The organism is Christensenella sp. KGMB01412 (assembly GCF_055522415.1).
Genome location: NZ_JBVFVW010000008.1, coordinates 1 through 99,322 on the forward strand (window position 1 = coordinate 1; position 99,322 = coordinate 99,322).

The 99,322-nt window shown below is 49.0% G+C and carries 89 protein-coding genes and 1 pseudogene; 78 read left to right on the forward strand and 12 right to left on the reverse strand.

From position 1 onward, the window contains the following. Positions 1–508 precede the first annotated feature (508 nt). The 12 genes and pseudogenes from ACS5WU_RS11385 (at position 509) to cls (ending at position 14,618) form a co-directional block, all read left to right on the forward strand. Positions 509–1,738 (forward strand): M24 family metallopeptidase, encoded by a 1,230-nt coding sequence (locus ACS5WU_RS11385; RefSeq protein WP_046443794.1) that lies wholly within the window; start codon positions 509–511, stop codon positions 1,736–1,738. A 28-nt stretch (positions 1,739–1,766) separates the two neighbouring features. Further along, positions 1,767–2,840 (forward strand): 2,3-butanediol dehydrogenase, encoded by a 1,074-nt coding sequence (locus ACS5WU_RS11390; protein ID WP_052740489.1) that lies wholly within the window; start codon positions 1,767–1,769, stop codon positions 2,838–2,840. 42 nt (positions 2,841–2,882) lie between these two features. Further along, a complete protein-coding gene (locus ACS5WU_RS11395) occupies positions 2,883–4,373 on the forward strand; it encodes a sugar ABC transporter ATP-binding protein (protein ID WP_046443793.1) in 1,491 nt (496 codons plus the stop codon). A 15-nt stretch (positions 4,374–4,388) separates the two neighbouring features. Continuing rightward, positions 4,389–5,375, forward strand: coding sequence for an ABC transporter permease (locus tag ACS5WU_RS11400; protein ID WP_046443792.1), 987 nt, complete (start codon positions 4,389–4,391; stop codon positions 5,373–5,375). 69 nt (positions 5,376–5,444) lie between these two features. Next, complete coding sequence (locus ACS5WU_RS11405; RefSeq protein ID WP_052740488.1) at positions 5,445–6,467, forward strand: substrate-binding domain-containing protein; 1,023 nt, start codon at positions 5,445–5,447, stop codon at positions 6,465–6,467. Positions 6,468–6,548: 81 nt separating this feature from the next. Further along, positions 6,549–7,322, forward strand: a complete 774-nt coding sequence (locus ACS5WU_RS11410; protein WP_302760195.1) for an SDR family NAD(P)-dependent oxidoreductase — start codon at positions 6,549–6,551, stop codon at positions 7,320–7,322. Between the two features lie 24 nt (positions 7,323–7,346). Next, positions 7,347–7,685, forward strand: a pseudogene (locus tag ACS5WU_RS11415) (SDR family NAD(P)-dependent oxidoreductase); the annotation flags it as partial. A 153-nt stretch (positions 7,686–7,838) separates the two neighbouring features. Further along, positions 7,839–9,338: a xylulokinase gene (xylB, locus tag ACS5WU_RS11420; RefSeq protein WP_046443790.1), complete on the forward strand. Its 1,500-nt coding sequence runs from the start codon at positions 7,839–7,841 to the stop codon at positions 9,336–9,338. A 99-nt stretch (positions 9,339–9,437) separates the two neighbouring features. Beyond that, positions 9,438–10,586 carry an alkaline phosphatase family protein gene (locus ACS5WU_RS11425; protein WP_046443789.1) on the forward strand — a complete coding sequence of 383 codons (1,149 nt, stop codon included), beginning with the start codon at positions 9,438–9,440 and terminating at the stop codon, positions 10,584–10,586. 77 nt (positions 10,587–10,663) lie between these two features. Beyond that, positions 10,664–11,134 carry a hypothetical protein gene (locus tag ACS5WU_RS11430; RefSeq protein WP_052740486.1) on the forward strand — a complete coding sequence of 157 codons (471 nt, stop codon included), beginning with the start codon at positions 10,664–10,666 and terminating at the stop codon, positions 11,132–11,134. Between the two features lie 405 nt (positions 11,135–11,539). After that, a complete protein-coding gene (locus ACS5WU_RS11435) occupies positions 11,540–12,919 on the forward strand; it encodes a TrpB-like pyridoxal phosphate-dependent enzyme (protein ID WP_465089169.1) in 1,380 nt (459 codons plus the stop codon). A gap of 163 nt (positions 12,920–13,082) precedes the next feature. Then, positions 13,083–14,618: a cardiolipin synthase gene (gene cls, locus ACS5WU_RS11440; protein ID WP_046443787.1), complete on the forward strand. Its 1,536-nt coding sequence runs from the start codon at positions 13,083–13,085 to the stop codon at positions 14,616–14,618. Between the two features lie 6 nt (positions 14,619–14,624). Here the strand turns inward: cls and ACS5WU_RS11445 are convergent, their stop codons facing one another. Beyond that, positions 14,625–15,107 carry a MarR family winged helix-turn-helix transcriptional regulator gene (locus ACS5WU_RS11445; RefSeq protein WP_082674873.1) on the reverse strand — a complete coding sequence of 161 codons (483 nt, stop codon included), beginning with the start codon at positions 15,105–15,107 and terminating at the stop codon, positions 14,625–14,627. Between the two features lie 192 nt (positions 15,108–15,299). On the opposite strand from ACS5WU_RS11445, the gene ACS5WU_RS11450 reads away from it, so the two are divergent. Then, the gene (locus tag ACS5WU_RS11450; protein ID WP_059109476.1) at positions 15,300–16,694 is read left to right on the forward strand and encodes an MATE family efflux transporter; all 1,395 of its coding nucleotides are present in this window, start codon (positions 15,300–15,302) and stop codon (positions 16,692–16,694) included. A 221-nt stretch (positions 16,695–16,915) separates the two neighbouring features. Here the strand turns inward: ACS5WU_RS11450 and ACS5WU_RS11455 are convergent, their stop codons facing one another. Beyond that, the gene (locus tag ACS5WU_RS11455) at positions 16,916–17,077 is read right to left on the reverse strand and encodes a hypothetical protein (protein WP_465089170.1); all 162 of its coding nucleotides are present in this window, start codon (positions 17,075–17,077) and stop codon (positions 16,916–16,918) included. Between the two features lie 293 nt (positions 17,078–17,370). Here ACS5WU_RS11455 and pyrB point away from each other — a divergent pair, with 293 nt between their 5' ends. The 6 genes from pyrB (at position 17,371) to ACS5WU_RS11485 (ending at position 24,764) form a co-directional block, all read left to right on the forward strand. Continuing rightward, positions 17,371–18,291 carry an aspartate carbamoyltransferase gene (gene pyrB, locus ACS5WU_RS11460; protein ID WP_046443785.1) on the forward strand — a complete coding sequence of 307 codons (921 nt, stop codon included), beginning with the start codon at positions 17,371–17,373 and terminating at the stop codon, positions 18,289–18,291. Continuing rightward, on the forward strand, positions 18,291–18,713 hold the full coding sequence (locus tag ACS5WU_RS11465) for an aspartate carbamoyltransferase regulatory subunit (RefSeq protein WP_046443784.1): 423 nt from the start codon (positions 18,291–18,293) through the stop codon (positions 18,711–18,713). Before pyrB ends, ACS5WU_RS11465 begins: the two co-directional genes overlap by 1 nt. Positions 18,714–18,795: 82 nt before the next feature. Then, positions 18,796–19,704, forward strand: coding sequence for an ornithine carbamoyltransferase (gene argF, locus ACS5WU_RS11470; RefSeq protein WP_046443783.1), 909 nt, complete (start codon positions 18,796–18,798; stop codon positions 19,702–19,704). Between the two features lie 204 nt (positions 19,705–19,908). After that, positions 19,909–21,384 carry an aldehyde dehydrogenase family protein gene (locus ACS5WU_RS11475; protein WP_302760200.1) on the forward strand — a complete coding sequence of 492 codons (1,476 nt, stop codon included), beginning with the start codon at positions 19,909–19,911 and terminating at the stop codon, positions 21,382–21,384. Positions 21,385–21,591: 207 nt separating this feature from the next. Further along, the gene (locus ACS5WU_RS11480; protein WP_302760201.1) at positions 21,592–23,409 is read left to right on the forward strand and encodes a cupin domain-containing protein; all 1,818 of its coding nucleotides are present in this window, start codon (positions 21,592–21,594) and stop codon (positions 23,407–23,409) included. A gap of 161 nt (positions 23,410–23,570) precedes the next feature. Continuing rightward, positions 23,571–24,764: an ROK family transcriptional regulator gene (locus ACS5WU_RS11485; protein ID WP_046443780.1), complete on the forward strand. Its 1,194-nt coding sequence runs from the start codon at positions 23,571–23,573 to the stop codon at positions 24,762–24,764. 50 nt (positions 24,765–24,814) lie between these two features. On the opposite strand, the gene ACS5WU_RS11490 is transcribed toward ACS5WU_RS11485, so the two are convergent. Continuing rightward, positions 24,815–26,242, reverse strand: a complete 1,428-nt coding sequence (locus ACS5WU_RS11490; protein WP_046443779.1) for an amino acid permease — start codon at positions 26,240–26,242, stop codon at positions 24,815–24,817. Positions 26,243–26,399: 157 nt separating this feature from the next. Between ACS5WU_RS11490 and ACS5WU_RS11495 the strand changes: the two genes are divergently transcribed. From ACS5WU_RS11495 to ACS5WU_RS11525, 7 genes are all read left to right on the forward strand, one after another. Next, positions 26,400–26,867, forward strand: a complete 468-nt coding sequence (locus ACS5WU_RS11495) for an acyl-CoA thioesterase (protein ID WP_046443778.1) — start codon at positions 26,400–26,402, stop codon at positions 26,865–26,867. Between the two features lie 200 nt (positions 26,868–27,067). Continuing rightward, positions 27,068–28,090 (forward strand): putrescine carbamoyltransferase, encoded by a 1,023-nt coding sequence (gene ptcA / locus ACS5WU_RS11500; protein ID WP_046443777.1) that lies wholly within the window; start codon positions 27,068–27,070, stop codon positions 28,088–28,090. A 202-nt stretch (positions 28,091–28,292) separates the two neighbouring features. Beyond that, positions 28,293–29,681, forward strand: a complete 1,389-nt coding sequence (locus ACS5WU_RS11505; RefSeq protein WP_046443805.1) for an APC family permease — start codon at positions 28,293–28,295, stop codon at positions 29,679–29,681. 61 nt (positions 29,682–29,742) lie between these two features. After that, positions 29,743–30,846, forward strand: a complete 1,104-nt coding sequence (gene aguA, locus ACS5WU_RS11510) for an agmatine deiminase (RefSeq protein WP_302762228.1) — start codon at positions 29,743–29,745, stop codon at positions 30,844–30,846. A 263-nt stretch (positions 30,847–31,109) separates the two neighbouring features. After that, positions 31,110–32,042, forward strand: coding sequence for a carbamate kinase (gene arcC / locus ACS5WU_RS11515; RefSeq protein WP_059109472.1), 933 nt, complete (start codon positions 31,110–31,112; stop codon positions 32,040–32,042). A gap of 362 nt (positions 32,043–32,404) precedes the next feature. Beyond that, positions 32,405–33,187 (forward strand): response regulator, encoded by a 783-nt coding sequence (locus ACS5WU_RS11520; RefSeq protein WP_059109471.1) that lies wholly within the window; start codon positions 32,405–32,407, stop codon positions 33,185–33,187. Between the two features lie 98 nt (positions 33,188–33,285). Next, a complete protein-coding gene (locus ACS5WU_RS11525; protein ID WP_465089171.1) occupies positions 33,286–34,947 on the forward strand; it encodes a sensor domain-containing diguanylate cyclase in 1,662 nt (553 codons plus the stop codon). An 83-nt stretch (positions 34,948–35,030) separates the two neighbouring features. On the opposite strand, the gene ACS5WU_RS11530 is transcribed toward ACS5WU_RS11525, so the two are convergent. From ACS5WU_RS11530 to ACS5WU_RS11555, 6 genes are all read right to left on the reverse strand, one after another. Beyond that, positions 35,031–36,107, reverse strand: coding sequence for a 6-phosphofructokinase (locus ACS5WU_RS11530; protein ID WP_046443772.1), 1,077 nt, complete (start codon positions 36,105–36,107; stop codon positions 35,031–35,033). Positions 36,108–36,130: 23 nt separating this feature from the next. Next, the gene (locus ACS5WU_RS11535; protein WP_046443771.1) at positions 36,131–36,859 is read right to left on the reverse strand and encodes an acyl-[acyl-carrier-protein] thioesterase; all 729 of its coding nucleotides are present in this window, start codon (positions 36,857–36,859) and stop codon (positions 36,131–36,133) included. 122 nt (positions 36,860–36,981) lie between these two features. Beyond that, entirely contained in the window at positions 36,982–37,743 is a 762-nt protein-coding gene (locus ACS5WU_RS11540) for an amino acid ABC transporter ATP-binding protein (RefSeq protein WP_152651673.1), read from the reverse strand. Positions 37,744–37,751: 8 nt separating this feature from the next. Continuing rightward, a complete protein-coding gene (locus ACS5WU_RS11545) occupies positions 37,752–38,414 on the reverse strand; it encodes an amino acid ABC transporter permease (RefSeq protein WP_302761944.1) in 663 nt (220 codons plus the stop codon). Positions 38,415–38,500: 86 nt separating this feature from the next. After that, positions 38,501–39,349, reverse strand: a complete 849-nt coding sequence (locus ACS5WU_RS11550) for an amino acid ABC transporter substrate-binding protein (protein ID WP_302761946.1) — start codon at positions 39,347–39,349, stop codon at positions 38,501–38,503. 286 nt (positions 39,350–39,635) lie between these two features. Continuing rightward, on the reverse strand, positions 39,636–40,928 hold the full coding sequence (locus ACS5WU_RS11555) for a sn-glycerol-1-phosphate dehydrogenase (protein ID WP_302761948.1): 1,293 nt from the start codon (positions 40,926–40,928) through the stop codon (positions 39,636–39,638). 135 nt (positions 40,929–41,063) lie between these two features. Between ACS5WU_RS11555 and ACS5WU_RS11560 the strand changes: the two genes are divergently transcribed. The 14 genes from ACS5WU_RS11560 (at position 41,064) to mtnA (ending at position 55,707) form a co-directional block, all read left to right on the forward strand. Next, positions 41,064–42,332: a hexokinase family protein gene (locus ACS5WU_RS11560; RefSeq protein ID WP_465089172.1), complete on the forward strand. Its 1,269-nt coding sequence runs from the start codon at positions 41,064–41,066 to the stop codon at positions 42,330–42,332. 183 nt (positions 42,333–42,515) lie between these two features. Continuing rightward, complete coding sequence (hydE, locus tag ACS5WU_RS11565; protein ID WP_059109468.1) at positions 42,516–43,511, forward strand: [FeFe] hydrogenase H-cluster radical SAM maturase HydE; 996 nt, start codon at positions 42,516–42,518, stop codon at positions 43,509–43,511. A gap of 12 nt (positions 43,512–43,523) precedes the next feature. Further along, positions 43,524–44,930 carry a [FeFe] hydrogenase H-cluster radical SAM maturase HydG gene (hydG, locus tag ACS5WU_RS11570; RefSeq protein WP_235811587.1) on the forward strand — a complete coding sequence of 469 codons (1,407 nt, stop codon included), beginning with the start codon at positions 43,524–43,526 and terminating at the stop codon, positions 44,928–44,930. 16 nt (positions 44,931–44,946) lie between these two features. Further along, positions 44,947–46,128: a [FeFe] hydrogenase H-cluster maturation GTPase HydF gene (gene hydF / locus ACS5WU_RS11575; protein WP_320607188.1), complete on the forward strand. Its 1,182-nt coding sequence runs from the start codon at positions 44,947–44,949 to the stop codon at positions 46,126–46,128. A 104-nt stretch (positions 46,129–46,232) separates the two neighbouring features. After that, a complete protein-coding gene (locus ACS5WU_RS11580; protein ID WP_046443763.1) occupies positions 46,233–46,709 on the forward strand; it encodes a peptidylprolyl isomerase in 477 nt (158 codons plus the stop codon). Between the two features lie 182 nt (positions 46,710–46,891). Further along, positions 46,892–47,794, forward strand: coding sequence for a phosphate ABC transporter substrate-binding protein (locus ACS5WU_RS11585; RefSeq protein ID WP_046443762.1), 903 nt, complete (start codon positions 46,892–46,894; stop codon positions 47,792–47,794). A 120-nt stretch (positions 47,795–47,914) separates the two neighbouring features. Beyond that, positions 47,915–48,850: a phosphate ABC transporter permease subunit PstC gene (pstC, locus tag ACS5WU_RS11590; RefSeq protein ID WP_046443803.1), complete on the forward strand. Its 936-nt coding sequence runs from the start codon at positions 47,915–47,917 to the stop codon at positions 48,848–48,850. Next, entirely contained in the window at positions 48,840–49,727 is an 888-nt protein-coding gene (gene pstA / locus ACS5WU_RS11595; RefSeq protein ID WP_330697088.1) for a phosphate ABC transporter permease PstA, read from the forward strand. Before pstC ends, pstA begins: the two co-directional genes overlap by 11 nt. A gap of 17 nt (positions 49,728–49,744) precedes the next feature. Then, positions 49,745–50,500 carry a phosphate ABC transporter ATP-binding protein PstB gene (gene pstB, locus ACS5WU_RS11600; RefSeq protein ID WP_059109466.1) on the forward strand — a complete coding sequence of 252 codons (756 nt, stop codon included), beginning with the start codon at positions 49,745–49,747 and terminating at the stop codon, positions 50,498–50,500. Positions 50,501–50,533: 33 nt separating this feature from the next. Beyond that, the gene (gene phoU / locus ACS5WU_RS11605) at positions 50,534–51,190 is read left to right on the forward strand and encodes a phosphate signaling complex protein PhoU (RefSeq protein WP_046443759.1); all 657 of its coding nucleotides are present in this window, start codon (positions 50,534–50,536) and stop codon (positions 51,188–51,190) included. 25 nt (positions 51,191–51,215) lie between these two features. Further along, entirely contained in the window at positions 51,216–51,899 is a 684-nt protein-coding gene (locus tag ACS5WU_RS11610; RefSeq protein ID WP_235811586.1) for a response regulator transcription factor, read from the forward strand. A 3-nt stretch (positions 51,900–51,902) separates the two neighbouring features. Beyond that, positions 51,903–53,627 carry a sensor histidine kinase gene (locus tag ACS5WU_RS11615; protein ID WP_302761058.1) on the forward strand — a complete coding sequence of 575 codons (1,725 nt, stop codon included), beginning with the start codon at positions 51,903–51,905 and terminating at the stop codon, positions 53,625–53,627. A gap of 246 nt (positions 53,628–53,873) precedes the next feature. Continuing rightward, entirely contained in the window at positions 53,874–54,605 is a 732-nt protein-coding gene (locus tag ACS5WU_RS11620; RefSeq protein WP_059109465.1) for a EutN/CcmL family microcompartment protein, read from the forward strand. A gap of 7 nt (positions 54,606–54,612) precedes the next feature. Then, complete coding sequence (mtnA, locus tag ACS5WU_RS11625; protein WP_302761061.1) at positions 54,613–55,707, forward strand: S-methyl-5-thioribose-1-phosphate isomerase; 1,095 nt, start codon at positions 54,613–54,615, stop codon at positions 55,705–55,707. A 64-nt stretch (positions 55,708–55,771) separates the two neighbouring features. On the opposite strand, the gene ACS5WU_RS11630 is transcribed toward mtnA, so the two are convergent. After that, on the reverse strand, positions 55,772–57,493 hold the full coding sequence (locus ACS5WU_RS11630) for a phospho-sugar mutase (protein WP_059109464.1): 1,722 nt from the start codon (positions 57,491–57,493) through the stop codon (positions 55,772–55,774). Between the two features lie 276 nt (positions 57,494–57,769). On the opposite strand from ACS5WU_RS11630, the gene lepA reads away from it, so the two are divergent. The 18 genes from lepA to lysS all read left to right on the forward strand — a co-directional run bounded on the left by lepA (position 57,770) and on the right by lysS (position 74,383). Then, positions 57,770–59,575, forward strand: coding sequence for a translation elongation factor 4 (gene lepA, locus ACS5WU_RS11635; protein ID WP_059109463.1), 1,806 nt, complete (start codon positions 57,770–57,772; stop codon positions 59,573–59,575). Positions 59,576–59,585: 10 nt separating this feature from the next. Further along, entirely contained in the window at positions 59,586–60,716 is a 1,131-nt protein-coding gene (gene hemW, locus ACS5WU_RS11640; protein WP_302761065.1) for a radical SAM family heme chaperone HemW, read from the forward strand. Positions 60,717–60,753: 37 nt separating this feature from the next. Then, positions 60,754–62,661: an ABC-F family ATP-binding cassette domain-containing protein gene (locus tag ACS5WU_RS11645; protein WP_320607191.1), complete on the forward strand. Its 1,908-nt coding sequence runs from the start codon at positions 60,754–60,756 to the stop codon at positions 62,659–62,661. A 153-nt stretch (positions 62,662–62,814) separates the two neighbouring features. Continuing rightward, positions 62,815–64,194, forward strand: coding sequence for a cysteine--tRNA ligase (gene cysS / locus ACS5WU_RS11650; protein WP_059109460.1), 1,380 nt, complete (start codon positions 62,815–62,817; stop codon positions 64,192–64,194). Between the two features lie 35 nt (positions 64,195–64,229). After that, positions 64,230–64,550 (forward strand): hypothetical protein, encoded by a 321-nt coding sequence (locus tag ACS5WU_RS11655; protein ID WP_160295625.1) that lies wholly within the window; start codon positions 64,230–64,232, stop codon positions 64,548–64,550. 146 nt (positions 64,551–64,696) lie between these two features. Next, positions 64,697–65,056, forward strand: a complete 360-nt coding sequence (locus ACS5WU_RS11660; RefSeq protein WP_302760403.1) for a DUF1622 domain-containing protein — start codon at positions 64,697–64,699, stop codon at positions 65,054–65,056. Between the two features lie 65 nt (positions 65,057–65,121). Next, the gene (locus ACS5WU_RS11665; RefSeq protein ID WP_046443747.1) at positions 65,122–65,952 is read left to right on the forward strand and encodes an Mrp/NBP35 family ATP-binding protein; all 831 of its coding nucleotides are present in this window, start codon (positions 65,122–65,124) and stop codon (positions 65,950–65,952) included. After that, positions 65,949–66,395, forward strand: a complete 447-nt coding sequence (locus tag ACS5WU_RS11670; RefSeq protein ID WP_046443746.1) for a C-GCAxxG-C-C family protein — start codon at positions 65,949–65,951, stop codon at positions 66,393–66,395. The genes ACS5WU_RS11665 and ACS5WU_RS11670 overlap by 4 nt, the downstream gene beginning before the upstream one ends. A gap of 152 nt (positions 66,396–66,547) precedes the next feature. Next, positions 66,548–67,174, forward strand: coding sequence for a cyclase family protein (locus ACS5WU_RS11675; protein WP_052740484.1), 627 nt, complete (start codon positions 66,548–66,550; stop codon positions 67,172–67,174). Further along, positions 67,171–67,893 (forward strand): TIGR01906 family membrane protein, encoded by a 723-nt coding sequence (locus ACS5WU_RS11680; RefSeq protein ID WP_302760402.1) that lies wholly within the window; start codon positions 67,171–67,173, stop codon positions 67,891–67,893. Before ACS5WU_RS11675 ends, ACS5WU_RS11680 begins: the two co-directional genes overlap by 4 nt. After that, positions 67,880–68,893 carry a tRNA (adenosine(37)-N6)-threonylcarbamoyltransferase complex transferase subunit TsaD gene (tsaD, locus tag ACS5WU_RS11685; protein WP_046443744.1) on the forward strand — a complete coding sequence of 338 codons (1,014 nt, stop codon included), beginning with the start codon at positions 67,880–67,882 and terminating at the stop codon, positions 68,891–68,893. Before ACS5WU_RS11680 ends, tsaD begins: the two co-directional genes overlap by 14 nt. Before the next feature lie 17 nt (positions 68,894–68,910). After that, on the forward strand, positions 68,911–69,630 hold the full coding sequence (locus ACS5WU_RS11690) for an N-acetylmuramoyl-L-alanine amidase family protein (RefSeq protein WP_302760401.1): 720 nt from the start codon (positions 68,911–68,913) through the stop codon (positions 69,628–69,630). Beyond that, entirely contained in the window at positions 69,620–70,030 is a 411-nt protein-coding gene (locus ACS5WU_RS11695; protein WP_046443742.1) for a Mini-ribonuclease 3, read from the forward strand. The genes ACS5WU_RS11690 and ACS5WU_RS11695 overlap by 11 nt, the downstream gene beginning before the upstream one ends. Before the next feature lie 42 nt (positions 70,031–70,072). Beyond that, on the forward strand, positions 70,073–70,816 hold the full coding sequence (thyX, locus tag ACS5WU_RS11700; protein ID WP_046443741.1) for an FAD-dependent thymidylate synthase: 744 nt from the start codon (positions 70,073–70,075) through the stop codon (positions 70,814–70,816). After that, positions 70,809–71,576: a 23S rRNA (guanosine(2251)-2'-O)-methyltransferase RlmB gene (gene rlmB, locus ACS5WU_RS11705; RefSeq protein ID WP_059109456.1), complete on the forward strand. Its 768-nt coding sequence runs from the start codon at positions 70,809–70,811 to the stop codon at positions 71,574–71,576. The genes thyX and rlmB overlap by 8 nt, the downstream gene beginning before the upstream one ends. Before the next feature lie 58 nt (positions 71,577–71,634). Continuing rightward, entirely contained in the window at positions 71,635–72,303 is a 669-nt protein-coding gene (gene sigH / locus ACS5WU_RS11710) for an RNA polymerase sporulation sigma factor SigH (RefSeq protein WP_059109486.1), read from the forward strand. 105 nt (positions 72,304–72,408) lie between these two features. Then, the gene (gene greA / locus ACS5WU_RS11715) at positions 72,409–72,885 is read left to right on the forward strand and encodes a transcription elongation factor GreA (RefSeq protein WP_046443740.1); all 477 of its coding nucleotides are present in this window, start codon (positions 72,409–72,411) and stop codon (positions 72,883–72,885) included. Between the two features lie 13 nt (positions 72,886–72,898). Then, entirely contained in the window at positions 72,899–74,383 is a 1,485-nt protein-coding gene (gene lysS / locus ACS5WU_RS11720) for a lysine--tRNA ligase (RefSeq protein ID WP_302760400.1), read from the forward strand. Positions 74,384–74,730: 347 nt separating this feature from the next. Here the strand turns inward: lysS and ACS5WU_RS11725 are convergent, their stop codons facing one another. Next, positions 74,731–75,738, reverse strand: coding sequence for a helix-turn-helix domain-containing protein (locus ACS5WU_RS11725; protein WP_302760399.1), 1,008 nt, complete (start codon positions 75,736–75,738; stop codon positions 74,731–74,733). Between the two features lie 262 nt (positions 75,739–76,000). Between ACS5WU_RS11725 and ACS5WU_RS11730 the strand changes: the two genes are divergently transcribed. The 8 genes from ACS5WU_RS11730 (at position 76,001) to ACS5WU_RS11765 (ending at position 84,544) form a co-directional block, all read left to right on the forward strand. Beyond that, positions 76,001–77,809 (forward strand): ABC transporter ATP-binding protein, encoded by a 1,809-nt coding sequence (locus tag ACS5WU_RS11730; protein WP_302760398.1) that lies wholly within the window; start codon positions 76,001–76,003, stop codon positions 77,807–77,809. A 1-nt stretch (position 77,810) separates the two neighbouring features. Further along, positions 77,811–79,550: an ABC transporter ATP-binding protein gene (locus ACS5WU_RS11735; protein ID WP_465089173.1), complete on the forward strand. Its 1,740-nt coding sequence runs from the start codon at positions 77,811–77,813 to the stop codon at positions 79,548–79,550. A gap of 1 nt (position 79,551) precedes the next feature. After that, on the forward strand, positions 79,552–80,169 hold the full coding sequence (locus tag ACS5WU_RS11740; RefSeq protein ID WP_046443734.1) for an MptD family putative ECF transporter S component: 618 nt from the start codon (positions 79,552–79,554) through the stop codon (positions 80,167–80,169). A 4-nt stretch (positions 80,170–80,173) separates the two neighbouring features. Next, positions 80,174–80,902, forward strand: coding sequence for an energy-coupling factor transporter transmembrane component T (locus ACS5WU_RS11745; protein ID WP_302760396.1), 729 nt, complete (start codon positions 80,174–80,176; stop codon positions 80,900–80,902). After that, on the forward strand, positions 80,902–82,323 hold the full coding sequence (locus ACS5WU_RS11750; RefSeq protein WP_302760395.1) for an ABC transporter ATP-binding protein: 1,422 nt from the start codon (positions 80,902–80,904) through the stop codon (positions 82,321–82,323). The genes ACS5WU_RS11745 and ACS5WU_RS11750 overlap by 1 nt, the downstream gene beginning before the upstream one ends. A gap of 93 nt (positions 82,324–82,416) precedes the next feature. Beyond that, complete coding sequence (locus ACS5WU_RS11755) at positions 82,417–82,926, forward strand: GNAT family N-acetyltransferase (protein ID WP_302760394.1); 510 nt, start codon at positions 82,417–82,419, stop codon at positions 82,924–82,926. A 285-nt stretch (positions 82,927–83,211) separates the two neighbouring features. Beyond that, complete coding sequence (locus ACS5WU_RS11760) at positions 83,212–84,174, forward strand: aldo/keto reductase (protein ID WP_320607195.1); 963 nt, start codon at positions 83,212–83,214, stop codon at positions 84,172–84,174. Between the two features lie 46 nt (positions 84,175–84,220). Then, the gene (locus tag ACS5WU_RS11765; protein ID WP_414734474.1) at positions 84,221–84,544 is read left to right on the forward strand and encodes a carboxymuconolactone decarboxylase family protein; all 324 of its coding nucleotides are present in this window, start codon (positions 84,221–84,223) and stop codon (positions 84,542–84,544) included. Positions 84,545–84,648: 104 nt separating this feature from the next. Here the strand turns inward: ACS5WU_RS11765 and ACS5WU_RS11770 are convergent, their stop codons facing one another. Then, a complete protein-coding gene (locus tag ACS5WU_RS11770) occupies positions 84,649–85,779 on the reverse strand; it encodes a glycerate kinase family protein (protein ID WP_046443728.1) in 1,131 nt (376 codons plus the stop codon). Between the two features lie 317 nt (positions 85,780–86,096). On the opposite strand from ACS5WU_RS11770, the gene ACS5WU_RS11775 reads away from it, so the two are divergent. The 12 genes from ACS5WU_RS11775 to ACS5WU_RS11830 all read left to right on the forward strand — a co-directional run bounded on the left by ACS5WU_RS11775 (position 86,097) and on the right by ACS5WU_RS11830 (position 99,290). Further along, positions 86,097–86,753 carry a GntR family transcriptional regulator gene (locus ACS5WU_RS11775; RefSeq protein WP_046443727.1) on the forward strand — a complete coding sequence of 219 codons (657 nt, stop codon included), beginning with the start codon at positions 86,097–86,099 and terminating at the stop codon, positions 86,751–86,753. A gap of 11 nt (positions 86,754–86,764) precedes the next feature. Further along, on the forward strand, positions 86,765–87,628 hold the full coding sequence (locus ACS5WU_RS11780) for an HpcH/HpaI aldolase/citrate lyase family protein (protein ID WP_046443726.1): 864 nt from the start codon (positions 86,765–86,767) through the stop codon (positions 87,626–87,628). A gap of 33 nt (positions 87,629–87,661) precedes the next feature. Then, positions 87,662–89,080, forward strand: coding sequence for an aldehyde dehydrogenase family protein (locus ACS5WU_RS11785; protein WP_046443725.1), 1,419 nt, complete (start codon positions 87,662–87,664; stop codon positions 89,078–89,080). A gap of 12 nt (positions 89,081–89,092) precedes the next feature. After that, positions 89,093–90,028 (forward strand): D-2-hydroxyacid dehydrogenase, encoded by a 936-nt coding sequence (locus ACS5WU_RS11790; RefSeq protein ID WP_046443724.1) that lies wholly within the window; start codon positions 89,093–89,095, stop codon positions 90,026–90,028. A gap of 32 nt (positions 90,029–90,060) precedes the next feature. Continuing rightward, complete coding sequence (locus ACS5WU_RS11795; protein WP_302761288.1) at positions 90,061–90,960, forward strand: helix-turn-helix domain-containing protein; 900 nt, start codon at positions 90,061–90,063, stop codon at positions 90,958–90,960. A gap of 126 nt (positions 90,961–91,086) precedes the next feature. Next, entirely contained in the window at positions 91,087–91,869 is a 783-nt protein-coding gene (locus ACS5WU_RS11800; RefSeq protein ID WP_046443723.1) for an SDR family NAD(P)-dependent oxidoreductase, read from the forward strand. Between the two features lie 54 nt (positions 91,870–91,923). After that, positions 91,924–93,180 (forward strand): M24 family metallopeptidase, encoded by a 1,257-nt coding sequence (locus tag ACS5WU_RS11805; protein WP_046443722.1) that lies wholly within the window; start codon positions 91,924–91,926, stop codon positions 93,178–93,180. 313 nt (positions 93,181–93,493) lie between these two features. Continuing rightward, positions 93,494–94,513 (forward strand): substrate-binding domain-containing protein, encoded by a 1,020-nt coding sequence (locus ACS5WU_RS11810; RefSeq protein WP_302761284.1) that lies wholly within the window; start codon positions 93,494–93,496, stop codon positions 94,511–94,513. Positions 94,514–94,666: 153 nt separating this feature from the next. Next, a complete protein-coding gene (locus ACS5WU_RS11815) occupies positions 94,667–96,220 on the forward strand; it encodes a sugar ABC transporter ATP-binding protein (protein ID WP_302761282.1) in 1,554 nt (517 codons plus the stop codon). Beyond that, positions 96,217–97,194 (forward strand): ABC transporter permease, encoded by a 978-nt coding sequence (locus ACS5WU_RS11820; RefSeq protein WP_046443719.1) that lies wholly within the window; start codon positions 96,217–96,219, stop codon positions 97,192–97,194. The genes ACS5WU_RS11815 and ACS5WU_RS11820 overlap by 4 nt, the downstream gene beginning before the upstream one ends. A 33-nt stretch (positions 97,195–97,227) precedes the next feature. After that, positions 97,228–98,277 carry an inositol 2-dehydrogenase gene (iolG, locus tag ACS5WU_RS11825; RefSeq protein WP_302762369.1) on the forward strand — a complete coding sequence of 350 codons (1,050 nt, stop codon included), beginning with the start codon at positions 97,228–97,230 and terminating at the stop codon, positions 98,275–98,277. Continuing rightward, positions 98,274–99,290 carry a Gfo/Idh/MocA family oxidoreductase gene (locus ACS5WU_RS11830; protein ID WP_302762367.1) on the forward strand — a complete coding sequence of 339 codons (1,017 nt, stop codon included), beginning with the start codon at positions 98,274–98,276 and terminating at the stop codon, positions 99,288–99,290. Before iolG ends, ACS5WU_RS11830 begins: the two co-directional genes overlap by 4 nt. Positions 99,291–99,322: the final 32 nt, after the last annotated feature.

Sequence of the window (99,322 nt, forward strand, 5' to 3'; positions counted from 1 at the left end):
AGTTATCAGGGCCTTAAAGCACGGCTCAAAGCTATGATTCGGACTTAGAGGCGTTCGGATTTTGGAAATGTGATTTTCCCTGAAACCTTTTCCGAAAAAAATAGAATTAGTAATTGACAAACACAAAATCATGAAGTATACTTTTGGTATACCAAAACACAAAAACATCTTAGCAATACATTTTTTACTTAAGAGCAGAAACATCATAGAAATTTAGTGTAACAGAGAAAATTATGACAAAATAAATTGTATACCTGTAGTATTCAATCGTGTGTTGAAATGGGACACCAGTCTTAATCCAAAACAAAATTATTCTAATAACAAAATAGCAAATAACCAGAAATGATGATCGTTTATATGAACTTTTTCATTCGCAACTGATTCATCCATAAGCTAACTGCTTTTGCGCTTTTTTGTGAATGAAAAAATATTGCTGTATCGGGTGTTTGCTGGGTGCCGGATCAAAAGGAATGTTTTATAACAATAAAATACAAAGGAGAGACAAGAGATGTTGTACGGAACAAAAGGAACGATGCAGGTTGATTATGAAGAACGAATCGACTTTAACCGGATGAGAAAGCAGCGGGTACAGAGGATTAAGGATGCAATGGCAAAGACGGATTTCAGCTGCCTGTTGCTGTTCGCAACAGAGAACAAGCGGTACGCCACATCGACGGCGGTTGCGTCGCCTGAGGTAGATAACATGGGACGCTATGCAATCGTGCCCCGCGACGGCGAGCCATATATCTTTGGATTCGGTTCCGAAGCGGCAGCGGAAAAGCTGAATTGCCCGTGGATCGCAGATCGTGCGTATCCGGCGCATACAACCATGTTCGGGGCGCTGCCGGCAGCATGGAAAACACATCTTGATAACTTTGAGGCGGACCTTAAGATGGTGATGGAGCAAAACGGGATCGATCCAAAGGATCCGATCGGCGTGGATATCATAGACGGAGAGCTGCTGACAGAGCTGCAGGCACGGGGATATACGCTTGGCAACGGGCAGGAGGTGATGCTGCAGGCGCGCGAAATCAAGACGGACGATGAAATACTTGTGATGATGAATGCTGCGGCGACAGTAGACGCGGCCTTCTACCAGATGGCACGTGCGCTGCATCCGGGAGTGCGCGAGAACGAGCTGCAGGGAATTGCGGCAAACGAGCTGCATCGCCTTGGCGGGCAATGGGCGATTAACATTCAGATGACGAGCGGAACGAGGACGCACCCGCATCCGCATTTGTCTTCAGACAGGCTGATCCAGCCGGGAGACCTGGTATTTGCAGATATTGTGACGCTGATGAACGGATACCATACGTGCTACTACCGCACCCTGTGCTGTGGGGAGCCGACGCAAAAAGCGAAGGACGTATACAAAAGCGCATACGAAATGATCCTGGCGGGGATCGAGCAGTGTAAGGTGGGAAACACGACGGCGGACGTGGTAAACGCATGGCCGAAGTGCGACCATTGGGGATTCAAAAACCAGGGAGAATCATTCGGACTGGCATTCGCGCACGGCCTTGGCGTGGGGTTGTGGGAGAGGCCTATGATCGAAAGAAGCTTCTCGATTGACCATCCTGTAGAGCTGAAGGAAGGAATGGTGATCGCAATCGAGACATACGACGGGGAAGGACATATCGGAGCACGCATCGAGGACGAGCTTGTCATCACAAAGGACGGGCCGCTGGTATTCAGCAAGTTCCCGCGGCATGAGCTGATTGCCTGTCCGATTCTGTAGGAAGAAAAATGAAGGGGGGAAAAGACAAATGAAAATGAAAGCAGCAAGGTGGCATGGAAAACAGGATATCCGGATTGAAGAACTGGAGGTCCCAAAGCCGGCGGCAGACGAGGTATTGATTCAGGTGAAAAGGTGCGGCATCTGTGGTACAGACCTGCACGAGTATGTGCACGGCGCGCAGACGCTGTGGGTGGATAAGCCGCATCCGCTGACAGGGCACATGGGCCCTCTTGTGATGGGACATGAGTTCTCAGGCGTGATCGCGGAGATGGGATCAGAAGTAGATAAAAGCAGGTGGCAGGAAGGCGAGCGCGTATGCGTGATGCCGCTGCTGCACTGCGGAAAATGCAAGTATTGCCGGATGGGGCTTGAGCATATGTGCGAGCAGTTTGGTGCAATCGGATTGCAGTGGCCTTATGGCGGATTTGGAGAATACTGCACGGTAAAGGAATATAATCTGGTGAAGATACCGGACAATGTGACGTACGAGCAGGGAGCGTGCGTAGAACCATTATCGGTGGCATTGTACGGAATCAGGAGGGGCAACCTGCAGATCGGCAACCAGCTGTTGATCACAGGCGGCGGCCCGACGGCGAGCCTGACGCTTCTTGGAGCCAAGGCTGCGGGAGCGTCGTTTATCTACATGACGGAAATCCAGCCGGGGCGCAGACAGCGCTGCGAGCAGTGGGGAGCCAGCGAGGTATTTGATCCGACAAAGGTGGACGTGGCGGAGGAGATCCGTAAAAGGACGGACGGCTACGGAGTGGACATCGCAATCGAGTGTACAGGCGCGGAAGCGGCAATGCGCGATGCGTTCGGATCGCTGAGAAAGCGTGGTATGTACGTACAGAGCGGGCTGCCGGTGGGCGAAGTGACACTGCCGGCGTTCGACTGGGCATACAGGGATTACAATATGTGCGGGCTGTGGTGCTTCAATACATATGATTTTGAAGCGAGCGTAGCGCTGATCGCATCGGGGAGGATTCCGGTAGAGAAGGTGGTAACGCGCGTAATGCCTGTGGAGCAGACGAAGGAAGCGTTTGATATCCTGTCGGCGGACAAATCCGGGCAGGAGGTTAAGATCCAGATTTCCTTTGAATGAGGAGATGGCTGAAAACAATACGAATTGAAAGGTGGCGTTGGAATGGGAAAAGAAATGTTGCTTCAACTCAGAGGAATCATCAAGGACTTCCCGGGAACACGGGCGCTCAAAGAGGTCAATCTTCAGGTAGCAAAAGGCGAGGTGCATGCAGTAATTGGTGAAAATGGCGCAGGAAAATCAACACTGATGAATATTATTGCGGGCGTATTCCCACAAACTGCGGGGACGATAGAATTTGAAGGAAAAGAAGTGCATTTTTTTAGTCCGCTGGACGCGCAGAAGCTTGGGATTGGAATCGTACATCAGGAAATAAGCCTGTGTCCCCAAATATCGGTAGCGGAGAATATCTATATGGGCAGGCTGCCTAAAACAAAAGCGGGAATGGTCGATTACAAAAAAATGCACAGGGAATGTGAAGAGTTGTTCAAGAATTTTTCCGCACAGATATCGCCAAAAGCAAAGGTAATGGATTTATCCATAGCTGAACAGCAGATTGTGGAAATAGTAAGATCGCTTTCGCTTGACTGTAAATTGATTATTTTGGATGAACCGACCTCTTCGCTGACAGAAGTAGAGACAAGGGATCTCTTTAAAGTGGTGAATCATCTCAGAGAGCAGGGAATCAGCGTTCTGTATATCAGCCACAGATTATCTGAAGTGATTGAAATCTGCGACAGGGTTTCTGTTTATCGCGACGGAGAATATGTGGACACTCAGAATGTATGTGATATTAATACGGATAAAATGGTTTCGATGATGGTGGGGCGCACTTTGGAAAGCATCTATCCTGCAAAGTCGAAACATATTGCGGAGGAAGAACTGCTAAAGGTATCGGGTTTTTCGCGGCAGGGAAAATTTGAGGACATCAGTTTTTCCCTGCGCAGGGGTGAGATATTAGGATTTTCAGGACTCATCGGAGCGGGGAGAAGCGAGGTGGCGCGGGCAATTTGCGGAATTGATCCGAAGGAATCAGGGGTTGTTGAAATAAAAGGGAAAAAGGTCAATATTCGCGATTATAAAGATGCAATCAGTAAGGGGCTTGCTTATATCACGGAAGACAGAAAAGGCGACGGACTTTTCATTGATTACAACATCAAACAAAACATTTCAGCCGCGGCTTTGAGGAAAGTAAAAAAAGGAAAATTGCTGGATGACCGGAAGGAAACAAAGCTGGCGGAGGACTATGTAAAGAAAATAAAAATCAAGGTTTCGTCACTCAAGCAGTTATGTTCCAGCCTGAGCGGTGGCAACCAGCAAAAGGTATTGTTTGCCAAATGGCTTGCGGTAGAACCTGAGATTCTTATTATCGACGAACCGACCAGGGGGATCGACGTAGGAGTCCGACTTGAAATTTACAAGATATTAAGGGAACTATGCGACAGCGGCAAGGGCGTGATTGTAATATCCTCGGATTTACCGGAAGTGATTGGATTGTGCGACAGGGTAATTATTATGCGTGAAGGCGTGGTATCGGGCGTTGTTTCTGAAAATGAAATCAATGAAGAGGCGATTATGCGGGCCGCATCACATTAATGGGGGAACAATAACATGGAAAATAACTTAAGCAGTGAAAACTTGAAGCAGTCGACTTTCAAACGGTTTTTGGGCGCGAAGGAGGTACCGGTCCTTCTGATAACGATCGGTTTCTTTATTATCATGTCGATCGCTTCGCCACACTTTTTAACGGAAAAAAACATATTGACAACACTGGTAGGGCTATCGGCGGAAGGAATCGTCGTGATCGGGATGACACTGATCCTCGCAATGGGAGGGATTGACCTTTCCGTAGGATCAGTTATGGGACTGGCGTCAATGATTGCAGCGACAATGGCGGCGGCGGGAGCCAATATCTGGCTTGCGGCGCTCGTAGGAATCATCGCTGGTGCCGGATGTGGATTCGCAAACGGTTTCATGATTGGCAAAGTAAAATTGACTCCGTTTATTATGACGCTCGCTATGATGAGTATTGCCAAGGGAATCACCATGCTCGCGACCTCTGGATCTGCGTTATCAATTCCCAGCGCGGATGAAAGCTTTCTTTTCCTGGGACAGGGGACGATCGGGAATATACCGTTTATTATCATTATTTTTGCAGCGCTGGCAGTCTTATTCTATTTCCTGATGAAAAAGACGGAGCTATTTCGTAATGTGTTTTACGTCGGAAGCAATGAAAAGGCAGCGCGGCTATCCGGCGTCAACGTAATGAAAATGAAATTTGTGATGTATACGCTGGTAGGGCTTTTGTCGGCGCTCGCAGGAATCGTCAGTCTCTCGCGGTTTGGGGCCTGTACGCCGACTACCGGCGAAGGCGTGGAAATGAATGCGATTTCCGCAGCAGTGATCGGCGGGGCAAGCCTCTCCGGAGGTGAAGGCTCAATCCTTGGCGCAGTGCTTGGTATCATTTTGCTCAATGTAGTAAATAACGGCCTTATTCTGTTGAATGTATCGGTTTATGGGCAGGATCTTGTGAGCGGAGCGATTCTGCTGATCGCTGTTACGATTGATACGTTTAGTCATGCGAGAAAAGCAAGATAAAAAAGATTTGGGGCCTGAAAGGCCACCGAAACGATAATGTGAGTATCACAATAATAAATGGAGGGGAAAATGAAAAATTTGAAAAGAGTCCTGTTGGTGGGAATGGTAGTGGTTTTTGCTGTGGTATGCTTTATGGCGTGTGGCCAGCAGTCCGGGACATCAGAAGGCGGAGAGGCCACGGGAACGGTATCCATTGGAGATGCAAATGATGAATACTATATGATCACTTTTATGAACGGCCTTGAATTCTGGAAGGATTGTTACCGCGGATTTGAAGATGCCGCAAAAATTTATGGAGCGAAAACGGTCTACACCGGTGCACAGGAATTTGACATCAATCAGCAGATTACCGTACTGGAGCAGGTCTTGGCTAAAAATCCTGCCGGAATCGCGATTACCTGCGTGAATGACGAAGCGCTCAGAGAACCGATCAATAAAGCGATTGAACAGGGCGTTGAGGTTGTGGTTTTCGATTCGGATTCGCCGGAAAGCGACAGGTATTCCATTCTGCAGACCGGAAATGCAAACGCCGGATCTAAGGCGGCAGACCAAATGGCGGAAGCGCTTGGCGGTACAGGAGAAGTCGGTGTTATTTATACGGCGGGAACGCCCACGCACGAAGCACGCGCACAGGGGATCAAGGATGCAATCGAGGCAAATTATCCCAATATGACGGTCGTTGCAGAAGGGAATTACGATGGCGAACAGGCGGACGCATCGCGTGCGGTTTCCGCGATGTTGCAGGGAAATCCGAACATCAAAGGTGTTTTTGCGGTCAATTCTCCCGGCGGCCTTGGCGCGGCAACGGCAGTGCGTGAGGCGGGACTGTCAGATTCTGTTAAAGTAATCGCATTTGACCATGATGAAACTGTTTACCAGGCGATCAAAGACGGTTCTATTTATGCGACAGTGAAACAGGGCGCATATAATATGGGCTTTTGGTCTATGCAGTTCCTCTTCGCGACCAAGAATAACCTGGTTAATCCTGTAGACGGATGGAGAGAAAACGGCCTCAGTCCGTTGCCGCCTTATGTAGATACAGGCGTTGACATCGTCACAGCAGAGAACCTTGACGCATTTTACCAGGGCTGATAACCTGATTCCTGTAAAAGCGGAGAAGGTATAGCGAATCTAATCTTCTCCGCTTTCCAGGCGTAGGAAAAGGAGAGCATCATGTTAAAAGATAAAATTGCTATTGTAACGGGAGGGGCACGGGGAATCGGCCGGGCGGTTGCGTTCAATATGGCCTCATACGGTGCAAAAATTGCACTTTTTGATCTGAATGAGAAAGGACTTAAAGAGACGGCTGAACAAATCAATGCGGGAGGCGGAAACGCAATTTACTGCATAACAGATGTTTCAAAAAAGGAAAATTGTGAAGCGTCCGTCCAAAGGACGGTGGAAAAATTTGGGACAGTCGATATTCTTGCGAACTGTGCGGGTATTTCCCACGCGGGAAGATTGGACGAACTGGCGGAAAGAGACTGGGATAAAGTCATGAATATCAATTTAAAGGGGACTTTCTTTTTAAGCCAGCTTGTCAGCAAAATCATGATCGAAAAAGGGTATGGTAAAATTGTCAATACCGCCTCGCAGGCGGCAAAGGTAGGCGAAGCAGGAAACGGGGTATATTGCATTTCGAAGGCGGGTATCGTTATGATGACACAGGTGATGGCGTTGGAATTGGCAGAATATGGAATCAACGTAAACGCGGTATGCCCCGGCTATACGGATACTGCCATTATGCAGCAGGTGTTTTTGGAAAGAGGGCCTCTCCTTGGAATGACGCCGGAGGAATGCAAAAAAGACTTTTTGGAAAATGTTCCGTTAAAGCGAATGGCATGTCCGGATGAGATCGGCGAGCTGATGTCCTTTCTGGCAAGCGATAAATCAAGCTACATTACGGGAGTGGCAATCAGTATAGCCGGAGGGAAAATATTATTTTAAAGTAGCCGAACCTATGCAAAACGCGGATATGGATATTTTGCGGTTTATTGCGCGTCAAAGGCGGCGATACTCAATTTTACCCGTTCCTTTGCCTTTGAGGCAATCAAGCATGGCGTCTTTGTAAATGCGATCTGTCCGGGCAATATGTATACGGAAATGCACGTACAGTCCCTGAAGGAAGAAGCGGAGATCGAAGGAGTATCCTTTGAAGAAATGAGGGAAAAATACCGCATGGCGATTCCTGTCCAGCGGCATGGCACGGGCGATGATATCGCGCGGGCGCTCGTATTCCTTTGCTCGGAGGATTCGGGTTATACGATTGGCGAATCACTCAATGTAAGCGGAGGACTGGAGATGTGCTGAGCAGGCTGAAATAATAAATGAACCGTTCCCTTTGGACGACAGGGAAAGACGCGCTGCTTTTTTGCGGCGCGTCTTTCCCGTTTCCTGAAAAGTAAATTTGAATTTTATTGCCAATGCGTATAAAATGAAGGAAACAACAGGAGGTAAATGGGGATGGAATATGTAATTGCACACGATCTTGGCACGTCGGGAAACAAAGCGACTCTGGTAGGAACCGACGGTAAGGTTGTGATGGACGAGACCTATCACTACAATACAAATTATTTTGGAACGGGGTGTGCGGAGCAATCCCCGCAGGACTGGCTGGAAGCGGTGGTCAAAACGACAAAAAGCATTGCCAGCCGCGTAGACAGCAAAGATATTTTGGCGGTTACCTTCAGCGGGCAGATGCAGGCGTGCGTCTGTCTCGACCGGGATGGGAATTTGCTGCATGACGGAATCATCTGGTGCGATCAGCGTGCGGAGAAACAGACCGGAATCATCGTGCGCGAGATGGGCGCGGAAAATGTATACCGCATTACAGGACACAGGGCAAGCCCTGTCTATACGATTGAAAAAGCGATGTGGCTGAAGGAGCATGAGCCGGAGCTTTTTGCCAAAACATACCGGATCGTCGGAGCGAAGGATTATGTAATCTACCGGCTCACCGGACGATATGTGACGGATTATTCGGACGCGTCCGGCATGGGCGTTTACGACATCAACCGGCTTGCGTGGTCGGAGGAAATCTGCCGTGCGGCAGGGATCAGCCCGGATTTATTGCCGGAGGTTGTCGCATCGACGGATATTGTCGGCGAGGTTTGCGGCGGGATTGCGCGTGAAATGGGGCTCGCGCAGGGAACGCGCGTGGTCTGCGGCGGCGGCGACGGATCGTGCGCGGCTGTGGGCGCGGGCGCTGTGGAGGAAAACAGCGCATATATTTGTATGGGAACGTCCGCATGGGTGGGCGCTGCCACCAAAAAACCATTTTTGGACGATAAGATGCGGGTGATTAACTTCCTGCACCTCAAAAAGGGAATGTATATGCCGTGCGGCCCGACCTCTTCGTGCGGGAACGTGTATAACTGGATGATCGATATGCTTTACCGCGGTGAGGCGGATGCGTTCAGCCTTGCGGAACAGGAAATCGGTAAATCACAGGCAGGGGCGAACGGGCTCGTTTTTCTGCCATACCTGTCCGGCGAACGCGCGCCGATCTGGGATCCGGGCGCGCGGGGATCGTTTGTCGGGCTTGCCATGAATCATAACAGGGGGGACATGATGCGTGCCGTTACCGAGGGCATCAGTATGAACCTCGGGCTTATTCTGGACGCGTTCCGTGATTTTATACCAATCACGCAGCTAAACCAGATCGGTGGGAGCGAAAACGATACGTGGCGGCAGATTTTGAGCAGCATAATGGATGCACAGATTTGCAAGGTGCAGAACAACAAGCACGCGACGTCGCTTGGAGCTGCTACGGCAGCAGTGGTCGGGCTTGGGATTTACGCTGATTTCGACGATGCGAAGGGATTCATCCACGTGGACAGGGCTGTTTCCCCAAATCCTAAGGAGCGGCAGGTATACGGGGAACTGATGGAAGTATTTTCCCAGAGCTACCACGACCTGAAAAATGTTTATTCGCAACTTGGCAGGTTCCGGCAGGCAGAATAGGATAATTGTTGCTTCCGATGCGGGAAATACGCATTGAACAAGGGTGCAAAGTGACGTATAATAAAAGGGTAAATGAGATTTGCACAGAGGAGGAAGGACATGAAAAAAATTACTCTCGTATTAGACGGCTCGGCAGACAGGCCGAATGCTGCTTTGGGTAATAAAACGCCGCTGGAATACGCAAAAACGCCCGCGCTCGACGGGTTATTCCAAAAATCCACGGGTGGGACGGTGCTTACGATTCCAAAAGGGCTTGAAGTGGGAAGCGCTGTCGCAAACCTGAGTTTGCTGGGCTTTGATCCGCATACCTACAGGGGCCGCGCGATCATCGAGGCTGCGGGGCTGCATATGCCGATGAATGAGGACGATATGTACATCCGCTGCAATATGGTAACCTTTGAAGGAGACAGCTTTGAAACGAGCCGTATCAAGAGCTACAGCGCGTACGACATCGCCACACAGGTGGCGGAGCCGGTAATGAAGGAGCTTGCCGAAGAGGTGTTTGGAGGCGAATATGAGCTTCATTACTGCGGTTCGTTCCGCAATATTCTGATCGTAAAGGGCGGCAAAAAGCTGTATCCGGTAGACTTTGAACCTGCGCACGACATCATCGGCCAGGATATCGCGCCGTTTATCAGGACGGAGGGCAAACAGGCGAAATTTTTTGAACTGATGAAGAAATCATATGATTTCCTGAAGGATAAGGGAATCCCGGCAAACGGATTATGGTTCTGGGGCGCTTCTATCATGCCGGAAATCAAAGGAGATACGCGTGGACGCGTAGCGCTTTCAGAGACGCTGCTTATGGATGGGATTACAACGATTGCAGGTCTGCCAAATATTGGAACAGAACGTGAAGGACGCAGCTTTGACGATTTTCTGGAGGAGAAGCTTGAAAAAGCAGTGAAGGCAGTACGCGAATACGAGGACATCTATGTGCATATTCAGGAAACGGACGATTTGAGCCACGAACTGATGCCGGTGGAAAAAATGCAGGCAATCGAATCGATTGACCGCGTGTTTTTGAAGCCGTTTCTCGAAAGCATTGAGGATGATTATACCCTCTCGATTGCTTCCGACCATTTTACATTTTCGGATACGGGCAGCCACGGCGGGGAGCCGGTGCCGTTTTTATTCTACGATTCCACAGATGAAAAACAGCAGGACGGACGGTTTACCGAGCAGGATTGCAGGGATAAACACTTTGAGGTCACTGCCGCCCAGTTAAAGGGAATGCAGCATAATTAAGCTGGGTTTTCCGCTGGCAGGCTTTTTTGTTCAGCGAATAAGGTTTTATGGTAAAACCATATCAGGAGGAAGATCATATGGAACAGATGAACGGGAACCAGCAGCCAGGTGAAGGCAATAACAATCAGCAGCAACAGCAGCAGCCACCGGTACAGGAGCAGCAATACGCGCAGCAACCGCCACCGCCGCAGGGCCAGCAGTATGCCGGGCAGCAGCCAATGCAGGGGCAGCCGTATATGCAGCAGCAACCGCCAATCGAGCAGCATATCCATTACCATACGGCTCCGCCTGCCGCAACGAGGTCAAACGGGTGCGCGGCAGCAGGGTTTGTGTGCGCGCTGATTGGGCTGATTCTGTGTTGGGTGCCTTTCTTTGGAGCAATCCTATTGCTTTTGGGGCTTATTTTTTCGATCGTTGGCATTGCACTTTCAAAATCGAGGGGTGAAGGCAGGGGACTTGCGATTGCAGGCCTTGTGCTATCCCTGATTCCGCTGCTATTGGTCATTACGGGCGTCGTAGGTATTCTGGGCTGTTCCGGAATGCTGTAATAGTCTGCGATAAAGACTTTTCACGGCGGTATGCCGGAAAGAAACGCTTGACAGCGCTTTGCGATTTCTGATATAATATAAAATCATAAATAAAGACGAAACCAGTGATTCAGAAGAGTAACCGAAAGAACCGCTTTTCAGAGAGTGGCGGATGGTGAGATCGCCGCAGCACAGGACTTTGGGTGAATGGACTGATGAGGGCAGGGAGAAAGGCAGCGCGCCGAGTAATACCTGACGGGAATTCCCGCCGTTATGAGGGAAAAGCAGTTGATTGATTGCTTATGAGAGGACGCTTCGCGTCAATTCGGGTGGCACCGCAGAGGTTTCAGACCTTTGTCCCAGAGATTGGGACAAAGGTCTTTTTGTTTATGACAAATAAAACAATGTTGAAGGGAGAACAAGAAAATGGTAAAGATTCCGCACAGGCTCTATTTAAGTGAAGACGAGATGCCAAAGCAGTGGTACAATATGCGTGCAGATATGAAAGAAGTGCCGGATCCGCTCATCAATCCGGCGACAATGAAACCGGCAGTGGAGGAGGACCTCTATCCGGTTTTCTGCAAAAAACTGGCACATCAGGAGCTGGACAATGAGACGCGTTATGTGGACATCCCGGAAGAGATTCTCGAGATGTATAAAATTTACCGTCCGTCCCCGCTGATCCGCGCGTTCAATCTGGAAAAGGAGCTCGGTACGCCCGCCAAGATATACTACAAGTTTGAGGGCAATAATACGTCGGGCAGCCACAAGCTGAATTCAGCGATTGCGCAGGCTTATTATGCAAAGGACCAGGGCCTTACAGGTCTCACGACAGAGACGGGGGCAGGCCAGTGGGGCACGGCGCTCGCAGAGGCTTGCTCGTATTTCGGCCTTCCGCTCACAGTATTTATGGTCAAGGTTTCGTATGAGCAAAAGCCGTTCCGCAAGGCAGTTATGCAGACATTTGACGCGGATGTAATCGCAAGCCCCAGCACCACGACGCAAATCGGCAGGAAGATTCTCGAGGAGAATCCAAATACCTCAGGCAGCCTTGGCTGCGCGATTTCGGAAGCGGTGGAGAAGGCGGTTTCCACAGAGGGATACCGCTACGTGCTTGGTTCGGTGCTCAACCAGGTGTTGCTGCACCAGTCGATTATCGGACTGGAATCCAAAATAGCGATGGAAAAGCTGGACGAATATCCGGACGTGGTCATCGGCTGCGCCGGCGGCGGCTCCAACCTTGGAGGCCTCATCGCACCGTTTATGCAGGATAAACTCACAGGAAAGGCAAATCCGCGTATTGTTGCGGTAGAGCCTGCATCCTGCCCGTCCCTTACGCGCGGGAAATATGCGTATGATTTCTGCGATACCGGTAAAATTACGCCTATGGCTAAGATGTATACGCTTGGAAGTGGCTTTATCCCCTCGGCAAACCATGCGGGCGGCCTGCGGTATCATGGAATGTCGCCCATTCTTTCCAAATTGTATCATGACGGATACATGGAGGCGGTTTCCGTGGAGCAGAGCAAAGTGTTTGAAGCCGCCGTGCTTTTTGCAAAGAAGGAAACGATTCTTCCCGCACCGGAGTCCGCACACGCAATCCGCGCTGCGATTGACGAAGCGCTGCGTTGCAAGGAAACGGGAGAGGCAAAAACGATTCTCTTTGGCCTGACGGGAACCGGATACTTTGATATGACGGCATACGAATCCTATCACGATGGGAAAATGAACGACTACATCCCAACCGATGAGGAGCTTCAAAAGGGCTTTGACAGCCTGCCGGACGTATCCGCGCTGGAAAAGTAAGGTAAAGGAAAGAAGCCGTGCATCCAAAATGGAGGCACGGCTTTTTTATTGCAGCGAAAGGATTGAAAAGGGCCGCCAAAGGATGGGCGCAAAAAACGTGCAGGCTTGCAAAGCAGGAGCCGCTGACGTAAAATGAAAAGGATAACGACGAAGGGAGTACCTTATGAAAAAAATTTTGAGTTTTTTTACCAGCCGGATGTTCATTGTGTTCGCGTTGATTGGCATTCAGGCATGGATTATTATCAGCCTGTTTCTTTATTTTGACGAACAATCAGAGTTTATCCGTACGATATTTTTCATACTCAGCCTTGTTATGGCTCTCTATATCGTGAATAAAAGGCAAAATTCTTCCTATAAGCTGGCATGGATCATACCGATCCTCGTGCTGCCTGTGCTTGGAATTTTACTGTATCTGTTTTTCAGCCAGCGGCAGCTGAGCCGGAAAATGAGGAGGCGGGCAAAAGAGGTATATGAGGGCACGAATAAGCTGCTCGGTCAGGACCGCAGGATCGTTCGCGAAATCGGACAACAGGACAAAAACGTACAGCGGCAATCGGACTATATTCGCAATGCCAGTATGTTTCCGGTTTACGACCAAACAAAAACGCAGTATTTCCCAATGGGCGTGGACTTTTTCGAGCAGCTTAAAATTGAGCTTGAAAAAGCCGAGCGGTATATTTTCATGGAATATTTTATCGTGCAGGAAGGCGTGATGTGGAATAGTATTCTTGAAATACTCAAGCGAAAGGTAAGCGAAGGCGTAGACGTCCGGTTTATGTACGACGACATGGGCTGTGCGCGTACGCTTCCATACCATTATTATAAAAAACTACGTGAAATGGGTATCAAATGCGTGGTGTTCAACACTCTGAAGCCGGAGCTTTCCTCCATCTTCAACAACCGCGACCACAGGAAAATTACCGCCATAGACGGACACACCGCGTTTTGCGGCGGGGCAAACCTGGCGGATGAGTACATCAATGCCATTCAACGTTTCGGCACATGGAAAGACGCGACAATTATGCTCAAGGGCGCGGGGGCGTGGTCTCTCACGCTTATGTTCCTGCAGGCGTGGGAGTTCATGACGCAGGAGGATTCCGATTATTCGGTGTTCCGCCCTGAGGAACGGTTTATCCGCGAATATGAATCGGACGGCTATGTGCAGCCATTCTCAGATGATCCGATGGATAACGAATACGTCAGCGAAAACACCTATCTGAATATGATTAACAGGGCGACGGATTACATTTATATTAATACGCCATACCTGATTTTGGATAACCAGCTGATGTCTTCGCTTACCAATGCAGCAAAGAGCGGGGTGGACGTACGCATCACAACGCCCCATATACCGGACAAAAAAATGGTGTTTTTGGTAACGCGCGCCTATTATGAGCAGCTTTTGGAGTCGGGTGTGAAGATATACGAATATACGCCGGGCTTTATCCATTCCAAAACCTTTGTGTGCGACGACAAGCTCGGGATTGTCGGAACGATTAATCTGGATTACCGCAGCCTGTTTTTGCACTATGAATGCGGAGTGTGGATGTATCAGACATCCGCGATTGCAAAGCTCAGGGAGGATTACCTCAATACGCTTGGCGAATGCCAGGAAGTCACTTATGAAGAGGCGCGGGGCAGGAAGTGGTATGTACGCCTGATGCAGGCGCTGCTTCGCGTGTTCGCCCCGTTGATGTAAAATAACTTATTCGAAATATCGGGTTGCATTGAGGCCTGTCCGTTGCATCAGCTGATAGAAGATATCTTTCTCGATGCCGGTCAGGTCTTTTGTGATCTCTTCACACCATTGATCGCCAATGGCCCGTGTCTTTGGATAGATACTCCACGCTTTTTCAGTCGGGCGCACATTCAGCGAGCGGCTGTCATCGCTGTTGGTGCTGCGGGTGATATATCCCTGCTGCTCCATACGTGCAAGCGTTTTTGCGACCGTGCTTTTATCCATGTCAAGCATTTCTCCAAGCTTGTTTTGCGTAAGGACTTTGTGGTCGCAGATGCACATGATAAAGGTCGCCTGCCCCTTGGAAAGGGAAAGCGGTTTTAAATTTTCTTCGAGATACATTTGTGTCTTTCTGTACAGGGTGGAAATCTCTTTCAACATATTAGGCATTTCGGACATAGAATTCATCTCCTGAATGGTTGGGATTGCAACTTTTATTGTAGCTCTCATTGTTGGGGTTGTCAATCGAGGATACGGGAAACAAATCTCAGAATGATTCTTGACAATGTTTCGATTTTTTATTAAACTATCAATATAGTTGCAAATGCAACTGAAAGCTACTGCGTGTAGCTTGTTTTTTTGCTCATATAGTTGCAAGTGCAACTATAAAAATAATTTTAAAGATTGAAATGGGGGAATCATATGCCAAAGCAAGTGGCAGAAAACAAAATGGGCGTTATGCCCGTCAATAAGCTATTGATCTCGATGTCTGTGCCCATGATGCTTTCCATGCTGATCCAGGCGCTTTACAATGTTGTGGACAGCATGTTTGTAGCGCAGGTCAGCGAGAATGCTCTGACAGCCGTATCGCTTGCGTTTCCGATCCAGAACCTGATGATCGCAGTGGGTACGGGTACGGGAGTCGGAATCAATGCGCTTTTGTCAAGAAGCCTTGGGGAAAAGAATTTCAAACGCGTCAATAAAACGGCAAATCATGCGGTATTCCTTGCACTTTTAAGCTTCATTGTATTTGCGTGCGTTGGGATATTCTGTTCAAGGGCCTTTTTCGAGATACAGACAGATATTTCGGAAATCGTGGATTATGGGACAAGCTACATGACGATTTGCTGCGTTTTTTCAGTTGGATTATTTGGCCAGTTTGCCTTCGAGCGGCTGCTGCAATCCACAGGAAAAACGTTCTATACGATGATCACGCAACTCATCGGCGCAATCATTAATATCATACTCGATCCGATTATGATATTCGGCTATTTTGGTTTCCCGGAAATGGGCGTCGCGGGCGCGGCTCTCGCGACGGTTACCGGGCAAATTGTTGCCTGCATTGTCGCCGCGGTGATCAATAAGAAAAAGAATACGGAAATTACGATGTCGCTTAAAAAATTCCGTCCAAGCGGAAAAATTATCAAACGGATCTATTCGGTTGGCATACCGTCGATCATCATGGTTTCCATCAGCTCGATCATGAACTTTGGAATGAATGTGATTTTGCTTGCCTATTCGTCGACTGCGGCGGCTGTATTCGGAATTTATTTTAAACTGCAAAGCTTTGTATTTATGCCTGTGTTTGGACTCAATAACGGTATGGTGCCGATTATTGCGTATAATTACGGGGCGCGTAAAAAGACGCGCATTACGAAAACGATCAAGCTGAGCATCATTTATGCTGTCGGTATTATGCTGATAGGCCTTCTGGTATTCCAACTGTTCCCGGCCCAGTTACTCTCCATCTTCAACGCATCGCAGACAATGATGGAAATCGGAACCACCGCCCTGCATGTTATCAGCCTGAGCTTTGTATGCGCGGGATTTGGAATCGTAACGTCTTCCGTATTCCAGGCGCTTGGGAACGGTGTGCTGAGTATGGTTGTATCGATTGTCCGGCAGCTTGTGGTGCTTCTTCCGGTGGCATACCTGTTTTCCGTGTTTGGGGGACTCGACACCGTATGGTGGGCGTTCCCGATTGCAGAGGTTGCGGCGGTTGTTTTGTGTATCCTGTTCCTGAAACGGGTATACAAAAAGGAAATCAATCCGCTTGTGGAAGAGCAGGACGCGCCAATGCAGGAGGTTTATTCCTGAAAACGAATGCGTACAGGTGAAGACGCAAAGAGTATGTAACCCTGCGGCGCACGTTCAGGTGCGAAGGGGTGGCCGCAAAATTTTGCTTTGATGCAAAAAACGGACGCAATGCCTTGTTTGGCGGTGCGTCCGTTTGTTTTTGTTGACCGCGGCGGTGCAAAGCCTTGCCTGTCGCTTTCACAAGCCGCTTTTAGAGATAAAGAGATATAACGATCATGCACTCAGCGAATCGCCTGGGAAACGGGTTCCGCCGCTTCCGTGCGGGACGTCTGCAGGTTTTGTGCAAAATTTTGCACAACGTTCGGTGTGGAGGATAGTCCGACAAAAATCATCACCAAACCGAGAATGATCACTGCGGATAACGCCGCAAATTTGAGAGCCATATTGTGCACCATGTTTACACTTCCTTTCTATCAGTCATGATTCGTTCTGCTTCTAAAATAGACACTTTTCCTGACATGGAAACATTAAATACATTGATTTTAAAAGAAAGTTTTGGATTGTGGTTGCTATCGGCGAATTTGTGTAGTAAAATAATTGAGGATACAAAGAACCTTTAAATTGGTACAGAGAGGCTGATAAGGTTGATACATCATTTTTATGCGGTTACAACGTCTTTCTGGTGCACAGAAGACGTTTTTTTGTGCCAGTGCAAAACAAAAACGGGAGGAAATTCATGAAACATTTATTGGATCCAATGGATATCTCTGTGGAAGAGATAGACGAACTTTTAGACCTTGCGGGAGACATTATCAAAGAACCGACCAAATACCAGGAAGTGTGCCGGCACAAAAAGTTGGCGACACTTTTTTTTGAGCCTTCAACGCGCACGCGCCTGAGTTTTGAGGCTGCCATGCACGAGCTTGGCGGCGATGTAATCGGCTTTGCAGGGGCGGACAACAGCTCCGCTTCCAAAGGAGAAAGCGTCGCGGATACGGTGCGCACGGTGGAATGCTACGCAGACATCATTGCAATGCGCCATCCAAAGGAGGGTGCTGCAATGGTCGCCTCGCAAAACGTGCAGATACCGATCATCAACGCGGGCGATGGCGGGCACCAGCATCCCACGCAAACTTTGACAGACCTTCTCACGATACGCTCCTTAAAGGGGAGGCTCGATAATCTGACAATCGGAATGTGCGGAGACCTGAAATTCGGCAGGACGGTGCATTCGCTGATTCGCGCGCTGTCCCGGTACGAGAATATCAAGTTTGTGCTGATTTCTCCAAAGGAACTGAAAGTGCCGCGCTACGTAAAAGAGGATGTGCTCAAAAACAACAAAAATGTGACATACGTGCAGTACGAACGTCTGGAGGAGATTATCTCAGAGCTTGATATCCTTTATATGACGCGCGTGCAGCGTGAGCGCTTCTTTAACGAAGAGGATTATGTACGCCTGCGTGACAGCTATATCCTCGACACGGAAAAAATGAAACGTGCAAAAGAGGATATGATTGTAATGCACCCGCTCCCCAGGGTAAATGAAATCTCTGTTGAGGTGGACAAGGATCCGCGAGCGGCTTATTTCCGGCAGGCGTTGTTTGGCAAATATGTCCGTATGGCCCTTATCATGACGATGTTGGAGGTAAATGCGTAATGCTGAGTATCGATAGTTTGGAAAGAGGAGTGGTAATCGACCACATCAAGGCTGGAAAGGCTATGAGTATTTATAATTATCTCGGACTTGACAAGCTTGATTGCGCCGTAGCGATTATCAAGAATGTAAAAAGCAACCGTATGGGAAAGAAAGATATCATCAAAATTGAAGATGAGATCGAGACAGACCTTGCCATGCTGGGGTTCATTGATCCGAATATCACGGTGAATATCATCGACAACGGGAAGATTATCGATAAAATGAACCTGACGCTCCCTACGCGCGTGGTGAATATTGTAAAGTGCAAAAATCCGCGCTGCATTACGTCTGTAGAGCAGGAATTACCTCATGTGTTCAATCTGGCGGATGAGGAACGCGGCGTATACCGCTGTGCATACTGCGAACAACAGGCGGAACGGTAAAAAATAATTTGCATAAATATTCATTTTGATGTATAATTATAAATGTTGAAACCAGAATAAAAATAAGGAAGGTTTTTTTGATATGAAACATTTACTCAAAATGAGCGATCTCTCAAAAGAGCAGATCATTGAAATACTCGATTTGGCGGACAAGCTGAAAGCGGAGAATAAACAGGGCGTGAAGCATCCGCTTCTCGCGGGCAAGACGCTGGGCATGATTTTCCAGAAGTCTTCCACGCGGACGCGCGTATCGTTTGAGGTAGGGATGTACCAGCTCGGCGGCTATCCCCTGTTTTTGTCTTCGAACGACCTGCAAATAGGCAGGGGAGAGCCGGTGGAAGATACAGCGCGCGTACTCTCCCGCTATCTTGACGGGATTATGATCCGCACCTTCGCGCAGAAGGAAGTTGAGGATCTTGCCAAATACGGCAGCATTCCGATCATCAACGGCCTCACCGACTTTGCGCATCCGTGCCAGGTGCTTGCGGATCTGATGACCATCCGTGAATACAAAAAGAGTTTTGACGGACTTAAGATGGCGTATATCGGCGACGGCAACAACATGGCAAATTCGCTGATCGTAGGAGGATTAACGGTTGGAATGGAGGTCGCCTGCGCGATACCGGAAAACTATTACCCAGACCAGTCTGTGCTCGAGTTTGCAAAGGGAAATCCGAAGTTCTCTATTTCCGGCGATGTTTATGCCGCGGCAAAGGATGCGGACGTGCTCTTTACAGACGTTTGGGCGTCCATGGGCCACGAGGCGCAGGTAAAGGAGCGCCAGCAGGCGTTTCAGGGCATCCAGATCAACAGGGACGTTATGGCTGTGGCAAAGCCGGATGCGATGGTACAGCACTGCCTGCCCGCGCACAGGGAGGAAGAAATCACAACGGACGTATTCGAAGCGCACGCACAGGAGATTTTTGACGAAGCGGAAAACCGTATGCACGCGCAAAAGGCTGTTATGGTCATGCTGATGGGAGATCAATAAAGTATCTGCGGAGCATAAAAGCAACAGAAGACTATCCACAATAAAATTGTTTCAAAATGAAATGCTGTGCGAAAATAAAACGCACGGCATTTTTTTGTGATTTTAATGTTCACAATACGCCGTTTGGTTACAAATGAAGCAAAGAAACAGGCCTGTGCGCGGCACAGGAGTCACGGGAGTAAAAAATAATCGGAGGGAAATCAAATGGCAAAGTATATTGACGATAGTTATAAGCTGTACATCGGCGGGAAATGGGTGGATGCGAGCGACGCGGGCACTTTTGAAACGTATTGCCCGGCAAACGGGGAACGCCTTGCAACGTGCGCGGAGGCGACGGAGCAGGACGTGGATCACGCAGTAAAGGCGGCATGGAAGGCATGGGAAACGTGGAAGGACGTCAGCCCGGAAGAACGTCAGAGAATACTGATTAAAATTGCGGAAATTATTGAGGATAACAGAGAGCGCCTTGCACAAATCGAGATGATGGATAACGGTAAGCCCATTCGTGAGACAATGGGTGCGGACGTACCGCTTGCGGCGGACCATTTCCGTTATTTTGCGGGTGCAGTCCGCACGGAAGAAGGCGAAGCGGTGATGCTCGACAAAAACACACTGAACCTCATCCTGCGCGAACCGATTGGCGTAGTGGGGCAGATCGTTCCATGGAATTTTCCTTTCCTGATGGCGGCATGGAAGCTCGCCCCGGTGCTTGCAGCCGGCTGTTGCACGGTATTGAAATCCTCCAGCAGTACACCGCTCAGTATGCTTGAGTTTGCAAAGCTGACGCAGGATGTACTCCCGCCGGGCGTATTTAACGTAATCACAGGCAAGGGCTCAAAGTCGGGCGAATATATGCTGAAAAACAAAGGCTTCAGCAAGCTTGCGTTTACAGGCTCTACAGAGGTCGGCATATCGGTTGCCGAGGCCGCCGCAGAGAAGATGATTCCGGCGACACTCGAGCTGGGTGGAAAATCCGCGAATATCTTCTTTGACGATTGTAACTGGGATATGGCAATGGAAGGCGTACAAATGGGCATCCTGTTCAATCAGGGGCAGGTGTGCAGCGCAGGCTCGCGCGTTTTTGTACAGGAGGGTATCTACGATAAATTTGTTGCGGATGCAGTGGAGCGTTTCAATCGCGTCAAAGTCGGCGAGCCGTGGAAGGAAGATACGCAGATGGGCGCGCAGATATCGGAAGGACAACTCAAAAAGATATTGGACTATATTGAAATTGGCAAAAAGGAAGGGGCAAAGGTGGCGTGCGGCGGAGAACGCATGACGGAAAACGGCCTTGGCAAAGGCTGCTTTATGCGGCCCACGCTCCTCGTTGATGTGACAAACGATATGCGCGTCGCGCAGGAAGAAATATTTGGGCCCGTAGCGGTTGTCATCAAATTCCGTACGGAGGAAGAAGCGATCGAAATGGCGAACGACAGCGATTACGGCCTGGCCGGCGGGGTATGGACAAAGGACCTCAATCGTGCCATCCGTGTTGCGCGCGGCGTGAAGACGGGACGTATGTGGGTAAACACATACAACTCCTTCCCGGCAGGCGCGCCGTTTGGCGGATATAAGGAATCAGGAATCGGGCGCGAGACACATAAGGTGATCCTGGAGCATTATACGCAAATGAAGAATATTTTGATCAACCTTTCAGAAAAACCCGCGGGTATGTTTTAAATCGATCTTCATATTGATTTCAGGAAAAGGGAATGGCCGCCGCCGTTCCCTTTGTTTTGTAAATTTTTAAATAAAGGGCTTGACAGGGAAAGATGTTGGGCATATAATTAATTTAAACTTTAAATTAATTGATAAATAAATGCCGGTATCGGCGATGAAAACAAATCTCAACACAGGATGCAAACAAAAAAACAGGAGGATGGATTTATGCCACTATACGAAGGAACAGAAAACGTATTGAATGAAATCAGCGTAAAGCCTGAGGTCAGGGAATCGGTCGTGCAGGGTACGGACACAGTGGTCGCAGCAATCGCAGACGCATTTTCCGTAACGGAGCACGCAAATATAGCGCTTGACGGATGGTATGGCGTAGAATTTGAAAAGATTGCGGGATGGATTGGAAAAGAGCTTGAAAAAAGAGGGATTGAGGCGCAGCTTCTTCCGGCGGCGCATTATGCGCTGCCTGCGGATAAAATGGCGGAGTATAAAAAGACCTTTGTTACGGACGATCCGTCGTTTGGCTGGGTGAACGATAGCGGTACCATCAGTGACGTGATGGATCCGGGCAAAGTCAGCGAACTGAAAAAAGAGCTTGCTTCGCGCAAACAGGCAACCCTGGTTTATGGATACGGCAGCGCGGTGGAAGAGCTTTATAGCGAATATGACAAAGTATTTTATTTTGATAAAACGCAGCAGCCCATGCTGTGGCAGATGTGGGGCGGGGAACTGGTTCCCTTTGGCGAGACGCAGCCTAAAAAGGATTACAACTGGAAGGAATATTATTATTGCGATTACTACCTGCTGATCCGCCAGAAATTTAATTTGTTTGGCAAAGCGGATTACTATGTGCAGGCGGTCAGCGCGGACGACCTGAAGCTGATGCCTATGGAGAGCTACCGGGAAATCGCCTCCACGCTTGTGAAATACCCGATCAAGGAAGTGGAGATATATCAGCCCGGCCCGTGGGGAGGATACCGCTTCAAAGATTTGTGGGATGTAAAAGGGCTTTCGTGCAGCGGCTGGAACGAGCTTGCGGGCGTAGAGCTTGGAGTGATGGCGGATATTGGAGACGGGATTGTGATCAATATGCCGTTTTCGAATATGACTTACTATGGAAAAGAGCTTGTCGGTGAAACCATTGATAAGGAATATCCCGGACTGTTCCCGCTTAGCGTCTGGTGCGACGACGGGTATTTCGAAAAGCCGGTATCGCAGGAAAGAAGCAGTATGCCGATCCACAACCATCCAAGTACGGATTACGTAAAGAAGCATTTTAACGAGCCTCTTGGACGGTATGAAACCTACTACATTATGGAAGCATATGAAGGGGCGAATACGCTCATGGGCTTCAAGGATGACGCAGATCTTGAAGCATGGGAGAGAAAATGCCGGGAATCCGATAACAAAACATTTTTTGAGGACTGGAAGGATTATGTGTGCCGCTGGGAATCGCGGGTGGGAGACCTGTATCTGATCCCGCCGGGAACAGACCACGGCCACGGCGGAAACCAGATGGTGCTTGAGATGGATACCTGCCCGTCTGTAGCGGGTACGGAATACTCCTTCTTCTCGTACGGATATGCGGCAAAGACATGGGATGATAACGCGAAATCTATGACAGGAAGCCCGATGAAAATGCAGCCGGATCATGTTTTCCCAAACAGCAGGTGGCGCAGGGAAAGCTACGTGAAGGATCATCTGCGCGCACAGCGCAGCGTTGTGAAGTGGACGAAGGACTACTATAAAGAGCGGTATTCCAGCCTGCCGGAAATGCCGTTTGAAATCGAGCGTATCCTTTATTATGACAGGGCTGAAAATGATACGGAAGGGAAATTCGCACAAGTACTGACCTTAGCGGCCGGCAAGAGCGCGATCATCCGTTCCAAAAAGAATCCGGAGCTTTGCACGCGCCTGAATCGTTATCAGGCGGCGGTAATTCCCGCGTCATTTGGGGAATATGAAATTTTGAGTGAAGAAAGCGGCGGAGAGAACACGATCGCATTGATTCGTCTCAAAAAAGGCTGAGAAAACCGAATCCGGCAAACGTGTATGGGAAACGCCGGGACACGGTAACTGGAACAGGGCACAGGACGGCTGTGCCCTGTTTTTTAAGAAGCGTAGGAATCTATTGAGATTTCGTTAAAAAACGTTTAAAATAATAGTAAAAGACGATTCAGGAGTTAGCCATGGCACAGGGACGCATTAACAACAAAAAAATGAAAGAGATTAATGCACAGAATATCCTCAGTGAAATTCGTAAGGCGGGAAATATCTCGCGAAAGGACCTTTCGGCTAAGACCGGCCTTACTACTGGAACCGTCACGAATATCACGGCTATGCTGATCGAACAGAACTATGTGATCGAAACGGGAAGCGGAGAGTCTGAGCTGGGCGGCAGAAAGCCGATCCTGCTCGAGCTGAACGCCAAAGCGGGTTATGCGGTGGGCCTTGAGCTCGACGTAACGAATATTGTCTGCGTAGTGAGTGATTTCAAAGCCGACGTGCTGTATGGCAAACGCGTGCAGATCGACCTTGCGGAGGGCAGGGACGAAATCATCGAGCGAATGGCGCAGATTGTAGAAAAGGCAATCGAAGAAGTTGGAATCGAAAAGGAACAGGTTTTGGGCCTTGGGCTTGCAATTCCCGGGCCCTGTAATTATGCAAAGGGCATAATGATCAATCCGCCCAATTTTCCCGGATGGCTCAATGTGCCAATCAAAGACATCCTCGAAGACAGGCTCGGGCTGAAGATTTTTACAAGCAAGGAGACCTCGTGCGCTGTGCTTGCGGATTACTGGTTTGGAGCGGACGCCGGGAGCCAGCGTATCTTTGGAATCACGGTTGGGGAAGTTGGCATAGGAGGCGCGCTGGTTTTAAACGGACGAATCTTCCAGGAGAAGGAAGGCGAATCCATGGACATTGGGCACACGGTTGTGCAGGTAGACGGTTATCCCTGCACCTGCGGAAACAGGGGCTGCCTTGAGGCGCAGGCAAACGGGCAGGCTGCCGTCCGCTATGCGAAAGAATTTCTGGCAGGCGGGCAGGAGAGCAGGCTGAAAGGGCACGTCACATTTGAGGATGTTGTTGCAGGCGTGACGGAGGGAGACGAGGTGTGTGTGGAGGCGGTCAAAAAGTGCGCCTTTTATATCAGCATGGCGGTTGGAAATACACTGTGCCTGTTAAGCCCGCAAAAGATATGCTTTGGTGGAGATTTTATCGACGAATGCCCGCTTTTATATGAGAAGGTTGTTGAATATCTGGAACGGATGGAGTATCCGGTCGGCGCGCGCGAAGCAAAGAAATCGTTGTTTGCATTCGGAGAACGAAATGGCGCGATGGGAGGATTGGCACTGGTTTTTGAAGCTTTCTCCCGCATATAGCCCAAATATAAAAACGCCTGATGATAATCAGGCGTTTTTTGTTGCCTTGTTCAGGAATCGGCAGACTCCTTCGCAACGGATGCGTCAGTGCGCTCTTCAGCCACTTTCCACGAAGGCTTGCGGAACCGGTAAATGAGGAGAGGAATTGCCGTTAAAAGGATCGTTCCAAGCAGGATAAACAGAATATACCCCGCGTGCTCGTCCGGCTTGAGCGAAGCGGGAGGGAAGAAGCTGGTGACGATCACAAAGCCCACCCCGATAAGCCCTATTACGGAAATGATTGCAGCGCCAACCTTGCCGCCGGGAAGCTGAAACGCGTGCTTCTCATTGGGGTGGCGTTTGCGGTAAATAAATCCGGACAGAAGAATAAAAATATATACAATGCAATATAATACGACCGCCATGGTGAGGATTGTATTAAATACGCCGTTTGTTCCGGGAATAAATACAAAAATCAACGCGATCGCGGTGACGATTACAGCCTGAAGGATCATCAGGGGAACCGGAATATCGCGTTTGTTTGTTTTCTGGAATACGGGCGGAAGAGAACCGGCTCTTGCGCTTTGCAGCATGCCACGCGAAGGGCCGACTGTCCAGGCGGAGATTTCTGTGATGCACGATAGCGCAATCATTGCAGCAATGATAATCGTGATCCAGCCCACGCCCCAGTTGTTGAACATAACGGAAAAGACCTGCGCGGGATCTGCAAGCGCAATTTTACTCTCCGCAACCAGAGAGTCGGTGATAAGGCCCGCATAAGTAAATAATCCCGCGGTGAGGCATGTCGCCAGTATAATCGCCCGCGGATAATTTTTTCTTGGGTTATCGATGCGGTTTGCAAAGCTGGAAGCCTGCTCCATGCCCGCAAAAAGGAATATGATGCCTGAAAGGCGCGAGAGCGTCCCAATATCTCCTGCGTTGGGGATCATGTCGCTTAAAGACGGCGCTTCAAAAACGCCGGGGTTGTTGGTAAATGTATAAATCGTCCCAAAAATGAGCAGTACCGCAAGCGGGATAAAGAGGCCGATGATCGTGCCGTAGGTGCTGATCAGCGTAATGGGAACGCCCTTTATGATCAGGAAGGTAATCAGCCAAAAAACTGCGATCACAATAAGGCCAATAAAAATGTTGTTGCTCAACAGGGATTTCGCACCCAGCATGGTTGCGATCATATCCGCAAACGCGGCGCCCACGGTCACCATACCAAAGCACATCTGTACCCAAATCAGCCATGCAGCCATAAAACCCCAGCGCGGGGACATCGCTTTGCTGATCCAAACGGAAGGCCCTCCATCTACCGGCATTGCCGTGGCGAACTCCGCGGACACAAAGGAAATGGGGATTACGAACATAAGCACCGCAAAGATCATGAACGATACGGATTCCCAGCCTGCGTAGGCAATGTTTGGGATGCGGCGTACCGAAGCAAAATAAGCCATTGTTAAAAATATTAATTGTAAGAACGTTATTTTTTTCATTGTGATACTTCCCAAAGCTTTTTTGTAGTAACAGTTTCATTATTAATAAACAACAATTTCCGGATTATGCAGGAAAGCAAATAATTTTAATTGTTTTGAATAAATGAAAAACAGTTGGGTATAAGTAAACTATCAATACGATTTGGGGGAATTGAGTATGGAAGGATCAAAAAGAGCCTGTGCGGAAACGACGCACATCGTAATGTCTGAGGATATTAACCAGCTTGGGAACCTGCATGGCGGCACGCTCATGCAATGGGTAGATATCGTTGGGGCAGTCGCCGCTACAAGGCATGCGCATACCATTGTAACGACAGCCGCACTCGACAGTATGGATTTTAAGCATCCGGTTCCGCTTGGGGCTATCGTAACGCTGCAGGCGGTCGTCACATGGACGGGGCGTACGTCGCTTGAAGTGCGTGTAGACGTATACAGCGAAAAGGCACGCAGTGAAAAAAAGACGCGAACCAATACCGCATACCTGGTTTTTGTAGCGCTGGGCTACGATGGAAACCCGCAGGAGGTGCCGGAATTCCTGCCGGAGACAAGCGAGGAAAAGCTGGAGTACGAGCGTGCGCTGCAACGGCGCGAAGAGCGTTTGAGAAGGAAAAACGCCGGGTTTTGATATTTTGTACACATGAACGAAACAAACTGTCAAATGCGTTATGATTATTACAAAAGCTTGTGGAGCTATGGACTTGAAGGACGATTTTCATTAAGATGAAGCTAACAGAGGAACACATTTCATCGACAAAGTAACAAAATGTCTTTTTACCGAATTTTTTTCGGTGTTATATTAATCCAAATTCTAAGGAGGACGCCGTTATGGCTCGTATCAAAGATTTTATTGACACTACAGATTTTACAAAGAAAGAACTCGTTGAGATGATTGACCTCGGAATAGCAATCAAAAAATGTATCAAATTGGGATATTATCCACAGCTTATGAAAAATAAGGTGCTGGGTATGATTTTTGAGCAGTCGTCCACGCGCACAAGGGTTTCCTTTGAAACTGCAATGGCGCAGATGGGCGGGCACGCACAATACCTCGCGCCGGGCCAGATACAAATGGGCAAGCATGAATCCGTGAGCGATACGGTGAAGGTGCTTTCAAGGCTGGTCGATATTCTGATGGCGCGCGTAGAGCGTCACGGCACGGTTGTTGAGATGGGCAGAGCAGCCTCCATTCCGGTCATCAACGGAATGAGCGACTATAACCATCCCACGCAGGAAATGGGCGATGCAATCACCATGAAAGAGCATCTTCCCAAGGGTAAGAAGATGGAGGATTGCAAGGTTGTATTCGTGGGCGACGCGACGCAGGTTTGCGCCTCGCTTATGATGCTTACCACAAAGCTTGGCATGAACTTTGTGCAGTTTGGGCCGAAGGGTTTTCAGCTCAAGGAAAATTTCCAGAAAATCGCGGAAGAAAACTGCAAGGTTTCAGGCGGCAGCTTCCTGATCACGGAAGATGAAGACGAGGCCATCAAGGATGCTGACTTTATTTATACGGATGTTTGGTATGGACTGTATGAAGCGGAGCTTTCCAAGGAAGAACGCATGCGTATTTTCTATCCAAAATACCAGGTGGATGCGGCAATGATCGCAAAGGCTTCTCCTGAGGTAAAATTCATGCACTGCCTGCCCGCATCGCGCGGCGAGGAAGTAACGGACGAAGTAATCGACGCGCCGTATTCCATCGTTATCGACGAAGCGGAAAATCGCCTGACAGCGATGCGCGCGCTTCTCGTGTACTTTATGTATCCGGAAAAACCAGTCGATATGGTAGCGCGTGATGCTTCCAAGGCCGGACTGGAAGCGTACATGAAAGAAATCAAGCTAATCTGAACCTGACTTCTGCGGGGGCGGTTTCCGCCCCCAAAAAAATATTGATACCGATGCTTCCGTCGGTGCATAACGAGGGCGGAAGCGTGGAATAATAAGGTAATATAATTACGCGCAAAAGCTTTGTTCCCCGTTGAAACCATCCCTTTCGAGGGATAGCAGCGAAGGCAAAGCATGTGCAACTGAGAAGGAGGAATGGTAGATGATGGCTACAAAGAAGAAATTCAAATTGTTTGACGCTGTCCTCGCGGCGGTATGTATCGTGCTTGTTGTGGAAGCGGTAGCGCCTGCGGCGGCAATCGGTCCATGGCAGTACATTTGGTGGGCAATCATGCTCATTGCTTTTTTCCTGCCGTACGGAATGATTTCCGCAGAGCTCGGAACAACCTACGACGATGAGGGCGGACTTTACGATTGGGTAAAGCGTGCATTCGGACGTAAGAACGGATCGCGCGTCGCGTGGTACTATTGGGTTAATTTTCCGCTGTGGATGGCGTCGTTGGCGGTTTTGTTCACAGATATCCTGATGGCGGTTACAGGCGCGGAGATCAACTGGATCGTAACTCTCGTCATACAGCTCGTATTTATCTGGGTTGTTATATTAATCAGCAATTATCGGGTGAGCCAAAGCAAATGGCTTATCAATATTGGAACGATCGTCAAAGTAATATTGATCGTGGCGATGGGCGTACTGGGTATTTACGGCGCGGTTGTAAACGGCTTTGCAAATTCAGGCTCGCTCGCTGACATCTCGCCCCTGATGGGTATTTCGTTTATATCGATCATCCTGTTTAACTTTATGGGCTTTGAGGTCGTTACGACGTTTGCAGGCGACATGCAAAATCCAAAGAAGGAAATTCCAAAGGCGATTGTTGTCGGCGGTATCCTGATTGCGATATTCTACTTATTTGGCGCATTCGGCGTGAGCGCTGCGATTCCATATAACGAGCTTTCCGTAGACAGTGGATTTATGGATGCGGCAGGTATATTGCTGGCAAGCGCACCGGGCATCTTCCTTGTGATTATCGGCATTCTGTTTATGTTTTCACTCATTGCAAACCTTTCTTCGTGGTCGTTTGGCGTCAACTATGTCGCAATGTATGCGGCGCGCGATCATGCAATGCCCAAGGTATTCGAAAAAGAAAACAAAGACGAGGTGCCGTCGAGCGCCAACATTATCAATGGAGTGGTGGCAACGGTCATTGTGGTGATCGCTGCGATTCTCGGGCAGGTAAACCCGGACGCAGTCGATTCCTTCTGGACATTGTTTGCCCTTAACGTAGTAACGCTGCTCGCATCCTACATTTTCCTGTTCCCGGCCTTCCAAAAGCTGCGTAAGACCGATCCGGACAGGGAACGCCCCTATAAAGTACCGGGCAAAAAAGGCATGATCGGCCTTATGACATGGGTGCCGTTCGCGCTGCTGATTCTGGCGATCATATTCCTGCTGTTCCCTTACAATGCGGATACGGGAATGCTGGAGCCGGATGTAGTGCTGATCATCGGCGTGGTGATTTCTGTGGTGCTTGGTGAAATCATTGCCGCGGTTACCACAAGGAAAGCGCCGCCGGATGCGGTTAAGCAAAAAGAGTAACTTATGGCGGCCTTAACGCCGCCGGAAATAAGGATATTGAAAGTGAAAGGTAGTGTTTAATATGAAAAATTATACTTCAAAACCAAAGGCGGACGGCTTCCGGATGCCGGGAGAATTTGAGCATCACGACGGTTGCTGGATTCTGTGGCCGCAGAGGCCTGATAACTGGAGGCTGGGCGGAAAGCCCGCGCAAAAGGTGTTCGTCGAGGTTGCAAAGGCCATTAATAAATTTGAGCCTGTTACAGTTGGCGTGAACGAAGACCAATACGAGAATGCAAGGGGAATGCTCCCTGAGGATATCCGCGTTGTGGAACTCTCGAACGACGATTCCTGGATTCGCGATTGCGGCGCAACATTTGTCGTAAACGACAAGACAGGCGAAGTACGCGGCGTAGATTGGACGTTCAATGCGTGGGGAGGCCTTGTTGACGGCCTGTACTTCCCGTGGAACCTGGACGACGAGGTCGCGCGCAAAATGTGCGATATGGAATATAAGGGCAGATACCGCCTGGATGATTTTGTCCTGGAAGGCGGCAGCATCCACTCGGATGGCGAAGGCACGGTCATGGTGACCGAGGAATGCCTGCTTTCCGAAGGCAGGAACCCGCAGCTTTCAAAAGAAGAGATTACGCAGGTTTTGTGCGATTACCTTGGGGCTGATAAGGTAATCTGGCTGAAAAACGGTATCTATCTTGACGAGACCAACGGCCATGTCGATAATATCTGCTGTTTTGTGAAGCCGGGTAAGGTGTTGCTCGCATGGACGGACGACGAAAACGATCCGCAGTATGCGATTTCCAAGGAGAATTATGATATCCTCGAAAATACGACGGATGCAAAGGGCAGGAAGATTGAAATCGTAAAGATGTATGTTCCTTCCCCTGTGACGATCACAAAAGAGGAATCCGAAGGCGTTGATGCGGTAGATGGTACGCTCCCTCGTGAGGAAGGCGACAGGCTTGCGGCTTCCTATGTCAATTTCTATATTGCAAACGGCGGAATCGCGGTTCCGGGTTTTGGCGATCCGAACGATGAAAAAGCGGTACAGACGCTTAAGGAATGCTTCCCGGACAGGGAGATCGTCCAGATCCCCGCGCGGGAAATCCTGCTTGGCGGCGGAAACATCCACTGTATTACGCAGCAACAACCCTCAGGGAAAAGATAAGACATTCATCTACTTAAAAGGCACATGGGGCGGCTCTGCCGCCCCGGAGTTGTGCCGGAACGCACCGGTTTACAGCGGTTTCACATAATGCAGGTAATGCGAAACGTTTCATAAACCGCTTGTATATATAATTTATACCAAAAGCCTGTAACCAATCTTTTGGCAAATTGTTATAAAACAGGAAACAGGATAAAAGGAACGGATGTTTGATTCGTTTTACGGTTAGAATACTCCCAAAATACCGAAAAGGCAGGGAAAATACGATGAGCAGAATGGTAATTGCGCTTGGAGGGAATGCGCTTGGCAATAACCCCGAGGCGCAGATAGAAAAAGTGAGATATGCGGCAAAGGCGATTGTTCCCCTGATTTTAGCGGGCAACGACGTAATCGTTTGCCACGGAAACGGCCCGCAGGTAGGCATGATCAATCTTGCGTTTGAAAAAGGGTACGAAGGCGGATATACGCCATTAATGCCGCTTGCGGAATGTACGGCGATGAGTCAGGGATATATTGGATACCATCTGCAGCAGGCGATAGATGCGGAGCTTGTAGCGCAGGGGTGTAACGATACGCCTGTAATCACAATGCTCACACAGGTCATTGTGGATGAGGACGATCCGGCCTTTTCCAACCCAACCAAGCCAATCGGAGGCTTCTATGACGAAGAGACGGCGAAAAAACTGATGGCGGAAACAGGATGCAAATACGTTGAAGATTCCGGACGGGGATGGCGGCGTGTGGTGGCTTCGCCAAAGCCCGTCAGCATTTACGAGCATATGACGCTTGATGCGCTCATCAGCGATAAAGAAGTGATCATTGCCGGCGGTGGCGGCGGGATTCCCGTTATCAAGACAGAGACCGGTTATCATGGCGTTGCGGCTGTGGTGGATAAGGACTTTGCGGCGGAAAAGCTCGCGGAGCTGGTCCATGCGGAATACCTGTTTATCCTGACGGCGGTGGATCGTGTGTTTATCAATTTTGGGAAACCGAACCAGCAGGAAATTGAACATATGACGCCCGACGAGGCGCAGGAATTTATCGCACAGCAACAGTTTGCGCCGGGCAGCATGCTGCCCAAGGTGCAGGCGGCGTGCGAGTTTGCAAAAAGCCTTCCGGGCAGGAAGGCCGTGATAGGCTCGCTCGAAAAAGCGCCTCTTGCATTGGAGGGGAAGAGCGGAACATTAATCGAGCAATAAATGGGGAACGGCGACTGAACCATCAAGGATACCTCAAAGTGGAGGGACCGGCATTTGCCGGTCCTTTTGCGTGGCATGGGTGCAGGAATTTCAGAACCCGGGATTTGTATAGGCGGTTTCTATGCAGAAAAGCCGGAATGCGTGTGCCGCAGTCAATAAGCCTTCAAAAATCATATGAACTAAATGAAATTTTGCAAATTCCGTAAAAATGAATTGCAATCTTACCAATATTTGTATAATATTTGAACTGGACTCAAAAGGTATCCTTTTTACAGCTTTACAGCGGTATTTTCCGTAGGAGGCCACAGCTGCATTGGTAAAGGGACAACGGTTATTATTACGATTCCAAAGGAGCCTGAACGATGAAAGCGATTGCCGTAGATGATGAACCGCTGGTACTTGGCCTGCTGGTAAAAACAATAAAAGAGGCGGAGCCGGATTGTGAAGTATGTGGATTTCAAAAACCGTCGGAAGCGCTGGGCGCAATAGCTGGCGGCTTGCGCCTGGACGTGGCGTTTCTTGACATTGAGATATTTGGCATGAATGGTCTGGAGCTTGCAAAAAAAATCCGCGAGCTTTCGTGCGGCACAAAAATAATTTTTGTGACCGGCTATCCGCAATATGCGCTGGAAGCATATTCCGTTCATGCAAAAGGCTACCTGCTCAAGCCGGTTTCCAAAGAACGGATGCGCGAGGAGCTTGACGAATTAAAGGCGCTTCCTCCCAATGAACACGGTAGGATACGTGTGCAGACCTTTGGTAATTTTGAGGTTTTTGTGGATGGAGTACCGTTGCGCTTCTCGCATGCAAAGACAAAAGAGCTGCTTGCCTATCTCATAGACAGGCGCGGAGCTTCGGCAAACACGGGCGAACTTTGCGCTGTGCTGTGGGAAAATAAACCGGATACTGTTTCTGTCCGCAGCCATCTGCGTACTCTGATAGCGGATCTCACACGGCGCCTTGCAGAACTTGGCGCAAAGGACATTCTGGTAAAAAGCCGCAACAGCTTTGCCATTAATTGTGGGAATGTGGACTGTGACCTGTATCGTTTCCTGTGCAGGGATACCGAGGCTGTCAATGCTTATCGCGGCGAATATATGGCGCAGTACAGTTGGGCAGAGATGACGCTGGGCGCTCTTGAATAATAAATTAGTAATTTACCAAAACCCCGTTTTCGGGGTTTTTTATTTGCGCTCTATTTGCGGTTTTAATGCTATAGTAAAACAAAACAGGGGGATAGTGCATGAAATCGATCCAGACAAAATTTGTTGTTTTGATTTTGGGATGCGTCCTGCTTTCGTCGGTGGTAATTGGCGGGGCGGGTATTTATAACGCTCAAAAAGTAGTCGATAACGATTCGGCGCAGATCATGAACCTGCTGTGCAATGAACGGGCGCAGAATATCGATGCGCTTCTCTCTCGTATCGAGCAGTCGGTAGATACGCTCGCCAATTATTCCATGGAAGAGCTCGAAGACGTTGACAGGTTCAAAACGGATTCATCTTATGTCGATGAATATACAGAATACATCCAGAACGTCGCGGTCAACGCCGCGAACAACACAGAGGGCGCGCTTGCGGTTTATATTCGGTATAATCCGGAGTTTTCAGAATCCACCTCCGGCCTTTTCTGGAGCAAAACAGCTTTGGACGGAAGCTTTCAGGAGCTGACTCCTACTGATTTTTCAAGCTATAATCCTGATGATATTGAGCACGTGGGCTGGTATTATGTTCCTGTCAAAAGCGGAAAGGCAACGTGGATGGCGCCTTATATGAATAAAAACATCAATGTCCAGATGATCTCTTATGTTGTACCGCTTTATGCTAATAATACCACCATTGGCGTGGTTGGTATGGATATTGATTTTGATGTGATCAAAAATATTGTTCAGGATACAAAGGTATATGACAGCGGCTATGCCTTTTTGACAGATGAATCAGCAAATGTTATGTATCACAAAACAATAGAAATGGGAACGCCAATGGGCAGCCTGGAGAATAGCCTGATTCCGGTTGCGGAAGAATTGAAAAATGGAGGAAACAGCACTTATTTGTTTTCTTATACCTGGAACGGGGAAGAAAAGCAAATGGCTCTGGAAAGCCTGAGAAATGGAATGAGACTTGCAATCACCGCTCCGGCTTCCGAGATAGATAAGGCGAAAAATGATCTGATTCTGCAAATTTCGGTTGCAGTCATAGCAATCTCCGCGCTGGCCGTTCTTCTGACTGTGCTGCTGACGCGCAGGATCGTGAGACCGCTCAAGGAGCTGAATGCCGCTGCCCGGCAAATTGCGGAGGGAGACCTTTCCGTCACGCTTTCCCACCAGACAAAGGACGAGGTGGGCACGCTGGCGGACAGTTTCCAGCAAACGGTAAACCATCTGCAGGAATACATCGGCTATATCAATGGACTGGCCTACAGGGACGGCCTGACAGGCTGCAGGAATAAAACCGCATATCAGGATGCGGCGGATGCGCTGGAAGAAAAGATGCGGACAGGCAGGCCGGAATTTGCGGTAATCGTGTTTGACCTGAATAACCTGAAAACAGTAAACGATACCTGCGGTCATGATTTTGGAGACATGCTGCTGATTGATGCCTGCAAGCTGATTTGTAAAGTGTTTAAGCGAAGCCCTGTCTACCGCGTGGGAGGAGACGAGTTTGTAGTAATTCTGGAAAATGATGAATACGAGCATTATACGGAAATATTGGATCGGTTTGAATGTGCGGTAGAGGAGTTTAACGTAAACGCCAGACCGGGCGGGGAAATTAACATTGCAAGGGGAATTGCGCTTTATGAAGAGAATATGGACCTGACCTTCGCCGATGTTTTCAAACGGGCGGACAGTGCAATGTATCAAAATAAAATGGCGTTGAAAAGAAAGGAAGACGAAGAACAAGGCTGATACCTGTAAATAGGCTGAAATAAAAGAACGGGCAGCCACAAAGTGGCGCCCGTTCTTTTCACATGTCAATGAGCAAAAGTTCTTTATTCACCAAGGCATATCCCGATATTTTTAGCCGCGCGGACAATGTCGTCGTCCTTTGTAACCAGCTTTGTTTTGCCGGCGACGTCCGCCAGTTTGTTTTGCGTCAGCTTTCCGTTTTTCTTTGCCACCGTATATCCAAACTTGCTTTGGCAAATGAGATCAGCTGCCTGAATACCAAATTTTGTTGCAAGAACCCTGTCGTATGCGCTTGGGCTCCCGCCGCGTTGAACGTGTCCGGGGACAACGGTGCGCGTCTCGATTCCCGTTATGGATTCGATTGCATGCGCGAGACGCGTGGAAATCGAAGGATAGCCTTCTTCCGCGCGTTTGGCACGTATTTCCTTGCGTTTCATGCCTGTTTCGTCATTGCGGATCGCGCCCTCGGCAATCGCCACGATAGAAAATGCTTTGCCTTTTTCCGCACGCCGTTTTACAGCCTCGATTACAGTTTCGCGGTCATACGGAATTTCAGGGATCAGCACTACGTCCGCTCCGCCTGCGATACCAGCGTAAATTGTAAGCCAGCCGGCCTTGTTGCCCATCAGCTCAACCACCATTACGCGTCCATGGCTTGCCGCAGTCGTGTGCACTCTGTCAAGAACGTCCGTGGCGGTGTCAACAGCGGTGTGAAAACCAAAGGTAACGTCTGTACCCCAGATGTCGTTATCAATCGTTTTGGGCAGGCCAATCACATTCAGCCCTTCCTCGGAAAGCAGGTTCGCCGTTTTGTGCGTACCGTTACCGCCCAGCGTGCATAAGCAGTCGAGCTTCATTTTTTCGTAGTTTTGCACCATACTGGCAACCTTGTCCACATTATCCGCGCCAATTTTTCGCATATCCTTAAAGGGGGTGCGCACCGAACCAAGAATCGTGCCGCCCAGCGTCAGGATTCCCGAAAATTCGCTTTTGTCCATTGCGCGGTACTGACCATTGATCAGCCCGGCAAAGCCGCTTGCAATGCCAATAATCTCTACGCCCTCCATGCGTTCGTATGCAGCGCGGGCAACGCCGCGGATCGCCGCGTTAAGGCCCGGGCAGTCTCCGCCGCTTGTGAGGATACCAATTCGTTTTGCCATTATTTATTTCCCCCGTCTTTCTATTATTTCCATTGGATGGAAGCGTCAAAAACAGTCTTGTTGCCTGTTTTTCCACAGACAAACCATGTTCCGTCTATTTCTTTGCAGTATAAATCAACCTTTTGTCCCATATAGGCTTCCGCAATATAGTTGATGCGGAATTGATCCATATAAGCCTTTTTTAAATGGGAGATATCAAAAAGCTCGCAAATCCAGTCTGCGTATTTGGCATTATTGAGGTGGCCATTCATATCGACCTCACTGTATGCCACAGTACGCGTAGTCATATACTGCATTTCGTCCGGCAGCTTGATCTTACCGGGATCGGGCAGCGCGCGGCCATGCGAAAGGTCGTAAGGATAATTTTCACCGATATCGCCCGTACGGCATAAAAAGCGTTCGCGGATGTTGAACAGCACCCAAAGGGAGGTTGCACGTCCGAGCTCCTCGCCCGTTTCACTGAAAAACATCGAGTGCCGCACAAAAAAAAGCTTGGTCGGCTTTCCGGGCCAGGTCACGACCTTGATGGTATCCGTAAGGTCAGGATATTGCTTCATCTGGAGATGGAGCCGGGTAAGCATCCATGCCATGCCGCGTTCCTCCACAAGCTCCTTCCGGCCTGCGTTCACGGCGATTGCGTGATCCTCTGCAATCTCCTGTAAACGCGTCAGGATAGCGGATGGACGCCATTTTCCCTTCGTGTCTACATCAAAGGCCCGGATGGTGTATAATTGTTCCAGTTTTGTATTCATCAAATGCCTCCAGGTTGTCTCAAAAGTTCTCTTATCACTATAGTATCACTTTGGAAATCAAATGAAAAGAAAAAAGAAAAGGACAGGATTTCCTCCTGTCCGCGCTGTATCACGATATATTTTTATACGCTGAGAAGTTTGTTCAGGAACAACCTGATACGGTTTTCCTTTGGGTTGACCAAGAGCTCCTGAGGTGTGCCCCGCTCTAAAATGCGCCCCTCGTCCATAAATACAACCTCACTGGCAACCTCCTTGGCAAATCCCATCTCGTGTGTGACAATCAGCATCGTCATATGCTCAGCTGCAAGCTCCTTGATGACGGCGAGAACCTCGCCTGTGAGCTCGGGATCGAGAGCCGATGTAGGCTCGTCAAAGCAAAGAATGTCAGGATCCATAGCAAGCGCGCGCGCGATCGCCACACGCTGGCTCTGTCCGCCGGAAAGCTCGAAGGGATATGCGTCGCCCCTGTCTCCGAGCCCAACTTTTTTGAGCAGCGTCATTGCGGTTTCCTCCGCCTGGTTTTTGGGAATTTTATCCACATTAATTGGGGCAAGCGTCAGGTTTTCCATCACAGTGAGATGGGGAAACAGATTAAAGTTCTGGAATACCATCCCGAGATGGAGGCGCGCCTTCATCAGCTCGTCTTCCTTCAGGTATTGCGTCACGCCGTTTTGTTCGCTTGCAATCGTGATGCCATTCAAAACGATCGTTCCTTTTTCCGCGCGTTCCAGACAGTTGATACACCTGAGAAGGGTACTTTTGCCGCTGCCGGACGGACCGATAATCGCCATGGTTTCGCCCTTCTCAAGCGTCAGGTCTATATCTTTTAAAACATGGGTTGTCCCAAAGCTTTTGTTTAATTTTGTAACTTCAAGTACGCTCATAATATCACCTAAATCCTGTAATAGTTCATGCGTTTTTCAATTTGCTTTAAAACAAGCTGCACAATCGCGTTAATGGCAAGGTAGAATAACATCGCCACAATAAACGGCACAACGGAAGCCTCGCGCATTGCTGCCGACTGGGCCATTTTGAGCAAATCGCCAAGAGCGATGATGCTTACGAGCGCGGTATCCTTCACAAGGTTGATAACCTCGTTGCCAAGCGAGGGCATGACGATTTTGAATACCTGTGGTATGACGATTTTTCGCATCGTAAGCCCTTTTCCCAGTCCAAGCACAGAAGCGGCCTCATACTGGCCACGGTTGATGGACTGGATACCGCCGCGGAAAATTTCGCTGTAGTACGCCGTGTAATTGAGCACGAACGAAAGCAGTGCAGATTCAAAACGGCCGATCCGGAAGGATACGCCAATATTTGTAAAAAGCAGGTTCAAACCGAAATATAAGAAAAGCACCTGTAAAATAAGCGGCGTACCGCGCATGATAACAAGGTAAACGTTATAGATGCCTTTCCCGATTTTATTTTTGCTGAGGCTGATCTGCGAGCCCAAAAAACCGAGCGGGATCGAAATGACAAGCGTGAGCGCAAACAGGGAGAGCGTTACTCCAAGGCCGTTTGCAAGCTCTAAAACCAAACTAAGAAAGTTTTCCATTACATATTACTCCAAAAGTACAAATAAAATGAAAAATCGGGCAGCATCGTGATGATAGGCTGCCCGTCATTTCCAGAAGATACCGGTTAGAACGTCGTAACATCCTTACCAAACCATTTTGTGCTGATTTCAGCTGCGGTTCCGTCCTTTTTCATTTCTGCAAGCGCTTCTTCTACCGCCTTTTTGAAAGCCTCTTCACCCTTGCGGAAACCAATGCCGTATTCTTCAGGAGCGAGCGTTTCGTCCAGGATACGGAACTGGTCGGGCTGCTTTGCAAGATAGTAGTTCGCGACAACGAGGTCTACCGCAAGCGCATCCACCTGTCCGGAGGAAACGTCCATCATAGCCGTTACGTTGTCCTTGAAGTCGATCTGCTCCGCAATGGAGTTCTTTAGTTCTTCATTCCCGTCGATTGCTTCCTGTGCGGAAGAACCGTCCTGCACCGCAACCTTTTTGCCGGCAAGGTCTGCAAGCGTATTTACAGGGGAATCCTTCGTTACTACGATTACCTGTTCATTTTCCATATAGGGCTCGCTCATCAGAACCTTTTCCTTGCGTTCGTCCGTGATGGTATAGCCGTTCCACAACAAATCAACATTGCCTGCGTCAAGCTCCATTTCCTTTGCGCTCCAGTCGATTGCCTGCAAATTCACTTTTACGCCCATGTGCTCTGCAACCGCCTGCGCCATTTCCACGTCAAAGCCAGTCAGCTCGCCGTCATCTCCCTTAAAGCCCATCGGAGGGAAGCTGTCGTCCATACCCATAACGAATTCGCCTTTTTCCTTGATTTTATCGAGCGAATCATCCACAGCTGCAGCCGATGCGTCAGCCGAGCCGGAAGCCTCGGAGCTGGATGTTTCCGTCTTTGGGGCACAGCCGACAAAGCATACCGCCGCAAACGCGATCACGAGAACAATGAGTAGTACCTTTTTCATTTGTATCATACCTCTTTACCAAATTTTCTTACAAAACAGAACTTGTTTTGCTGCCATTTCAGGCGACTTACCTTGATATTATAATTCATCGTGCTAAATTAGTAAAGGGGTAATCCGAAAAGATCACGAAAACATGATATAGGAAAAATACCATAAAAGAGAGGGTGGCAACGAGCGGAAGCGCAACGCAGAATGTGTATAAGAACCTGAAAACGATGCGGCCTCACGCCGCATCGTTTTGGGACTGCATTATTATAAATGAAAGAAAACTTCCGTAACAAGTGCGTCAGAAAGTAAGCTCTTTATCGAAATCAAACAACCTGTAATCGCACATCAGGCGCAGCAGCGTGAAGCGGTTGCGGATATAACAGCAGATTTTCATTGTTTCCTTAAACTGTTCGTCGGTCATACCGATCTGGTGGTAATCAGTGTAGCCGTTTACAGTCCGAAGCGTGCTTACGATTTTTTCGGAAGAGGGGACCTCAGAGGCAACCTGCCGGACCTTGTCAAAGTTTTGGCGAAGCAAGCCTACGTTGAGGTTACCCGTGATGGTGGGCGTATTTTCTTTTTCGACCATTTCCACCACGCTCTGGGGATATTTACTGTAATATTCTTTTACGCGCTCCATACTGAACTGGTTTTCCAGATTCTCCCTGAATATCCGCCCCAGCCGTTCCGCGAAGACAGGATAGTATTTTGCTGCGTTTACGGTTCCGATCCCAACCTTTTCACCGTGCAGCGCGTCGTGGTCGATTCCCTCGATGGGTGTTACCTCCAGATAATGTGAAAAATGATGTTCGAAGCTTGATGCCGGGCGGGTGATGCCGACCATTTGAATGGTGATTCCTGAGAGCAAAAGTCCTTCCATCAGGGTGCCGATGCTTTCGATGTCGCCTTTCCTGATTGCTTCAATGTTGTCCACAATAATATTGACGGCTTTCAGGGTAAGGTCTGCGACGAACGGGCAATAGTATTCGTTTGTGATAAGATGGCCGATTTTCCAGTCAGCGACGCTGATGTATTTACTCAGCATGTCGCCCACGCCGGACGCGGTCATTTTGAGCGGAGCGGCCGCAATGATCTCAAGATCGGCAACCACTGCGTCCGGAGCCTTGGCCGGAAGCGTTACTTTCGCGCCGTTTAACGTAAGCGCGGCATTATCGGATACGAAGCCGTCCACACTTGCAGCTGTTGGAACGGAAATGAACGGAACATCCTGTTTTAATGCCACATAGCGTGTGACGTCGGTAATCACGCCCGCCCCCACGGCCAGCAGTAAGTCGAAGCCGCCGGTTTTTAACGCCTGCGTGACGGTGTCAAGCTGAAATTCGTTCGGAACGATTTTTTCGCCTGTCAGGATCAGCGTATCTATATCCGGAAGGGCTTTTTTCAGTTTGGGATATGCCGCGTCATAGGTGTTCTGGTCAAATACCGCGAGAGGCTTTGCACCGGCAAACGATTTTTCAAGCAGCGCCGGGAGCTTTTCCATGGCATTGCGTTCGACAATATAGTCGCGCGTTTTGAGCGTGTGGTTATGCCCGCAGGCACAGCCCTTGACATCCAAAATTTCTTCGAACATAATTTAACTCCTTTTTTAAAATAAAAATACGATTTTATTTTACGGCAGCGTGGAAAGATAGTCAAATAACATTGCAAAAAAGGGAATTTTTTATATAATGGAAAGAAGAAGCTTAAGGCAGGAAGGGAGAGCGGGATGCTGACAGCGCAGGAATTTATTAAAACGCACAAAATGGAATATACCTCTATCGATATTGCGGAGCAGATGGAGGCATATCTCGATGAGATGAAAAAAGGGCTGTGCGGCGAAGAAAGCTCCCTTTTGATGATACCGACCTATATCTCGCTGAAAAGCGAAGTAAAACGCGAAAAGCCCGTAATCTGCGTGGATGCGGGCGGGACAAACCTGCGGATAACGGTCGCAAAATTTTTACAGGACGGAAGCTTTCATACGGAAGAGATCAACCGGTATATGATGCCGGGTGTGGAAAAGGAAGTAGAAGCGGGAGAATTTTTTGACATTTTGGCGGGCTTAATTGCGCCCCTTACAGGGATTACTAAGGATATTGTCATTTCATTTGCATATCCTGGAAAAGTGATTCCCAGCCTTCCGAACATCGATTGTGAGATCGTAGAAATCACCAAAGAAGTAAAAGTGAAGAACGCCGGCGGAAAGAAGATGGTTGATGAACTGAAAGCATCCTTTGAAAAGCTTGGAATCCATGGGGGCAGGATCGTTGTGATCAACGATTCGGTAGCGACCTGCCTTGCGGGAAAAGCGGAAAAGATCAACGAAGGCTATGGTTCGTTTACGGGAACGATCCTTGGCACGGGCAGCAACAGCTGCTATATGGAAAACATCCAGAATATTGCCAAGCTGCACGGATTCTCTGATGACGGCGTGATGGTGATCAATACAGAGGCGGGAAATTATTCCGAAATCCCACGCAGCGATATTGACCTTGCGTTCGACGAAAGCATGCTGAATCCCGGAAGGGGAATTTTTGAAAAAATGGCCAGCGGGGGCTATCTTGGCGGGCTGTGCGATTTTACGTTGCGGGCCGCAGGACGCGAGGGCGTATTTTCGCAGGAGTTTACTTTGGCGAAAACGCTTACCACCGTGGACGTCAATGAATTTTTGGAGGATGGAACAGGGGCGCTCAAAGGTTACTTCCAAACGGAACGGGACGCGTGGGCGGCACGGGAGATCATTCTCAATATTGTGCTGCGCGCAGGACGGCTGCTTGCGCTTCAAATGGCTGCGATGGCTGTAAAGGCGTGTAAGGACAACAGCCATATTTGTATGACGATTGAAGGCACGACATACGATAAAATGTTTGCGCTCAAAAAGGAAGCGCTTACAAACCTGCTGCCTTATCTTGATTCGATAGGCATTGCGGCAGATGTGATCAGCGTAGACCTGGCTGTGCTGAAAGGCTGCGCGATCGCAGGGCTTTCCACATAATTTCCTGATTGGTGAAATAGTATTGGGTTTATAGGTAATAATAGTATATAATAGAAAACAAGCAACAGACAATCTGACCACAAGGAGGAATCTGAGTGGGAGGACGGCCTTTATAACAATGATAATTTTTTGTTATGCTGTCCTTTTTTACAGAAGGGGCGGCATTTTTTGATTGGAGGGAGTATGGCGCAATATACGCTGGGAAACCATATTTTGGATACTGGCCAGCCACGGGCAGAGGTGCTGGCTGCAATCCTGAAAGACGATTCTATAAATGAGGAGCTTTTTTACGCGGCGAACAAGGTAAAAACCGAACAATACGGGAATCTTGTTTTTGTACGCGGCATCATTGAATTTTCAAACTATTGCAGATGCCTGTGCGCTTACTGCGGCATCAACGCGCGGATGAAGGATGCGGTGCGCTATCGCATGGCGCCCGACGAGCTTGTAGAGGCGGCGGTGGATACGGCAAAGGTCTACCGGACGGTTATCCTGCAAAGCGGAGAGGATTGCTACTATACCGCGGAAATGTTGGCCGGCATCGTCCGGCGCATCAAAGAAAAGGCGCAATGCGCTGTTACGCTGTCCATTGGGGAACGATCGCTTGAAGAATACCGTATTATGAAGCAGGCGGGAGCAGACCGGTTTTTACTCAAGCATGAGACGGCGAACGCCGCGTTGTATCAATCGCTGCACGGCGTACCGCTCGAAGGCAGGCTGGACGCGCAGCGCAGGATCAAGGGACTTGGTTTTGAGCTTGGCGGCGGGTTTATGGTGGGACTGCCGGGGCAAACGGATGAAATCCTCGCTCAGGATTTGCTGACGTTGGTACGCGAGGGCGTGGATATGGCAGGCATTGGGCCGTTTATCGCGCACCCGGATACGCCGCTTCGGGGCAGTGCGGATGGAAACGCACACAAAACGCTGAAGGTGCTTGCGCTTGCGCGGCTGCTTCTTCCGAAATGCCACCTGCCGTCCACAACGGCCCTCAATGTAAAGGGCGGCATGAAAAACGCTTTATTATGCGGCGCGAACGTTATTATGCAAAAAGCCACGCCGTATGAATATAGAAAGCTTTACGATATCTATCCCGGCAGGGATGCAAAGGATATACCACTCAGGGAGCAGTATGAAGAATTGAAGGAAAAACTTGCGGAACTGAATTTGACCGCAGAATAAGGGGGAAGTCAAATGGCTTATAACAGAATGGGAAAAACGGCAGCAGAGTTTATGGATCATGGGGAGATTGAGCGTACGCTCGCGGCTGCAAGGGAGCTTGCAAAGGACGAAAAAGAGGTGAAGCGCATCATCCACAAGGCGAGCGGCTTTGGCGGACTCACGCACGAGGAAGCGTCTGTCCTCAGCTTTGTGGAGGATAAGGAACTGATCGAAGAGATGTTTCGAACTGCCAGGGATATCAAAAAACATATCTATGGCAACAGGATCGTGATGTTCGCACCGTTGTATTTGTCGGACTATTGCGTAAATGAGTGCCGCTACTGCGGATATCATCATTCCTCGTGCATGACGCGTAAAAGACTGACGCAGGAGGAGATCGTTCAGGAGGTAAAGGCGCTTGAAAAAATGGGGCATAAGCGGCTTGCGCTTGAAACGGGCGAGGATCCGAAGAACTGTCCGCTTGATTACGTGCTGGAAAGCATCAAAACAATCTATTCCATCCACTTTGACAACGGGGCAATCCGCAGGGTGAACGTGAATATTGCGGCGACAACCGTAGAAAATTACAAAAAGCTCAAGGATGCGGGAATCGGGACCTATATCCTGTTTCAGGAAACATACCATAAACCAACCTACGAGCATCAGCATCCAAAGGGGCCGAAGAGTAATTATGAATATCACACCACCGCGCATGACCGCGCAATGGAGGCGGGCATCGACGACGTAGGGCTCGGCGTGCTGTATGGGCTTTACGACTGGCATTACGATTTCGTAGGGCAGATTATGCACGCAGAGCATCTGGAAGCAGTGTTCGGCGTAGGGCCGCATACAATTTCCATGCTGCGCATCCGCGACGCGGGCGACGTGAAGAAAACAGATTATGAACATGCGGTTTCAGACGACGATTACAAAAAGATCGTGGCGGTAATGCGTATGACCGTACCGTATACGGGCCTGATTCTTTCGACGCGCGAAGGCGGCGCATATCGCGACAGCGTCATCGAGCTTGGAATTTCGCAGGTCAGCGCGGGCAGCGCGACGGGCGTAGGCGGCTATACGCTGAAAACGCAGCAGCCGCAGTTTGAGGTGGAAGACCACCGCACGCCGATCGAAATGACCAAGGAGCTGATCCGCGACGGATATATTCCAAGCTTCTGTACAGCCTGCTACCGCGAGGGAAGGACGGGAGACCGGTTTATGCGCCTTGCAAAGGCGGGGCAGATCGGAAATATCTGTCAGCCAAATGCACTTATTACCTTAAAGGAATATGCGGTCGATTATGGCGACGACGAGTTTAAGCAAATGGCGAACGAACTGATCGAAAAACAGCTGCAGGAAATACCAAGCGAAAAAGTCCGCGACAAAGCGCGCGAATACATCGCGAAAATCGAAGCGGGCGAGCGCGATTTCCGATTCTAGGAGAAGGAGAAAACAGATGGTATCCAATTTAGACGAAACGCCACAGGCAAACCGGCTGCATATCGCCTTTTTCGGAAAAACGAACGCGGGGAAATCGAGCGTCATCAACGCGATGACCGGGCAGGATATCGCGCTTGTCTCAGATGTTGCGGGTACGACTACGGATCCCGTATATAAAGCGATGGAGCTTTTGCCAATCGGCCCGGTGGTATTTATCGATACCGCGGGCCTTGACGACACGACGGAGCTTGCACAGGCGCGGATCAAAAAAACGAACGAAGTTATCGACAAAACGGATATCGCCGTGATCATCATACGCGCGGGCGACGGGGACACCTCCCTTGAGAAAGAATATATGGAAGTGTTCCGCAAGAAAAATACGCCGTATATCGTTGCTTATAATGCGTTTGACGAGGGGAATGCGGGCAGCGTTGCTCCAGTCGGCAAAAATACGGTGGTGCTGAACGCGAAAACGGCAGAAGGAATCGAAACGCTGAAGCAAAAGCTTGCAGAGCAGGTGACGAACTACGAACAGCCCTCGATTGTCGGGGAGCTTGCATCGGCGGGAGACGTTGTAGTGCTTGTGATGCCGCAGGACATCCAGGCGCCCAAGGGGAGGCTGATCCTTCCGCAGGTGCAGGTCACGCGCGATCTTCTGGATAAGGGCTGCCGCGTGGTTTCCATCAAAACGGAAGACCTTTCACCCATGCTCGAAGAGCTGCGGCGTCCGCCAAAGCTCGTGATTACCGATTCACAGGTGTTCAAATATGTAAACGAGCATCTGGGAAAGGATATCCCGCTTACGTCTTTTTCTATGCTGATGGCGAAATATAAGGGCGATATCGATGAATTTGTGCGCGGGGCACGGGCGATTGCCTCCCTGAAGCCGGGCGACAGGGTGCTGATCGCCGAATCGTGTACGCATCATGCCCTCAAAGGGGATATTGCGCGGGAAAAGCTCCCGAACTGGCTCAGCAAATATGCAGGCGGCGCGCTTGCCTTTGATAACTGCGCGGGCCATGGATTTCCGGATAACCTAACGGATTACAAGCTGGTTGTGCATTGCGGCGGGTGTATGGTGAACCGCAAGAATATGCTTTCGAAGATTGGGTACGCAAAGGAAGCAGGTGTGCCGATCACCAATTTTGGCGTGGCGATTGCATTTTTAAACGGTATGCTGGAGCGCGTGACATGGTAAAAGCTGTTTGAAACGGGTGACCACTGTTTACAAAGAAACGGAAAGCAGTTATAATGCTTACAAAGGCAGGCGAGGCCTGTTTAATAATACCGGGAGGCAAAATAATGGTTGTAATCAAGATCAAAGGCGGCGGCACAATCAAGATTAAGCTGGATGAAAAAGCAGCGCCGAAAACGGTAGAGAATTTCAAAAAACTGGTAAATGAAGGATTTTATGACGGTTTGATTTTCCATAGGGTTATCAAAGGATTTATGATTCAGGGAGGATGTCCCAAAGGAAACGGCACAGGCGGGCCGGGCTATTGCATCGAAGGGGAGTTCTCTTCGAACGGCGTGGAGAATGAGCTGAAGCATAAACGCGGAACAATCTCCATGGCGCGCAGTATGGATCCCAATTCCGCAGGTTCGCAGTTTTTCATCATGCACGCGGACGCACCTCATCTTGACGGACAATACGCGGCGTTTGGCAAGGTCGTTGAAGGCATGGATATTGTCGATGAGATCGCCGGCATGAAAACAGATTTTTCCGATAAGCCGGTTGCGGATATCGTGATGGAAAAGGTGACGATCGAAGAAGAATAATGGCTCAAATAACGCTAAAAGCTGAAAACCCCTGCAGATGATGCAGGGGTTTTTGTTATGCTTTTTGATTTTACATGGATTTTACATAAACTGCCAGTCAATTTTACAATGCCGCCTTATAATGCAAATTGTGGTTAAGAAAATAATATATTTAAAATATTTATCACAAGGAGAGAACAGAAATGAAAAAAATTGTAATGGTAACAGCATTGGTGCTCTGCATGGTATTTGCTGCAGTAGGCTGTGGCGGAAACCCGGCGGCTCAGGAACCGTCCCAGGCGGCCAGCGAATCCGCTTCGGCCCCGGCGTCGGCTTCCGCTTCGGAGTCGGCAGAATCGTCGGCCCCGGCAGACACGGCAATTTCAGGCAAGGTATCCATGTCCGGTTCTACATCTATGGAGACCATCGCAAATGCGCTCAGGGAGGCGTTCATGGCAAAATATCCTGATGTAACGGTGGATGTGCAGCTTGGCGGCTCGTCGGTCGGCGTACAGGACGCGCAGAGCGGGAAATCTGATATCGGTAATGTTTCCAGAGAGCTTAAAGAGGATGAAACAGGACTTACGGAAAATAAAATCGCAATCGACGGCATTGCAGTGGTTGTGAACCCGGCAAACAAGGTAACGCAAATCACTTCGGAAGACCTTGCCAAAGTATACACAGGCGAGATCAAAAACTGGAAAGACCTCGGCGGGGACGATCAGCCAATCGTCGTTATCGGACGTGAAGCTTCATCGGGAACGCGCGGAGCGTTTGAAGAACTTCTGAAGGTGGAGGACAAGTGCCAGTACGCCCAGGAGCTGAACGAAACCGGCGCTGTAAAAACAGCGGTATCCGCAACGCCTGCGGCAATCGGATATGTTTCACTCGAGGCGCTTGACGATACGGTAGTAGCGCTCAATGTAGACGGTGCTCCTGCCACGGAAGAGGCGATCAAGGCGGGAGAGTATCCGCTCTCAAGGCCCTTCCTCATGGTAACTGCGGAAGGCGAGCTTCGCCCGGAGGTACAGGCGTTCATCGACTTCGTACTTGGTGCGGAAGGCCAAAAGGTTGTCGCAGACAATAAACTGATCACGATTTCATAAATTTCCTCTTATGAAGAATAAAGAAAGAGACGCAGAGGAGTCTGCGTCTCTTTCGGCGGTTGTGGAAGGCGAAACATGGCGCGTTCCAAAACGATGGGAAAAAGGAGTGAAAAAGCAGAAATGAATGTCAGTGCGACAATCATGGGTGGAAGGAAGACAAAGACCGCCCTTGAAAAAACAATGAAAGGCGTTTTTATTGCGTGCGGCGCGTTTGCGGTGGTGGCGGTGCTGGTCATCACGATTTATATGGTCGTATCCGGCGCCCCGGCGATGTTCCAGATAGGTCTTAAAGATTTTCTGTTTGGTACGGAATGGGCGCCTACGGCTGCGGATCCAAAATTCGGCATCCTGCCCATGATACTCACCTCGCTGGTAGGTACGGGAATCACAATCGCGGTCGGCGTTCCGATTGCGCTTATGGCAGCGGTTTTTGTCTCGGAAGTGGCACATAAAAAGCTTGCCGGGATCGTAAAACCCGCAATCGAGCTTTTGGCAGGAATCCCTTCAGTGGTATACGGACTTTTGGGAATGATTATATTGGTTCCTCAGGTATCCAAGCTCGAAATGCTTTTGTATGCCAACGATCCGACGCATGCCTTTACCGGCGGCGCAAATCTGCTTTCAGGCGTTGTGGTGCTTACGATCATGATTTTACCAACAGTGGTCAATATCAGCATTACTTCTTTGAAAGCAGTTCCAAGGGAATACATGGAGGCGTCTCTTGCAACCGGTGCCACCAAAATGCAGACGATCTTTAAGGTGCAGATACCGGCGGCAAAATCGGGAATTATCACAGGCGTTGTGCTGGGCATTGGCCGGGCGCTCGGCGAGGCAATGGCAATCATCCTTGTGTCAGGCAACGTTGTAAATATGCCGGGGCTGTTTAACAGCGTCCGGTTCCTGACGACGGGTATTGTGTCAGAGATGAGCTATGCGTCCGGGCTCCACAGGGAGGCGCTTTTCAGTATCGGGCTTGTTCTGTTTATATTTATTATGGTCATTAACGTTATTTTGAATACGTTACTGAAAAAGGAGGCTGCGGGAAATGAAAAGTAGTGCGGAAAAGCTTTCCAACGACGTAAGCCTTATGAAAAAAAAGCGCCGCCCCAAGGATGGCGCGCAGCAGATCACGATTTATGCGTGTGCAATCCTTACGGTCGTTATCCTGTTTTATTTGCTTGTTTATATCATGGTGCGCGGGCTGCCGTCCGTAAATTGGGAATTTCTTTCCACCGCGCCAAGCGCGCTTAATAAAACCGTGGGAATCCTTCCCAGCATTATCAATACCCTGTACATGATTGGAATAACGCTGCTTATTGCAACGCCAATCGGAGTAGGCGCGGCGATCTTTCTCAATGAATACGCCAAACGCGGTAAAATCGTCAAGGTGATTGAGTTTACAACAGAAACGCTGGCAGGCATCCCTTCCGTATTGTACGGACTGTTTGGCGCTGTGTTTTTCGGCGTCACGCTGCAGCTTGGATACTCCATACTTGCCGGTGCGCTGACGCTTGTGCTGATGATCCTTCCGATCATTGTGCGTACTACGCAGGAGGCGCTTAAAACAGTACCAAACGAATACCGCGAGGGCGCGCTTGGAATTGGAACGACAAAGTGGCACATGATCCGCACGATCATCCTGCCGGGCGCGATTCCGGGAATCATTACGGCCGTGATCCTTGCAATCGGCAGGATCGTGGGTGAATCGGCAGCGCTGCTTTTTACGTCGGGGATTGGAACCAATATGCCCGCCAATTTCTTTGGGCATATGATGGAATCGGGCGCAACGCTCACCGTGCAGCTCTACACATACGCGGCAAAGGGGCAGAACGATTCTGCGTTCGGGATTGCCGCCGTATTGGTGGTGATCGTATTGGTAATCAACCTGCTGACGAATTACCTGAGCAAGCGTTTCAGCAGTAAGAGGCAGTAGCGGAAAGGGGAAAAATCTTGAGTACTAAAATAGAAACAAAGCATCTCGATTTATATTACGGGCAAAACCATGCCTTAAAGGACATCAATATTGATATCGAAGCAGGAAAAATCACAGCCCTGATCGGACCGTCAGGTTGCGGAAAGTCCACTTACCTGAAAACGCTTAACCGGATGAACGATCTTGTGGACGGTGTAAAAATTACAGGAGAAGTTCTTTTGGACGGCGAAAATATATACGATCCCAAAGTGGACGTTACCATTTTGCGTAAAAAGGTAGGAATGGTATTCCAGAAACCAAATCCGTTTCCAATGAGTATTTATGATAACATAGCCTATGGGCCGCGTATCCATGGCATCAAAAACAGGACGGATCTTGATGAAATCGTGGAAAACAGCCTGAAGGGGGCTGCGCTCTTTGAAGAAGTGAGGGACAGACTCAAAAAAAGCGCGCTCGGGCTTTCCGGCGGGCAGCAGCAGCGCCTTTGTATTGCACGGGCGATTGCGGTTTCGCCGGAGGTGGTTCTCATGGACGAGCCTACTTCCGCGCTCGATCCGATCTCCACGACAAAGATCGAAGACCTGATGAGCGAGCTCAAAAAGAAATTCACAGTTGTGATTGTCACGCACAATATGCAGCAAGCCGTCAGGATATCAGACAGGACGGCGTTTTTCCTGCTTGGTGAAATGGTAGAGTATAATAAAACAGAGGACCTGTTCAGTATGCCAAAGGATAAGCGTACGGAGGATTATATTACAGGTCGTTTTGGATAAGGACGGAGCATCAGGAAAAGAAAGGAATTGATTATGAGAAATAAATTTGACGTTGAGCTCGAGGATCTGAACCTGGACCTCATACGCATGGGCGCGAGGGCGGAAGAAACGATCACAAAAGTTGTGAGCGTGATTGAAAACTGCGATATGGAAGGAGCCAAAGAGATCATCGAGGACGACGACCTTGTGGATGCGATGGCGCGCCAGATTGAGAGCCGTTCCATGAAGCTCATCATGAAGCAGCAGCCGGTGGCGAAAGACCTGCGGATGATCTCCACAGCGCTTAAAATGATTACCGATATTGAACGCATCTGCGACCAGGCAGCGGATATTTCAGAAATAACGCTTTGCGTATGCAAGGAAATTGTGATCGAAAAACCAAAGCATATCCCCAAAATGGGAAAAACCACGGCGCAAATGGTTCACATGGCGGTGGAATCCTATGTGCACAGGGATATGGAGCTTGCCGAAAAGGTCATCGAAATGGATAACGAGGTAGACAGGCTTTACGACGTTGTCAAAAACGAGCTTCTTGAGATGGCAATCAGGGATAAAGACAAGATCGACCAGATTGTGGATTTTTTGATGATCGCAAAGTACCTGGAACGGATCGGCGACCATGCGGAAAATATAGCAGAGTGGACGGTATTTTCAGAAACGGGCGTGCATAAAGACAAACGTATTTTGTGATATAATATCCATGTGAGGTGATAAAGTGGCGACGATCATGATTGTAGAAGATGACGCTTCGGTCAGGGAACTGATTGTGTGTACCCTCAAATCGGCGGGATTTGAGGTGCGGGCATATGAATGCGGCGAAGAGCTTTTGAAAAACTATAGCGAGGACGATGCGCCGCAGGCAATTTTGCTTGATATCATGCTGCCGGGTATCGACGGGTTTGAAGTATACCGGCGGCTTTCGGCGCAGGAAGGGTTCAATGTTCCTGTTGTGTTCCTGACTGCCCGCACCACCGAGGTAGATAAGGTATCGGGCCTGAACCTGGGGGCGGACGACTATATCACCAAGCCGTTTGGCGTACTGGAGCTGATCGCCAGGGTAAATGCGGTTATCCGCAGGGCACAGAAAATTTCTGTCAAACCGTTGCCAAAGGTGCGGGAGGCAGGAGGAGTCCGGCTTGATGCGGCGGCGCACGTGTTGTATGTAGATGGGGAAAAAACAGACCTCACCTATAAAGAGTTTGAAATACTCCACTATTTCATGCGCAACGAGGGTATGGTGCTTACGCGTGAAATGCTTCTCAATGAAATATGGGGCATCGATACGGATATCGAAACCCGTACAGTGGATATGCACATCAAGACATTAAGGCAAAAGATAGGGCGCTGCGGTTCGTACATCAAGACGGTGCGTGGCGTGGGATATCGGTTTGAGGTATAAAAGGTGAAAAAGAAAATTGTATTATTGACTACCTGCATGATGGTCATCGCGCTGGTGGTGACGGTACTGGTTTCCATGGCGAGCTTTAAAAGCACTTATACAAACGATGTGATTGCGGTCTTAAGGGGAAATATCAACGGCATGGAGCTCGCGATGGAGGGCAGGACCGATTATCAGCAGTTTGCGCAGGAATATCAGCAGGCATACGGCCAGAATAACAGGATCACGATCATTGCCGGGGATGGAACGGTGCTTGCGGATACGCAGGGCGACCTTGCGCAGGCCGAAAACCATCTGGACCGCCCGGAGGTAAAGGAAGCCCTTGCGGGCGGGTTTGGAGCGCAGGTGCGTTACTCGCAAACGACGGGTTCGGATATGATCTACGTAACGAAGCAAATGCCGGACGGGATAATTTTGCGCAATTCCATGCCGCTTAACAACGCTACGGCAATTATCAACCAGACGCTTCCCGCAGTGATCATTGTTTTTGTGCTGCTTGTGATTGTGGCGGCGGTGATATCCAATAAGATTGTACAGAATACGCTCATGCCGTTTACGCAGCTGCACGATTCCATACAGGGATATATCGACGGCGACAATAAGGAGCTTCGAATTGAAAGCCCTTATCCGGAGCTTGACGATATTACGCAGGCGTTTGGACGTATTTCAGAAAGCCTGAACCAATATATCGAGAAGGTCAAGATAGAGAATAAAAAGACGGCCCTTATCATAGACAGCATCAACGAAGGCCTGCTGATCATGGACGAGTCTTCCAACGTATTGCTGATCAACACCGCCGCCAAAGAGATATTTGGCGTGCAGGCGGTCGGGGCCAACGAAAATATTCTCCATTATGTGCGCCGCCAGGACGTGGTCTCCAAGCTTGAAAAAGCGCTCAGGAAGAAAAAGAACACGCGCTTTGAGGCGCGTGACGATATAAACGGCAAAACATACCGTTTTTATACGAGTATTGTGGATGAACCGGCATTTCTCGCAGGGAACAGCTACGGTATGCTGGTGCTGATCAGCGACGTAACGGATATTGAACTTTCAGAGCGGGTACGCAGGGATTTTGCGGCCAATGTTTCGCACGAGTTAAAAACGCCGCTTACATCCATCAACGGTTTTGCGCAGTTGATTGCAAACGGCATGGCGGGAGATAAGGAGAGTGTGGAATCTTACGCAAAGCGGATTTCAGGCGAAGCGGACAGGCTCATGGGGCTCATCAACGATACGCTGATGCTTTCGGAGCTGGAGCAGATCAGCATTGACGAAAATACAGAGGAAGTGAATGTGCGCGACGTTGCGGAGGATGCTCTGCACCTTCTGGAGAACAAGATTTCAGAAAAAGAACTTACCGTTAGCGTTGTGGGAGAAGCGAGCCTCAAAGCAAACAAAAACAGGATCAGCGAGCTGATGCTGAACCTGTGCGATAACGCGGTGAAATATAACCGGGAGAAGGGAAACGTCGATATCGGCCTTTCAGAGCAGGACGGTTACGTGACGATTACAGTAAAAGATACGGGAATCGGTATTCCCAAGGATGAAACGGGCAGGATTTTCGAGAGGTTCTACCGCGCGAAAAATTCCGGCGGCGCGACTGTCAGCGGTACGGGCCTTGGCCTTGCGATTGTCAAGCATATTGCTGCGCATTACGACGGGGAACTGGAGCTTACAAGCGTGCTTGGCGAAGGAAGCGCCTTCACGGTCCGGCTTAAAAAGGATTGATCGAAATTTTGCAAAGCAGTCCCGCCCGGATTTATCCGGCGGGGCTTTTTTGACTGATTCGGTTGACATTGGCAGGCAGAAATAATAAGATGAAAAGTAGAATTTTGTTGCAGTTTGCCAAATGGTTGCACAGCAAGCATTTGTTAGAAACTGTTATGCAGCGAACCTTTCCGGCGGAGCAGCCATGCGATGCCGCAAGTTAATACGCTGTAATTTGATTGATTATGATTTTAAAGGAGTAAAAATATGCGGCTGGCAAAAATAGTCGGGGTTGCGCAAAGCCTGACAAAATCAGACGAATTATATGGAACGGATATACTGATCGCAATTCCTGTGGAAGTGGATACGTTAAAAGAAAACGGAGCGTCTTTTTTGGTGATGGACAGGCTTGGAGCAAAGACCGGGCAGATCGTAATTTGTTCATCCGGCAGCGCTTCGTGGGACGGAATGGCTGCCGGAGCGCCGGATGAGCGCGTGGTGGCGATTCCCGAGTCTCTTGAATTTGAAGGCAAAAATTATTTCGAGCAGATTGCCGCACGTCAGGAGGAGCCGGAAGAGGAATATGTGACGGCGCCGATTCCGGATATTTACGCGGCGCTTGAAGAAGAGCAAAAGCAAACGGAAGCGGCGCAAGCGCCTGCTCCGGAAGCTGCGGCAGACCTTGTGACAGACCTCACAGCGGAATTCAAAGCCCTGCACGAAGAGCTTGACAGCAGCTACAGGGAGGAAGCGCCGCAGGAGCCTGTACCGCAGGTAACAAGCTCGGTGCCATATGAGGATTATGCAAAATACCTGACGACTGAATTCAAGCCTGTCGAAATCCCGGCAGATTCCTATATGAGGCAAATCGGCACGGAAGAGACAGGAATGCAGGAAGGTACGCAGCCGGGGCAAACGACAGATAAATCTGCGGAAAATGAAGAGCAGAAAGAAACCTTTTCACGGCTCGATAAATACCGCAACAGAAAGAAAAAATAACGATACTATGGGAGATTCAATGGATACGATCTTTGACATGGAAACCGTCGCCCTGGACGATGAAAACAGCGCGCTTCTGATTATCGACCAGACGCAGCTGCCCTATCATAAGGAAATACTTCACCTGAAGGACCAGGAAAGCATCTGGGATGCGATCTACCTTCTTAAAGTACGCGGTGCGCCGGCAATCGGAGTTGCGGCGGGGTTTGGTATCTATTTGGCGGCAAAAGAGATAGAAGAACAGGATTTTGACGCATTTTATGAAAAATTTAAGCGGGCGAAGGACTACCTTGATTCGGCTAGGCCAACTGCGGTAAACCTTTCGTGGGCCCTGAACCGCATGGACGCGGTTGTTCTTGCCAACCGCGAAAAAACAGTCGGGCAGATTAAGCAGCTGTTGCTCGCAGAGGCAAACGAAATCAAGCGCGAGGATATCCGGGTTTGCAAAACCATCGGAGAGAACGGGTTATCCCTTTTAAAACCGGGCATGGGGCTGTTAACGCACTGCAACGCGGGCCAGCTTGCCACATCAAAGTACGGAACGGCAACCGCGCCCATGTATCTTGGACAGGAAAAAGGTTACGGTTTCCGTGTGTTTTGCGATGAAACGCGTCCACTCCTGCAGGGAGCGCGCCTTACTGCTTACGAGCTGATGGAGGCGGGCATCGATACGACGCTTCTTTGTGATAATATGGCTCCGTCCGTCATGCGGCAGGGGCTTGTGGACGCTGTGTTTGTGGGCTGTGACCGTGTGGCGAAAAACGGGGATACAGCGAATAAAATCGGGACCTCTTATGTTGCCATTGCGGCAAAAAATTATGGAATTCCGTTTTATGTCTGCGCGCCGACCTCCACGATTGATATGGACTGCGAGTCCGGCGGAGATATCCATATCGAGCTTCGTCCGGCGGAGGAAGTAACGGAAATGTGGTATGAAAAACGCATGGCCCCTGAGGGCGTAAAGGTATACAACCCAAGCTTTGACGTGACAGACGCGCAGTTTATCACGGCGATCATCACAGAATACGGCATTGCATATCCGCCGTTTGATGTTTCCCTTAAGGAAATCTTCGAGAAGAAAAGCAAGGCGCAGAATTATTAAAAAGTTTAAACAGTAAGGGCTGTGGGAATTTCTCCCACAGCCCTTTATTGCTTTGATGAGTTGTTCAGCTGATCAGTTTTTCGATCAGGTTCTCCGCACTTTCCTTAAGCTTTCCGAGCTGGTATTCCGCCTCCTGCTTATCCATAGAGGAGGTGGAAAGATAGGATTTCAACTTCGGCTCAGTGCCTGAGGGACGGATAATAAACCTGCCGCCCTCCAGCTCGAAATAAAGCACATTGGATTGCTCCATATCGATGGGCGTTGCTTTGCCTGTTTTAAGGTCGATGCGCTCCTGTTTCAGATAGTCGCGCACCGCGACAACCGGGAAATCACCGATTGTTTCCGGGTAATGCGCGCGCAGGGTTTTGACCGCGTTCTGTATCTTCTCGATTCCTTCTTTGCCATACAGCGTTTTAGAAATCACGAGTTCCTCGAACCAGCCGTATTTTTCATACATATCGATCAATACTTCGTAAAGCGTCTTGCCAAGGGAAGCATACCAGCATGCGGCCTCGGCGATCATCATCGCGGCCTGCACGGCGTCCTTGTCGCGGACGAACGCGCCCTGCAAATAGCCGTAGCTTTCTTCAAAGCCGAATACAAATTTACCCTTTCCGGTACGCTGCGAAAGCTTGATCTGCTCGGCAATGAACTTAAATCCGGTAAATACGCTGCGAAGCTCTACACCGTAATGCGCTGCAATGGTATCCACCATATCGCTTGTCACGATTGATTTCACCACAAATTCGCCGCCTGTAAAACCGGACTTTTTCTGGGAAAGCACATAATCCATAAGCAGGCAGCCGATCTGGTTGCCAGTAAGGATCACAAATTCATGCTCCGTATTACGCACAGCAACGCCAAGACGGTCGCTGTCCGGATCGGTGGCAAGGATAAGGTTCGCGTCCTTCTGGTTTGCAAGCGCCATTGCGAGGTTAAAGCATTCGCGTTCCTCAGGGTTCGGGGCTTTTACCGTCGAAAACGCCGGATCGGGATGCTCCTGCTCGGGAACGACGTGAAGACGTTTGATACCCAGGTCCTTCAGCACACGGCGCACCGGAACGTTTCCCGTGCCGTGCAGCGGCGTGTAGACGATATTGAGCGTATCTGCCATTTTTTTGACGACTTCAGGATGAATACACAAATCCTCAACTTTTTTGAAATAGATTTCATCGAGCTCCCTGCCGATATATGTCAGCAGGCCTTTGCGTTCCGCCTCGTCAAGCGGCATGGATTTGATATGGAACATATCGTCGATTTCTGAAATGTATTGCGTAATACGGTCGGAATCAGCGACAGGGCACTGTCCGCCGTCCTCGCCGTATACCTTATATCCATTGTACTCAGGCGGGTTATGGCTCGCCGTGATCACGACGCCTGCTGTCGTATTGAGCTCGAGGATCGTAAACGAAAGCTGCGGAACGCTATGGGGCGTATCGTACATAAATACGTTGATGCCGTTCGCGCACAAAACGCCCGCCGTCTCACGTGCGAAAAGGTCGCTGTTTTTACGCGTATCATAAGCGATTGCTACGCCCGCAAGCGGATCTCCATGTGCAAGGATGTTGTTTGCAAGGGCCTGCGTCGCGCGTTTTACAGTAAACACGTTCATACGGTTGGTACCCATGCCGATGATGCCGCGCATTCCGGCAGTACCAAATTCCATTTCTTTATAAAACGAATCCTGAAGCGTTTCCGAGTCTTTTGCAACGTCTGCAATCTCCTGTTCGTATTCAGTTCCTGCAAGGGCCTTTTTCCAAACCTCATAATTTTCCTGATAAGTCATGAGAATCCTCCTTGTATTTTAAAATCCAAACGCTCTGTTTTCATTGCTGTGCATATATCCGTATAATCAATCAGCGCAAATACATCGATCGGCAGTTGCGCCGCCTTTTCATTAACACTATTATTATAACACAATTATATTTGCCAACACGGATTATTTTGTTGATTTTTAGGGCGGCTGTCTGTATCATGATAATAGGACAGTTTGCCCGTATTTTTGTCGTGTGCGGATTTTTGACAGGGCGTCTGCCGGGGAATGGTCACGCAAGGAGAATCTATGAGAAACGAATACCAGAAAAATATACGTAATTTTTGCATTATTGCACATATAGACCACGGAAAATCAACGCTTGCCGACCGTCTGATCGAGATGACGGAAACAGTGGCCCAGCGCGATCTGAAAGAGCAGCTTCTTGATACGATGGAGCTCGAACGGGAGCGCGGAATTACGATCAAATCGCAGGCGGTGCGTATGATCTACGAATATAACGGCGTAGAGTATGAACTGAACCTCATCGATACGCCCGGCCACGTCGATTTTACCTACGAAGTTTCACGCAGCCTTGCCGCATGCGAAGGAGCTGTGCTTGTGGTGGATGCGAGTCAGGGAATCGAGGCGCAGACACTGGCAAACGTCTATCTGGCCATGGATAACAACCTTGAGATCATCCCGGTGATCAACAAGGTAGACCTTCCAAGCGCCCGCCCGGATGAAATCGCCAAGGAAATCGAAGATGTGCTTGGCCTCGATGCTTCGGATGCACCGCGCATCAGCGCCAAGAGCGGGGAAAATGTAGAGCAGGTGCTGCAAGCCATTGTAGAGAAACTGCCGCCGCCGTCAGGCGAGGTAGAAAAGCCGCTGAAAGCGCTTGTATTCGATTCTTTTTATGATAATTATAAGGGCGCTATCAGCTATGTGCGCGTGATGGACGGACGGGCGTGCGCAGGAACGCGTATCAAATTTATGGCGTCAGGCAGGACGTTTGACGCGACAGAGGTTGGCATGTTTACGCCTGAACTGATACCGACCAAGGAAATCAAGGCAGGCGAGGTGGGTTACATTGCCGCGAGCATCAAAAACGTCGCGGATACGCGCGTGGGCGATACCATCACGGATGAGCAAAAGCCTGCGAATGAGCCGCTCCCCGGATATAAGAAGATTACGCCAATGGTTTACTGCGGTATTTATCCTGCAGACGGTGCAAAATATGACGACCTGCGCGACGCTCTGGAGCGCCTGCAGTTAAACGACGCGTCTCTGATTTACGATCCTGAAGTGTCTGTGGCGTTGGGCTTTGGATTCCGCTGCGGTTTTTTGGGACTGCTGCATATGGAGATCATTCAGGAGCGGCTGGAACGCGAGTTTGACCTGGACCTCGTTACGACTGCGCCAAGCGTTTCCTACCGCGTGCGCCTTACGAGTGGGGAAGAAATTGAGATTGAAAACCCAACGAACCTGCCGGATCCCTCCCTCATCGAATATATGGAGGAGCCGGTTGCAAAGGTGGGGGTTATGACGCCGGATACGTATGTGGGCGCGGTGATGGAGCTGTGCCAGGAAAAACGAGGCGTTTTCAAAAACATGGAATATATTGAATCCACGCGTGTGCTGCTGCATTACGAGATTCCGCTCAACGAGATCATCTATGATTTTTTTGATAACCTGAAATCGCGTACCCGGGGCTATGCGTCCATGGATTACGAAATCAAGGGATACGAAAAGAGCGAGCTTGTGAAGCTCGATATCCTTTTAAACGGGGAAATGTGCGACGCACTGTCGCTGATTGTCCATAAGGATAGGGCGTATGGGCGCGGCAGGATGATTGCGGAAAAACTCAAGGAAGTGATTCCGCGCCAGATGTTTGAAATTCCCATTCAGGCCGCAATCGGCGGGAAGATCATTGCGCGCGAGACAGTGAAGGCGCTGCGTAAGGATGTGCTTGCAAAGTGCTATGGCGGGGATATTTCGAGGAAAAAGAAACTGCTTGAAAAGCAGAAAGAAGGAAAAAAACGGATGCGTCAGGTGGGCAGCGTAGAGGTGCCGTCCGAGGCGTTCATGAGCGTTTTGAAAATGGATAAGTAAAGGTTTTGTTATGCTTGGATTATATTTTCACATCCCTTTTTGCCTGAAAAAATGTTCGTACTGCGACTTTTTGTCGATTGATAAAAAAGACAGGATAGACGCATATATGCGTGCTCTTTTGAAGGAAACGGAGCTCACCGGGGCGATGTATAATAAGCCGGTGGATTCCGTTTTTTTCGGAGGAGGAACGCCGTCGCTGCCGGATGCGGGCTATATCGTTGCGGTCATGGACGAGCTGCGCAGGTCGTACACGCTCTATAGCGACGCGGAAGTGACGCTCGAGGCAAATCCATGCTCCCTTACGAAGGAGAAGCTTGCAGCCTACCGGGAGGCGGGAATAAACCGCCTGAGCATCGGATTGCAGGCGGCACAAAACAGGCATTTGCTGACACTGGGGCGGCAGCATACGGTAGAGCTCTTTGACGAAGCATATGATTTGGCGAGAGAAGCGGGCTTTACCAATATCAATATCGACATTATTTATGCGCTTCCGGAGCAAACGCTTGAGGACTGGGAAGCGACTCTTATCCATGTAATCGAAAAAAGGCCGGAGCATGTCTCCGCTTACGCGCTGGGGCTGGAGCAAGGAACCCTCCTGTATGAAATGGTTGAAAACAGGGAGCTTGAGCCTGCGGGGGAGGATATGGACCTTGCCATGTATCATATGGCACAGGACCTGCTTGCGGACAGGGACTATGAGAATTACGAAATATCCAATTTTGCACAAAGAAAGCGTGAATGCAGGCATAACCTCAAGTACTGGAATATCAAGGATTATCTCGGACTTGGCGCCGCGGCACATTCGTGTATAGACCGCCTGCGGTTTGCAAATACGTTGGATATTGACGAATATATTGCGAATTTGGGTACGGGAAAGCTCCATTATTCGTCATATGAGATGTGCTCGGATGACGAGCGGAAGATAGAATATATCATGCTGAAGCTCCGCCTGAAAAACGGATTTTCTTTTTTCGATTATAAGAGCAGGTTTGGGGAAGACTTTTTAGAGCGTTTTCGTAAAGAGGTGCTCCATGTATACGAGTTGGGCTTGATTACGCTTGACGATCGTGGTATTGTGCCGACAAGGCGCGGATTTGACCTGCAAAACCAGTTGGTTGCAGAGATGATCAGGAACTTATGAGGAATTTAAAGATTACATCAGATAGGTAAAGAAAAGAATGCTTGTATCAATTACGGACGTAACCGTTGCGTACGGCGAGACCGAAATATTAAATCACATTACGGCGAATATCAACGCGGGAGATAAAATAGGGCTGATCGGCGCGAACGGCGCGGGGAAGACCACGCTTTTAAAAACCATTGTGCGGCGCATCCTTCCGGAGGAAGGGAACGTTACACATAAGGCGGACCTCTCCATCGGATATCTGGAGCAGAACAGCGGGCTTGTGGCGGATCATACCATTATTGAGGAGATGCGTACTGTTTTTGCGAAGGCGCTTGCCGCAGGAAAAAAGATGCGCGAGCTGGAAAAGCAGATGTCGCTGCATCCGGAGGACAAAGCGTTACAGACGGCTTATGCACAGGCGCAGACAAACTTTGAGGCGAGCGACGGGTATCAGGTAGAGGTAAAGATCAAAAAGATTTTGAACGGTATGGGCTTTGCAGATAAAGCCTGTGATACCAATATTTCGACACTTTCGGGAGGAGAAAAAACGAGGCTTGCGATCGCAAAGCTGCTGCTTATGGATCCTGAACTGTTGATTCTGGATGAGCCGACCAACCATCTTGATTTCAAGACGCTGATGTGGCTGGAGGATTACCTGAACGGCTATAAGGGAGCGGTATTGATCGTGTCGCACGACCGTTATTTTTTGGATAAACTGGCGCAAAAGATATGGGAAGTGGACGATACGGAGCTTACGGAATATACGGGAAATTATACCCAATATAAACAGCTGAAAGCGGACTATATCTCTTTCCAGATGAAGGAATACGAAAAGCAGTCCCGGCAGATCGCTCACATGGAAGATTACGTCGCGCGCAACCTCACAAGGGCCTCCACGGCAAAAAGCGCGCAAAGCCGCGTGAAAAAGCTGAGCAGTATGGAGCGGATCAGGAAGCCAAAGACTTCTGTTAAGGCGCCCAGCTTCAGCTTTACTTTTACGCAAAGGCCGGTAAACGATATCCTGACAGTGGCGGGGCTTACGCTTGCGGTGGGGGAAGAAAAAACAATATTGGCCCGGGATATCGGCATGGAAATGAAACGCGGCGAAAAAGCGGCGATTATCGGCGATAATGGAACGGGCAAATCGACGCTCATGAAAAAGCTGGTGGCGGTGGCAAACGGTGAGGCAGATACAGCCGTTGCGTTTGGAAAAAATACACTGGTTGGTTATTACGATCAGGAAAACAAAAATATGACGCCGGGCAAGACTGTATTGCAGGAAATTTGGGACGCGTATCCTTCCCTGCTGGAATACGGCTCGCGCTCCATGCTTGGTCGAGTGCTTCTGACGGGGGAGGATGTATTCAAAAAAGTGGGAGAGCTTTCCGGCGGGGAGCGGGCCAAGGTTGGGCTTGCGCTGCTTATGTGCGGGGAATACAACGTGCTTCTCCTGGACGAGCCGACCAACCATTTAGACCTTCCGGCGCGCGAAAGCCTGGAGGCGGCGCTGAAGGAGTATACGGGAACGCTGCTCTTTGTGTCGCATGACCGCTATTTCATCAATGCGCTTGCGGGAAAGATTTATGAGATCGCAGGCGGGGGCATCAATGAATTTGACGGAACCTTCGACGAGTACAGGGAATTAAAGGAGCAGGAAGAGCAGCAGGAGGCTGCAAGCCGCGAAGCTGCTGAGAAGAAGACAAAGACCGTAAGCGAGATCGCTGAGGTGAAAAATCCGAAGCAGCGCAGGGCGCAGGAAGCAAAACGCAGGGAGCGGATTTCATCGCTGGAGAAAAACATTGCTGAAATTGAAGCGCGCGAGACGCAGCTCAATATGGAGATAGCCGAGAACGCTGCCGATTTCGAACTGATTGGCAGGAATTGTGCGGAACTGGAAGAATTGAAAGCGCGGCATGAAAAGCTGATGGAAGAATGGTTGCTCATTTCCGAGGAAGAATAGAAGGGGATATCCGGTCAGGAAATGCCCGGCGGCTTTGGCGGGCAATTTTCTTTTGAGGAATTGTGTTGTGAATTTACCGCGCTTATATTATAATAAGAACGCATAGAAAATTAGGCTCTGCGAGGTGGCGGGGCACACAAAGGGGCAGTTAGCTTGAAGATTTTTAATTCAATGACAGGCAAAAAAGAGGAACTGAATCCGCTCACGCCGGGGCAGTTCAATATATACGCGTGCGGACCGACGGTTTACAATTATGTCCATATCGGGAACGCACGTCCGCTGATTGTATTCGATACGCTCAGGAGGTATTTGGAATACCGGGGCTACAAAGTGAATTTCGTACAGAATTTTACGGATGTGGACGATAAGATGATCCGCGTGGCGGCAGAGGAAGGCATTACGGTAAAAGAGCTTGGAGACCGCTTCATCGATGAATATTTCAAGGATGCACAGGCATTGAACGTTCGTCCGGCAACCATTCATCCGAAAGCGACGGAACATATTGGCGAAATTATTGCGCTCGTGCAAAAACTCATCGATAAAGGCCACGCATACGAGCTGAACGGCGACGTATATTTCGATACGCAGAGTTTCCCGGGCTATGGCAAGTTGTCCGGGCAAGACCTGTCCGAGCTTGAGCTTGGCGCGCGGATCGACATCAACGAGAGTAAAAAGAATCCTATGGATTTTGCGCTGTGGAAGGCGCAGAAGGACGGCGAAATCGCATGGGACAGTCCATGGGGCAAAGGCCGCCCGGGCTGGCATATCGAGTGCTCGGCAATGAGTATGAAGTACCTTGGGGATACGCTTGATATCCACGGCGGCGGGCAAGACCTGAAATTCCCCCACCATGAAAACGAGGTTGCGCAGAGCGAAGCGGCCACGGGAAAACCGTTTGCAAACTACTGGATGCACAACGGATATATTAATATCGACAATAAAAAGATGTCCAAATCGGCCGGAAACTTTTTTACGGTACGTGATATATTAAAGGAATTCCGCGGGAATGCGGTGCGGCTTTTTATGCTGTCCGCGCATTACGCAAATCCGATCAACTTTTCGCGGGAGCTGCTACAGCAGTCGGAGACGGCATACGACCGTATCCTGAACTGCCGTGAGAACCTGGAATTTGTGATGGCAAATCCAAAGGACAACGCGGTGCAGGTCGCTCCGGCGATTGCCGCCCTGAATGAGAAATTCAACGCGGCGATGGACGACGATCTCAATACTGCGGACGCGATCGGCGGAATATTCGAATATGTCAAGGAGATCAACACGCTGTTTTCGGACGGTGGAAGGGCGCAGGACGCAAAAGCTGCAAAGGATGCGATGGATGCGCTTCTTGATGTGCTCGGCATCCTTCCGGCAGAGGAAAGTGAAATACCAAACGAAGTGATGGAGCTTGCAGAGAAAAGACAAGCGGCACGCGCAGAAAAAAACTGGGCGGAAGCAGACCGCCTGCGCGACGAAATTAATTCGCTTGGATATGAACTAAAGGATACGCCGGACGGCGTAAAAATCAATCAAATATAGGGGGAAACAGGTAAATGGATGGCGCTTTTAATTTTATGATGTTATTTGACATCTTTATTGCGGTATATTTATTGTATTACGCAATCAAGGGGTCAGGTAAGGCTTACGAAAATGATTATCCGGCAGAGATGCAGGAAGAACATTGCAAAATGCTCAGGAGGTTCTGCTGGATTGCCGGTGTTCCGCTGCTTGTTCTTTCTATTCTGGAATACACCAGCAGCGAGGGGATTACTTCAATCTGGAGCATTATCAGCATCGTGTATATCCTGACATGCGTGGTGGTGTACTTTGTAATGTTCCGTGTGAAATTCAAGGAATACCTGCGCAACCCGCGCAAAAATCTGCCCAAGAAATAAGAGCGGAAAAGATAAGCGTAAGAAATTTTGCGCTTTCAGGAAAAACGCAGCATTTCTTGCCTGCGTTTTTTTGCGTATAGCGTATAAGGCTACCGGTGCGCCTTGGCCGGAGCCAAAACAATGCGTTTATCGCGGGAGGAAAAAACATGGAATATTTTGCGCCGTATCTTGACATTATCACCACGTGCCTCAGTTTTGTTTCCATTATCATACTGGTGTGGGGCGTGGTGCTCAGCGTAAAGGATTTTTTGATTTCGCAAATCAGGCCGCGGGATAAAAACGCGAGGCTTCAGATGCTGACGGAAACCAAAAACCGCCTTGGAGGCTATGTCCTGTTAAGCCTTGAAATACTGATCGCGGCAGATATCATAGATTCGATTGTAAAGCCGACGTTTGATGATATCGTGCGGCTGGCGGCGATTGTAGCGATCCGTACGGTGATTTCATATTTCCTGAATAAGGAAATCAAGGAAGCCGATATGAAAAAAGACAGGGAACAGCAATAAAAGCAGCCGCTCTGGTTTATTAATAAAACAGGTAGATTTTAAAACGGATAAGGAGAATGAGGCAAATGAGTGAAAATTGTACGCACGATTGTGGAAGCTGCGGGGAGGAATGCGGTTCGAGACAGATGAATCCGGCGGATTTTCTGGAATCGCCGCACCAGTCGAGCAGCATCAAAAAGGTGATTGGCGTTGTGAGCGGGAAAGGGGGCGTAGGAAAATCCCTCGTGACCTCCATGCTGGCAGTGCTCCTTGAGCGCAAAGGCCTTCGCACAGCGATTCTGGACGCGGATATCACAGGCCCTTCGATTCCCAAAATGTTTGGCGTGACCGAAAAAGCGCGGGGCACGGAGGATACGATTTTTCCGGTGGAGACGGAGGAAGGGATACAGATTATGTCCATCAACCTTCTGCTGCCGGATGAAACGGAGCCTGTCGTGTGGCGCGGGCCGATTATCGCGGGCACGGTCAAGCAGTTCTGGACGGATGTGATCTGGACGGATGTGGACGTAATGCTGGTAGATATGCCGCCGGGAACAGGCGACGTTCCTCTGACGGTGTTCCAGTCGATCCCGCTTGACGGAATCGTGATTGTTACTTCACCGCAGGAGCTTGTGTCCATGATTGTGGAAAAGGCCGTCAACATGGCAAAGATGATGAACGTGCCAATCATTGGCCTGGTTGAAAATATGAGCTATCTCGAATGCCCGGACTGCAAAAAGCAGATCAGCGTATTTGGAGAAAGCCATATCGAGGAAACCGCAAAACGCTTTGGCGTTCCTGTGCTTGGAAAGGTACCTGTGGATCCTGAAATCGCGCGGGCCGCGGATGCGGGGACAATCGGTAAGGTAAAGGGCGAGTGGCTGGAGAACGCCGCAGAGACGGTCAGCAAGCTATGAGTACCAAACCAGAGGAGGCTGTCGCTTATTTTAAGCAGGGATATAACTGCGCTCAGGCCGTGGTGCTTGCATATGCGGACGAGATCGGCATTGACCGGCAGACTGCCGCAAAGCTTTCTTCCTCATTTGGCGGGGGCATGGGGCGGCTGCGCGAGGTTTGTGGAGCGGTAAGCGGAATGTTTATCGTGGAAGGCCTGAAAAACGGGTATGCCGATCCAGCCGACAGGGAAGCGAAAAAGGCGCATTATGCCAGAATCCAGAAACTTGGCGAACAGTTTCGAAAGGAAAATGGCTCTATTGTATGCAGGGAGCTTTTGGGACTTGCGGAAAAAACGAGCGAGCCAACGCCGCAGGAACGGACGCAGGAGTACTACAGAAAACGTCCGTGTGCGCAGCTTGTGGAATGCGCGGCGCGAATCGTCGGGCAGGAAATCATGAAATAAACGGATGAATCAGTCAAACAAGCGGGAATGCGTCCGGGCGCTGCCCGCTTGTTTTTTGTTGTGAATACGCAATTTGATACAATTTTATGAATAATTTGCGGGAGAGTTGAAAAAGAAGATGAAAATCACTATAATATAAACTACGGAACCGTATGGGCAGAGTGGCGGCGGGGAAAGCCTGCAACCATTCGCTGAGGCTTAAAATATATGAGGTGTTTAAAATTAAAATTATTGATATTACCCGCGAATTGACCGCGGAAACAAAGGTTTATGAAGGAGACCCGCACGTTCGTCTGGAATGCTTTTTCACAGTGGATAATTACGGTTATTCCGTTACCAAGCTTTCGATGGGTTCTCACAGCGGCACGCATCTTGACGCGCCCTCGCATGTGCTGAACGGCGCGCGTACAACCAAAGACATTCCCTTGAACGATCTGGTAGGAGAATGCGTGGTTGTGGATAAAAAGGATTTCCGGGTTCCGGCGGGAACCAAGAAGATTTTGCTCAAGAGCGCGCCCGGCGTTCCAGCGAAGCTGACGGCAAAAAGCGCGCAGAAGCTTGTGGACGCGGGCGTTCGCCTGATTGGAACGGACGATCTTTCCATCGGCGGGGACGAAGTGCACAAAATACTTCTTTCGGAAGGAATCGTCGTACTGGAATCCCTGTATCTTGACAAGGTAAAGGCGGGAGATTATTTCCTGTGCGCCCTGCCATTGAAAATCGAGGCCGACGGATCGCCGATTCGTGCCTGTTTGATTGAAAGCGGAGAGGTAGAATGAGCGAAATCGGAGCCGAAAAGGAAAATCTGGCAGGAATAAGGCTCATGGCGGCGGTTGCCGCGGTTTTGCTGATTTTTTCGGTTGCGGTGCTCTGCATTCAGGCGATTGCTTTTGATCACGATTTTTATAAAAATGAATACAAGAAGATGAATACGGCGGCGTATGTGGGCGTATCCGGGGAAAGTCTCGGGATGGCGACTGATACGCTGCTTGATTATCTGGAAGATAAAACCCCCACGCTCGATTTGCAGGTACAGGTAAACGGGCAGGAGGAAGAATATTATAACGAGCGTGAAAAGGCGCATATGGTGGATGTGAAGGCGCTCTACCAGAAAGCCTTACAGTTTATGGCGATTGGCTTTTGCGTGGGCGGGGGATTGCTTGCGCTTTGCTTTGTGTTGAAACGAAGAAGGGCGGCAGGGCCGGTACTGCAGGCATATTTTTGGGCAGCGGTCGGCGTGCTTGCTTTTTTCGCCGTGATTGGCTGCGTTGCGGCAGCCGATTTCAATTATTTCTGGGTTAGCTTTCACCATGTGTTCTTTACGAACGACCTGTGGATGCTTGATCCGGCTACCTCGAGGATGATACGTATGTTCGAACAGGATTTCTTTGCAGATATGGTGGCAAAGATACTGGCTTGGTTTTTGGCTGTTACGTGCGGAACTGCCGCAGCGGCGGGAATTGGATATCAAAGGATGAAGAAGCATGGAAGACATTAGAATATTAGCGATTGAAACCTCCTGTGACGAGACGGCGGCTGCGGTTGTGAAAAACGGACGCGAGATTATCTCTGAGGCTTTGTATACGCAGATTGAAATACATAAAGAGTATGGCGGGGTGGTACCGGAGCTTGCGTCAAGAAACCACGTGGAAAAGTTGCCGGGCGTGGTGGAGGCTGCTGTCCGGGCAGCGGGTGGATTTGACGAAATCGACGCGATTGCGGTCACAAACGGACCGGGGCTTGTGGGCGCGCTCCTTACGGGCGTTTCTTACGCGAAGGGCCTTGCCTATGTGCTGAAAAAACCGCTGATTGCGGTGCATCACATTGCAGGGCACATTTGTGCGAATTATATTTCGCACCGGGAGCTTGAGCCGCCTTTCCTGTGTCTGGTCGTTTCAGGCGGGCACACGCAGATTGTATTGGCGCGCGATTATACGACCTATGAAACGCTTGGAAGGACACGCGACGATGCGGCAGGCGAGGCGATTGACAAGGTGGCGCGCGTACTGGGACTTGCGTATCCCGGCGGGCCGAACCTGCAGGAGCTCGCGAAAAAAGGCGATGAAAACAAGTATCGGTTCCCGCACAGTTTTCGTGGGGAGGCTCACCTTGATTTTTCATTCAGCGGACTGAAAACCGCGGTGATCAACCTGCTCCACCGTTTTGAGCAAACTGGCGAAGCGTACAGGAAAGAGGACGTCGCCGCATCCTTTTTAAAAAATGTGTCAGACACGCTTGTAAAAAATACATTTGAAGCAGCGGCAAGGACAAACTCAAAAATAATCGCTGTGGCGGGCGGGGTTTCCGCCAATGAGCAAATACGCTCTGCGTTTGAGAAAAAAGCGGAAGAAGAAGGGCTCCGGCTGTATTTTCCGGAACTGAAATATTGTACTGACAATGCGGCTATGATTGCTTCGTGTGCGTACTATGAATTTTTGAAGGGCTCGCGCGCAGGGCTTGACCTCAACGCGGAGCCTGTTATGGAGCTTTCCACATAAAGTTAGGACGGGGGAGAATGCGTTTAAAAAAAGCATTAATCATATTGCTTGCGGCGCTGCTTATTTTTACAATAACCGCCTGTGCAAAGGAAGAGGGGAACGCAGATGGGCCGGACCTTACTTCTGTGGGCCTTGATGGAATGAAAATCGTTGTAGATCCGGGGCATGGAGATACGGACGCGGGGACGATAGGCGTTTCCACCGGCAGGCTGGAAAAGGAAGTGAACCTTGAGATCGGCCTGAAGCTGCAAAGAGCGCTTGAGGACGAGGGAGTCACGGTCGTTATGACGCGCGAATCAGATGAGCCTATTGCAGCGGCGGAAGAAATGGACATCGCCAAGCGCAAGGAAGCGGATATGCAAAAACGCGAACAGATCATCAGGGATGCAAAAGCGGATATGTATATCGGCGTGCACCAGAACAGCTTTGAAAGCGCCGACGCGGTTGGGCCGCAAATTTTTTACCATACGGATTCCGTTCTTGGAAACGAGCTTGCAAAGTGTATTCAGGAAATTATGAACAACGAGCTGGAAATCGAATCGCCGCGAAAAGTGAACTGCGGCAGGTACCGCCTCCTGAAGCCGGGAAGCCAGCCGAGCGTAACTGTGGAATGCGGCTTTTTTACAAATCCGGACGAGGAAAAGAAGCTGCAGGACGACGATTACCAGAATAAGGTAGTCAAAGGTATCGTGGACGGGATCAAATATTATAAATTGGAGCAGGGGAATGCTGAATAATCTGCAGGATGAATTTATTTTAAGCGAAACAAAAGCGGCGCAGCTGCCGCCGCTTACTCTGGCATATATTGGGGATTGTATTTTTGACTTGTACGTGCGCACGAAGCACGTACTGGGTTGCTCCAAAAATGCGGGCAAACTGCACTCCATGAGCATCAGGCTTGTGAACGCGAAGGCCCAGTCCGAATTTGCGCACCGCTGGCTGGAACGGTTTACAGAGCAGGAGCGTGAAATTTTTATGCGGGGGCGCAATGCCAAAAGCCCTTCCGCACCAAAAAATATGAGCGTTGCGGATTATAAATACGCGACGGCGATTGAAGCTGTGATTGGCTACCTGTACCTGAGCGGACAGGCGGAACGCGTGAACGAGATACTCGGTACGATGGAGTTTGACCTGTAGCGCGACAGACATAAAACCTATATTGAGAGTGAGGAAGTATCAATGCCCAAAACGACTTTAAAAACAGTATTGCTGATGGCTACGCCGGACCCGGAGCTTATCGTTTCGATGGGGGCGAAGCTCTGTTATTCCAAAGCGGATATCGAACAACTGCAAAAGACCGCCAAAAGCGCGGAGTTCATTGACAGGCTGACGCAGATGGGGCATTTATCTCCGATAGAACACGCGTCGTTTTCGTTTGGGGTGGAGGGTGTATCGCGTGCGCTTCTCGCGCAGATCACAAGGCACAGGCTGGCGAGTTTTTCGGTGCAGTCCCAGCGCTATGTGAACCAGAGTGCGAAAAAGGGGGAGTTTTCCTATATCATACCGCCAAGCATTGAAGCGCTTGGAAGCGAAGCGGTGGAGAAGTATGAACACCAGATGCAGACCATGCAGAAGTGGTATGACGAGTGGGTAACGGCGCTTGGCGCCAGTGGGGAAAAATCCAATGAGGATGCGCGGTTTGTACTGCCAAATGCCTGCGAGACAAAAATGATTATTACGATGAACGCAAGGGAGCTTTTGCACTTCTTTAGCCTGCGGTGCTGCAATCGCGCACAGTGGGAAATACGTGAGCTTGCATGGCAGATGCTTGCGCTTGTGATGGAGGCAGCGCCGGGGCTCTTTAAGAACGCGGGGCCGTCCTGCGTGGGCGGCGCATGCCAGGAAGGCAGGATGACGTGCGGCAGGGCTGCGGAGGTGAAGCGGCGGCATAAAGCTCTGATGGAGGGTAACCGCAATGATTGAAAAGAGGGGCGAATATATATTTGGACGCAACAGCGTACGTGAAGCGATCCGCAGCGGAGAGCAGATAGACCGTATCTATGTGATGCAGGGCCAGTCGGAAGGAAGTATCCGCGAGCTCATTATGCTTGCGCGCCAGAATAAGATTGTGATAACAGAAGTGCCGCGCATCAAAATGGACGAGATGTGCGCCGATATGGGGCATGACGGAAAGCCCGGGAACCATCAGGGCATCATTGCACAGATCCCTGCATTTGCCTACAGCGAAATGGACGATATTTTTGAGCTTGCCCAAGTGCGGGGAGAGCAACCTTTTATTGTGATACTGGACAGCATACAGGATCCGCACAACCTTGGCGCGATTATCAGGAGCGCCGAAGCGCTGGGAGCGCACGGGGTGATTATTGGCAAACGCCGTTCGGCTTCGCTTACAACCTCTGCGTTTAAGGTGTCGTGCGGAGCGGCGCAGTATATTCCGATTGTAAAGGTTACGAATATCAATCATGCAATCGAAGAACTCAAGAAAAAAAATGTTTGGATCGCAGCGGCAGATATGGATGGGCAGCCGCTTGCGGGGACAAACTTAACGGGCGCGATAGCGCTTGTGATAGGCGGGGAATCCGAAGGGGTTGCACGCCTTACCAGGGAATTATGCGATATGGTTGTAAAAATCGAGATGGGAGGAAAGACGACCTCTCTTAATGCGTCGTGCGCGGCGAGCATTATGATTTACGAAAAGCGCAGGCAGGATTTGCTGAAATAAAATTGGAATGCGGGGGACGCAGTTGGAAAAGAATTTGAAGGGGCAGGATGGGGAACTGATGGAGGAACCGGCGCAGGACGAAAAGGTTGTCGTACACGCCGGATTTGAGCGCTTCGCCCTGCTTACGGACGAGCAGGCTGTTGCGCTTGCCGACGAGGACAGCCTTGCCCTTGAATATATTTTGCATAAATATAAAAATTTTGTGCGCGCCAAAGCAAGGTCTTATTTTTTGATCGGCGCGGATAAGGAAGATATTGTGCAGGAAGGCATGATTGGACTTTATAAGGCGGTTCGTGATTACGACGTAGAAAAAAAGGCTTCGTTCCGTGCGTTTGCAGAATTGTGCATTACGCGCCAGATTATCACGGCGATCAAAACGGCGACACGCCAGAAGCACCAGCCGCTCAATACATATGTATCCCTCAATAAGCCGGTCTACGACGAGGAATCGGAGCGCACGCTGGTGGACATCATCGCGGCGACAAAGGTGTCTAACCCGGAGGAGATTATTATTGATAAAGAGGACTATGCAAGCATTGAGGAAGAAATTACCAATATGCTTTCAGGCCTTGAGAAAAAGGTGTTATCCTTTTACCTTCAGGGGCTTTCTTACCAGCAAATTGCAAAGATCATGAACCGGCATGAAAAGTCAATCGATAACGCATTGCAGCGGGCAAAGGGAAAAATCGACAAATTTCTTGCAGCAAAGGGAACGCCGCAGGAGTAGGAGGACAGCCGGCAACTTGACAAACCGGGCCTTTTCCCTGATAATATATGTCATGTAAAATGGATAGGAGTATGCGGTAAACGCCGTATGCAGAAGGAGAAATGAATGGCAAACGAGGATGTAGTATTAACACACCAGGGTGTGAAAGAGCTGGAAGAAAAACTGGAATACTTAAAAACTGTCCGCAGGCTTGAGATTGCGGAAGAGATTAAAGTGGCAAGAGCGTTTGGCGATCTTTCTGAGAACGCCGAATACGACGAAGCGAAAAACGAGCAGGCGAAGATTGAAGGCGAGATCGTAATGCTGGAAAAAATGCTTCGCAACGCGACGGTTGTAGACCAGGACGACGTGGATGTTCAGCGTGTAAACGTAGGGACGACGGTCAGGGTTCTGGACAAAGAATTTGACGAGGAAATCGAGTATAAAATTGTCGGATCTGCAGAAGCGGACGTCAGCATCAATAAAATATCGAATGAGTCTCCTGTGGGGCGCGCGCTTTTGGGCAAAAAAGTGGGCAACCTCGTGAAAGTGGAAACGCCCGGCGGCGTAGTCAAGCTGAAGATACTGGATATTCACAGATAAGGAGAAGCATAGAATGGAACAGCAGGAAAATACGCAGGAGCTGTCTGAGATTCTGCGCGTGCGCAGGGATAAGCTTGCCGCGCTCAAGGAAGAAGGACGGGATCCTTACGAAATTACAACCTTTGATAAGACACATTCCTCGGTTGATATTATTGGTAATTTTGATGCGCTTGAGGGCAGCACGGTAAGCGTTGCCGGAAGGATTATCTCTAAGCGCGTTATGGGAAAAGCAAGCTTTTTCCATATTATGGACGGCAGGGGCAAGATACAGATTTACGCCCGGCGCGATGTGATGGGCGACGAGCCTTATGCGGAATATAAACGCTTTGATATCGGCGATATCGTTGGCGTTACGGGCGAGGTTTTTAAGACGAATGCAGGCGAAATATCGGTAAAAAGCCACGAGGTTGTTTTGCTCTCCAAATCCCTGCTGCCGTTGCCGGAAAAATGGCATGGGTTGAAAGACACGGACCTTCGGTACCGCCAAAGGTATGTAGACCTGATCGTGAATCCGGATGTGAAGGATACGTTTTACGCGCGTTCGAAGATTATTAAGGGGATTCGCGATTTTCTGGACGAACAGGGCTATATCGAGGTGGAAACGCCGGTGCTCCAGCCGAGCGCGGGCGGAGCGACTGCAAGGCCGTTTATTACGCATCATAATACGCTTGATATCGATATGTATCTTCGGATTGCAACGGAGCTGCATTTGAAGCGCCTTATCGTAGGCGGTTTTGAACGTGTTTATGAAATTGGCAGGATTTTCCGGAACGAGGGCATGGATCCCAAGCACAATCCGGAATTTACAACAGTAGAATTATATCAGGCGTATACTGACTATAAGGGTATGATGGATTTGTGCGAGAAGCTGTTCCGTTATTGCGCGAAGCAGGTGTCTGGCAGCGATGTGATCACATACCAGGGAACGCAGATCAACCTGGGCGCGCCGTGGAAGCGCCTTACCATGAACGACGCGGTGAAGGAATATGCGGGCGTGGATTTTGCGGCGTGTAAGACGGACGAAGAGGCGCGTGCGCTTGCAAAGCAGGCGGGAATCGCGTTCGAAGGTGAGCCGTCGCGTGGGATGCTTTTGAACGAGGCGTTTGAGCAGAAGGTGGAAGAAAACCTCATCCAGCCGACGTTTATATGCGATTATCCAATCGAGGTTTCGCCCCTTGCAAAGAAGAAACCGGGCAGCGACTGGCTGGTGGAGCGTTTCGAACTGTTTATCACGGGCAGGGAGCTTGCGAATGCGTTTTCAGAGCTTAACGATCCGGACGACCAACGCGCAAGGTTTATGGATCAGGTTGCGAAGCGCGAGGCCGGAGACGACGAGGCGAACATGATGGACGAAGATTTTGTAACCGCTCTTGAGTACGCAATGCCTCCTACGGGCGGTATGGGAATCGGCGTGGACAGGATGGTTATGCTGCTCACGGATTGCTTCTCGATCCGTGATGTGCTGCTGTTCCCCACGATGAAACCCATTGGAAAGTAAGGAAAGAAAAAGCCCAGTAATCATGCGGGTTTGCGGACTTATGGAGGCTTGTGAACGAGCCAAAATTTACCCCTTTACCCCAAGCTTGCGCCAATCGATGTTCGCGCTTATGTAGAAAACGCAGTAAGCTTTGCAAGGCGCAGCAGTATGCAGCGAGAAATGAATGACATGAAACGGCAGGATACGATCCCAAGAGAACGTATCCTGTTTTTATTGGGAAAATTCAGGCGTTGATCGGCATTAGCGAAATCGTGGCAAGCTCCTGAGGGGGACACACCGCACACGCTTCTGCGGAAGATCGTATCGCAGCCCGCTTATATGGTTAAGGCATTCCCCGGTATGGGTACTCACTTAGACCAAGAGGAATTATCTATTCTTGTTCTTTTTTCTTCTGCCATCATACCACGCAGCCGCCCCGGCGTATATCCGTAGACGTTTTGAAATGTATGGTAAAAGTTTGCTTTGCTGTGGTATCCTACTTCTGCCGCGATTTTCTCCACTGGAAGAGAAGTTGAAGTCAAAAGTTCCACCGCACGTTCTACCCGCACCGCGCGCAAATATTCCGAAACCGATTTTCCTTCGGTCAGCCGGAAACCTTCCTGCAATTTATTTTTATTGATTCCTACCATTGAAGAAAGTACAGAAATTGTCGGTGGATGGATTAATTCTTTTTTTAGTATTTGTTTTGCCTGTTCGAGCAGCAAATGGTCTTCCCGCCGCAATGAGATACACGGTTCCGTACGGCTGCGATCCATATAGTCCATGATCATTCCTGCCGCAGCAAGCCCTTGTCCGCGCAGGAAAAGGTCGAATGCCGCACCGGAGAGGGAACAGCTTTCAATTTGCCGGCACAGGGCGGATAATGTGGGAAGAAACACTGTCTCCGCATTCAGTAACTTATCGCAAAGAGGCCAGAAATCGGCAGGGAGGGAGACATTGTTACAGGTGAAGAAATCTTCAAAAAAATATAACGCAGTAAACGTGAGATGGGCCCCTTTTGGTACCCGCATAAAAAACGGTACGGTGGAAATACAAACATAAAAATGAAGCCCTGCATCCAGCGTGCGTTTTTCATCTCTACGCCGGTAAGTCTCTACTGCGTCTGCGTTATTGATGGAAAACCCCATATATTTTTGTCGAAGCTGCGTACGGCTCAAGTATCCTTCGTATATCGTAATGTCTGATTTTGCAAACATCAGGGATGCAGGATCGCCGCACAATTCTACACGTCCGTACGCCTTTGCCCCGCAGCCGCCGGGAAAACGGTAAATTACGCCTCTTTGGGTATCTTCCCTGACACCACCCAACCGTTCGTACAATGTATATACATCTTTTATTGAATTGGATACGATCATTTTCTTACTCCGTATTATTTTGGCATAAGCCGTATTGTTTTGGCACACATTTTCCCGGCCTGTTTTTCGTCAAACACTGGAAAACAAAGGCGATGAACGAATTACCGGCCCTTTGGAGGGTATCGTTCCAAACGCAGGAAAGGCCTTGCCTGTAAGATAATTTTATGCTATTCTTTCAAACGGTTAGCGCAAACTAACTACGGAAAATTATACTATGATTCGATTCGCCGGTCAAGAATGGTTACGGCGGGAAAGGAAGGGTATGTACAAGCAAAAGAAAAATACAATTAGCAGGGTATTTTCCATGGCTTGCTGCCCGAAAGGGAAATATACGATCGGCATTATTTTGTCAGCAGGCGGAATCCTCTTGGCCGCAGTACCGTTTTATGCCATTTACCGGATCGTTGAGGGATTCCTTTTTGCGGCAGCCCAAGAAACGGTTTTTCAATCAGCCTCTGCTTTTACATGGGCGGGCGTTACAGTAGGCAGCATTGCAGCAGGGATTGGTTGCACGATCGGAGGAAGCTGCCTGTGCCACGCGTCGGTTTTCGATGCTCTTTACCGCCTGCGGCTGCGCATCATGGAACACATGGGAAAACTAAGTATGGGATTTTTTACTGATGGGCGCGCGGGCGCTACGCAAAAAATGATGGAAGATAATGTCGAAAAAATGGAATCGATCATGGCTCATACGTTTCCCAATGTGGTAGGAGCCGCATTGCTGCTGGCTGCACTTGCCGCGCTGATGTTTTATTTAAACGTATGGCTGGCTATAACGGTTTTTGCCGCGCTCGGAATTGCATTCGCCATTCAATTTTCCGCTTTTGGCGGGAGCCGCGGACAAAAAAACTGGGCGAACCTCAATAAAACGGTAACCGACCTTGACGCTTCTTTTTCGGAGTATGTATCGGGAATGGAAGAAGAAAAGATATTCGGGCATTCCAAAGCGGCCGCTTCCAAGCTGACAGAACTGATTGAAAAAACCCGGCAATACTGGGCCGTTTACTTAAAACGTGTTACTCCAATTTTTGGAGCATACAAAACAATTACCCTGTCGCTTCTTGCATTTATCCTTGCTGCGGGAACGATTCTAGTCCTAAATCATCCTGGCGACCAGGAAATGGTGAGCCAGATATTGACGTTCCTTATCATTGGTCCGGCTGCCATGAATCCGTTGATGGAACTTGTTGAGATGGGCTCTGATTTACAAAATCTTTCCGTTAAGATGGATCAGATCGACAACGTATTCGACTGTGTGCCTATGGTGGAACCCCAGAACGGAAAAACTCCAAAGGGCGCGGATATTGTTTTCCATGACGTATCTTTTTCCTATCAGCCTGCATCTGATCCGCTCAGGCGAATGGCGCTTGACCATGTCAGCATGAAAATTCCATCAGGAAGTTTTGCTGCCCTTGTAGGGCCTTCAGGCGGCGGAAAAACGACGGCAGGACAACTGCTTGCCCGGTTTTGGGATATCGAGAGAGGTTCGATTTCCATTGGCGGTGTCGACCTGAGGGACATGAAAACCGGGACACTGATGGACCAGGTTGCATTCGTTTTTCAGGATACGCACATTTTCGCACAGTCCGCATTCGACAATATCGCAATGGGACGCCAAGCAAGCCGGGCTCAGGTTGAAGAGGCTGCGCGTGCCGCACGTTGCCACGATTTTATTGCCGCGCTTCCACAAGGATATGATACGCATCTGGGCGATGGCGGACACAAATTATCCGGTGGGGAAGCGCAGCGGATCGCCATTGCGAGGGCAATTTTGAAAAATGCTCCGATTGTTGTACTGGACGAAGCGATGGCTTTTACGGATGCGGAAAATGAACTTGCGCTTCGCCAAGCGATGGAAGAGCTGCTGCAGGGAAAAACTGTGCTGATGATTGCACACCGCTTGTACTCCATAAAGGATGCTGATCATATATTCGTCTTATCGGAAGGAAAAGTAGCGGAAGAAGGGAAGCATGGGTTCCTGCTGGGAAAAAATGGGCTATATGCCCATCTGTGGAAGATCCAAAGCGAAAGCGAACAATGGAGTATGAAAGGAGTCACTACCCATGCGTAAGATGATACAACAATTCACGTTTCACCATCCCAAAGAGTTAATTGCGCCCACTGTATGGCTGTTTGTATCTGAGGTGTCCACGCTGGTTCCCGCTATTTTGGTCTTTTTCGGAATATATGTGTTTGGCGCAGCCTTTTTTCCACCCTATACACTGGACACCGGGAGCCTGATCCAGTTGTCTGTCGCTGCGCTTGTATTTTGCGCCCTGCAATATGTCATTGAATTGATCTCCTATTGGAATACTTATTTCAGGGCTTATCGTGACACAGCGAAAAAACGGATTGCCTATATTAAAAAACTGCGCACGTTACCTCTCGGATTTTTTACAAAAAAAGAATCCGGAGAGTTGATCAATTCGTTTGGGAACGATTTTGCAAATGTCGAATATACGATGTGTTATTGGCTCCCATTTACCATTGCATCAAGTTTGTTAATGGTAGTATTCGCCGTTTGGATGGCTATATTTGACTGGCGTATGGCAATCGCAGCTTTTGCCTTGCTTCCGGTATGTCTGCTGATGAATCATTTCGCAGGAAAAATAAAAAGCAGGACCAGCCGTAGAGTCTTGGAAGCGCGCGCGAAAGCCGCTACCCAGCTGAACGAATATCTGCATGGCATGAAAGACCTTAAGGCCTATCGACAAGCCGGCCAAGGATTCAAACAGCTTCAGAAGGCATATGACAATCTACGGAAAACGACCATGAAAGACGAACTTGTGGCCGGGAGCCTGGGAAATCTATGTTCCGTGCTTACACAATTTGTCGTCCCGGTCATCGTGGTATCCGGTATGTATATGCTTCTTGGCGGGGGACTGCATATCCTCGATTATATAGGGCTTATCATTGTTGCAACCAAGCTCTCATCTCCTATGATGATGTTGGTAACGAGCCTTGGCGCATTGCGCGGTATGGCCCCATCCGGCGAACGGCTGGATTCCGTGATGGAGACACCTTCACAGGAAGGCAGCCAGACGGTGGAAAAAGTGGATGAATATTGTTTCAGGGATGTCGGGTTTTCGTATGGCAGTGAAGAGAACGTGATTCGCTCGGCAAACTTTGATATCCCGGCCGACCGGTTTACTGCGCTAGTAGGCCCCTCCGGGAGCGGAAAATCGACCTTGCTCCGGTTGATGGCACGATTTTGGGACAATCAGGAAGGGATGCTTACTGCAAATGGACGGGATATTCGCCAGATTCAGCCAGACAGCCTGCTTTCCAATATTTCTATGGTAATGCAGGATACCTATCTGTTCCGCGGAACCATACGTGAGAACCTGTGTTTTGGTAAAGATATTCCGGACGGGCAGTTGGAAGAAGCTTGCCGAAAAGCAAGCTGCCATACCTTTATCAGTAAATTGCCAGAGGGATATGACACGATGGTAGGAGAGGGCGGCGCCACTCTTTCCGGTGGGGAGCGGCAGAGGATTGCGCTCGCAAGGGCGTTACTCAAAGACGTTCCGATTTTGCTTCTGGACGAGCCGACCGCTTCGCTGGATGCAGATAATGAGGCCTTGGTACAAAACGCATTAGACGAAATTGCAAAAAACAGAACGGTAATTATGATTGCACACCGCCTAAAAACTGTTCGCGGGGCAGATCAAATTCTTGTGATCGAGAACGGTAGCGTTACTCAGCATGGAACGCATGACGAACTTCTGGCGCAGGAAGGACTGTATCAAAGATTATGGGCGATTCAAAATGAAGCCCAATCAATACAATTCAAACATATGGAGGAAAAATGAAATGGAAATTCCAAAAAGAAAATTCTTAAACTTGAAAGAACTTGTAACAGACGTACTTCTTTCTGTCTTGATGCTGGTGCTATCGTTAATCATTAGCGCGCCGTTTTCTGCAAGTATGCCGCTTCTTTATTTTCTCGTACCCGGCCTGGCTGGGATACTTTGGGGAATTATCTACGTGGTAATCATTGCCAAATGCCCGCATCCCGGCGCACAGATTTTCCCCGCTCTTATTTACGGATTGTATTTTCTGTTGTCTGGCAGCGTCTATGTATTTTTGTTCTTTGTAATCCTTGCTGTTGTAAATGAACTCATTATGCTGAAGGGCGGATATGAAAGCCGTTGGCGGCCGGCTATCCCCATTATTCTCATGGGCTGCCTGAATGCAATGGGATCAACCCTGACGTTATTGTTGTTTCGGGATAGTATGGTACAAAGCTATATGGCAATGGGTATGGATCAGGCCGCAGCGGACGCCGCGCTTTCCTCAGTGGAAGGATTCTGGCTTGCGCCACAGAATATTGCGATTGCCCTGGTATGCGCCGCTGCGCTTACTTTCGTCGGTTACCTCTTAGGAAGAAAGCTGATGAAAAAACATTTCCGCCCGGCTGGTGCCGTATAAATCCATGAATAACGAAAAAAAACTTCTCGATCCACGGACTTACCTGTTCCTGTGCATTGCCAGCATTATAGCCGTTATCGTAATTCGAACTGAAACAAGCCTTGCATTCCTTTTTGCCGCTTGTATGGTTATACAGGCAATGTGCGGCAAAGCTGTCCGGATTCCGGTTTACCTTGGCGGATATTTGTTTTTGCTCTGGCTTTCCTGGGCAGGCGTACAATTACTGGGAGACCTTTCTACCTTTTTTATTGGCAGCGCGCTTTCCAACATTGGCATTTTAGGGAGGCGGGCGATGATCCCGCTTTCCTTTGCCTTCTTGATCGGGGAAGCGCCGACCGGAAGTTTGCTCGCTGCGTTCCATGTGCTCCATATCCCCAAATCCGGCGGAATCGCGGTTGCTGTTATACTGCGTTTTTTTCCTACGCTTGGAGAGGAATATCGGTGTATCCGCAACGCACAAAAATTCCGGGGCATTGGCGTCGGTTTTTGGAATACATTGGCACATTTGCCCTCGACACTGGAGTATATTTTGGTGCCTCTGATTATGCGCACTACCAAAATTTCGGATGAACTGTCCGCTTCCATTACCGTTCGCGGCGTGCGGTTTGGCGGTCAGGTTGTAAGTTACCGCCCTCTCTGTTTTTCGCGGAAAGATATTGCTTTATGCGCCGGATATACCGCAGCAGTCTTCTTGTTTGCGTTTCTCGATAAAGCTGGATTGGGAGGCATATGATGATTGAACTGAAAAATATTTGTTATGCCTATCCGGGCGCACACAAAGGAGCCGGACAACTTCAGGGAATCAACCTATCCATCGGTCAGGGAGAGTGTATTCTTTTGTCCGGGGTGAGCGGCTGTGGAAAGACAACGCTTACACGTGTTTTGAATGGGCTCTGTCCGCAATTTTACGAAGGAGTCCTCACTGGAGAATACCGCATTGGCGAAAGGGATGCCCGAAGGATTCCGATCCATGAATTGGGAACCATTGTGGGGAGCGTATTCCAAGATCCCCGCAGTCAGTTTTTCGCAACCAACGCAACAGATGAACTCGTATTGGGGATGGAAAATATTCCGCTTGCACGTGAAGAAATGCACCGCAGGACGGCTGCAACGATTTCGCTTTTGGAGATTGAACGCCTGATGGGCCGACGGATTTTCCCGCTATCCAGCGGAGAAAAGCAGCGCCTTGCTATTGCTTCTGTCTGCGCCATGGAGCCGAAGGTACTCGTGCTTGATGAACCATCTGCAAACCTTGACAGCGAAGCGATACAGCATCTTTCCATTTTGTTATATCGCTTAAAAGAAAAGGGCTGTACGATCGTGTTGTCCGAACACCGTTTTTCCTATGTGCGTGAGTTATTTGACCGGTTGGTTTTCATGGAAAATGGAAAAATTAGCTCCATTTTGAGTCGGGACGAGGCGCTTTCCCTTACTCCGGAACAGCTTAGCACGATGGGGATACGTGGATTTCAGGAACCAAAACTCAAGATTTGTGGAACTGCTTTGGAACAAGGCGATGAAGTTCTTCGCGTACAGGGGATTTCCTGTTTCCGGAGCGGAAGCCAAATATTAGATGATGTATCCTTCCATGTACAACGGGGGCAAATCCTTGCTGTTGCAGGGCAGAATGGAGCGGGAAAATCTACATTATGCCGCGCCGTGACAGGTCTTTACCGTTCACAGGGGGCGGTGGAGAATGAGGGACGGTTCCTCCGGCGGAAACAACGTACCAAAGCTTCTTTTTTTGTCCAGCAGGACGCAGATTACCAACTCTATGCGCCTACGGTCGAAGAAGAATTTTATATCGGATATAAATCCGATCCGCAGCGCCGCGAAAAAACGCAAAAGGCACTGGCAGCAGTAGGGCTTTGGGAATACCGCGAGCGGCATCCGATTTCCCTTTCGGGAGGCCAGAAACAAAGGCTTTTATTAGCGCTCGCCTCTGTAAGCGGCAGACGTATTCTGGTTTTCGATGAGCCGACAAGCGGGCTTGACGGCCACAATATGCGCCTTACTGCTGGCATTTTGAAAGAATTGGCGAGCAAGGGCAACTATGTGGTACTCATTACACACGATATGGAACTAATCGACCTTGTGGCAGATAGTATCCTATATTTATCCGGTGGAAAAATCGTTTACCACAAAAAATTATAAGAATATCGGGAGAGAAAGACTTGAAACAATCAAAATGAGTAAAAAAATGATACAATAGAAATGGAAAATAAAAATTTGTTGAGGTTGTTTTCAATGATTATCAGACAAGAAACGCATAAGGATTACGAGGAAATCTATAAACTTATTGCAGAAGCATTTATGACAGCAGAACATTCTGACGGAAATGAGCAGGATTTAGTGGTTGATTTAAGAGCAGGAAATGCGTTCATTCCAGAATTGTCTTTAGTTGCTGAAATAAATGGAGAAATGGCAGGGCATATTTTATTTACAAAAGCTAACGTAGGTAATGATGAAGTACTTGTTTTAGCGCCACTATCAGTGAAACCGAAATATCAAAGACAGGGAATTGGAAAAGCTTTGATTTTGGAAGGGCATAAGATTGCGAAACGATTAGGATATCCGTATTCATTGGTCTTGGGGAGCAATACGTACTATCCTAAGGTTGGATATATTCCTGCGGAACGGTTCAATATTGAAGTCCCAAATGGTATACCTGCCGATAATTTTATGGCAATTAACTTACAGGAAAAAGCGAAGCCGATTGGTGGTAAAGTTATCTATGCAAAAGAATTTGGGATATAAATTCCAAATTCTATCCTTTACCCGTTTATGGGTAGCAAGAAGCAGCAGCGCAAGTGGCAGATCAATATGCGTCTTGAGATGCGGCTAGTATTCTTAGGGCTACGCCCGCATATAAATACTCCCGGCAATGCCGGGCTTTGTTTATTTTAGTATGATTCAAATACGTTTTCCACCTGAAGCAATCAAGTCGTTAGCGGGCGGTGCAAAAATGTTGATTAAATTTCCTGTTGACTTGGAGTGCACTCCAGGTATTATGATAAAAGTAAATCAGAAAGGAGAGAGAATATGGAGTATATAAAATTGGGTAATTCCGGCATCGAGGTGTCGCGCTTTTGTGTTGGATGTATGAGTTTTGGCGATCCTGCCAGTAAAATGCACGCATGGACGCTGAATCCGAAGGAAAGCGAAACCATAATAAAGCACGCACTTGATCTTGGCATCAATTTTTTTGACACTGCCAACACTTATTCTGCCGGAACCAGCGAGGAATATCTGGGACGCGCTATTCGCGGCAATGTGCCGCGCGATCAGGTGGTGCTTGCCACCAAGGTTTATTTTAACGAGGGAAATTTATCAAAAGGGGCTATCCTGAGGGAAATCGACGGTTCCCTAAAACGGCTGGGAACCGATTATGTCGATTTGTATATCATTCACCGTTTTGATTACAACACGCCGGTAGAGGAGACGATGGAAGCGCTGGACAGCCTGGTAAAATCCGGGAAGGTCAGGGCGCTGGGCGCATCCGCTATGTATGGCTATCAGTTTTTTAATATGCAGCTTGCTGCAGAAAAGAACAACTGGTCGCCTTTTGTCTCTATGCAAAACCACTATAATCTCTTATACCGTGAGGATGAACGTGAGCTGATCCCTGTTTGTAAGCAGCAAAATGTAGCGCTTACACCTTACAGCCCGCTTGCTGCGGGAAGGCTTTCGCGTATGGAGTGGAAGGCCAATACAAAGAGAAGCGAGACCGACAAGATGGCCGCTTCAAAATACGACGGAACGCAGGAAACAGATTATGCCATCGTACAACGCGTAAACGAGCTGGCGGAAAAACACAATGCCACAATGACGCAGGTTGCCCTGGCATGGCAGTTTGCAAAAGGAGTCGCGTCGCCGATTATCGGCGCAACTAAGGCAGAATATTTTGACGATGCGGCAGGTGCGCTCAATATCCGGCTTTCCGGCGATGAAATCACTTATCTTGAGGAACCGTATGTTCCGCATAAAATCGTAGGCGCAATTTAAACTGGCGGAATCAGGATTTGATTTTTATGGGATATCAGGAGGTATGATGATGAAGAAAGTGACGGCAGGCAGAGACGACTTAGGCGGATTTGCCCCTAAGTTTGCACAGTTAAACGACGATGTATTGTTTGGCGAAGTATGGGCGAGAGAAAAAGAACTCTCCCCGCGTGACAGGAGTTTGATTACCGTGACCGCATTAATAGCCGGTGGTATTTTGGACGGCTCGCTAAAATATCATCTGCAAACCGCAAAGGCAAACGGCATCAAAAAAGAAGAAATTGCGGAGGCGCTGACACATCTTGCCTTTTATGCGGGATGGCCAAAAGCGTGGGCAGCCTTCCGGATGGCGAAGGACGTTTGGGCGGAATAAATGAGGAGTGACGGCGCATAAAACGAGTTGAAAAGTAATACAAAAAATAGTTTGTGAATCGATAAAAAAGCCTGGTTCTTCAAGTGCGAAGGGCCAGGCCTTTTTTATTTGGAAAAACTTTGGCAGAAACGGATTGCGTTGCGCGTCATCATCGAAATGTTGTCTTTGGTAAACGCAAGGGCATCTGCTAACTGCATCGGCGCAACGACGGTATCCCACACGGCAGATAATCCAAGGGAGTCAAAGTCAAAAAAACCCGGCTCGATAGAACCGACAATGGCGATTGCAGGAACACCAACGCGCCTTGCCGCTTTTCCCACACCACACGCTACCTTGCCGCGTTGTGTTTGAGAGTCGAGGCGGCCTTCACCGGTGATTACCAGATCGGCAGACCGGGCGATTTCGGAAAAACCGGTGAGTTCCAGCACGGTATCAATCCCCATTTGCATGGTCGCATCCAAAAAGGCCACCAGCCCTGCACCAAGCCCGCCAGCAGCCCCACTTCCGGGAAGAAAGGCGATATCTGCACCAAGGTCTTTTTTTACCATTTTTGAAAAATGGCGCAGACCCTGGTCGAGAAACCGAATCATATTATGGTCAGCGCCTTTTTGGGGCCCGAAAATCCATGCGGCGCCTTCTTCACCATAAAGCGGATTTGAAATATCGCACATGGCGATGATCTTCGTATTCCGTACAGCCGGATCGATATGGGTTGTGTCAATGCGGCTTATTTTATGCAGGGTACCGCCGCTTGGCACAAATTCCACATTGTCCTGATCATAAAATTTGACGCCGAGAGCGGCGGCCATACCACAGCCTGCGTCGTTGGTAGCGCTTCCACCCAGTCCGATAATGATTTGGGGAAACCCTTTTGAAATTGCGTCAAGAATCAGCTCTCCCACGCCGAAGGTAGTTGCCTGCAAAGGATTTTCCTTCCCCTTTACGAGAGGAAGGCCCGCGCATGCTGCCATTTCGATCATTGCGAAATTTCCGCACTCCCCATAAAAAGAACGCATAGGTTCGCCGAACGGGCCTGTTACAGTTAAATAAGATTTATGACCGCCCAGTGCTTCCAGGAAACAATCAACGCTTCCTTCGCCACCGTCCGCCACTGGAATACACACAACGTCGCATTCAGGCAGTGCTTCTAAAATCGTATGTTTCATAATATGGCAGACCTCGCTGCTGGAAAGAGACCCCTTATAAGAATCAGGAACGAGTACAATACGTTTCACGATTTATAACCTCCAAATTTTTATGTCTCAATATTACATCCTCACAAAAATAATGCAAGTCATCCGTTTGGTTTTTGTAGAAAAATAGCCCTTTTCAACATTTTGATATAAATAAAATTCATCACGCTGCGGGCTTTGGTTAAAAGGGCTGCAAGAGTATTGACACCCCCAAAACCATGTGCTAGTTTTAAATTACGATAAGCGATTGCATACAAAATGCAATACACAAAATGTAAAATGCAATACACCCATTAAATTATAAGTTCCAGCATCAAACAAAATTAGACCGAACAATTTCGCAGATTAAAGAGTGCTATATGAAAATTACAAGAACATCAGTTGCAGACAGAGTCGCAGAACAGTTGAGGATGCGCATCATAAAAGGAGAATTGCTTCCGGGGGAAAAGATCGTTGAAGAAGAATTTTGTAATGAAATGGAAATCAGCCGTACGCCGCTCCGGGAAGCCTTCAGGGTGTTACAGGTGGAAGGATTCCTTTCATACAAGCCCAGATGTGGCGTAACGGTATCGAGTTATTCGATTGAAGATGTGGAAGAGTTGTGGGATTTAAGGTCCGTTTTGGAGTCGACGGCAGCTGCCCGCGTGGCGAACAACCGACAGTCTGATATAATTAAGAACCTTGCGTGTTTGAGCAGCGGGAATCCATTTATACAAGAATACGATAGCGTAAGCTTTTCAAAAAACGATACCCGCTTTCACACGACGATTGCCAATGGGTGCGGGAACCGGTGGATGGAAACGGAAATTGTCAGTTTGTGGCAAAAGGCCGCCATGCCCAGAAGAGTACTACTATATGATATAGAATCGGCAAAGCAATCCTGTGCGGAGCATGAGTTGATTGTACAAAGGATTAAGGACGGAGATTGTGAGGGTGCCTGGAAAGCGATGGACAGCCACATCAAAAACAGCCTCGAACGGATTAAAGAGAAATTTGACAGAAGTCATTTACAATAAGGAGAAAAGTCATGCAGGCAAAAAGAAGGTCGATGTTATATGTACCGGGGAGCGATCCCAAAAAATGTTTGAAGGCATTAATGTTCAATAGCGACAGCGTCATCTTTGACCTGGAGGACGCGGTGGCGCCGGACCAAAAGGAATTTGCGCGCCAGACAGTATGTGAGCTGTTAAAAGCACCGAGGGAAACAGGCAAGGAGTTGGTTGTGCGGGTAAACCAGGTGTCGGACTCTGTTGGCATGGAAGACCTGAAAGCGATCCTCCCGTGCAAGCCGGATACGGTAATCCTGCCCAAGGCTTCAGCACGTGAAGTCACGATAGCGGATACATTTGTTACTATTTTTAGAGAAGACAGAGAGATTGGATTGATACCGCTGATCGAGACTATGCACGGGCTTGTAACGTTGCGTGAAATCTTAAATAGCTCAGATAAAATAACGGGTGTCCAGTTTGGAGCGGAAGACCTGACAAAAGAAATGGGTATCAGGCGCACGGCGCAGGGAAAGGAGCTTTCCTACGCACGAAGCGAGCTTACGTTTATCGCAAGGTCGTTTGGTGTGGATGCGATCGATACCCCATATGTGGACTATCGGGATGTGGAAGGCTTCGAACAGGACCTTGCGTATATCCGCTCAATCGGTATGACGGCAAAAACGGCGATCCATCCGTCTCAGATTGAAAAAATCAATCAGGCATTTACTTTTTCCGAGCGCGATATCGCTGAGGCAAAGGAAATTGTGGAAGCATTTGAAAAGGCTGTGCAACAGGGACTGGGCGTAATCAGTATCAACGGAAAAATGGTGGACGCGCCTGTTGCCAAAAGGGCTGCGGATGTTTTAGCAAGCGCAGGGCTCAATGAAGTCAAAGGATTTTGAATATCGTAATCATAAATAGAGGAGAAGAAAAAAATGGTTAAGGAAACTGTGAAGGAAGAAAGAACAGAAGAAGAGCTTATCTCAAGCCTGATGGACAAAGCGCGTGCAGCGCAGAAGCAAATAGAGTTCTGCACACAGGAGCAGGTGAGAGAGCTTGCGGCAGCCATTGGCTGGTATGCAATTAACAATGCGCAGCGTTGGGCGGAATTTAATTTTGAAGAGACAAAGATGGGGGATGTGAAAAGTAAAATCGCCCGTACCCAAGCCCGTGCACGCGGCTTGATGCGCGATCTTAACGAAGCAAAAACTGTAGGGATCATCGAAGAACTGCCGGAAAAGTGTCTCGTAAAGATTGCAAAGCCTGTGGGCGTAGTTGGAGCGATGGTGCCTGTGACGGTTCCTGCGGGGGTGGTATTTATCAAAACGATGAATGCGCTGATGGGCCGCAACGCAATTATTTGTTCGCCGCATCCCCGGGCTAAAAAAACGACAAATATGGTGGTAGGAGAACTGCGCGCGCTTGTTAAGCGGTTCGGATATCCGGAAGACCTGATCCAGTGTATCGAACAGCCAACGATGGCTTTATCAAAAGAACTGATGAAGCAGTGCGACCTGATTGTGGCGACAGGCGGCGCAGGAATGGTAAAGAGCGCGTATTCATCAGGAACGCCGGCCTATGGCGTGGGCGCAGGAAACGTCGTAACGGTTGTGGATGAAACGGCAGACCTTGCCGATGCGGCACAAAAAACAGTGGAAAGTCAATTAAACGACCTCGCGATCGGCTGCTCGACAGAAAATTCCCTCGTGATCCAAAAAGGTGTTTACCAGAAGATACTGGACGAACTTAAGAAGCAGGGCGCTTACCTGTGCAGCCCGGAGGAAAAGGAAAAGCTCCAGCATACACTTTGGGTGGACGGACACCTCAATGGGGATATCATATGCACGACGGCAAGTAATATTGCTGAAAAATCCGGATTTACGGTTCCGGAGGGAACGACGTGCATCCTCGTGGAAGAAACGGGCTATGGCAAGGAATTTCCGTTCTCTGGTGAAAAACTCTCTGTGGTGGTGACGCTTTACCAGTATGATACGTTTGAAGATGCGATTGAGCTGGTAAATGGAATTCAGGCGTATTCTGGAGCAGGGCACTCCTGTGGCATCCACAGCTTCGACGACGACAGGATTTTGGAATATGCGCTTAAAACCCATACCACGCGCGTGGGCGTTCGGGTAGCGCAGGGAAAAGCGAATGCAGGGAACTGGAACAACGGAATGCCATTTACAATATCCCTTGGATGCGGCACGTGGGGCGGAAACATTGCCAGTGAAAATATTACGTGGAAACATTACATCAATACAACATGGGTGATTCGGGAGATACCGAATTTCAAGGTTCCTACAGACGAAGAGCTTTTTGGAAATGTCATAGAAGATAAGAGGGTTCTTGGATAAGAGAGGCGTGGAATGAAAATTGTAGTTTTGGATGGATACACAGAAAATCCGGGCGATCTTTCATGGGAAGGCCTGGAAGCGCTGGGCAGGCTGAAGGTGTATGAAAGGACACCCGTAGATAAAGTTGCGCAGAGAATTGGCGACGCACAGGCTGTCTATACAAACAAGACGCCGGTTACGCGCGAAACGCTGGAAAAGTGTCCAAATCTTAAATTTATCGGCGTGCTTGCAACAGGCTACAATGTGGTGGATGTAGCGGCGGCAAAGGAAAGGGGAATTGTGATCAGCAACATTCCCACCTATGGCACAGCGGCAGTCGCGCAGATGGCGATCGCGTTGTTGCTTGAGATATGCCACCATGTGGGCGCGCACAGTGAAAGTGTACACCGAGGGGAATGGGAAAATTGCAAAGACTGGTGCTATTGGAATTACGACCTGATCGAGTTGGACCAAAAGACCATGGGCATCATTGGATATGGCAGGATTGGTAAAGCGACAGGCCGGATTGCAAAAGCACTGGGGATGCGGGTGATTGCTTATGACACATATGTGCATGAAGAGGAGAGTTGCGACCTTGACACACTTCTTCGCGAATCTGACGTAATCGTGCTGCACTGCCCGCTTTTTCCTGACACGGAGCAGATCATACGTGCCGAGACAATCGATAAAATGAAAGAGGGAGTTATCATCATTAATAATTCACGGGGACAGTTGATCAACGAACACGACCTTGCACAGGCGCTTGAAAGTGGAAAGGTATCGGCAGCGGGACTGGACGTTGTATCTACTGAACCGATCCGTGGGGATAACCCGTTGCTTAAAGCGAAAAACTGCTTTATTACACCGCATATTTCATGGGCTCCAAGGGAGAGCCGGCAACGGCTGATGGATATTGCAGTATCAAACCTTGAAGCATTTTTGAAGGGCGCGCCCGTTAATTGCGTATGACGTGGAGCAAATAGCAGAAGGGGGAATGTGGGATGAAACGGTTTGACAGATTGTATCAAAGTATTAAGGATGTTGCAATCGGAAGGCTGATATATAATTACTATTTCCGGGACATTCAGGCAGGATGGAAGATGGAAAAACCGCATTCCCATAATGCTATTGAAATCATTTGCTGCATAGATGGAAGATTCCATGCGTGGGCACAAAAGGAAAGCAATGCAGTAATGGTAAAAAAGCCGGAATGCCTGATTCTCGAGCAGGGCATTCCACACAGGATATATCTGGAAAAAGATGCCAACGCGTTATGTGTCTGTATCCAGATCAACAAAGACGCAATTATTCCCGGACTTGGCTGCGGGCCTTTTATTGAAGAAGAGTTTAACCTTTTAAAGGATAAGTGCTATGGTGGCAAAGGATTTATCAAAGTTCTCGACGACAGCACGATAGCCGATAATATCACCCGCATCATCAGGGAAATCAACGAAAAAGAAGCCGATTGGGAAGAAACTGTAAAATTTGAAGCAGTAGGGCTATTCATCAAATTATACAAAAATATCAAAAAACAGTACGAAGGAATTACAAATAAAAGCAACGAGCACATTTACGGGGCGATGACCTACATCTATGAAAACATTTTGAATCCAATTACACCCAAGGATATTGCCCAGCACATTCATCTCAGCCCTAACCACCTGATGCACCTTTTCAAACAGTGCACGGGAAAGTCGGTTATGGATACTGTGATGGGAATACGGGCAGAACGGGGCAAAAATCTTTTGGAAAACACAACGCTCAGCATATCAGAAGTAGCGTTTCAGTGCGGTTACCCAACATTACAGCATTTCAGTATGCACTTTAAAAAACTGTATGGGACGTCGCCATCGGAATACAGAAAGCAAATCGCAGAGATAGACCTCCTGCAAAGCAGATAGGGCTGCGCGCGAAAAGCGGAGCAGGGTATTAGTATAATCAATCGTTACAAAACAGATAGAAAAGCAACAAATGATGTTAAATTCTAACACCATAATCATTAATTTTACCAAAGGAGGGACATAATTATGACATTAGAAGGCAAGGTGGCAGTTGTAACCGGTGCTGCAAGACCGGAGAGTATCGGCCAGGGAATCGCGCTGAGGCTGGGTATGGAAGGAGCAAATGTTATTTGCTGTGACCTACGTGAAGCGGACGAAACGGTTGCTGCAATCAAGGAAGCGGGTGGTAATGCCATTGGATTTCAGGGAGACATCACCAAGTGGGAAAACTGTAAAGGAGTAATTGATTTTGCGGTTGAAAAATATGGTAGAATTGATATTCTCGTAAACTGTGCAGGTGTATCATCAAGGCTTCCGATTGAAGAGGAACCGCTGGAAAACTGGGACTTCATCATGGATATCAACCTGCGTGCAGTATGGATGATGTGCAGAGCTGCAATCCCTGAGATGAGAAAAAATGAATTTGGCAGGATCGTTAACATCGCTTCTGAAGCAGGTGTGCTCGGATGGACAAGACATGCAGTTTATGGCGCATCCAAAGGCGGTGTTGTCAGCCTTACGAGGTGTCTTGCAATGGAAACCTGCCATGATGGGATTACGGTAAATACGGTGAACCCAATGACAATTCCAACAAGGTTGTTTCTCGATCAGGGTAATCCGTTGGTTGGCAAGAACCTGGATGATTCACTGGATGCGATCCCAATGGGTACGCTTTCCACACCGGCTGATATTGCAGGAGCTGTGAATTTTTTCGTCGGTCCCGACGCCGGGTACGTGACCGGCCAGTATTTGAACATTGACGGCGGATATTCTGCGGGAAAAGCGTACGATAAAAAAGTAGAAAAATAAGGCCGATATGGCTTAAAACAAACAGAAGATAACGAAAAAAGAGGAGATTCTATTATGAAATACGACAGACCATACAGGCGTTCCCGTTATGGGACGATGGCAAAGGATTACGAACTGGGCGTGGATTTTGCAAAGCTTCGCTCCGACCGCGTCAAAAAGGCGCAGGCACAGCTTAAGGAAAAAGGACTGGGGGCACTTCTGTGTTTTGACGGTGATAACTGCAGGTATATTTCTTCGGCGTATTTACCTTACGGGATGCGTGAATATTTAAATGAATACTGCCTGCTTCCGGTGGAAGGAAAGCCCTTCCTGTACGACCTGGCAACTCCGGCAAAGCGCATTACCTGTCCGTGGCTCGAGGACAGGATCGCCCCGCCGATCACGCTTTTACGTGGTGCTCTGGAGCCGTTTACAGGCCTTCACAAAGTGTTTGCAAAGCAAATCAAGGAAAGATTGATCGAAATGGGCGTAGAGAAAAAGCCACTTGGCGTGGACTTTGCAGAGATCACGATGATCAGGGCGCTCGAAGATGAAGGAATTGAGGTCGTTGACGGACAGCAGGCGATCGTTGATGCACGTGCGATCAAGACCAAGGAAGAAGTCGAGCTCATTATGCAATGCTGTGCGATCGCGGAATCGGCACATGACAAGGTTGTCCGTGCGATCCGCCCGGGTATTAAGGAAAACGAGATCGTATCGATAGCTTCCAAGGAAGTACTTGACATGGGAATGGAAACGATACTGCTTATCCAGACGGTGACAGGGCCCCGCGGTATCCCACATTCACATTGTGCAACAGACCGGATCGTACAAACAGGGGATATGGTTTACTGCGATCCCACCGTTGCATTCCTTGGATACCGTACCTGCTATTATCGCACCTATGTTTGTGGCAAACCTACACAGGCACAAATCGACGCTTACGAACAAGCATCAAAGTGGCTGCGGGACGCAATGAACGTGGTAAAGCCGGGTGTGACGACTGCGGATATTGCAAAAGCGTTCCCAAAAGCGGAGGAATTTGGCTACCGCAACGAGGACGAAGCGTTCCTCCAGCAGTACGGGCATGGCGTGGGGATAGCCCAGTGGGAAAAACCCATTATTTCAAGGCGGTTCTCTATCGACCATCCGCAGGAGATCAAGGAAGACATGGTGTTTGCGCTGGAAACCTGGTGTAAGGCAGAAGACAACTCCGGTTCGGCAAGGATAGAAGAGCTTATCCACGTAACCAAGGATTCCTGTGAGATATTGACCTGTTATCCGTCTGACCACCTGATTTCGTGCGGAACGCCGGGATGCGAGGTGTTCTAACAGATCGACGGGAGTCAAACCCTAAACCAATATCAACAGTTACTCCATATGCTTATGGGTGAGGAGCGGCGTCCCACCGCTCCTCGGCGAGCCCAAAGGAATTTAAAGAATTCAAGTTATATTTCTACTCTGACCACATAAAAACAATCATCATTTTTATACGTTTTACCTTGCCTTGTGTTTGTATTGGCTAAAATGTGCGGAAAAAATGAAAAAAGGTAAAATATCGTAAAAATAGATCGAAATATGAATCTATGCTTTTAATGTAGGCTTACATTAAATGAAATAAAAAATAAATTAGGAGGAAAAGAAAGTGAAAAAAGTACTGGTATGTGTTATGGCGTTATTGATGGTGTTTGCCCTTGTAGCATGCTCTGCGGCAAGTGAACCGGCGACAGAGGCATCAACGGCGGGGGAAAGCTCATCTGAGGCTTCAGGGGAAGCCAAGCCAGCAGGCGATGGAATTGAAATCGCTTATCTGATCAACTCGGCAAACGATACTTATGAAAACTATGTGTTCAACAGTGCAAAAGAGTATTGTGACGCGAATGGTATCAACCTGACCATGTATGACGGCCTTAACGATACGGGCAACCAGCTCACGCAGCTTGAAACGGTATGCTCTAATGGCGCGGATGCAGTCATTGTCGTTCCGGTAGACACAAGCGGGGATGGACAGGAGTACCGTGCGATTACGGATAAATATAACATACCGATCGTGTCCGTCGCAAGGGAATTGAAGTCAGCCTGGGTAAAGGTTTCCGTCGACTCTGCAAAGGTTGGTAAAATGCAGGCTCAGTATGTAGTAGACACCCTGGGAGACAAGCTTGACGTAGCGCTCCTGGTGGGGACGCTTGGTACGGAAGATCAGCAACAAAGGACAAGCGCAAACCATGAAGTATTTGACGAGCACCCAGACATCAATATCGTGTTTGAGGAAACCGGTGAATGGCAAAGGGACAAGGGAATGACAGCGTGCGAAAACTGGTTACAGTCGGGCACACATATTGATGCGGTCGTAGCGAATAACGACGAAATGGCTGTAGGGGCGGCGCTTGCGATTCAGGCAGCCGGAAAAACAGATGAAATCAAAGTTTTTGGGATTGACGGAAATGAGGCAGGACTAGAAGAGATTAAGAACGGGACGCTTACTGCAACAGTATTCCAGCCTACAGAACAAGGCAAAATGGCTGTTGAGGCCTGCCTTGACTGCATCAATGGAAAATATACCGGCGAAGGGGAGCCAGAATGGCTTCAGGTAGAGCCAGAGATTGTTACAGAGGAGAACCTTAGTAAATTCTGGGAGATCATTTTTGGGGAACCTCTGGAATAACCAGCTGAAAGGTGACCGGATAACAATTACTATCTGTCTTCTGTAAAAATTGTGGCAGGCGTCCTGCCCCAAAAAGGCGGGACGCCCTGCAATACAGAGAAATTATTTTTCAGAAGGCACAGCCGAAAGATATCTCAAGAAACAGGTGGCAATATGAATGACAACAATGAAGAATATTTATTGGAAATGAATCATATCACAAAGCAGTTTCCAGGAGTTTTGGCGCTCAACGACGTATCGCTTAAAGTCAAAAAGGGCGAGGTGCATTCCCTGCTGGGGGAAAACGGAGCGGGAAAGTCAACCCTGATGAAGATACTGATGAACATTTATCCGCAGGATAAGGGGGAAGTGGTTTTTAAGGGTGAGAAACGTACACGTAACGAGGCTACGATCGAAAAATCATTGGAGAGCGGCATTGCAATGATTCACCAGGAGCTGGCATCGTTTCCTGATATGACGATCGCCGAAAACATATTCCTGAACAGAGAACCGAAAAAAGGAATTTTTGTAGACGAAAAAAAATTGAACCAGGAAACGATCGAATTGTTCCGGTATATCGGAATGGATGTTGATCCCAAAAAGAAGATCAGGTCTTGCACGACATCGTACATCCAAATGGTTGAAATCGCAAGGGCGGTTTCACTGAAGGCGGATCTTATTATTATGGACGAGCCGACATCCGCTATTACGGATAAAGAGACTGAGCTTTTATTCAATATCATTAAGAAATTAAAAGACGACGGAAAATCGATTATCTATATTACGCATAAAATGGATGAAATATTCCGCATTGCGGATGTGGCGACCGTGCTGCGCGACGGCGAGCTCATTGAATCAAGGGTATCGGTGGCGCATACAACGGAGGATAAGCTTATTTCCTATATGGTAGGAAGGGAAATGACGCAGATGTATCCGGAATATGAGGCGCAGTTGGGAGAAGTACTCCTTTCTGTGAAGCACCTGTCCAGGCAAAGAGAATTTAAAGACATCTCGTTTGACGTACGGGCGGGCGAGATCCTCGGGATCGCAGGAATGATGGGGGCGGGACGCTCCGAGCTTGTTTCTGCAATTTTTGGGATCACAAAGCCAGATTCGGGCGAAGTCTATGTGAAAGGCAAAAAAATGAGGCCAAACGATCCGGCACAGTCGATAGAGAATGGAATGGCAATGCTAACTGAGGATAGAAAAAGGACAGGGCTGTTCCTGAATATGTCTGTCGCGGATAATATGTCGATCCCCAGCCTGAGCGAATTTAAGAACGGCTTGTTTTTGTCAAGAGACAAAATCGGCAGGGCAAGCACTGAACAGGTCAGGAATATGAATGTGAAAACGCCTAGTAACGACACGCCTGTGGCATCGCTTTCCGGGGGAAACCAGCAAAAGGTTCTACTTGGAAGGTGGTTACACAGGAATCCGGACATCCTGATTATTGACGAACCGACAAGGGGAATCGACGTAGGGGCAAAATATGAGATCCACAAAATTATATGCGATCTTGCAAAAAGCGGAAAAGCGATCATTATGATCTCATCTGAAATGCCGGAAATACTTGGTGTAAGCACCCGGGTACTGGTGCTTTCAAACGGGCGTCTTTCCGCAGAGCTCGTTAAGGATTCGGATTTCACACAGGAAACAATTATGCACTATGCAGCCCAAAAAATAACAGACGAGATTATCGAGGACAAAAAGGAGGCTATGGGAAAATGAATAATATCGCAGCCGGAAGGACTTTAAAAGAAAAAATGAGCGGCGTTACCTCAAAGATGGGGACGTTGCTGATCCTGATCGGGATCATTATACTGCTCAGTATTTTAGCGCCCAATTTTCTGTCGGTGAATAATTTTATGAACATCATCCGGCAGGTAGCAACCACAGGTATCATTGCTTATGGGATGGTTATGGTAATGATTACCGGAGGAATCGATCTTTCCGCAGGATCTATGCTTGCATTTTCCTGTATGGTGATTGCCGTTTTTGCAGAAAAAGGCAGTACAGCGACAGCGGTAGTACTTGGCATTGCAGTAGCAACGGCCTGCGGACTGATCAACGGTTTTGTGATATCGGCAACGGGGATACCGCCGTTTATCATGACGCTTGGAATGCAACTGATCCTGCGTGGCGCAGCAAACCTTGTAACAGGAGGATTTACGGTGACTGGTTTTGATAATGCGTTCAAGGAGATCGGACAGGGAACCATTGGCGGCGTGATACCGATTCCCGTTGTGATCTATGTGGTTTTGGGAATCATTATGTTTTTGGTACTCAGTAAAACCGTATTTGGCAGGAAGGTATTTGCGATTGGCGGAAACGAAGAAGCCTCGCGGCTTTGCGGCGTAAATGCAAAGAGAGTAAAGCTTGCAGTATATACGATTTCAGCATTTCTGACAGGTATTTCGGCAGTGTTGATTACCTCCCGTACCGCGGCGGGCAACCCTTCCGTAGGGCTCAATTACGAATTTGACGCGATTATCGCGGCAGTCGTCGGAGGAACCAGCCTTTCCGGAGGCGTGGGATCGATCCCCGGATGTATCATTGGCGCACTGATCGTAGGTTGCATCGAGGCGGGGCTTACGATGCTGGGCGTTTCCGCGTACTACAAAAATATCCTGAAAGGTGTTTTGATCATTGCGGCTGTCATTATCGACGTGAGCAAAAATAAGCTGGCGGCAAAGAAAGCCTGAAAGATTGGAATAGATGACCGGAGGAAGATAGAAATGCTGAATATTGGTTTGATCGGATGCGGCAGGATAGGGAAAATGCACGCGGAAACGGTTGTGAGCCGGATACCGGATGCAAGGCTGGCAGCTGTATGCGATGTATCGGAGGAAGCAGCTGCCGAAGCGGCGCAAACGTATGGGGCGGAGCAGTATTTTTCAGACTATCGTAAGGTTTTGGACAATCCGGGCATTGATGCAGTGCTTGTCTGTTCCAATGGCGATACCCATTCGGAGATTTCGATTGAGGCGGCAAAGGCCGGAAAACATATTTTTTGCGAAAAGCCTGTGGATGTATCGATCGGCCGGATTGTTGAGACAATGGAAGCGGTGGAAAAATCAGGTGTAAAGATGATGGTAGCCTTTAACAGGCGATTCGATCCAAATTTCCAAAAGATCAAAAGCATGGCGCTCAGCGGCGAGCTTGGCAGGCTGAAAATGATCCGGATCACCTCGCGTGATCCGGAAATGCCAAGCGGGGAGTATGCCCGAAAATGCGGCGGGCTTTTCATTGACACGACGGTCCATGATTTTGACATGGCTGCCTTTCTGGCGGGTGGAAAAATCATGGAGGTTTATGCGAACGTGGTGTCTATGCGAAGTGCTGACGGGGAAGAACTGGATGATTATGAGCCTGCGATTACGACGCTGAAATTTGAAAACGGCGTGATTGGCGTGATCGATAACAGCAGGGACTGTGCGTACGGGTATGACCAGCGGATCGAGGTTTTTGGAACAAAGGGCGCTGCAGCCGCTGAAAATGAGAGGGAAACAAACGTAACGGTCAGCGACTGTGACGGATTCCATATGGAAAAACCCTATTATTTCTTTTTGGAACGATACAAGCGCGCGTATGAGGAAGAGATGCGGCAATTTGTGGAGGCGGTCGTCCATAATTTCGATACGCCGACTTCTGCGCAGGACGGATTATATTCACTTGCAGCTGCAATGGCCGCCAATAAATCGGCAAAGCAAAACAGACCGGTGCTTCTGGAAGAAATTTTAAATACAGAAGGTACAGGGCGGCAGGGAAAGGAGAAACTGCTTTGAGACGTATTAAGACAGGCGTCGTGGGATTCGGCAGGCTGGGAACGATCCATGCTGAAGACATTGCATTTTCGATTCCGAATTCAGAGTTATACGCAATTTGCAGGAAAGATCCTGATAAAAAAACTGATCATATATTTGACGGAGTCAAAATATACACAGATTATGACGAGTTTCTTAATGATCCTGAAATGGAAGCGGTCTGCATTGTTTCGAGCTCCGATATGCACTGCGAGCAGGCAGTCAAGGCGTTGGAACATGGAAAACACGTATTTGTTGAGAAGCCTCTTGGAATTACGATTGAGGAGTGCAGCCGGGTAAAAACGACTCTTTCACGCTGCAGGAACCTTATCTTTATGGTAGGGTTCCAGAGGCGGTTTGATCCGTCCTATCTGGATGCAAAGGAAAAAATTAAGGAAGGCATTATCGGCAGGCCATACCTGATGAAATGCTCTAGCTGTGACAAAGAAGAATTTGCTGGAAGCTGGCTGCGGTATTCGCCTACGAGCGGAGGGCCGTATTTTGATTGCTGCGTGCACGATATAGATCTCGCGCGCTGGATTTTTGGTTGCGGCCTGGAATCGGTGTATGCAGTCGGTGATTGTTACCTTTATCCAGAGGCAAAACAGTATCATGATGCGGACAGCGCTTATGCCCTGATGAAGTTTAAAAACGGCGAAACCTGTTATTTGCATACAGGAAGAATTACGCCGCACGGATATCATACGGAAACCGAAATATGGGGAACAAAAGGAATTTTGAGGATTGCGAATATTCCACGCGCCAATCGGGTGGAATTATTGGAAGGGAGGGGCTGCCTCGTGGAGTGCGAGCCCACCTTTGTCGAGCGCTTTCGGGAAGCGTTCCTTCTTGAGAAAAAAGTTTTTTTTGATTGTATTGAACAAAAACGCATGCCGGAGCTGACGATAGACGATGCGATAGAGGCGACAAAGATTGCGCTTTTGGCAACACGGTCGTTTTTGAGCGGCCAGGTTGTGAAAGCGGAAAACAAATAGTTTGCGAAACTAAGGTCAAGATTAGGAAAATG

Bases quoted from the DNA above. Each gene is read 5' to 3' on its own strand.
- ACS5WU_RS11385 (WP_046443794.1), top strand. From the start codon at position 509: ATGTTGTACGGAACAAAAGGAACGATGCAGGTTGATTATGAAGAACGA.
- ACS5WU_RS11390 (WP_052740489.1), top strand. From the start codon at position 1,767: ATGAAAATGAAAGCAGCAAGGTGGCATGGAAAACAGGATATCCGGATT.
- ACS5WU_RS11395 (WP_046443793.1), top strand. From the start codon at position 2,883: ATGGGAAAAGAAATGTTGCTTCAACTCAGAGGAATCATCAAGGACTTC.
- ACS5WU_RS11400 (WP_046443792.1), top strand. From the start codon at position 4,389: ATGGAAAATAACTTAAGCAGTGAAAACTTGAAGCAGTCGACTTTCAAA.
- ACS5WU_RS11405 (WP_052740488.1), top strand. From the start codon at position 5,445: ATGAAAAATTTGAAAAGAGTCCTGTTGGTGGGAATGGTAGTGGTTTTT.
- ACS5WU_RS11410 (WP_302760195.1), top strand. From the start codon at position 6,549: ATGTTAAAAGATAAAATTGCTATTGTAACGGGAGGGGCACGGGGAATC.
- xylB (WP_046443790.1), top strand. From the start codon at position 7,839: ATGGAATATGTAATTGCACACGATCTTGGCACGTCGGGAAACAAAGCG.
- ACS5WU_RS11425 (WP_046443789.1), top strand. From the start codon at position 9,438: ATGAAAAAAATTACTCTCGTATTAGACGGCTCGGCAGACAGGCCGAAT.
- ACS5WU_RS11430 (WP_052740486.1), top strand. From the start codon at position 10,664: ATGGAACAGATGAACGGGAACCAGCAGCCAGGTGAAGGCAATAACAAT.
- ACS5WU_RS11435 (WP_465089169.1), top strand. From the start codon at position 11,540: ATGGTAAAGATTCCGCACAGGCTCTATTTAAGTGAAGACGAGATGCCA.
- cls (WP_046443787.1), top strand. From the start codon at position 13,083: ATGAAAAAAATTTTGAGTTTTTTTACCAGCCGGATGTTCATTGTGTTC.
- ACS5WU_RS11445 (WP_082674873.1), bottom strand. From the start codon at position 15,107: ATGAGAGCTACAATAAAAGTTGCAATCCCAACCATTCAGGAGATGAAT.
- ACS5WU_RS11450 (WP_059109476.1), top strand. From the start codon at position 15,300: ATGCCAAAGCAAGTGGCAGAAAACAAAATGGGCGTTATGCCCGTCAAT.
- ACS5WU_RS11455 (WP_465089170.1), bottom strand. From the start codon at position 17,077: ATGGCTCTCAAATTTGCGGCGTTATCCGCAGTGATCATTCTCGGTTTG.
- pyrB (WP_046443785.1), top strand. From the start codon at position 17,371: ATGAAACATTTATTGGATCCAATGGATATCTCTGTGGAAGAGATAGAC.
- ACS5WU_RS11465 (WP_046443784.1), top strand. From the start codon at position 18,291: ATGCTGAGTATCGATAGTTTGGAAAGAGGAGTGGTAATCGACCACATC.
- argF (WP_046443783.1), top strand. From the start codon at position 18,796: ATGAAACATTTACTCAAAATGAGCGATCTCTCAAAAGAGCAGATCATT.
- ACS5WU_RS11475 (WP_302760200.1), top strand. From the start codon at position 19,909: ATGGCAAAGTATATTGACGATAGTTATAAGCTGTACATCGGCGGGAAA.
- ACS5WU_RS11480 (WP_302760201.1), top strand. From the start codon at position 21,592: ATGCCACTATACGAAGGAACAGAAAACGTATTGAATGAAATCAGCGTA.
- ACS5WU_RS11485 (WP_046443780.1), top strand. From the start codon at position 23,571: ATGGCACAGGGACGCATTAACAACAAAAAAATGAAAGAGATTAATGCA.
- ACS5WU_RS11490 (WP_046443779.1), bottom strand. From the start codon at position 26,242: ATGAAAAAAATAACGTTCTTACAATTAATATTTTTAACAATGGCTTAT.
- ACS5WU_RS11495 (WP_046443778.1), top strand. From the start codon at position 26,400: ATGGAAGGATCAAAAAGAGCCTGTGCGGAAACGACGCACATCGTAATG.
- ptcA (WP_046443777.1), top strand. From the start codon at position 27,068: ATGGCTCGTATCAAAGATTTTATTGACACTACAGATTTTACAAAGAAA.
- ACS5WU_RS11505 (WP_046443805.1), top strand. From the start codon at position 28,293: ATGGCTACAAAGAAGAAATTCAAATTGTTTGACGCTGTCCTCGCGGCG.
- aguA (WP_302762228.1), top strand. From the start codon at position 29,743: ATGAAAAATTATACTTCAAAACCAAAGGCGGACGGCTTCCGGATGCCG.
- arcC (WP_059109472.1), top strand. From the start codon at position 31,110: ATGAGCAGAATGGTAATTGCGCTTGGAGGGAATGCGCTTGGCAATAAC.
- ACS5WU_RS11520 (WP_059109471.1), top strand. From the start codon at position 32,405: ATGAAAGCGATTGCCGTAGATGATGAACCGCTGGTACTTGGCCTGCTG.
- ACS5WU_RS11525 (WP_465089171.1), top strand. From the start codon at position 33,286: ATGAAATCGATCCAGACAAAATTTGTTGTTTTGATTTTGGGATGCGTC.
- ACS5WU_RS11530 (WP_046443772.1), bottom strand. From the start codon at position 36,107: ATGGCAAAACGAATTGGTATCCTCACAAGCGGCGGAGACTGCCCGGGC.
- ACS5WU_RS11535 (WP_046443771.1), bottom strand. From the start codon at position 36,859: ATGAATACAAAACTGGAACAATTATACACCATCCGGGCCTTTGATGTA.
- ACS5WU_RS11540 (WP_152651673.1), bottom strand. From the start codon at position 37,743: ATGAGCGTACTTGAAGTTACAAAATTAAACAAAAGCTTTGGGACAACC.
- ACS5WU_RS11545 (WP_302761944.1), bottom strand. From the start codon at position 38,414: ATGGAAAACTTTCTTAGTTTGGTTTTAGAGCTTGCAAACGGCCTTGGA.
- ACS5WU_RS11550 (WP_302761946.1), bottom strand. From the start codon at position 39,349: ATGAAAAAGGTACTACTCATTGTTCTCGTGATCGCGTTTGCGGCGGTA.
- ACS5WU_RS11555 (WP_302761948.1), bottom strand. From the start codon at position 40,928: ATGTTCGAAGAAATTTTGGATGTCAAGGGCTGTGCCTGCGGGCATAAC.
- ACS5WU_RS11560 (WP_465089172.1), top strand. From the start codon at position 41,064: ATGCTGACAGCGCAGGAATTTATTAAAACGCACAAAATGGAATATACC.
- hydE (WP_059109468.1), top strand. From the start codon at position 42,516: ATGGCGCAATATACGCTGGGAAACCATATTTTGGATACTGGCCAGCCA.
- hydG (WP_235811587.1), top strand. From the start codon at position 43,524: ATGGCTTATAACAGAATGGGAAAAACGGCAGCAGAGTTTATGGATCAT.
- hydF (WP_320607188.1), top strand. From the start codon at position 44,947: ATGGTATCCAATTTAGACGAAACGCCACAGGCAAACCGGCTGCATATC.
- ACS5WU_RS11580 (WP_046443763.1), top strand. From the start codon at position 46,233: ATGGTTGTAATCAAGATCAAAGGCGGCGGCACAATCAAGATTAAGCTG.
- ACS5WU_RS11585 (WP_046443762.1), top strand. From the start codon at position 46,892: ATGAAAAAAATTGTAATGGTAACAGCATTGGTGCTCTGCATGGTATTT.
- pstC (WP_046443803.1), top strand. From the start codon at position 47,915: ATGAATGTCAGTGCGACAATCATGGGTGGAAGGAAGACAAAGACCGCC.
- pstA (WP_330697088.1), top strand. From the start codon at position 48,840: ATGAAAAGTAGTGCGGAAAAGCTTTCCAACGACGTAAGCCTTATGAAA.
- phoU (WP_046443759.1), top strand. From the start codon at position 50,534: ATGAGAAATAAATTTGACGTTGAGCTCGAGGATCTGAACCTGGACCTC.
- ACS5WU_RS11620 (WP_059109465.1), top strand. From the start codon at position 53,874: ATGCGGCTGGCAAAAATAGTCGGGGTTGCGCAAAGCCTGACAAAATCA.
- mtnA (WP_302761061.1), top strand. From the start codon at position 54,613: ATGGGAGATTCAATGGATACGATCTTTGACATGGAAACCGTCGCCCTG.
- ACS5WU_RS11630 (WP_059109464.1), bottom strand. From the start codon at position 57,493: ATGACTTATCAGGAAAATTATGAGGTTTGGAAAAAGGCCCTTGCAGGA.
- lepA (WP_059109463.1), top strand. From the start codon at position 57,770: ATGAGAAACGAATACCAGAAAAATATACGTAATTTTTGCATTATTGCA.
- hemW (WP_302761065.1), top strand. From the start codon at position 59,586: ATGCTTGGATTATATTTTCACATCCCTTTTTGCCTGAAAAAATGTTCG.
- ACS5WU_RS11645 (WP_320607191.1), top strand. From the start codon at position 60,754: ATGCTTGTATCAATTACGGACGTAACCGTTGCGTACGGCGAGACCGAA.
- ACS5WU_RS11655 (WP_160295625.1), top strand. From the start codon at position 64,230: ATGATGTTATTTGACATCTTTATTGCGGTATATTTATTGTATTACGCA.
- ACS5WU_RS11660 (WP_302760403.1), top strand. From the start codon at position 64,697: ATGGAATATTTTGCGCCGTATCTTGACATTATCACCACGTGCCTCAGT.
- ACS5WU_RS11665 (WP_046443747.1), top strand. From the start codon at position 65,122: ATGAGTGAAAATTGTACGCACGATTGTGGAAGCTGCGGGGAGGAATGC.
- ACS5WU_RS11670 (WP_046443746.1), top strand. From the start codon at position 65,949: ATGAGTACCAAACCAGAGGAGGCTGTCGCTTATTTTAAGCAGGGATAT.
- ACS5WU_RS11675 (WP_052740484.1), top strand. From the start codon at position 66,548: ATGGGCAGAGTGGCGGCGGGGAAAGCCTGCAACCATTCGCTGAGGCTT.
- ACS5WU_RS11680 (WP_302760402.1), top strand. From the start codon at position 67,171: ATGAGCGAAATCGGAGCCGAAAAGGAAAATCTGGCAGGAATAAGGCTC.
- tsaD (WP_046443744.1), top strand. From the start codon at position 67,880: ATGGAAGACATTAGAATATTAGCGATTGAAACCTCCTGTGACGAGACG.
- ACS5WU_RS11690 (WP_302760401.1), top strand. From the start codon at position 68,911: ATGCGTTTAAAAAAAGCATTAATCATATTGCTTGCGGCGCTGCTTATT.
- ACS5WU_RS11695 (WP_046443742.1), top strand. From the start codon at position 69,620: ATGCTGAATAATCTGCAGGATGAATTTATTTTAAGCGAAACAAAAGCG.
- thyX (WP_046443741.1), top strand. From the start codon at position 70,073: ATGCCCAAAACGACTTTAAAAACAGTATTGCTGATGGCTACGCCGGAC.
- rlmB (WP_059109456.1), top strand. From the start codon at position 70,809: ATGATTGAAAAGAGGGGCGAATATATATTTGGACGCAACAGCGTACGT.
- sigH (WP_059109486.1), top strand. From the start codon at position 71,635: ATGGAGGAACCGGCGCAGGACGAAAAGGTTGTCGTACACGCCGGATTT.
- greA (WP_046443740.1), top strand. From the start codon at position 72,409: ATGGCAAACGAGGATGTAGTATTAACACACCAGGGTGTGAAAGAGCTG.
- lysS (WP_302760400.1), top strand. From the start codon at position 72,899: ATGGAACAGCAGGAAAATACGCAGGAGCTGTCTGAGATTCTGCGCGTG.
- ACS5WU_RS11725 (WP_302760399.1), bottom strand. From the start codon at position 75,738: ATGATCGTATCCAATTCAATAAAAGATGTATATACATTGTACGAACGG.
- ACS5WU_RS11730 (WP_302760398.1), top strand. From the start codon at position 76,001: ATGTACAAGCAAAAGAAAAATACAATTAGCAGGGTATTTTCCATGGCT.
- ACS5WU_RS11735 (WP_465089173.1), top strand. From the start codon at position 77,811: ATGATACAACAATTCACGTTTCACCATCCCAAAGAGTTAATTGCGCCC.
- ACS5WU_RS11740 (WP_046443734.1), top strand. From the start codon at position 79,552: ATGGAAATTCCAAAAAGAAAATTCTTAAACTTGAAAGAACTTGTAACA.
- ACS5WU_RS11745 (WP_302760396.1), top strand. From the start codon at position 80,174: ATGAATAACGAAAAAAAACTTCTCGATCCACGGACTTACCTGTTCCTG.
- ACS5WU_RS11750 (WP_302760395.1), top strand. From the start codon at position 80,902: ATGATTGAACTGAAAAATATTTGTTATGCCTATCCGGGCGCACACAAA.
- ACS5WU_RS11755 (WP_302760394.1), top strand. From the start codon at position 82,417: ATGATTATCAGACAAGAAACGCATAAGGATTACGAGGAAATCTATAAA.
- ACS5WU_RS11760 (WP_320607195.1), top strand. From the start codon at position 83,212: ATGGAGTATATAAAATTGGGTAATTCCGGCATCGAGGTGTCGCGCTTT.
- ACS5WU_RS11765 (WP_414734474.1), top strand. From the start codon at position 84,221: ATGATGAAGAAAGTGACGGCAGGCAGAGACGACTTAGGCGGATTTGCC.
- ACS5WU_RS11775 (WP_046443727.1), top strand. From the start codon at position 86,097: ATGAAAATTACAAGAACATCAGTTGCAGACAGAGTCGCAGAACAGTTG.
- ACS5WU_RS11780 (WP_046443726.1), top strand. From the start codon at position 86,765: ATGCAGGCAAAAAGAAGGTCGATGTTATATGTACCGGGGAGCGATCCC.
- ACS5WU_RS11785 (WP_046443725.1), top strand. From the start codon at position 87,662: ATGGTTAAGGAAACTGTGAAGGAAGAAAGAACAGAAGAAGAGCTTATC.
- ACS5WU_RS11790 (WP_046443724.1), top strand. From the start codon at position 89,093: ATGAAAATTGTAGTTTTGGATGGATACACAGAAAATCCGGGCGATCTT.
- ACS5WU_RS11795 (WP_302761288.1), top strand. From the start codon at position 90,061: ATGAAACGGTTTGACAGATTGTATCAAAGTATTAAGGATGTTGCAATC.
- ACS5WU_RS11800 (WP_046443723.1), top strand. From the start codon at position 91,087: ATGACATTAGAAGGCAAGGTGGCAGTTGTAACCGGTGCTGCAAGACCG.
- ACS5WU_RS11805 (WP_046443722.1), top strand. From the start codon at position 91,924: ATGAAATACGACAGACCATACAGGCGTTCCCGTTATGGGACGATGGCA.
- ACS5WU_RS11815 (WP_302761282.1), top strand. From the start codon at position 94,667: ATGAATGACAACAATGAAGAATATTTATTGGAAATGAATCATATCACA.
- ACS5WU_RS11820 (WP_046443719.1), top strand. From the start codon at position 96,217: ATGAATAATATCGCAGCCGGAAGGACTTTAAAAGAAAAAATGAGCGGC.
- iolG (WP_302762369.1), top strand. From the start codon at position 97,228: ATGCTGAATATTGGTTTGATCGGATGCGGCAGGATAGGGAAAATGCAC.